Genomic DNA, 110763 nt, shown 5'->3' with positions numbered 1-110763 from the left:
GCGCCGACGCCGGTGTTGATGCCGTAGCCGCGGATGCCGCGCTCGACCAGCGCGTCGACAATCCTGCGGGCATGGACGATGCGCTGCCGTGCGGCATCGGAAAGATCGAGCCGGGCGCCATTGGCGACCGCCGCGATTTCCTTCCAGGTCAATGGCGCATCGAGGATTATGCTCTCAGTCATGGGCTTCCGGTCGTCCCTGTCGGCGCTGCACGAAGCGGGCAACATAATCGTTCGCCGGCCGCTCCAGAATATCGTCCGGCGTGCCGACCTGCACCACCTGACCGTCCTTGAGGATGGCGATTTCCGAGCCGATCCGCAGCGCCTCGTCGAGATCATGGGTGATGAAGACGATGGTTTTCGCGAGATTCTGCTGCAGTTGCAGCAACTGGTCCTGCATGTCGGCGCGGATCAGTGGGTCGAGCGCCGAAAAGGCCTCGTCCATCAGGATCACGTCGGTATCGGCAGCAAGCGCACGGGCAAGACCGACGCGCTGCTTCATGCCGCCGGAAAGCTGGTGCGGGAACTTGGCATCGTAGCCGGCAAGGCCGACGGTCTCGATCCACTTCATGCCGATCTCGCGGGATTCGGCCTTGGGCAGGCCGCGCACACGCTGGCCGTAGACGACGTTCTGCAGAACGGTCCGGTGCGGCATCAAGGCAAAGCTCTGGAACACCATGCTGACGCGGTGCATGCGGAAGGTGCGCAGCGCCTTGGCGTCGAGGTCCAGGATGTTGTTGCCGTCGAACGCTACCTCGCCGCTGGTCGGCTCGATCAGCCGGTTGATGTGGCGCACCAGCGTCGACTTGCCGGAGCCGGAAAGCCCCATGATCACGAAGATCTTGCCGGCGCCGATCGTCAGGCTGACATTGTTGAGGCCGACGCTGCAGCCGGAGCGGGCGAGGATTTCGGACTTGTTGAGCCCTTCCTTGGCCATGGCGAGCGCGGCCTTGGAGTCCTGTCCGAAGATCTTGTAGACGTTGCGGATCTCGATATCAGCCATTGCGCGGATCCTCCGTCTGGCTCTTGCCGAAGCCTTGTGTGATGCGGTCGAGAACGATCGCGAGAATGACGATGCCGATGCCGGCTTCCAGTCCCTTGCCGACGTCGAGCGTCTGGATGCCGTTCAGCACCTGCTCGCCGAGGCCGCGGGCACCGATCATCGAGGCGACGACCACCATCGACAGCGCCATCATGATCGTCTGGTTGAGGCCGGCCATGATCGTCGGCGTGGCGAGCGGCAGTTCGACGCCGAAGAGGATCTGGTTGGGGCTGCCGCCGAAGGCGGTCGCCGCTTCCACCACCTCGTGGTCGACCTGGCGGATGCCGAGATCGGTGAGGCGGATCAGGGGCGGCACCGCGTAGATGATGGTCGCCAGGATCGCCGGGACCTTGCCGAGGCCGAAGAGCATCAGCGCCGGGATCAGATAGACGAAGCTCGGCATCGTCTGCATCACGTCGAGCACCGGCAGGGTGATGTTGCGCACCACCCGGCTCTTGGCGACGAGAATGCCCATGGGCACGCCGATGACGACCGAGACGATCGTCGCCATCAGCATCAGCGCCAGCGTCTGCATCGTCAGGTCCCAGAGGCCGAGTACGCCGACGAAGAACAGGAGAACACCGACGACGACCGTCAGGCCCCAGCGCTTGGAGCTCTGCCAGGCAAGCGCCATGAAGATGAGGATGACGACCCACCAGGGCAGGCCGCGCAGGATCCATTCGATGAACAGAACGGCTTTCAGGATGACGCCGCTGATCGCCTTGAAGACCCAGCCATAGCCGCTGACCAGCGCCTGGATGAAATCGTTCACCGGCCCGCGAATGGAGAGATTGAGAGTATCCGGAAACATCGGATGGTTCCTTGCTCGGACCGACGGGCGCAGAAAGGCGGCCGACGGCGCTTGCCTCGGGTATGTGGCCAGTCGCCAGCCCGGGCTCACGTCGCGTTGAAAGCGGCGAGGGAGCCGAACCGGCGATGAGGCGCGATTACTTCAGGCTGGCTTCGATCTTGCCGCGGGCTTCATCGGAAACCCACTTGCCCCAGACGTCGGCCTTGGTCTTCAGGAACTCGGCGGCTGCCGCCGTCGCGTCGACCTTGTTGTCAGCCATGTAGGCGAGGCTGCCGTTAACGGCTTCAAGCGGGAAGGTCGCCTTTTCGAGTATCGCGACGATCTCGGGGGCTTCCTCGGCGAAGGTGCTGTTGACGCCGTAGGAAACGTCCACCGACGGGAAGGCGCAGCCCTGGTCACGCTTGCCGTTGGCGCTCGAAAGCTCCTTCCAGCAGGCTTCGTTGTAGGCCGGCTCTTCGAGTTGGACGAGCTTGAACTTGCCCATGATCGCGGTCGGCGACCAGTAGTAGAAGAGGATCGGCTCGCCCTGGAGATAGGCCGAGGTGATGGCGGAATCGAGCGCGGTGCCTGTGCCCGGGCGGAAGTTCACATAGGTCTCGCCGAGCTTGTAGGCTTCGAGCTTGGCGGAGCTCACGCCCTCGCAGGTCCAACCCGACGGGCAATTGAGGAAGCGGCCCTTGGACGGTTCTTCCGGATCGGCGAAAAGCTCGACGATCTTGGCATCGGAAAGCTGCGACACGCTCTTCAGGTCCGGAGCCTTGGCTTCGAGGTTGCGGGAGGCATCACCCTTGATCACGTATTCCGGCACGAACCAGCCTTCGCTGGCGCCGACGAAGGTCTTGCCGACGGCAACGACCTTCTTTTCCTCGACGGCCTTGTTCCAGACGTCCGAGCGGCCGAGCCATTCCTCGGCGAAAATCTGCACATCGTTGTTGGCCGTCGCCTGCTCCAGCGTCACGGAGTTGCCGGGGATCGCGTCCACCTGGCAGTCGTAGCCCTTGGAAAGGATGGTCTTCATCACTTCGGTGATGAAGGCGCCGCTCTCCCAATCGATGCCGGCGAAGGTGACGGTCTTGCCGTCGCCGCAATAGGAGGCGCTGGCGCTGCCGGCGGAGGCCGCAAGCACGAGGCCGGTGGCGGCAAGCGTGAGTTTCAGTTTGTTGATCGACATTAAGCTGTTCCCTTTTTTGGTTTTGGCTTCGATGACTATTTCAGTTTCATCAGCACCCGTGCGAAGGCCCGGTCGATATCGTCTTCCCGGTCGTGGCGTCCGTTCCGGATCTTCCACTCGCCTGCGACCATGACGTCGCGGACGCTCTCGCCGCCAAGCGCAAAGAGCCAGCGGTCGAGGATCTGGTTGTCGCTGGCGGCGGCGATATAGGGGTTGCTGCCGTCGAGCACGACGAAATCGGCGCGGGCGCCGACGGCGATGCCTGCCGTCTTCTGGCCGGCAGCCTGGGCGCCGCCTTTGAGCGCGGCGTCGAAGATGGTCCGGCCGATCGAGGCGCCGGGGCCGGTCGCGAGCCGGTTGCGGCGACGATCGCGCAGGCGCTGGCCATATTCGAGCAGGCGCAGTTCCTCGGCGACGCTGGTCGCCACATGGCTGTCGGTGCCGACGCCGAAGATGCCGCCTTCGGCCATGAAGTCGACCGCCGGAAAGATGCCGTCGCCGAGATTGGCTTCGGTGGCGGGGCAGAGGCCGGCAACGGCGCCGGAACGCGCCAGACGCTGCCGCTCGGTTTCCGTCAGGTGCGTCGCGTGGATGGCGCACCAGCGCCCGTCGACCGGCATCTCATCGAGCAGCCATTCGACCGGACGGCGGCCACTCCAGGCGAGGCTATCGTCGACTTCCTTGATCTGCTCGGCGACATGGATATGGATTGGACCGGAAACCGGTGCCGCATCGAGGATGGTGCGCATTTCCTCCGGCGTCGCCGCGCGCAGCGAATGAATGGCGTAGCCGAGCGTATTGCCGCCTTCGCGGCAGAGCGGTTCGAGACGCTCAAGCAGCGCGAGAAAACGATCCGGGTCATGCAGGAACGGTCGCTGACCGGGGTTCGGCGCGACCCCGCCGAAATTGGCGTGGGCGTAGAAGACCGGCAGATGCGTGAGCCCGATGCCGGTGGTGCGGGCGGCGGCGAGAATGCGCAGCGACATTTCCGCCGGATCGGCATAAGGAGTGCCATCGGCCTGATGGTGCAGGTAATGGAATTCGGCAACATGGCCGAAACCGCCCTTCAGCATCTCCATGTAGAGCTTGGCGGCGATCGCCTCGACATCATCGGGATTTACCAGTCCGACGGTGCGATACATTTCCTCGCGCCAGGTCCAGAAGCTGTCGTCGCCGCTGCCGGCAACCTCGGCAAGGCCGGCCATGGCACGCTGGAAGGCGTGGGAATGAAGGTTGGCGATTGCCGGGATCAGCGGTCCGGCCGCACGCTCGTCGCCATTGGCGGCGGCGCTGCCGGTTTCGACCGCTGCAATGTGACCCGAAGCGTCGAGCGAGATCGCGACGTTTTGGGCCCAGCCGCCGGGCAGGAGCGCCCGTTCTGCAAAGATCCGGTTGACGGGAAAACTAGCCATGTGCATTTTCCTGTACGTAGTTGTATATGGAACTATAGATATTTTACGCTGGCGCGCAAGCGTGAAATGAACGAAAAGATTCGTGAGCGAATGCGCATGATTTGTTCGGCATTCCGGAAAGATGGGGCGTGAGTTGATGACGGCACTCAAAAAACGGAACGATATGGCCGCCTTCGAAGACGGCCCGGTGCCGCGCTACGAGGCGGTCAAGCAGTTCATCCGCAGCCGTATCGAGAGCGGCGAGTGGCCGGCGCATCACCGCATTCCCTCGGAAAACGAGATCGTCGCCGACCTCGGCGTCAGCCGCATGACCGCCAACCGGGCGCTGAGGGAACTCGCAACCGAAGGCGCGATCACGCGGGTGCAGGGCGTCGGCTCCTTCGTCGCCGCGCACAAGGGCAGCACCGCGCTTCTGGAAGTCCGCAACATCGCCGACGAGATCAGTGAACGCGGCCATACCCACACGTCGCTGATGACGCTCCTGCAGGAAGAGGTGGCGACGCCCGAGATCGGTTACGCGCTCGGCCTCGCGACCGGCGCCCGTGTCTTCCATTCGATCATGGTGCATTCGGAAAACGGCCTGCCGATCCAGATCGAGGACCGTTTCGTCAATCCGGCGGTCTGCCCGCGCTATCTGGAGCAGGATTTCCAGGCGATGACGCCGAATGCCTATCTCACTACGGTGGCGCCGATCACCCGCACCGAACAGATCGTCGAGGCGGTGTCGCCGCAGCCGTGGGAATGCAAGCTGCTCGGCATCGACCGCAACGAACCCTGCCTGATGATCCGGCGCCGCACCTGGTCGGAGACGGCCAATGTGACGACCGCGCGCCTGCTCTATCCCGGCACCCGCTATCGGCTCGAAGGCATGTCGCAATAGGTCGGGATCGCTGCGCCGGCAGAAAACCGCACATCTTTTCCTCATCCCGCTCTAATCTCGACAATATTCCGGTCGATTCGGAGGATCGACCGCCGAACGGGAGGATGACGACATATGGTTGAGGACGCGCTGAAGCTTCGCACCGAGCTGCCGAGGCCCGATGTCAACGCCGAGGAGGCGCAGGCGCTGCTGGCCGAGCACTACGGTCTGTCAGGCACAATCAGCGAACTCGGCAGCCAGCAGGACCGCAACTATCGCATCGATACCGGCGACCGGCGCTATGTCTTGAAAATCTGCCGTGCAGAATATGGAGCGCTCGAACTCGAGGCCCAGAATGCGGCCTTGCAGCACTTGTCCCAGCGGTTGACTTCGGCGCGGGTTGCGGAAGTGGTGCCTTCGCTCAAGGGCGAGGCGATCGAGAGCGTTACCGTTCGCGACCAGGCCTATCGCATCCGCCTGCTGAATTTTCTCGATGGCGAGCCGCTGACCAAACGCAAGCATCTCTCGCGTGAAGCCGTTTCCGCGCTCGGCGACTTGGCCGGGCGGCTGGCCGCCGCGCTGCACGACTTCGAGCATCCCGGGCTTGAACGCGAGCTGCAATGGGACCTGCGCCGTGCCGGTCCCGTCGTGCTGCACCTTCTCGCCGACATGCCGGATCAGCAGCGCAAGAAGCGGATCGCCGAAATTATGGTCGGCGCGATGCGGCGTCTGCAGCCGCTTACGGCGGAACTGCGTGTCCAGGCGATCCATCACGATGTCACCGACGACAATGTGGTGAGCCAGCCGGATGCGGCCGGCCGGCCGATCCCGGATGGCGTCATCGATTTTGGCGATATCCTGAAGGGGTGGCTCGTTGCCGAACTTGCGGTCACCTGCGCGTCGCTGCTGCATCACGCCGATGGCGACCCCTGGTTCATCCTGCCGGCGGTCAAGGCGTTTCATGCGGCATGCCCGCTGACCGAAGCGGAACTGAAGGCGCTCTGGCCGCTGATCGTCGCCCGCGCTGCGGTGCTCATAGCGAGCTCCGAGCACCAGCTCTCCCGCGAGCCCGACAACGCCTATGTCGAGGGCAATGCCGCGCATGAGCGGGAGATCTTCGATGTTGCGACCTCGGTTCCGCCGGCGGTGATGGAACACGCCATCCTGACGGCGGCAGGGCTCCCTTCCGCGTTGACGCCTGTCACGGGAGAAAACCTGATCCAGGGGCTCGGGCCGACCGACGTGCGCCAGATCGACCTGTCGATCCTGAGCCCGCTGTTGCCGGAGGAACGCTGGCAGCACCAGGGGCTGCCGATCTCGCTATTGCAGCACGCCGCCCACGCGATCGGGGTCGCGACCACCCGCTACGGCGAGTACCGGATGACCGAAACGCAACTCAGATCGCCGAAGCCCGACCCGACGCTGGCGCTGCATGTCGACATCTACCTGGAAGCGGGCCGCGAGATCGTTGCCCCGTTTGCGGGGCGCATGATCCGGCAGGACGGGCTGCTGGTTCTGGACGGAGCCGAGGCGAGCCTGTTCCTTGAAGGCGTGGAAGTCGGCAGCGATCTCGAGGAGACCGTCGCCGCCGGTGCCGTGCTCGGCGTCGTCTCGGGCGAGCAGCAGACCTATGGCCTGATCCGGGTGCAGCTTTGCCGCGAGCACGGCCTCGTTCCGCCGCTCTTCGTGATGCCGCATCAGGCGGAAGCCTGGAAGGCCCTGTGTCCGTCGCCGGCCGCCGTCCTCGGCTTTGACTGCGATGCGCCGGAACTGCACAGCGAAGCGCTGCTAACCCGTCGCCAGCAGCACTTCGCCAAGCCGCAGAAGAACTACTACCAGCACCCGCCACAGATCGAGCGCGGCTGGAAGGAATACCTCTTCGACGTCGAGGGCCGCAGCTATCTCGACATGGTCAACAACGTGACGATCCTTGGCCATGGGCATCCGCGGCTGGCGTCCGCGGTCGGGCGGCAATGGTCGCTGCTCAACACCAATTCGCGCTTCCACTATGCCTCCGTCGCCGAATTCTCGACGCGGCTGGCGGCGCTTGCACCAGACGGGCTCGACACGGTGTTCCTGGTCAACAGCGGCTCGGAGGCGAACGATCTGGCGCTCCGGCTTGCCTGGGCCTATTCCGGCGCCCGCAACGTCGTCAGCCTGCTCGAGGCCTATCACGGCTGGACCGTCGCCAGCGATGCGGTGTCGACCTCGATCGCCGACAATCCGCAGGCACTCGAGACCCGTCCGGCCTGGGTGCATCCGGTGCCGGCGCCCAACACCTATCGCGGCGAGTTCCGTGGCGCCGATACGACCGATAGCTACGTCCGCTCCGTCGTCACGAAGCTTACCGAACTCGACGCCGCCGGCGAGAAGCTTGCCGGCTTCATCTGCGAACCCGTGTATGGCAATGCCGGCGGCATTCCCTTGCCGAAGGGTTATCTCGACGCAGTTTATGCCATGGTGCGGGCACGCGGCGGAGTGTGCATCGCCGATGAGGTGCAGGTCGGTTATGGTCGCCTCGGCGACTATTTCTGGGGCTTTGAAGAGCAGGGCGTCGTGCCCGATATCATCACCGTCGCGAAGGGCATGGGCAACGGCCATCCGCTGGGCGCCGTCATCACCCGGCGCGAGATTGCCGAAGCGCTGGAGAAGGAGGGGTATTTCTTCTCGTCCGCCGGCGGCAGCCCCGTCAGTTCCGTCGTCGGCCAGACCGTGCTCGACATCCTCACGGAAGAGCGGCTTCCGGAGAATGCCCGTGTCGTCGGCGGCCATCTGAAGGCACGGCTCGAAGCGCTGGGACAGCGTTTTCCTCTGATCGGCGCCGTGCACGGCATGGGGCTCTATCTCGGCGTCGAATTCGTGCGCGACCGGGAGACGCTGTTGCCGGCGACAGAGGAGACGGCGGCGATCTGCAATCGCCTGCTCGACCTCGGTGTCATCATGCAGCCGACCGGCGACCATTTGAACGTGCTGAAGATCAAGCCGCCGCTCTGCCTCAGCCGGGAGAGCGCCGACTTCTTCGCCGACATGCTGGCGCGGGTGCTGGAGGAAGGCTGGTAAAGTCATCGGCGGCAGCGCTGCCGCCGAGCCAGGCTACCAGCCGGCGAAGTCCGTGAGCACGGCGTCCGGGACGCGGCCAGCGCCCACCTCGTCGAAGGCGCGATCGAGGATATCGAGCGCAGCGTCGATGTCCTGATCGGTGATCGTCAGCGGTGGCGTCATCTCCAGCACGTTCGAGTTCATTCCGACATAGTAGACGACGAGGCCGAGTTCATAGGCGCGGAAGACGAGCTTTGCCGTCTCGCGCGAGTCCGGCGTTCGGCTCTGATGGTCGGTGACGAGCTCGACGCCGCAGGCAAGCCCGCGTCCGCGAACGTCGCCGATCAGGCGATGGCGTTCGGCCAGGCGCTGCAGACCCTGACGCAGCCGTTTACCCTTGCGCTCCGCCTCCCGCGCAAGCTCTTCGCGTTCGATGGTTTCGAGGACCGCCAGGCCCGCGGCAGCGGAGATCGGGTTGCCGTGCAGCGTCTGCATGGCGAAGGCGCTGGCGCAATCCAATATGCGCGCCGGGCCGATCGCGGCGGAGAGCGGCAGCCCGCCGCCCAGGCCCTTGCCGATCGTCAGGATGTCGGGGACGAAATCCTCGTGCTCGAAGCAATGCAGCCGGCCGCTGCGACCGAGGCCGACTTTCACCTCGTCGCAGACGACGAGCACGCCGTATCCACGGCAGATCTCGGCAAATGCCCGGAAGAAGCCGGCCGGCGGAACGATCAGGCCGCCATCGGACTGGATCGGCTCGATGAAGGCGGCCGCGAACTGCTCCGGCGCGGCTTCGAGGCGCTGGCGCAATTCGGCGAGGATCGCGCCGCCCGTCGGGTCGTCGCGATAGGGTCGGTAGGGATCGGGGTAGGGGAGCAGCAGCAGGCCGTCGGCCTTGGCCGCGCCCGCCTGGACGCTGTGGCCGGAGAACGCCATCGAGCCCGTGGTGCAACCGTGATAGGCGCCGACGAAAGCGATGACGCCCGTGCGGCCCGTAGCCCTGGTGACGGCGCGGAAGACGGCCTCGTTGGCATCGGAGCCGGAATGGCCGAACCAGACCTTGTTGTCGCCCGAGCCTGGAAAGGCAGCGAGCAGTTTTTCCGCAAGCGCCGTTGCCGGTCCGTTGGCGGCAGAGAGAACACTGGCACCGGCGGGATTTGCCGCAGCACCGGAGATCGCCTCGACAAGCGCCGGGTGGCCATAGCCGAGGCTTGCCGCACCCCAGGCGCCGGAGAGATCGATCAGTTCACGGCCATTCTCCTCCATGAGCCTGGCACCCCTGCCGCCGGTCACGGCGAGCGGGAAGAAGCGCAGTTTCTGCAGGGTGGCGATCGCCGCCTTGTCTCTTTCATAGAGCGCGGTCACCGAACTTCCCCGATGCTCACCTTCAGACAGCGGGTGAGCCGCTCGCCCCAGGCGGCGACGCCGGCATCCGTGTCGATCAGATCGTGGCGCACCTCAACCAGAACACCGGGCAGTCCGCGCGCATCGGCGTGAACCGGCACGGTGTAATCCTCGTCGGGATGGATGTTGTAGGGTTCGTTGTCGCCGATCGTCAGTTGGGGCTCGCTTGCGAGCTCGCGGATCAGCGAGCCGGCGAAATCGACCGCGTCGCGGTAGAGGATGCCGGCCTGCCAGGGGCGTGGCTTGCCGAAATAGACGGGCGTGAAGCTATGGATGCCGACGACGAAGGGCCGCTTGCCTTCGGCTGCCAGCCGGTCGAGGCGGCGGCTGACGGCGTCAGCGAAAGGCGTAAACAGCGTATCGATCCGCTGCTGCCGTTCTTCCTCGCTCAAGCCTCGGTTGGCCGGAATCTCCGTCGTCTCGCTGATTTCGGGGATCATCGAGGGTGCGGAAAGCGGGCGGTTGCAGTCGATCACCAGCCTTGAGTAGTTGGTGAAGAACAGCGGCGCGTCGAGGCTGAGGCTCAGGTGCTGCGCCAGGGCCATGGCGCCGATGTCCCAGGCGATGTGGCGCTGACGCTCGTGCAGCGGCAGCCCCATGTCGCCGAGCGCGCGCGGCATCCGGTTGGAGGCGTGCTCGCACAGCAGCAGGATCGGCGACGCACCGTCCGGATTGAAGACCGCATAGGGCGGCAGTTCGTCGATCGCCAGCAGCGGCGCGCGCGGGTCGTGTCGCGCGCCGTGTTCGAGGCTCTTGATGGCCGGTGTCGAGGTCATGATGTGCCCGTCCGTCAATCAGTAGACCGCCGCATAGCGGGCGCACAGTTCTTCGGGGGAGAGGCCGTCGACGATCTCGATCTCCTTGCGTTTCATCGCCATGTAGCAATCGAGGAAATCCCTGGAGAACCAACCGATGACGACGGGATCGGCAGCCAGCGTGTCGAGCGCTTCCGGCAGGCTGGACGGCAGGCGACGGATGCCGAGCTTCTTCTGGTCTTCGTCAGAGAAATCGGAAGGGTCGGAGTTGATCAGGGGCGGCTGTTCAAGCCCGGCTCTGATCCCTTCGAGGCCGGCCTTCAAAAGCACCGCCAGCGACAGATGCGGGCTGGCGCAGGCATCGGCGGCGCGATACTCCATGTTGAACTGCTTGGCTGGATTGCTGCCGGGCAGGTCCAGCGTCGGGCAGATGCGGAGCGTCGCTTCGCGGTTCTTTTCACCGAGGCAGGTATAAGCTGCGCTCCAATGGTGCGGCACGAGCCGCATGTAGGAGAGCACCGACGGGGCGGTAAATGCGGTCAGCGCCGGCAAATGCTTGACGACGCCGGCGGCGAAGGAGCCGGCAACTTTCGAGAGCCGACCCGGGCGTGACGCATCGAAAGTCACCGGGTTGCCCTCGAGATCAGTGAAGCTCGCATGCAGATGCACGCCGTTGCCGACGCCGTTGGACGCCGTCTTCGGGGCGAAGCTCGCATTCCAGCCGAAGAGGGCGGCGACTTCCTTGGTGATCGCGCGGATGGTGGCGCCGCGGTCGGCAGCCGTCAGCGCATCGGCCGGACGGCAGGTGATTTCGAACTGGTCCTTGCCGTATTCCGGCAGGAACATCTCCGGTTCGGCGCCGGCTTCCTGCAGCGCCGTCATCAGCAGCGAGCCGAAGGGCTCGGCGCGGCGCTGAGCGCGCAGGCCGAAGGAGGGCGCGTCCGGCCAGTCGACGCCAAGAAGCTGGAACTCCTGCTCGACGGCCGAAATCACTTTGAGGCCGACCTGTTCATATTCCTTCAATGTCCGTTTCAGGAAGCTGCGCACGCAGCAGTCCCAGGCATTGCCCTGAAGGTCGGTGATATCGGAGTGGTAGAAATGCAGCGGCGTTTCGTCGGGCAGGCAGGTGACGCGGGCCTTGCTGGTGGGGTCGGCCATCAGTCGGAGGTCGCCGGCCGAGCCCCAGGGATTGTTCTCGGCGATCAGGTCGAAAGGTGTCAGCGCCAGATTGGCCGGCACCCAGCCGACGCCCTTGCGCAGGTAGTCGTCGATCTGTGCGGCGGCGAAGCTGCGGCCACGGGTGATGCCGGCGATGTCGGTGGTGACGAAGGTGGCGAGTTCCGTCAGTTCGGCGGCCGCCTTGCCATTGTTCGTTTCGGTCATGGAGTTCCCCTCTTGTCTCTGCTTTTCTGGCGGCGGTTTTAGGCCTGGCGCAGGCCGTTCAGGCGGCTGACGACGGTGTCGGTGTCGGTCGTCCAGCAATAGCCCGAGTAGGCGCGAAGTGCTGCGTCGTGGCGCTCATCGCTGTAGGTTGCGCAGGCATCGTTGACGACGGTGACGAGATAACCGCGGTCGGCGGCGTCACGCACGGCCATATCGACGCACTGGTCGGTGATGACGCCGGCGATGATCAGGTAGCGGGTGTTGAGGTTGCGCAGGATGTAGTCGATGTTGGTCGAGTTGAAGACGCCGGACGATGTCTTCGGCAACACGATTTCGTTGTCGACTGGCGCAAGCTCCGGAATGACCTGCCCCTCGGGCGCGCCCTTCGGCACATGCATGTCGGAGAGCTTGTGGTCGAGCGAGCGGTCGCGGCCGTCGAGCGTCAGGCTTTCGATGATCGTGTGCAGCACTTCGCAGCCGGCCTTTCGCGCCGCCTCCAGAATACGCACCTGGTTGGGGATGACGGTCTGGCGCAGGCGCTTGTGGTAATAGCTGTCGGCATCTTGCGGATGGGTCGGGTCGAGGTTCGGCTCGCACCAGATGCGTTGCATGTCGACGAACAGCAGCGAGGTGCGCCCAGCCTCATAGGCGCTGTCGCGCCTCAAGAGATCGTCCCCAACCTTTACAGTGACTGCACTCATTCGAATTCTCCTCGGTTTGTCTGGTTCGCCATGACGGCGGAAAGGCTCAGCGGTCGTCCTCGACCTGCGGATTGAAGGCGTCCTCGGTGATCGCGTAGCCGCGGCGCAGCTCCTCCATGCGCTCGATGCGACCGCGCGACTGGGTGGCAAGGCGGGCGGTCAGCGCCGCGATCAGCGCCTCGGTCTGGGCGATCGCCGGCACCATGGTGTCGTAGGGCGAGACCGTGTCGACCGGCGCCATCAGCGTCACGGTGGCGAAATCGGCGATCGGCGAGACCCAGCGGTCGGTGAAGAGCACGATGCGCGCGCCTTGCGCCGCCGCCTGGCGTGCGAAGCGGATCGTGTCGTTCTGGTACCGGCGGTAGTCGTAGACGAAGAGCACGTCGCGCTTGCCGAGATCGACGAGCTGGTCGACCTGATCGGCCTGGCTGCCGTTGATCCAGCGCGTATCGCCGCGCAGCTGCTTCATGTGCGACCAGAGGAGGCCGGCAAGAAAGCCGCTGAAACGGCCGCCGAGGCAATGGATGCGGGCGCTCATGTCGGCTGCGGCATCGACCGCGGCCTCGAAATCTTCCGAGGGCAGCATCTGCATCGAGGATTCCAGCGCATGGATGCTCGCGCGCAGGAAATACTGGTAGAAATTCTCCTGCTCCAGCGACGGGCGCCGCTCGTCGAGCATCGAGAGCGGCGAGCTCATGCGCTCCTGCACTTCGCTGAGAAGCGCCTTCTGGAACTCCGGATAACCCTCGAAGCCGAGCTTGTTGGCAAAGCGCACAACGGTCGGATTGCTGACGCCAGCGGTCGCAGCGAGATGCGCGACCGTGTTCAGGCCTGCTGCCGGATAGTTCGACAGCAACTGCCTCACGATCTTCAGTTCCGAGCGCGTGAAGGTGATCGCGCCGTCTGTCAGTCGGTCCCGGATTGCCACGATTTCTGCCTCCCAAAAATGATGGCGTGAACCCCAATTTCTACTTTTTGTTACAGAATTGCTAGCAGATAATGTTTTTTGAAACAAGATTGACATTTGGTCGATCTGCGATAACGTTCATTTCGGGAACGGGCCCGAGCCAAAAACATGAGGCGGGCCGAAAATTTGGGGGAATGCGGATGGTGCGCGTCAGGCGAGAAACCGTCTTTGGTATCCTTGTAACGTCGCTGCCGCTTCTGGCCGCCGCCGTGGTCGCCTCGCTGTTCTTTCCGGGCAGCGGCGAGCGCCTGGTGACGCTCTACATGATCAACGTCATCGCCGTGCTCGGCATCGGCATCTATGCCGGCAATTCCGGCATCGTTTCCTTCGGCCACGTCGGCTTCATGGCGATCGGCGCCTATGCGTCGGGCCTGTTGACGCTCAACCCGATCATCCAGAAGACGGCGCTGCCGCATCTGCCGGAATGGCTGGCGGGCATCGGCATGCCCTTCCTGCCGGCGCTTGTGCTTGCGCTTGTCGTGGTCGCCTTGGTCGCGGTGCTGATCGGTATTCCGGTTGCGCGCCTTGGCGGCTCATCGGCCTCGATCGCCACCCTCGGCTTCCTCGTCATCGTGCATGTCGTGCTCGTCGCCTCGACCGACTTCACCCGCGGCAGCCAGACCTTTTTCGGTATCCCGCGCGCCGTCAATCTCTGGGTGGCGCTGCCCTTTGCCATCGCCGCCATCGCGGTCGCGCGCCTCTACCGGGATTCAAGTGCTGGCCTGAAGCTCCGGGCCTCGCGCGAGGACGAGATCGCCTCGACCGCCGTCGGCGTCAACGTCAAGCTGCACCGGTTCTTCGCCTGGGTTCTGGGTGCCCTGCTTGCCGGCGCCGCCGGCGCACTGCTTGCGCATTTCCTCGGCGCCTTCTCGCCCAAGGACTTCTATTTCAACCTGACCTTCATGCTGCTGGCGATGCTGATCCTTGGCGGCATCACCACGGTCTCGGGCGCCGTCGGCGGCGCCGCGGTGATCATGCTGATCGTCGAGCTGTTGCGGAAGCTCGAAGGCGGCGTCGATCTCGGCCTTCTGAAGCTGCCGACGGTGTTCGGCCTTACCGACATCGGCATCGGCGTCGCGATCCTCGTGGTGATGTATCGCCTGCAGGACGGCCTCTTCGGCGTGCGCGAGCTCGACGAGCGTTTCGGCTGGTTCAAGCGCTTCGCTTCAAAAAGCGCCGCCAGCTCTGCGCCGGCAGCGGCTACCCCTTCAGCCGGTCAGGGTGTGCTTCAAGTTGAAAACCTTGGCAAGAGGTTTGCCGGGCTGGTGGCGTTGGAGAACGCCAATTTCGAGATCAGGCCCGGCCTCGTCACCGGCCTCATCGGCCCGAACGGTGCCGGCAAGTCGACCTTGATCAACAGCGTTTCCGGCGTCGTTCCGCCATCGACAGGCCGCGTCTTGATCGATGGGCAGGATGTCGCCTCGCTCGCGGTCCATGCCGTTCCGGTCGCGGGTCTTGCGCGCACCTTCCAGAACATCCGCCTGTTCAAGAACCTGACCGTGCTCGAAAACGTCACCGTCGCGGCAAGTGCCCTGACGTCGGGTGAGGATCCGGCGGCGCGCGCCCTGATGGTACTGGCAGAGGTCGGGCTCGAGGACTTTGCCGACAGGCTGGCCGGCACGCTTTCCTATGGCGCCCAGCGTCGGCTCGAGATCGCCCGCGCGCTGGCGCTGAAACCCCGCTACCTGCTGCTCGACGAGCCGGCCGCGGGCATGAACCCGGCCGAGACCGACGAGCTGATGCATGTGCTCGACCGCATCCGCACGAAGTATCGCCTCGGGCTGCTCGTCGTCGAGCACGACCTGAAGCTGATCATGCGGCTCTGCGACGTTGTCGTGGTGCTCAACAAAGGCCAGCAGATCGCCATCGGCACGCCGGCGGAGATCCAGGCCAATCCTGAAGTCATCGAGGCCTATATCGGTCGCCGCCGCTCATCGGCGCAGGCGCGAAGCGAGCAGGGGGAAGTCTCCGGGCTCCCGTCCAGTGCGCCGGGTCTGCGCAATCCTGCATAATCAAGAGAGGGAACTTTTCAAATGAAAAAGAACGTTCAGGCCCTGTGCCTCACCACCATGCTCGGCGGTTTCGTGCTGTCGCCGCTGCCGGCCCTTGCGGAAGACCTGGTCATCGGCCTTGCGACCGCGCAGACCGGCGGCCTCGCGCCCTATGACCAGCCTTCTCTGAAGGGCCTGGAAATGGCCGTCGAGGAGATCAACGCCGCTGGCGGCGCGGCCGGCAAGTTCCCGATCAAGCTCGTCGCCAAGGACACGCGTTCGGATGCGGCACAGACGGCGCTGGTGGCGCAGGAACTGGTCGACCAGGGCGTCAAGATCATGATCACGCCCTGCGACGCCGATCCGTCGATTGCCGCCGGCCAGGTGACCCAGGCCGCTCAAATCCCGGCCTTCTCCTTCTGCGCGACGACACCGACCATGCCGCTTGCCGTCGGCGACTACATGTTCGGCAACTATCCGGCCGACAACGTCCAGGCCTCGGTGCTCGCGACCTACGCCACCGAGAAGGGCTACAAGAAGGCCTATATCCTGAAATCGCCGGACAGCGCCTATACGCTGAAGCTGCCTGAGTATTTCGCCGCGGCCTTCACTGCCAAGGGCGGCGAGCTCTTGGGCGAGGGCACTTTCAGCATGGGCCAGCAGGATTTCGGCGCCGAGGTCACCAAGATCAAGGCGATGAATCCGGCGCCCGACGTCATCATGACGGCGGCCTATGAGCCTGATTTCCCGGCCTTCATCCGCCAGTTGCGCGGCGCCGGTGTGACGATCCCGATTCTCGGCAGCGACGGCATCGACTCGCCGACCACCTTCGGCCTTGGCGCGACCGTCGACGGCGTCGTCTTCACCACCGCCGGCTTTGCCAGCGAAGGCAGCCCGCTCGCCGACTTCAACGTGAAGTACAAGGAGAAGTTCGGCCAGGTGCCGGACACCGTCTACATCGCCAACGGCTATGACCTCGGCAAGGTGATCGATGCGGCGGTGACGGAAGCCAACAGCACTGATCCGGTTGCCATCCGCAACGCGATCGCCTCGCTCGAAAACGTCCAGGGCGTGACCGGCCCGATCAGCTATGCCGGCACGCAGGGCATGCCGCTGCGCTCGGTCTCGCTGGTGCGTATCGAAGGCGGCAACCGCGAACTGATCAGCCAGGGCGTCCCGGCCGCTGCCGACATTCCGGCTCCCTGATCCGCTTTCATCCGGCGATCCCCGTTTTGCCGGGGATCGCTCCCGCTGCCTGCGTCGCCTCGCAATTCATGGCAAGGACTTTGCCCCGATGATGATGAGTGAAATTCCCGTCCCGAAGCCGCTTCTGGAAGTGAGCGGTCTCAAGGTCGCCTATGGCGCCGTCGAGGCGCTGAAGGGCGTCGACCTCAGCGTCGGCAAGGGGCAGATCGTCACGCTGCTCGGCGCCAATGGCGCCGGCAAGAGCTCGACCCTAAACGCGCTCGTCGGTTTGGCTGCGAAGAAGGCCGGACGCGTGTCGTTCAACGGCCGGGATATTTCCAATCTCGCGCCGGAACAGATCGTCCGACTCGGCATGACGCTAACGCCGGAGGGGCGGCGGGTCTTTCCGAGCCTGACGGTCGACGAACATCTGCTGCTCGGCGGCGCCATGCACAAGGCGCGCGGCGCGATATCGGAGGTGCGGGAAGACATGCTGTCGCGCTTCCCGATCCTGAAAGAACGGCTCGCCCAGAAAGCCGGTTCGCTCTCCGGCGGCGAACAGCAGATGCTGGCGATCGCCCGCTCGATGATGTCGTCGCCGGATCTGCTTTTGCTCGACGAACCCTCACTCGGTCTTGCGCCGCAGGTGGTCGACCTCATCTTCGATCTGATCGCAGGGCTGAGGCAAAAGGGCCTGACGATCCTGCTCGTCGAGCAGAACGTCTCGCTGTCGCTCGAGATCGCCGATAGGGGCTATGTCATGGCCAATGGCCGGATCGTGCTGTCGGGTACGGCCGCCGAACTCCGCAATTCAACAGAAATCCAGGGCGCCTATCTCGGCGCCTGAGCCGAGTGCGTGGAGGGTCAAAACCATGGACATGTTCCTGCAGCAGCTCGTCAATGCGCTCAGCCTCGGCGGCACCTATGCGCTTCTCGCCCTCGGGCTCGCAGTCGTCTTCTCGATCATGGGGCTCATCAACTTCGCCCATGGCGAGCTGATGACGGCTGCCGGCTACGGGCTCTGTTTTGCGCTATTGCTGGGCCTGCCGTTTCCGCTCGCCGTCTGCGTGGCGCTGATGATCGCGATCGTGCTGGCCATGCTGATGGAGCGCATCGCCTTTCGGCCGGTGCGCGGCGCCAGCGGCACGACGCTGCTTCTGACGAGCTTTGCCGTCAGCGCCATCCTGCGCGTTCTCTTCCAGAACTTCATTTCCGCCCGGCCGAAGCCGGTGCCGATGCCCGAGAGCTTTTCCGGCACGATCGAGATCGGCGGCCTGCATCTCGGCCTCATCCAGGGCACCTCGATCCTCGTCACCATCATTATGCTTGCCGGCCTCAACCTCTTCCTGCGCACGACCGTGCTCGGCCGCGCCATGCGCGCGGCTTCCGAAGATTTCGCCATCGTGCGGCTGATGGGCATCCGCGCCAATGCGGTCGTCGCCACCGCCTTTGCGATCTCTGGCCTGCTCGCCGGCGTCGCCGGCATCCTTTGGGTGGCGCAGCGTGGCAGCGTCGATCCGCTGATGGGTTTCCTGCCGGTGCTGAAAGCCTTCATCGCCGCGATCATCGGCGGGCTCGGCAGCCTCTCGGGTGCCGTTGCCGGCGGCTTTCTGCTCGGCTTCATCGAGGTGTTCCTGCAGGCCTACCTGCCGGAAGGGCTGCTCAGCTACCGCGACGCCTTCACCATTCTGCTCGTCATCGGCGTGCTTCTCTTCGCACCGCAGGGCCTGCTTGCGCGGAAAACGATCGTCAAGCTCTAAACACACGGCGGCCGGTGATCGGCCGCTTTAATGCTGAACCGCAAAACGCCGCGATGGAAATCCGTCGCGGCGTTTGTCTTTGTGTAATTGATGCGGGAACCAATTGGGCCAGTTGTTCCGATCATCGGGCAGTCGTGCGAAGCACGTGCTTGCTTCCAGGGTGACCCAAAACGAAAACGCCGCGGGGAGGGCCGCGGCGTCTCGTTGGCGCTTTTCCCAATCGAGCAATTCCGAACGGAGACCCCCTCCGGAATTGCTATGGGATCAGCGTGCCGGCGGGGCGTACATCAGGCCGCCCTGGCTCCAGAGTTTGTTGAGGCCGCGCTCGATCTTGAGCGGGCTGTCCTTGCCGAGGTGACGCTCGAAGATTTCGCCATAGTTTCCGACGGCGGATACCACCTGGTAGGCCCACTTCGGGTCGAGGCCGAGCGACTTGCCGGCCTCGTTCTCGATGCCGAGGAAGCGCTTCTGGGTGGTCGTCCCGCTTTCGAGCAGCTTGGCGGCATTGTCCTTGGTGATGCCGAGTTCTTCGGCTTCGACCAGCGCGAACAGCGTCCAGCGCACGACCTTGAACCACTGGTCGTCGCCCTGGCGGACGGCCGGGCCGAGCGGTTCCTTGGAGATCACCTCCGGCAGTACAACGAAGCGGTCGGGGTCGTTCAGCGTCAGGCGCTGGGCGTAGAGCGCCGAAGCGTCGGTCGAATAGACGTCGCAACGGGCGGTATTGAAGGCCTGGATCGTCTGGTCGGCCTTTTCGAAGGCGACCACCTGGTACTGGATATTGTTGGCGCCGAAGTAGTCGGCCATGTTCTGCTCGGTCGTCGTGTCGGTCTCGGTGCAGACGGAGGCGCCCGAAAGTTCCTTGACGCTCTTCACGCCAAGGTCGTTGCGCACCATGAAGGCCTGGCCGTCATAGTAGTTGACGCCGACGAAGCTCATGCCGAGGTCGGTGTCGCGCGACAGCGTCCAGGTGGTCTGGCGCGACAGAAGGTCGGCCTCGCCCGATTGCAGCGCGGTGAAGCGCTCCTTGGTCGATAGCGGCACGTATTTCACCTTGTCGGCATTGCCGAGCGCTGCGGCGGCTACCGCGCGGCAGAAGTCGATGTCGAAGCCGCCCCATTCGCCCTTGTCGTTGGGCGCGGAAAAGCCGAGCACGCCCTGGCTGACGCCGCAGCGAAGCTCGCCGCGTTCCTTGATGACGTCGAGCATGCCGGCGTTGGCGGCGGTGCCGGCGAGGAACGCCGCGCTCGCCAGTGCCAGAACTCCAAGTTTCACTCCAAGTTTCATTGTCCTGTTCTCCTCTTTTTCATGTTTTAAGGCATGCGCCTTCGCTGCCGGGATGCGTCCACATCCCGGCCAATCTGTTTTGTTGTGCTGCTGTTGGCCCGGCCCTAGCCGAGCGTTTTCGATACGTCCGCGAAGGTCTCTTCAAGCACCGCGATCAGATGATCGGCATCGCGTCTCGAAGAAGATCATCGGTGGGCGCATTTTCAGAATGTTGTCATGCGGGCCTTCCGTGCCCATCAGCACGCCGCGGCGGCGCGCACCGTTGGAGACGGCCCGGGCGAACTCGGTCGCCGGCGCCTTCGTCTTGCGATCGGCGACGAGTTCGATGCCGAGGAACAGACCCATGCCGCGCACGTCGCCGATCACGTCGTAGCGGGCCTGCATGGCGCGGAAGGCATCCATCAGATAGTTCCCGATCGTCAGCGCGTTGCCGCGCAGATCCTGTCCCTCGATCACGTCGAGCACGGCAAGACCGACGGCGCAGGAGACCGGGTTGCCGCCGAAGGTGTTGAAATACTCCATGCCGTTGTTGAAACTGTCGGTCACTTCCCGGGTCGTGACGACGGCTGCCAGCGGATGGCCGTCGCCGATCGGCTTGCCCATGGTGACGATGTCGGGCACGACCCCTTGCGTCTCGAAGGCCCACCAATGGCTGCCGACGCGGCCGAAGCCGACCTGCACTTCGTCGGCGATGCAGACGCCGCCTGCCTCGCGCACCAGCCGATAGACTTCCTTCAGGTAACCTTCCGGCAGGAAAACCTGGCCGGCGACACTCGGGATCGATTCCGCGATGAAGAAGCCAGGGCCCTCACCCTTGGCCTTCATCGCCGCGATCAGTTCGGCAACGCTTTCGGCGAAGCGCTTGCCGTGTTCCTCGACCGGCCAGTCCGCCGGTGCATGATAGCTGTCCGGAATGGTTGCCACATGGATGTGCGGCTTCTGTCCCTTGCCGCCCTTGCGGCGGAACTTGTAGGGGCTGATGTCGATCAGTTCCTGGGTCGTGCCGTGATAGGACCAGTCGAGCGTGATCGCATTCTCGCGGCCGGTATGGGCGCGCATCAGCCGTAGCGCCAGGCTATTGGCTTCCGACCCGCTGTTGACGAAGCCGGCGACGGTCAATTCCTTCGGCAGCGTTGCCGTCAGCCGTTCGGCATAGGCGACGATGTTGTCGTGCAGGTAGCGGGTGTTGGTGTTGAGGATGGCTGCCTGCTTCGCCATCGCCTCGACCACCGCCGGATGGGCGTGGCCGATGTGGCAGACATTGTTGAAGCAATCGAGATAGGCGCGGCCGCTGTCGTCGATCAGCCAGACGCCTTCGCCGCGCACGAACTTGATCGGCTTGTCGTAGGAGATCGAGAGGTTCGGCAGCAGCAGTTCCTTGCGCCGCTTGACGATCTCCTCGTGCGAGCGGCCTTTCTTCTCGTAGAATTCTTCGGCGATGCCGGCAAAGGTACGCGCATCCGGGAACAGCTCGGCCCAGACGTCGAGAAACTGCGGCTCGCCGACGCCGAGGATTTCGGTCGCGGTCAGGCTGGTGTCGACCGAAAGCTGCAGGTGCAGATGCGGCGCCCAGCCGCCGTTTTCCTTCGGTGCTCCCATTTCGCCGACGAGTGCGCCGGCCTCCAGCCTGTCGCCGGCCTTGATGCGTCCCGTGGCCTCATGCGCCATGTGGCCCCAGAGCGTGACGAAGGGCGGGCAGCCCTCCGGCTCGTGGCGCAGCGCGATCAGGCAGCCATAGCCGAGCGGGTCTTTCTCGATCTCGACGCTGACGACCGTTGCAGCAAGCGGGGTGTAGAGCTTGGTGCCGGCGGCCATGAACAGGTCGAGGCCGAGATGGCGGGTGCGGCGGGTGTGGTCGATGAAGCGCGAGACGAACATCTCGCCCGCATAGACGGTGCGCTCTTCGCCGAAGGGGCCGATGCCGAGCTCGACGCCATGCGCGCGGCAATAATCCTCCCAGATCGCCTGGGCCTCATCCGGCTGTTCGCCGGATGATTTCACCGTCATCGGATGCGTCGGGTCGCCATAGGGAACCAGGGCTGCGGGATAAGTCGCAGCCGGCCGTTCGAGCAGCGGCTTCAGTGTCTTGCGGTTCTCGCGGATCCAGGACGCGACTGCACGCGCACCGGGGACGGCCTCGAAGCCGCAGGCCTTGCGCAGGATAGCGGTGGCGAAGCGCGGGTTCATCCGGTCGAGTTTGCGCAGCAGCGTCCAGGCCGGCCGTTCGCTGATCGCGAGGTAGGGATTGTCGTCGGTGTGGGTCCGGCGCGAGGCCGAGATGGTCACGGAGGTCACGAGGCGCATGGCGATGAGATCGAACAGCAGGTCGATCTCTTCTTCCATCAGTGGATATTCCGCATGGAAGCCACGGGCGATCGCGGCGGCAGCGCCGATCGGATCGGGATGGTCGAGCCCGGCATAGGCGGCAGCGATCGCCACTTCGGCGATGACGGGCGCGTGCAGCGCATCACCGAAATCGATCAGGCCGGAGATGGTGTCATGGTCGGCCTTGTCGACGAGCACGTTCCAGTCGTTGGCGTCATTGTGGATGACGGCGGCGCGAAGGGTGGCGAGCCGCGGTGCGACGGATTTTTCGAGGCGGGCAAGGAAGCGCTCGAGCAAGGCGCGGTCCTCGGCGACGGTGACGTGATGCCGCCGATCCGCCGAGCGGCCGGCATGGCGGATATCCCAATCGAGATCGCGCAGCGCGCCCGGATGCATGAAGCCCTTGAGCGAAGCATCGAAGCGACCGAGCATCTGCCCGAGCGATTGCAGCGCCGCGTCGCTGCGGCCGGTTTCGGCGAGCGGCAGGCCTTCGACCCAGCTCACCAGCCGCACGCGATGTGTGACACCACGCGCGCTCATGGTCGAAGCGAGGTTCGAGCCCGACAAGGTCGGGCGGATATGCGGCACCGGCAGATCGGTGGCGTGCGCGCCGACGTGCTTCAGCAGCGCCGTCTGGAAGTCGCTTTCGACTTCGGGTTCGGCACCGTTGATGATTTTCAGGATATAGGTGCCGTCACCTTCGGCCTCGACCTTGAAGTTCTGGTCGCGTTCGCTGGCAAGCAACGACAGCGCGCCGGTCAGGCCATAGTGCTCCTTCAGCAGCGCCGCTGCGGCTTCGGTCGAAAAGTCAGGCGTCGTCTTCAGCATATCGTTCATGGGGACCTCATCTGTTGGCGAGATTTACACGAGCGGCCCAGCGATGCATCCGGCAATGTGCCGGTTGCACCGGCACTATGTTTATAATAACCGTCATCTTGTCGGCGGGTCCCGGAGGAGCAGACATGCAGGACATAGACGCGATCGACCGCACGATCCTCAGCATTCTGTCGCAGGAGGCGCGCATCCCGATGAAGTCGCTGGCCGGCCGGATCGGTCTCTCCCGAAGTGCGACGACCGAGCGGGTCAGCCGGCTCGAAAAGGCCGGCGTCATCCGCGGCTATCGCGCCGATATCGGGCAATTGGAGGAGGGCACGATCCAGGCCTTCCTGCTGGTGACCTTGGAGCGCACGCCGTCGATCGGCGTGCTCGACCGGCTGGCCGGCTTTTCCGCCGTCCGCAAGGTCTCCTCCGTCAGCGGCCAGCTCGATCTCGTCGTCGAGGTGGAGGTCGGGTCGATCAACGCCCTCAACGAGTTGCGCAACGAAGTGGCGACGATGGACAATGTCGAGGATCTGACGACCTCGATCGTGCTCCGGCGGGATATCGAGCGGAGCTGATACCTGGGGGGGTATCGGGCGGACCTGATACCCCGGGATATCGAACGAAGCTGATACGCCAGGGGGTACCGGAGACGCCCGATACCCCGGGGATATCCAAAAACCTTAGCCTTCGCTCAGCATTTCCGCTTCGCCGCCCAGGCGTTCGAGCAGCGAACGGCGCACGCGGCCGATGTCGCGCATCGGCGGTTCGCCGAAATGGCGGGCATATTCGCGACTGAACTGGGACTGGCTTTCATAGCCGACCTGATGGCCGGCATCGCCCGCGTCGAGGCTCTCCTCCAGCATCAGCCGCCGCGCTTCCTGCAGCCGGAGCTGCTTCTGGTATTGCAGCGGGCTCATGGCCGTAATCGCCTTGAAATGATGGTGCAGCGACGAGACGCTCATCGACACGCGGTTGGCGAGGTCGTCGATCCTGAGCGGGCGCGAATAATGCTCCTTGAGCCAGGCGACGGCGCGACCCACCTGATGCGGCTGGCTGTCGGTCGTCGCCATCTGCCGCAGGCGGTGGCCGTGCGGACCGGTCAAGAGGCGATAGAGGATTTCCTGCTCGATCAGCGGCAGCAGCGCCGGTCTGTCTTCCGGTCGCTCAAGCAGGCGCAACAGTCGGAGGGCCGCATCTTCGAGATCGGCGATGATCTTGCTCACCGTCATGCCGCGGGCCGAGGCGGCGGGCTGCGGCAGTTGCGGCAAGGAGGCGAGCAGCGCCTGGATCCTGCCGGGATCGAGCGCGAAGGCCATGCTGAGATAAGGTTCCTCCGCCGAAGCCTGGCAGACCTGGGAGAGAACGGGCAGATCGATCGAGGTCAACAGATAGTCCGAGGCACCGTAGATCAATGTCTCTTCACCAAGCACCACGCGCTTCGCGCCTTGCACGATGATCGCCAGGCTTGGCCGATAGGCGGAGCAATTGACCGGAGCGTCGCCGCCATGGCGATGAAGGGTCAGTCCGGAAATCTCGGTCATGTGGTCGCCGTCTCGCTCGGCGAACCGGGCAATGACATCGATCATCTGGTGGCGGGTGGTCTGTCGCGTGACTGTCATAATCTATGGCCTTTCCAGATGCTTAGCATTGTCTGAGATGCTGCTCAGATAAGGCTGCCGTGCGACATCTCCAGCAGCCTTATCGAAAACTCGGAGGATCGTGCAAAAACTTTGCAGGATCGCTCTAACGCCCTTGCCGTCAGCGCGCCCATATTCAGCGGTGCGTCAGGCCGGGCTCCCTCCGGACCTGCACCCTTTCCCAAAATGAAGGACAGACTGATGGCCATTGCAAGAGGATATGCGGCGACGGATGCGTCGAAGCCGCTTACGCCCTTCACCTTCGAGCGCCGCGAACCGCGCGACGACGACGTGGTGATCGAGATCAAATATTGCGGCGTCTGCCATTCCGACATCCACCAGGCCCGCAACGAATGGGGCAATTCGGTATTCCCGATGGTCCCGGGCCACGAGATCGTCGGCATCGTGACGGCGGTCGGTTCCAAGGTCACCAAGTTCAGGGTCGGCGACCGCGCCGGTGTCGGCTGCTTCGTCGATTCCTGCACCACCTGCGCCACGCGCGACGTGGATCTGGAGCATTACATGCCGGGTTTGATCGTCACCTATAACGGTGTCGAAGCCGACGGCAAGACGCCGACCCAGGGCGGCTATTCCGACAGCATCGTCGTCAAGGAAGGCTATGTGCTGTCGATCCCTGAGAACTTGCCGCTCGATGCCGCAGCACCCTTGCTCTGCGCCGGCATCACGCTTTACTCGCCGCTGCGTCACTGGAAGGCCGGCCCGGGCAAGAAGGTCGCCATCGTCGGAATGGGCGGCCTCGGCCACATGGGCGTCAAGCTGGCGCACGCGATGGGCGCGGATGTGACCGTTCTCAGCCAGACCCTTTCCAAGAAGGAAGACGGGCTGAAGCTCGGGGCGGATCACTACTACGCCACCAACGACCCCGAGACCTTCAAGGCGCTGCAAGGCACCTTCGACCTGATCATCTGCACCGTCGCTGCCGAGATCGACTGGAACGCCTATGTCAATCTCCTGAAGGTCGACGGCGATTTCGTGCTGGTCGGCATTCCGGAAAATGCGGTGCCGGTGCATGCCTTCTCGCTGGTGCCGGCGCGCCGCAGCATTTCCGGTTCGATGATCGGTTCGATCAAGGAAACCCAGGAGATGCTCGACTTCTGCGGCGAGCATGGCATCGTCTCGGAAATCGAAACGATCCGGATCCAGGAGATCAACGAAGCCTATGAGCGGGTCATCAAGAGCGACGTGCGCTATCGCTTCGTGATCGACATGGCGTCGCTGGCGGCGTGATAAGGCGATGGCGCGGTAAATCTCCTAGGCGTGCCGCGCCATTCGGGACGATGGTGGGGCGGCATACCCCCTCTGTCCTGCCGAGCAGAGGGGATAACCTCCGAAGCAGGCGACCCGCCGCCATCGCAGCGCCCTAACTCACACCAGCGGCAGCGGCCCGTCGTTCTTGATCTCTTCCATCACCGCATAAGTGCGCGTTTCCTTGACGCCCGGCAGCGTCCAGAGCACCTGGCCGAGAAAGTTGCGATAGGCGGCCATATCCTCGAATCTCGTCTTCACCAGATAATCGAAGCCGCCCGCTACCATGTGACATTCGAGCACGGCCGGCGCCTGTTTGATGGCGGCGGCGAACTGGTCGAAGACATCGGGCGTCGTCTTGTCGAGCATGACCTCGATGAAGACGAGGAGCCCGAAGCCAAGCTTTTGCGGGTCGAGCCTTGCGCCGAAGCCCGAGACGTAACCCTCCTTCAAGAGCCGGCGCAGGCGTTCGCTGGTTGCCGTCGGCGACAGGCCGATGCGATCGGCAAGTTCCAGGTTGGTGATGCGGCCATCGGCCTGGAGGATGTTCAGAATTCTACGGTCAATCTTATCGATCTGATGCATGGTGCCTCCCGCCCGTGCCTCAGGCGGCAAGTCGCGTTTCCGCGAGCTTCACCCAGTAGGAGATGCCGTGCGGGATCGCCTCGTCATTGAAGTCGTAGGCGGGGTGATGCAGCCCGGCGGTCTCGCCGTTGCCCATGAAGACGAAGGCGCCGGGGCGGGCGAGCAGCATGTAGGAGAAATCCTCGCCACCCATCATCGGGTCGAGCGAAGGCTTCACGTTGCCTTCGCCGGCGATCTCGGCCGCGGCCTTCAAGGCGTAGCCGGTCTCTTCCGCATGGTTCACGGTCACCGGATAGTTGCGGTTGTACTGTACGGCGACGGTCGCGCCGTAGAGGCCGGCGACACCCTCGGCGATCGTGCGGATGCGGCTCTCGCCGATGTCGCGCACCTCGGGCACGAGCGTGCGTACCGTGCCGCCGAGCACGGCCTCTTCCGGGATGACGTTGTGGGCAAAGCCGGCATTGAACTTCGTGACCGAGACGACGACCGAGGCGAGGGGATCGACGGTGCGCGATGCGATCGTCTGCAGCGCCGTGACGATCTGCGTGCCGACCACGATCGGGTCGATCGTCTTGTGCGGCTGGGCGGCGTGGCCGCCGCGGCCCTTGATGGTGATGGTGAACTCGTCGGTCGAAGCCATGATCGGCCCGACACGGCTGCCGAAATGACCGATCGGCATGCCCGGCATGTTGTGCATGCCGTAGACTTCCTCGATCGCGAAGCGCTCCATCATGCCGTCCTTGACCATCTCGTTGCCGCCGCCGCCGCCTTCTTCGGCGGGCTGGAAGATGACGGCGACATTGCCGGCGAAGTTGCGGGTCTCGGCGAGATACTTGGCCGCTCCGAGAAGCATGGCCGTATGGCCGTCGTGGCCGCAGGCATGCATCTTGCCTGAAGTCTGCGATGCCCAGGCCTTGCCGCTCGTCTCGGTGATCGGCAGCGCATCCATGTCGGCGCGAAGCCCGATGGTGCGGCCCGCGCCGAGACTGCCGCGGATAAGACCGACGACACCGGTGCGGCCGAGCCCCGTCACGACTTCGTCAACGCCGAATTCCCTCAGTTTCATTTCGACGAAGGATGCCGTATTTTCGACCGCAAACAGGAGCTCCGGGTTCCTGTGCAGGTGGCGCCGCCATTCGGTGACTTCGTTCTGGAGCTCGGCGGCACGGTTGAGTATCGGCATCGGTTCGTCCTGTCGGTCTGTTCGATCACTATGTATCTGCGGTGGATTGGCAGGGGTGCCCGTGAATGGGCTTTGCCATCTCCTCGCCATATAGGCTAAATAGCCGGACGAGACGAGGCAACAGCGGAATTTCGAGGTTCTATCGTGGTGACAGCAGGATTTTTCATGCGTGGCAAGATGAAGGCGCTGGGAGTGACGGTGGCGACCTGCGCGACGCTTCTTGCGGCGCTGCCGGCTGCGGCCAATCCGAGGCTCGTCGTCGACGTCAATTCGCTGAAGGTCTACGAGCACCAGGACATCTTCCAGAAATGGTATCCGGCGTCGCTGACCAAGCTGATGACGGCCTATACGACCTTCCGCGCGATCAAGTCGGGACAGCTTACGCTCGAAAGTCCTGTTGTCATGACCAAGAACGCGGCGTCCGAGCCGCCGAGCAAGATGTTCTACAAGCCCGGCCAGGCGATGACGCTCGACAGCGCGCTGAAGATGATGCTGGTCAAATCCGCAAACGACATCGCCGTGGCAATCGCCGAGACGGTCGGCGGTTCGGAACCCGCCTTCATCGAGCGGATGAATGCCGAAGCGCGCCGCATCGGCATGACCTCTTCGAACTTCATCAACGCCAACGGTTTGCCCGGCCCCGGCCAGTACACGACGGCGCGTGACCTTGCCGTGCTGGCGATCACGCTCAAGCGCGAGTTCCCGCAATACGCCTCCTATTTCTCGCTGGAAGGTTTCACCACCGGCAAGAAGGATTATCCGAACTACAACATGCTGATCGGCCGCTTCGAAGGTGCTGATGGCATGAAGACCGGCTTCATCTGCGCGTCCGGCTTCAACCAGGTTTCGTCTGCCACCCGCGACGGGCGCAGCGTCGTTTCGGTCGTGCTCGGCGAGAGCAGCCTCGGCGCGCGCGCCGACGAATCCGCGCGGCTCATGCAGATGGCGCTGACGACGAGCGGCAACGGCAAGCCATCGCTGGTGCAGATCGCGCCCTATGGCGAGACGCGCGACACGGTGGCCGATGTCAGCAAGCAGATCTGCTCGAAGGCAGCGGCCAAGGTCCGCAGCGAAGGCCGCGACGAGGCCGGCCGCCAGAAGCTGCTCTCGCCCTATATCCACGAAATCAACCGGCCGCTGAAGCTCGCCTTCGCCGGCCTTATCGCCGGCAGCGGCGAAAAGGCACCGAAGGTTGCCGGCGATCCGGTCGGCCAGGGCGACGTCGCCAATGTGCCGATCCCCGTGCCGCGGCCGACCTTCTGATCGGAGTTCATGATGGTTAGTCCTTTGCCGGCGGTGCCGGTCTCGATCCTCACCGGCTTTCTCGGTGCGGGCAAGACGACGTTGCTCAACCGGCTGCTGAAAGATCCCGATCTCTCGGACACGGCCGTCATCATCAACGAGTTCGGCGACGTCTCGATTGACCACCTATTGGTGGAAGCCTCCAGCGACGGCGTCATCGAGCTTTCCGACGGCTGCCTCTGCTGCACCGTGCGCGGCGAACTGGTCGACACGCTCGCCGATCTCATGGACCGCATGCAGACCGGGAAGATCAAGCCGCTGAAGCGCGTCGTCATCGAAACGACCGGGCTTGCCGATCCGGCGCCGGTGCTGCAGTCGGTGATCGGCAATCCCATCATCGCACAGAGTTTCCGCCTGGACGGCGTGGTCACTGTCGTTGACGCCGTCAACGGCCTGCAGACGATCGCCAATCACGAGGAAGCCCTGAAACAGGTCGCAGTCGCAGACCGCATCGTCATCAGCAAGACCGGTCTCGCCGATGCGTCTGAGCGCGACGCGCTGACGGCCCGGGTCCGGGCGCTCAACCCGCGTGCGCCACTGATCGACGGCGATAGCGATGAGGCGGGACGCTCGGCGCTATTCGCCTGTGGCCTCTATGACCCGTCCTCCAAGATTGCCGATGTCGGCCGCTGGCTGCAGGACGAGGCGCACAACGGTGACGGCCACCACCATCATCACCACGATCACGGTGACCACCATCATGACCACGATCACAATCACGACCACGACCACGAACATCACCACCATCATCATGATGTGAACCGGCATGGCGGCGACATCCGTTCGTTCAGCATCGTGCATGACCGGCCGATCGAGCCGATGGCGCTCGACATGTTCATCGACCTGCTGCGCTCGGCGCATGGCGAGAAGCTGCTGAGAATGAAGGCGATCGTGGCGGTCGCCGACCGGCCTGACCGGCCGCTGGTGCTGCACGGCGTGCAGAACGTCTTCCACGCGCCGGAACGCCTGGCCGCCTGGCCGGACCCAAACGACCGGCGCACGCGCATGGTGCTGATCACCAAGGGCCTGACGGAAGACTTCGTGCGCGACCTGTTCGATGCCTTTACCGGCAAGCCGCGCATCGACCGGCCGGACGCCCAGGCGCTCTCCGACAATCCGCTCGCCGTTCCCGGCATGCGGTTCTAACCAACGGATCTGAACGGATGCGGCGTCTCAGGCGCCCTTGCGGATGAGGAACCGGTGGCCGCCTTCGGCGGGCGCCGCCTCTTCGAGCTTGTGCCCGTCTTCCTTGCAGAAGTGCGGGATATCGATCACCGCCAGAGGATCTGTCGTCTCGATCTCCAGAAGCGCGCCCGGGGCGAGCGCGGCCATGCGCTTGCGCGTCTTCAAAACGGGAAGGGGGCATTTAAGCCCCCTGAGGTCGTAGATGATCTTGGTTTCGTTCGGCATCAATTGCCCCAGATCTTCCAGAAGGGGCGCTTCTTCGGCGGCTCTTCGGTGAGGACGGGCGTTTGCGCCGCCGCATCGGGGGCGGGTGCCGTGGCAACGGCTGCCGTCTGCTGCTCGGTCGCCGCCGGCGCCGCCGCGCGTGCCTGCTTGGCCGTCTTTGCCGGCTCCTGCGCCTGCGGCGCGACGGCCGCCTGCTGTTCGGGGGTCTGGACCACCGGAGCGGGCGCTTCCGCTTCCGGTTCGCTCTTCGAGAACAGGCTCCAGAAGGATTTTTTCACGGGCTGCTCGACGGCCGCCTGCATCACCGGCTGCGGAATGGGGTTGGCGGCCGGAACGGGCACGTGCTTGCCGCCGTCGGTCGCCTTTTCGAGTTCCTTCTTCTGGATCTCGACGGCCTGCTTCGTCTCTTCCGCTTCCTTCTGTTCGGCGAGCTTCTTCTTCGAGATCGCTCGCCTTCATCAGCTTGCCGGCATCGAAGGAGTTGCCGGTCGGCGCGTAGGCGAGCTCGCGGCCGACGCGCTGCTTGGCGACGATCGCCTTGCGCTCGGCTTCGCTCGGCTCATACCAGACCATGCCGTCATACTTCTTGAGGGCCTTGTCGTAGTCGGTCTGGTAGGTCTTCTCGAAGCTCGCCATCGCCACCTGCAGCGCCGGCGGGGTCGACATGGCCGGGCACTGGCCGCTCGGATTGAACGGGCCGGAGGCTTGCTGGTTGAAGACGTACTTCTTCTCGCAGACGTTGACTTCCGGCGGGCGCTTGGTGATCTCGAACTGGTCGTAACCGACCTTCAGCATCTTCCAGAACTCGATGTTCGGATTGTTGCGATGGCGCGCCATGTTTTCCGCCGTCATGCGGAAGGGGAAGGCCTGGAGTTGAACGCTTTCCTGGCCGCCCTTGAACGAGTCCCGGGCGAGCGCGAAGATCTCGATCATCTGTTCGTCGGTCATCGAGTAGCAGCCCGACGACGAACAGGCGCCATGGATCATCAGGTGCGTGCCCTGGCGGCCGTTCGCCTTGTCGAAGGCGTTGGGATAGCCGGTGTTGATCGCCAGATAATAGTTCGAATTGGGGTTCATCTGCTGCGGGAAGAGCGGATAGAAGCCTTCCGGCGCCTGCCGGTCGCCTTCCTTCACCTTCGGCCCCAATTTGCCGGACCAGGCGCAAATCTTATAGGTCTTCAGCAGTTGGAAGCGGTTGGCCGTGTTGGCCTTCCAGACCTCGAGCGTGCCTTCTTCCTTGAAGATGCGCAGCGCGATCGGGGCCTGCTTCTGCATCCCGAGTTCGCTCATCTTTTTGAGCAGCGGTCCGGAGACCTGGTACTCGGTCTTGTTCTTGACGGACTTGAGGTCGACCGATGTCGTCGTGTCCAGCGTTTCATTGGTGCAGCCGGCAAGCGCGGCGACAATGGCGGCGGAGGCTACAAGGTTTCTGAAACGCATCAGCGGAGGCCCATTTAAACCCAAACTCGACTACAGCGCCGCGCGTTTTTGACGCGCTAAGGACGCTGTACCACTTTAGATAGCTGCATAATTTTGTCCTTAAATCGATGCCGATTTAAGGAATTATGCAGGAGAACCCAAGTCCGCGAGGGTGGGCTCTTTAGAGAATCACTAAGCGATTATACTTCACGAATTCTTAACCCTGCAGGGGGCGCCTGCCGATGCGCTGTTCATGACCTCATGAATATGGCCAAGATTTGGCCACACTCCGCTTTGCGGTTGCGAAATTCGCTCCAACAATCGCGAACCATCGGGACGAGATGGGTGGGGCGTGGGATTTCCGCCTGCATCCCGCTCCAGCTTAGAGGTTGCGGCCGATATTGAGATACTTCTGTCGGCGATCCGTGCGCAACTGGTCGCCATTGCGTCCGGAAAGCTCCTTCAGCGCGTCGGCGATCACGGTTCCCGTGCGGCTGATGACCGCGTTCGGGTCGCGGTGTGCGCCGCCGACCGGTTCCGGAATGATGCCGTCGATGACGCCGAGCGCTTTCAGGTCCTCGGAGGTGATCTTCATGTTGCTGGCGGCTTCCTTGGCGCGGGTCGAATCGCGCCAGAGGATCGAGGCAGCACCTTCCGGTGAGATGACGCTGTAGATCGCATGCTCCAGCATGTAGACGCGGTTGCCGGTGGCGATCGCGATGGCGCCGCCGGAGCCGCCTTCGCCGATGACGACGGTGACGATCGGCACGCGAACGTTGAGGCACATCTCGGTGGAGCGGGCGATGGCTTCCGCCTGGCCGCGTTCCTCGGCGCCGACGCCGGGATAGGCGCCTGCGGTGTCGACCAGCGTGATCAGCGGCAGGCTGAAGCGATCGGCCATTTCCATGACGCGGATCGCCTTGCGATAGCCTTCAGGACGGGGGCTGCCGAAATTGTGCTTGATGCGCGACTTCGTGTCGTTGCCCTTCTCCTGGCCGAGAACGGCCACCGGCATGCCGCGAAAGCGCGCAAGGCCGGCCTGGATGGCGTCGTCGTTGGCGAAGTTGCGGTCGCCGGCAAGCGGCGTGAACTCGGTGAAGAGCTCGGCGGCATAATCCAGGAAGTGCGGGCGCTGGGGGTGGCGGGCGACCTGGGTCTTCTGCCACGGCGTCAGCTTGGAATAGATCTCGACCATCGCGTCGCGGACGCGCGTCTCCAGCCGTTCGATCTCATCCGAAGTGTTCACGCTCTCGTCTTCGCCGGCGAGCTTCTTCAATTCGAGAATCTTGCCTTCGAGGTCCGAGATGGGCTTTTCGAAATCGAGATAGTTGTGCATGAGATGCGTTTCCGATCATTTTGCGACAAGGATATGCGGGCCGAAACCAGCTTCCCGGCGGTCCTAATCCTGTTTTTTCGCCTGTTTGGCAAGGGGGTGATGGTTTTGCACGAGGTTGTGCAGCCGTTCTTCCAGCACATGCGTATAGATTTGTGTCGTTGAAATGTCCGAATGTCCGAGCAGTTCCTGCACGGCGCGAAGATCCGCGCCATTGGCGAGCAGGTGGCTGGCGAAGGCATGCCGCAGCACATGCGGCGAGATCGTCGCGACCCTTATGCCGGCGCGGGCGGCAAGCGATTTCAGATCGCGCGCGAAGACCTGGCGCGGCAGGAAGCCTTGCTTGCCGGAGGAGGGGAAGAGCCAGGGGCTTTCGCGGCCGCCCGCGTCCCCCTTCGCCGTCTCCTCGGCGAGCGCCTCGCCATAGGCCCGCATCGCCCGGATCGCGGCCTGCGAAAGCGGCACGAGACGCTCCTTGTTGCCCTTGCCGCGGATGACCAGGAAGCGGCCGTTCTGCGCCAGCACGCTTGCCGGCAGCGAGACCAGTTCGCTGACACGCATGCCGGTGGCGTAGAGCAGCTCGATCAGCGCATGCATGCGCAACCGCGCAAGCCGATCGGGCCCGCCTGCCGCGGCTTCCATTTCGGCTTGCCCAATCAGCCGCGAGACGTCGTCGACGCTCAGCGTCTTTGGCAGGCTGCGCCCCTTCTTAGGGGCGTCGAGAATTCCGGTCGGATCGTCGCCGCGCATACCTTCGGCGTAGAGGAACTTGTAGAATTGCCGGAGCGCCGAGAGACGTCGTGCCTGCGACGAGGGCTTGAAGCCCTGGCCGGCAAGATGGGCGAGATAGGCGCGAAGATCGTCCGGTGTTGCCCCTGTCAGCCCGGTTCCGAGCGTGCGCAGATGCGAGGAGGCGTCCTCCAGGTCGCGCTCATAGGATTGCAGCGTGTTGACCGCGGCGCCGCGCTCGGCGCTCATCATTTCGAGGAAGGCCTCGACATGGGCTGCGGAGAGATCGCTCATTGGGGCTTGTTCACCCGCTCGGACGGTATTTTCACGGTCACGTCCCGCTCCACCGGCTCGACGAAGGTGACGAGGGAGACCATCGTGCCGTAGACTATTCCGGCGATAACGGCGCAGAAGAACAGGAACCGGAATAGGGTCGGCATTTCAATCTCCTCTGCATGTACCCTTCGATGAAGCGGACGCAAGGATACGCATGCAGGCGTTCAAACGGCCAATGCGGTTCACGCGTTCCGAAGGAACACGCGGCGCCATGGCGGGTGCCTGACCTATATGAACGCCGCTTCGGCCGAGTTCAAGAACCGTGAGCGGACGCGCGCGACGACTTGACGCTACACCCCGTTTTGTCGATACCGAAAGGGAATGGGGAATAAGAAGTCCAATGAACGACGTGATCGAACCGGTTTCCGCAACGCTTGCCGAGCGGGCGAAGCTTGTACTCGGTAAACGCAATCTCGTGTTCATCGGCCTGATGGGTGCCGGCAAGTCGGCAATCGGACGGTTGACCGCCCAGGCACTTGGCATTCCCTTCGTTGATTCCGACCACGAGATCGAGCGCGTCTCGCGCATGACGATCAGCGATCTCTTCGCCCGCTACGGCGAGGAGGAGTTCCGCGCGCTGGAAACGCGGGTGTTGAAGCGCCTGCTGAGGAGTGGACCGCGCGTCGTTTCCACCGGCGGCGGCGCCTATATCAACGAGCGCTCACGCCGACAGATCAAGAAGGGCGGCCTAACGGTCTGGCTCAATGCCGAACTCGACGTACTGTGGGAACGGGTCAACAAGCGCGATACCCGGCCGCTCCTAAAGACGGAAAATCCGAAGCAGACGCTCGAAAACCTGATGAACGCGCGCTACCCGATCTACGCCGAAGCCGACCTGACCGTGTTGTCGCGCGATGTGAAGAAAGAGACGATGGTGGAAGACGTTCTCGCTGCCGTCATCGAACACCAGGACAAGAAAAGTCATGAATAGCCATGCGATGCCCGCTGCCGAATGCCAGGTCCGCGTCGACCTCGGCGATCGTTCCTACGATATCCTGATCGGCCCTGGGCTGATTGCGGCCGCCGGCGAGCAGATCGCAGCCCGCCTCAAGGGGCGCAAGATGGCCGTCATCACCGACGAGAACGTCGCGCCTCGCTATCTCGAGCCGCTGATGGCGAGCTTGAAGGGGCGTGACATCGATGCGGTGTCGCTCGTGCTGCCCGCCGGCGAGAAGACCAAGAGTTTCGAGCACCTGATCCCGGTTTGCGAAACCGTGCTCGGCGCCCGGATCGAGCGCAACGATGCGGTGATCGCGCTCGGCGGCGGCGTCATCGGCGATCTCACCGGCTTTGCCGCCGGCATCGTGCGCCGCGGTTCGCGTTTCATCCAGATCCCGACTTCGCTCTTGGCACAGGTCGATTCCTCTGTCGGCGGCAAGACCGGCATCAATTCTCCGCACGGCAAGAACCTGATCGGTGTCTTCCATCAGCCGGACCTGGTGCTTGCCGATACGGACGTGCTCGACACGCTGAGCCCGCGCGAGTTCCGCGCCGGCTATGCCGAGGTCGCAAAGTATGGACTGATCGACAAGCCGGACTTCTTCGCCTGGCTCGAAAAGAACTGGCAGGCGGTCTTTGCCGGCGGCGCGGCGCGCATCGAGGCGATCGCGGTGAGCTGCCAGGCCAAGGCCGATGTCGTCGCGGCGGACGAGCGCGAGAACGGCTTGCGCGCACTGCTCAATCTCGGCCACACCTTCGGCCACGCGCTTGAGGCGGCGACCGAGTATGACAGCGCGCGGCTCGTGCACGGCGAAGGCGTTTCGATCGGCATGGTGCTGGCGCATCAGTTCTCGGCACGCATGAACCTTGCGAGCCCCGACGACGCGACGCGCGTGGAGGCACACCTGAAAACCGTGGGTCTGCCGACCCGCATGTCGGAAATCCCCGGTACGCTGCCGCCGGCCGAGCGGCTGATGGACGCGATCGCCCAGGACAAGAAGGTCAAGGGCGGCAAGCTCACCTTCATTCTGACGCGCGGCATCGGTCAATCCTTTGTCGCCGATGACGTTCCGGCATCGGAAGTCCTGGGCTTCCTGAGGGAAAAACATCCGCAATGAGCGGCGAAGCCTTTATAGCTTTTCTGACGGAATACTGGCTGTCGATCCTCTCGGTCTTCTGCCTGCTCGTGCTCTCGGCGTTCTTCTCCGGCTCGGAGACAGCGCTGACGGCCGCCTCGCGCTCGCGCATGCATACGCTGGAGAACAATGGCGAAGAGCGGGCCGGCATCGTCAACCGGCTGATCGAACGGCGCGACAGGTTGATTGGCACGCTGCTGATCGGCAACAGTCTGGTCAACATTCTGGCTTCGTCGCTGACGACGAGCCTGCTGATCGGCCTTTTCGGCGATTCCGGCGTGGCGATCGCGACACTCGCCATGACCGTGCTGCTCGTCATCTTCTCGGAAGTGCTGCCGAAGAGCTGGGCGATCGCCTCTCCTGATCGCTTCGCGCTGGCAGTCGCGCCGCTCGTCCGTCCCTTCGTCGCGATCGTCGGGCCGGTCTCCAGCGTGGTCAACGGCATCGTCCGGCGCCTGCTCAACATCTTCGGCGTCAACCTCTCCGCCGACATGTCGATGCTCTCGGCGCATGAGGAGTTGCGGGGCGCGGTGGACTTGCTCCACCGCGAAGGCTCGGTGATCAAGGCGGACCGTGACCGGTTGGGCGGTGTGCTCGATCTCGGCGAGCTCGAAATCTCCGACATCATGATCCACCGCACCAGCATGCGGGCGATCAACGCCGACGAGCCGCCGGAAGCCTGCGTCCGCGACATTCTCGAAAGCCCGTTCACGCGGCTGCCGCTCTGGCGCGGCTCGACCGACAACATCATCGGCGTCGTGCATTCCAAGGACCTGCTGCGGGCGCTCGCGGAGCCGAACGTCGAGCCGGAAAACCTCGATATCGTCAAGATCGCGCAGAAGCCCTGGTTCGTGCCCGACACGACCAACCTCAAGGACCAGCTCAACGCCTTCCTGCGTCGCAAGCTGCATCTTGCGATCGTCGTCGATGAGTATGGCCAGGTTCAGGGCCTGGTGACGCTGGAAGACATTCTGGAGGAGATTGTCGGCGACATTGCCGATGAGCACGACCTCGATATCCAGGGCGTCCGACAGGAGGCCGATGGCTCGATCGTCGTCGACGGATCGGTGCCGATCCGCGATCTCAACCGCGCGCTCGACTGGTCATTGCCGGATGAGGAAGCGACGACGGTTGCCGGCCTGGTGATCCACGAGTCGAAGAGCATTCCGGAAGAGCGCCAGGCGTTCACCTTCCACGGCAAGCGCTTCATCGTGATGAAGCGCGTGAGGAACCGGATCACCAAGCTGCGCATCCGGCCGGCGGAAGACGGTGCCGCTCCGACGGTCTGAATGATACCCGATCGCTACCAGCGGGTCGTTTCGCCGGGTGCCGCCGGCTCGACCGCGAGGGCATGCAGGCCGGCATCGAGTTCCGGCTTCAGAAGGTCGTTGATCGCGCGGTGGCGGGCGACGCGGCTCATGCCAGTAAAGGCGCTCGAAACGATACGCACCCGCAGGTGGGTTTCGCCGCCGCCATTGAAACCGGGCTGATGGCCGGCATGCATATGGCTCTCGTTGATGACCGCCAGTCTCTCGGGGTGGAAGGCCTCGATCAGCTTCTTTTCGATCGTGTCGGTGAGTGACATTCTTCCGTCCCATTTCCTTGATTGTTTGACGCCCCCTCGCGGGTCTGTCGAACCCGGCAGTCGCAGGCTTGGCGGCGCAAAATGCCCGCACAAAGCCAGCAACATTCTGCTTTGTCAATTCTTGTTGTGGCCCCGGCCAAACCCCATAATGAGCGCCATGAGACTCGATTCAAAATACTTCGATCGTATCCGCACCCGGCGCAAGGTCGAGCCGCGGGCGGAGCCTGCTGCGCCCGTCTGCCAGTGGGACGGCTGTGATCAGAAGGGCGTGCATCGGGCGCCCGTCGGCCGCAACGCCGAGGGGCAATACTTCATGTTCTGCTTCGAGCATGTGAAGGAGTACAACAAGGGGTACAATTACTTCTCCGGCCTGTCCGACAGCGAGGTTGCGCGCTACCAGAAGGAGGCGGTGACCGGTCACCGGCCGACCTGGACTGTCGGTGTCAATAAGAACGCCAGGAACGGTCCGACTCAATCGCAGACGCGATCCGGCACCGCGGGCGCCCAGGCGCGCATGCGCGATCCCTTCGGTTTCGTCAGCGAGGCGCGGGCGCGTTCCGGCCGCCCGGAGCCGCGCCAGCGCAAGTTGAAGACGCTCGAGGCGAAAGCCTTCGAAACGCTCGGTCTCGGTGCGTCGGCGACCGCTGCGGATATCAAGGCTGCCTACAAGGATCTCGTCAAAAAGCATCACCCTGATGCCAATGGCGGAGATAGGGGATCGGAAGAGCGTTTTCGCGCCGTTATTCAAGCCTACCAATTGTTAAAACAGGCTGGCTTCTGCTAACAACGCGGATTATTACAGAATTACTTTTGCAGGCGAATGCGCGGGTGCCGTCCGGTGGCCGCTCTGGAGACATGATGAGCAAGATTGACCTCGATATTTCCAACCTCCCCGACACGACGATCTCTGTCCGGGAGGTTTTCGGCATTGATACGGATTTGCGCGTTCCTGCCTATTCGAAGGGCGACGCTTATGTGCCGGACCTCGATCCGGACTACCTCTTCGATCGCGAAACGACGCTCGCCATTCTCGCAGGCTTCGCCCACAACCGACGCGTGATGGTGTCGGGCTATCACGGTACCGGCAAGTCCACCCATATCGAACAGGTCGCCGCCCGCCTCAACTGGCCGTGCGTGCGTGTCAACCTCGACAGCCATGTCAGCCGTATCGACCTCGTCGGCAAGGACGCGATCGTCGTCAAGGACGGCCTGCAGGTCACCGAGTTCAAGGACGGCATCCTGCCCTGGGCCTACCAGCACAATGTCGCGCTGGTCTTCGACGAATACGATGCCGGCCGCCCGGACGTGATGTTCGTTATCCAGCGCGTTCTGGAATCCTCCGGCCGCCTGACGCTGCTCGACCAGAGCCGCGTCATCCGCCCGCACCCGGCCTTCCGCCTGTTCGCGACCGCCAACACGGTCGGTCTCGGCGACACGACCGGCCTCTACCACGGCACGCAGCAGATCAACCAGGCGCAGATGGACCGCTGGTCGATCGTGACGACGCTGAACTACCTGCCGCATGACAAGGAAGTCGACATCGTCGCCGCCAAGGTGAAGGGCTTCACCGCCGACAAGGGCCGTGAAACCGTTTCCAAGATGGTCCGCGTTGCCGACCTCACGCGCGCTGCCTTCATCAATGGCGATCTTTCGACCGTCATGAGCCCGCGTACGGTCATCACCTGGGCGGAGAACGCCCATATCTTCGGCGATATCGCCTTTGCCTTCCGCGTAACCTTCCTCAACAAGTGCGACGAGTTGGAACGGGCGCTGGTCGCCGAGCACTATCAACGCGCCTTCGGCATCGAGCTGAAGGAAAGCGCTGCGAACATCGTGCTCGAAGCCACTGCCTGATCCGTGGTCTGCCTTCCCCATTGGGGAGGGCGGACTTTGACGCTGTGGCAAACTCGATGATGCCCGACAGCGCCGCGCGTCTTGTCAGACGCGCAATGATCGCGGTAGCAGTTTGAATTGCTGCATGTTTTGTCCTTTGATTGGCAACGATCAAAGGAACCATGCAGTAGCGGGGCATCATCGCCGCTGGCTGAAAAAGGAACTGTCGTGAGCTCGAACTCGAAGGCAAAGCCAACCACGCGCGAGAACGCTGCGGAACCGTTCAAGCGGGCGCTTTCCGGCTGCATCCGATCGATCGCGGGCGATGCCGAGGTGGAAGTCGCCTTCGCCAACGAGCGGCCCGGCATGACCGGCGAGCGCATTCGCCTGCCGGAACTTTCCAAGCGCCCGACGCTTCAGGAGCTTTCCGTGACCCGCGGCCTCGGTGACAGCATGGCGCTGCGCAAGGCCTGTCACGATGCGCGCATCCACGCGACGATGTCGCCGCAGGGGGCGGACGCCCGCGCGATCTTCGACGCGGTGGAACAGGCTCGCGTCGAGGCGATCGGTGCGCTGCGCATGGCGGGTGTCGCCAAGAACCTGAACGTCATGCTCGAGGAGAAATACGCCAAGGCGAATTTCGCCACGATCGAGCGGCAGGCCGACGCGCCGCTCGGTGAAGCCGTGGCGCTGCTGGTGCGCGAAAAGCTGACCGGCGAGAAGCCGCCGGCATCCGCCGGAAAGGTGCTCGACCTCTGGCGGGAGTTCATCGAGGACAAGGCTGCCGGCGACATCAAGAACCTGTCGTCGACGATCAACGACCAACAGGCCTTTGCCCGGGTCGTGCGCGATATGCTGACCTCGATGGAGGTCGCCGAAAAATATGGCGACGATGACATCGAGCCGGACGAGCAGGAGAGCGAGACCGACGAAGACCAGCCGCGCAGCCAGGAGCAGGACGAGAACGCCAGCGACGAGGAAGCCGGCGACGATGCTGCCCCCGCCGACGAAAACCAGGCTGCCGAAGAGCAGATGGAAGAAGGCGAGATGGACGGCGCGGAGATCTCCGACGACGATCTCCAGGACGAAGGCGACGAGGACAGTGAGACGCCGGGCGAGGTCAAGCGCCCGAACCAGCCCTTTGCCGACTTCAACGAAAAGGTCGATTACGCCGTCTTCACCCGCGAGTTCGACGAGACGATCGCCTCGGAAGAGCTGTGCGACGAGGCCGAGCTCGACCGGCTGCGCGCCTTCCTCGACAAGCAGCTCGCCCATCTCCAGGGCGCGGTCGGGCGCCTTGCCAACCGCCTGCAGCGCCGGCTGATGGCGCAGCAGAACCGTTCCTGGGAGTTCGACCTCGAAGAGGGCTATCTCGACACGGCGCGGCTGCAGCGCATCATCATCGACCCGATGCAGCCGCTTTCCTTCAAGCGCGAGAAGGACACCAACTTCCGCGATACGGTGGTGACGCTGCTGATCGACAATTCCGGCTCGATGCGTGGCCGTCCGATCACGGTTGCGGCCACCTGTGCCGACATCCTGGCACGCACACTGGAACGTTGCGGCGTCAAGGTCGAGATCCTCGGCTTTACCACCAAAGCGTGGAAGGGCGGACAGTCGCGCGAGAAGTGGCTGGCCGGAGGCAAGCCGCAATCGCCGGGCCGGCTGAACGACCTGCGCCACATCATCTACAAGTCCGCCGATGCGCCTTGGCGCCGTGCACGCCGCAACCTCGGCCTGATGATGCGCGAGGGCTTGCTCAAGGAAAACATCGACGGCGAAGCGCTGATGTGGGCGCATGAGCGATTGATGGCGCGTCGCGAACAGCGCCGCATCCTGATGATGATCTCCGACGGCGCGCCGGTCGACGACTCGACCCTTTCAGTCAATCCCGGAAACTACCTCGAGCGGCACCTGCGCGCGGTGATCGAGCAGATCGAAACCCGCTCGCCGGTAGAACTGCTGGCGATCGGCATCGGTCACGACGTCACGCGCTACTATCGCCGCGCCGTGACGATCGTCGACGCCGACGAACTCGCCGGCGCCATGACCGAACAGCTGGCCGCACTCTTCGAGGACGAAAGCCAGCGCCGCGGCTCATCGCGCCATCGCCGCGCGGGATGATCCTATCGTTCGGAGGTGGCTTTGCCACTTCCGAACGCCACTCGGCCGCAGCACGTTACGGCTCTCAGCCGAAGTCAATTTACGGACAAAGTTTTACGGTCTACCAAGCTGCTGAATGATCTCAGTGCGCCGTGGCGGGTGTACCTCGTGGTCGTGCTCCGTTTCATTCCCGATGCTTTCCCCTGAAGGTACTCTTCCCATGCTTGGTCGCGGACTTCTAGCCCTCCTGCTTCTGGCGTCGACCGGCTCGGCATGGGCCGCCTCGAACAGCGAAACTTTGCCGATCCGCAGCCGCCAGATCACGAGCTTTGCGGTCGGATCGAGCGACACCCGGTTCGGCGCTCTGGAGTTCGTCGGCGGGCTGGAAATGACATCGCCCAATTCCCTGTTCGGCGCCGTGTCGGCGATCCGTTTTCGACCTGATGGTACCTCGTTCATCGCGATCATGGACACCGGCCATTGGCTAGAGGGCGCCGTGACCCGCGATGCGGACGGCCGGCTTTCCGGTCTCACGGATCTCATCGCCACGCCGATGGCCGACCGAAACGGTGACGTCGGCCTGGCCAAGTGGAAGGTGGATTCCGAAGGATTGGCGTTCCGGTCGGGGCAGGTGGTCGTCAGCTACGAACAGGCACATCGCATCGACATCTACCCGGACCCGGGTTTTGCGGCTTCGACGCCGATCGGCAGCCTGGCGTTGCCGTTCCCGATCAAGGAGCTGCGCAACAATGGCGGCATCGAGACCATCGCGGTCGCGCCAAAAAACAGCCCGCTGGCCGGTGCGACGATCGCTGTTGCCGAGCGCAGCGTCGACAAGGCGGACAATCTGCTGGCGGGCATTCTCGACGGGCCAAAGCGTGGCGCCTTTAGCGTCGTGCGCAAGGATCCCTACGCTGTGACGGATGGGGCGTTCCTGCCGAACGGCGACCTGTTGCTCCTGGAGCGGCGCTTCTCTTTCGGTTCGGGTCTCGGAATGCAGATCCGGCGGATCGCCGGGGATACGATCAAGCCCGGCGCCGTGGTCGATGGCGAGGTCATCTTCGAAGCCGACATGCGCTACCAGATCGACAATATGGAGGGGCTCGACGTCGTCGCCCGACCGGACGGCGAAATCCGGGTGATCGTCGTTTCCGATGACAACCATTCGATCCTCGAGCGCAACCTGATGCTCGAGTTCCGCCTGACGTCGCCTCTGACGCAATAGAGCAATCCCAGGAAGAGTGCGGGGCGGGTTTCCGTCGGGCCATAGCTGGCCGCGGAAATGGAAAAGCCGCTGGCATCGGTTCATGCAACCGGCGTCAGCGGCTGGAGCCTTATTGTCGGATCGTGCCTAGATCATTTCACTGTTGAAATTACGCAATTCCGGAAGGAAAACCGTTTCACACTTTTTCTGGAATTGCTCTAGGCGGTGGCCTTTTCGGCCACCGGCATCGGCTTGATGACGCTCATCAGTGCGCCATAGGGCAGCAGCATGACGAGGCCGCAGAGGATCTTGACGCTCAGGTCGCCGATCGCCCAGGAGATCCAGCGCGGTGCCTCGGCGGCGAGCACCCCGAGCAGGGGCGCGGTTTCCAGCGCGAAGCTGTCGTTCGGGCCGAAGAACACGAAGAATGGCGCAAAGGCGAAGGAGAAGAACATGGCGGTGTCGAGCGCCGAGCCGATCAGCGAGCCGGCCAGCGGCGCATGCCACCAGCTCTGGCGGCGCAGGCGGTTGAACACCGAGATGTCGAGAAGCTGACCGAACAGGAAGGCGGAGCCCGAGGCAATCGCGATCCGCGGCGTGGCGGCGACGAAGGAGAGCAGGATGGCGACGATGAAACCGGCGACCACCACGCGGCGCGCGAGGCGCGGCCCGAACTGCCGGTTTGTGAGGTCCGTCACCAGGAAAGCGAAGGGATAGCTGAAAGCGCCCCAGGTGAGGAGATCGCCCAGCTGCATGCCGGCAATCGAACCCGGCAGCGGAAACTGAACGAGGATATTCGAGGCGACGACCACGAGAGTCATCAGCGCGACATAGAGGAAGAACGTACGGTTGATCAGCATTTTTTTATCCTGGGAGATGCCACCAGCTAGAGGAGCGAAAGCCGGGCAAGATACCCGGCCGATGTGGCAAGCGATGCGCACGAGAAAAAGGCTTGCCGGATGAACCCGCAAGCCTTTTAAACGCGTGTCAAAGACAGTGCGCTGGCGCCGATCAGGCGGCTTCAGCAACCTTCTTGACGATCTGGCGACGCAGCAGGCGAGCACGCATGCTCAGCTCGTTCTCGTCCGACTTCAGCAGGAAGGCGTCGAGGCCGCCACGGTGTTCGACCGAGCGGAGAGCTGCAGCGGAAACGCGCAGACGGTAGCGCTGGCCGAGAGCATCGGAAATCAGCGTGACGTTGCACAGGTTCGGCAGGAACCGGCGCTTGGTCTTGTTGTTGGCGTGGCTTACATTGTTGCCCGACTGGACGCCCTTGCCGGTCAATTCGCAACTACGGGACATGGTACACCTATTCTCTTTATCGCCGCCGGACAATGCGGTAGCGGGCCCAGAGCCCAGGCCGCGTTCCTAGGCCATTATTGGAAAGTCGCGGTTCTATAGTCAGAGACGGCCCGCCCGTCAAGCCAAACCTCTTGCATTCTCGGAAAACCCGCGGTTTTTCCCCGCCGCTCGTCGGATGTGAGGTCTGATCCGCATAGGAATAATGCCTTGCAGGACCCATTCCAAGCGGCTTTGCTATGCGCTACTTCTGGCATGCGGACGTGGGGCTACCGCGGGGCCGGCCCCACGACCGGCTGCAGCGCGCTGGGCGTAGAAAAGCCGTAAAGAGCCTGCATTTCAGGGTATTGCGGCGAAATTCAAGTGATGGATTTTTCAGGGCATGAAGTTGCGAAATGGCTTTCGCGTGGCGGCGCTACTGTCCGCGGTCTCGTTTTCCACAGCATCATCGGCCGCCGATGTCGAACATCTGACGGATTACAGCATCTCGCTCGCCGGTTTGCCGGTTGCGCGCGCCTCCTTCCACACCGAACTTCAGAAGAATCGCTACACGATATCGGGAACGCTGAGGTCCGCGGGGCTGCTCGATATCCTCAGCCGGACCTCGGGCCAGACCCAGGTTTCGGGCGTTGTCGACAAGGATCACCTGCGGGCCTCGCAATATTCGATGTCCTATCGCAGCGGGTCGAAGGGCCGGGCGATCAGCGTCACCTATCGCAACGGCAATGTCGTGCATGCGAGCATGACGCCAAAGCGCACGCCCTTGCCGAAGAACTGGGTGCCCGTCACTTCGCGCGACATGCGCAACGTGCTCGATCCGCTTTCCGGTCTGATCATTCCCGCCGACGCGCGTGTCTGTCCGAACACGCTGCCGATCTTCGACGGCGAGTCGCGGCTCGACATCAAGCTTTCACCGAAGGGAACCAAGCCTTTCAAGACGAAGGGTTTTGAAGGCGAGGTGATCGTCTGCGGCATCCGCTTTGTGCCGAAGGCCGGCTACAAGAAGGGACGCGAGGATGTCGAGTATCTGCGTCGCCTGCAGACGATGGAGATCTGGTTCGCCAAGGCGCAAGCCGTAAACGTCTATGCTCCCGTCTATGTCCGAATCCCCACGAAGCTTGGGCCGGTCACGGTCTCGGCGACGCGATTTGGTGGTTGACGCGCGGTCGCGTGCAACTAAAAGGTTAAACACCACGAAACACCGTGATTTTATCGGCGCAGGTTTCCGTGAGAGAAGCCGCGCGAGGGGACGACTATGAAATTCAAGGCAACGCTGATCGGCTTTTCCGCCATTCTGATGTGGTCGCTGCTCGCGCTGTTCACGGCAGCATCCGGCAAGATGCCGCCGTTCCAGCTTTCTGCGATCTGCTTTCTGATCGGCAGTCTGCCCGGCCTGGTGGTGCTGACGTTGAGGCCGGAGCGCATGGCGCTGCTCAAGCAGCCGGCCAAAGTCTGGATCACCGGCATTGCCGGCCTGTTCGGCTATCACTTTCTCTATTTCACGGCGCTTCGCAACGCGCCGGCGGTGGAGGCGGGGCTGATCGCCTATCTCTGGCCGCTGCTGATCGTCGTCGGCTCGGCCCTTTTGCCGGGGGAGCGTTTGCGCTGGTATCATCTCGCCGGCGCGCTCGCCGGTCTCGCGGGAACGATCCTGATCGTCGCGCGCAATGGTGTCGCCTTCGACTACGCCTATCTCATCGGCTACGGCGCCGCCTTTCTCTGCGCCTTTACCTGGTCGGGTTACTCCTTGATCACGCGTCGTTTCGAGGCGGTCTCGACCGACGTCGTCACTGGCTTTTGTCTTGCCACCTCCATCCTCTCCTTCGTCTGCCATCTGGCGCTTGAAACGACCGTCTGGCCAGCGACCACGTTCGAATGGTTGGCAGTCGCCGGTCTGGGGCTGCTGCCGGTCGGGGCGGCCTTCTACGCCTGGGACTTCGGTGTGAAGAACGGCAACATCCAGCTTCTCGGCGTTGCAAGTTATGCAGCGCCGGTACTTTCGACGCTGATCCTGATCCTGTTCGGCTTTGCCGAGCCGTCCTGGCGCATTGGGCTCGCCTGCCTGTTCGTGACCGGCGGCGCGGTGCTTGCGGCGAAGGATATGATCTTCCGCAAGCGTGCCATGGTGGCGCAGCCGGCGGAATAACCGGGACCGTTATCGTTTGGGCGGCTGCCAATCGGGAGCCGCCATTTCGAAGGCGGCGAAATCAAATGCCGGCGCGACCGTGCAGCCCACCAGCGTCCAGTCACCCAGGGAAGCAGCGGATTGCCACCAATCGGCGGGAACCACGCCCTGCGGGCGCTCACCGTTCAGGATGTCGGACCCGAGCCGCAGCGTCTCGGCAGGCTTTCCGTCCTCGGCGATGCTCAGTTGGAGCGGCGCACCCGCGTGATAGTGCCAGATCTCGACGGCGTCGCGGACGCGATGCCAGTGCGAGCGTTCACCACGTTGCAGCAGATAATAGATCGCCGTCGAGTGACCGCGTGGGCCACCTGCGGCGTCGCGGAAGGTCTCGATGTACCAGCCGCCCTCCGGGTGACGCACCAGACCGAGCGCCTCGATGATCTCCGCCGCCGATTGTGCCCCGGCCACTAGAAGTTATCCTTCCGCTTGCGGATTTCGGCGAAGACTGCGGCATCGCTGGCGTTCTGCATGCCGAGATGGGCGCGGATGCCGGGGTCAGCGGCGCGCAGGAACGGGTTCGTGCGTTTCTCAAGGCCAATCGTCGTCGGCGCCGTGAAGCCGCCATCACAGCGCGTTTCCTCGATCTCGGCCGCGCGCGCCTTGAGCTCGGAATTTGCTGGGTCGATCGTGACCGCGAAATGGGCATTGGAAAGCGTGTATTCGTGGCCGAAGTAAACCGTCGTGTCGTCGGGCAATGCGGCGAGCCGGCCGAGAGACTGCCACATGGTTTCCGGCGTTCCCTCGAAAAGGCGTCCGCAGCCGAGCGCAAACAGCGTGTCGGCGGCAAAGAGCAGTTTATCCTCGGTGAAATGGAAGCAGATATGGCCGGCCGTGTGGCCGGGCGTCTCGATCACCTCGACGGAGCGGCCAGCAAAATCGAAATGCTCGCCATGGCGCACGGCCTTGTCGAGCCCTGGGATTTTCGTGGCTTCATTGAGCGGACCGATGATCGTGACGCCGAAGCGCTTCTTCAGCGCATCATTGGCCGCGACGTGGTCGCCATGGTGATGTGTCGTCAGGATATGCGTGAGCTTCCAGCCGCGCCGCTCCAGCGCATCCAGGATGGGCTGCTCTTCCGGCGCGTCGATCGAGGCGGTCATGCCGCTTTCAGGATCATGGACGAGCACACCGAAATTGTCGGTGCGGCAGAGGAAGAGGTCGAGTTCGAGCGCGGCCATGGCACGTCCTCCGGTCAGGAGAGAGGGAATGCTGCCGAATGTAGCGAGGCTTGCCTTGAAGTCTACCGCTTCGCAGCTAACATGTTGCGAATGCACACCGATATCGTCGACCTGCGCGAATTCTATCACTCCGAGCTCGGCCGAATGGCGGAGCAGTCCGTCACCATGGCGCTTTCGTCCGTCTGGGCGCGCCTGCCGGACGAGCGGCTGGTCGGCCTCGGCTATGCCGTTCCCTATCTCGAACGGTTCCGCAAGGATACCGAGCGCACCTTTGCCTTCATGCCGGCGGGGCAGGGGGCGGTGAACTGGCCGGTTGCCGAGCTCTCCTCGACGGCGCTGGTGTTCGATGAGGAATTGCCGCTGCCCGACGCCTCGATCGACCGGGTGCTAATGGTGCATTCGCTGGAATTTGCCGAGAGCCCGCGAGAGACGATGAAGGAGATCTGGCGGGTACTGGCGCCCGGCGGCCGACTGGTCATCGTCGTACCCAACCGGCGCGGCGTCTGGGCGCGCATGGAGCATACGCCCTTCGGCTCCGGCCGGCCCTATTCGCGCGGGCAGTTGACGGCGCTGCTGCGCGAGACCAACTTCACGCCCGGTGCCACGGCGGACGCGTTGTTCTTCCCGCCGTCGAAGCTCAGGGCGATCCTGCGGCTGCGCCGGGGTTTCGAGCGGCTCGGCCGCGCGCTCTGGCCGGTCTTCTCCGGCGTCATCGTCGTTGAGGCGCAGAAGCGGCTTTACCAGGGGTTACCGGTCGCCGCACGCGCATCGCGCCGGGTCTTCGTACCTGTCCTGGCGCCGCAGGGCGTACCGAGCACGCGCGAGCGGCCGCATCCCACCCGCTAACCTGCGCGGGAACCGCGGCGGACCCTCGACAAAAGGCGCTTGCGCCGCTAATGCCTTGACCTCTTTTCCTGCCTGCAGCGCCGCGCGCCTCCCAAGGCGCGCATCGGTCGCTGCGGCACTTTGACGGCAATAGAAAGCTGACCCAATGAGCCTTGCTTCGAAGAGCCCCGAGCCGCGTTCCGGCATCCTGGATATTGCCGCCTATGTGCCGGGCAAGGAGCATGCGCCGGGTGTCGCCAAGGTGCACAAGCTCTCGTCGAACGAGACGCCGCTCGGCGCCAGCCCCAGGGCGATCGAAGCCTTCCAGGCGGCGGCCTTCAACCTGGAACGTTATCCGGACGGCCAGGCGCGGGCGCTGCGAGAGGCGATCGGCGCCGTGCACGGCCTCAACCCGGCAAACATCATGTGCGGCAACGGTTCGGACGAACTGCTCGGGCTTCTCTGCCACACCTATCTCGGGCCCGGCGACGAAGGCATCATCACCGAGCATGGCTTCCTCGTCTACAAGATCCAGATCCTGGCGGCGGGGGCGACGCCCGTTACCGTCAAGGAGAGGGATGCGCGCGTCGACGTCGACGCGATCCTTTCGGCGGTGACGGAGCGGACCAAGGTCGTCTTTCTCGCCAATCCCGCCAACCCGACCGGAACCTACATTCCCGTCGACGAAGTCCGCCGGCTGCACGCGGGCCTGCCCGAGGGCGTGCTCCTGGTGCTCGATGCGGCCTATGCCGAATATGTGCGCCGCAACGACTATGCCGCCGGCCTGGAGCTCGTCTCGGCCAGCCGCAATGTGGTGATGACCCGCACCTTCTCGAAGATCTACGGTCTCGCGGGCTTGCGCATCGGCTGGATGTATGCGCCGCCGGAAGTGATCGATGCGGTCGACCGCGTTCGCGGGCCCTTCAACCTCAGTGCCCCGGCAATTGCGGCGGGTGCTGCGGCTATCCGTGATCAGGCTTTCGTGGCAACGGCGGTCGATCATAATCTCACCTGGCTGGCGCGTGTCAGCGAAGCGCTCGAGGCGATCGGCTTGCGCGTCACGCCTTCGGTCACGAATTTCGTGCTGATCCACTTTCCGGAAGAAGCCGGCAAGCGGGCCGAGGAAGCCGATGATTTCCTGACCGGCCGCGGCTATATCCTGCGGGCGGTCCGCAGCTACGGTTTCCCCAATGCGCTGCGCATGACCATCGGCTCGCAAGAAGCCAACGAAGGCGTCATCGCGGCGCTGACCGAATTCATGGGACGGAAGTAATGGCTCAGCAGTTTGAAACGATCGCCCTCATCGGGATTGGCCTCATCGGTTCGTCGATCGCGCGTGAAATCCGCGAGAAGCAGCTCGCCGGCACCCTCGTCGTTTCCACGCGCAGCGAGGCGACGCTGAAGCGTACGCAGGAGCTCGGGCTCGGCGATCGCTATACGCTGTCGGCGGCCGACGCCGTTCGCGATGCCGACCTCGTCATCGTCTCGGTCCCGGTCGGTGCGTCTGGTGCCGTTGCCGCCGAGATCGCGGCGCATCTGAAACCCGGCGCGATCGTCACCGATGTCGGCTCGACCAAGGGCTCGGTGATCGCGCAGATGGCGCCGCATCTGCCGGAAACCGTTCATTTCGTGCCGGGGCACCCGATCGCCGGTACCGAGCATTCCGGCCCGGACGCCGGCTTCGTCGGCCTCTTCCGCGGCCGCTGGTGCATCCTGACGCCGCCGGAAGGCGCCGATGGGGAAGCAGTCGCGCGGCTCCGGCGTTTCTGGGAAACGCTCGGCTCGATGGTCGAGGAGATGGATGCCGAGCATCACGACAAGGTGCTGGCGATCGTTTCGCACCTGCCGCACATCATCGCCTACAACATCGTCGGTACGGCCGATGACCTGGAGACGGTAACCGAATCCGAAGTCATCAAGTATTCCGCCTCGGGGTTCCGCGATTTCACCCGTCTCGCGGCATCCGATCCCACCATGTGGCGTGACGTCTGCCTGCACAACAAAGATGCAATCCTGGAGATGCTGGCGCGGTTTTCGGAGGATCTCGCCTACCTGCAGCGGGCGATCCGCTGGGGCGACGGTGAGAAGCTCTTCGATCTCTTCACCCGCACCCGCGCGATCCGCCGCTCGATCATCCAGGCGGGCCAGGATACGGCGATGCCGGACTTCGGCCGGCATGCCATGGACCAGAAATAGTTGCGATTTGGGGATGCGGCCGCGCCGCCGCATGATCCCTTGATCAGGAACGCCACTTCCGACAGTCTCAGGTTCCAGTTTCAAGACTGAGGGGGCGACATGGAGGCCAATTGGTGCAGCGGTCTGAGCGCTTTTGGGGCCGCAGTGAATTCTGTGGCGTGGCTCGAATGGGCGAAGGTGTTCTTTGATCTTCTGAAAGGTATTTCCTGGCCACTGGCCGCATTCTTTTTAGCGTGGCTCTTTCGACATCAGATCCGCGAACGCATCAAAGATCTGATATCTGCGGGACCTTCAGGGGTAGTGCTTCAGGTAAGCCAGCAAGTGCAGACTACTCAGAACGCACTCAGTCCGACCACACACCCCATGCCGACGGTCACCGCTCGCATGGAGGTAATTGAGACAGAGTTGATCACTATTCAAGAGGCCTCGAAGATCCCTATCTTGGTTCGGAGCCTTGCCGAAGCGCAGGTCGCACGTCATTTCGAGTTCGTTTTCGCCAGCATCTTCGGTAGCCAGATAGCGGGACTACGCCGCCTCAAAGCAGATAAAGAGATCACCATTGAAGACGCGAGGCAGTTTTTTGAGACTGTCGTTAAGCCGACGGACAAAAATCTCTATGAGGTTTTCAATTTCGAAGAATGGTCCAGCTTCCTCCTGCGAATGGAACTTGCGCGCGTCGATGGTGAGCAAGTAATCGCGACGGATTTCGGTAACGACTTTCTCTACTTCGTCGACAGGATCAAGCCAGGCGTATTTCGTCCGCACTGACTGCTTATCAAGCGCAGGTTGTTGAGCGTCGTTCGAAATCACGCATGATGACGCTGCTGCCAAGTTCAAAGCGTCGGCAGGACGCCGATCGGGATGAAGGCGAGAAACGCGGTGCCGTCGCGCACGTTGAGTTTCACCGTCGCTTCGTCCTTGCCGTTGGCGAGCGCCTTCAGCATGTTGGCGGTATTGTCGACGAGGTTGGCGTCGTCCGGGATCAGCTTGACCAGATTGGCCCGCCAGGCCTCGATGTTCGTCATCGTCAGCGAGAACTCGCCGGAGATCAGTCCCTGGTCGTTGACCGAGAAGGGACCGGAAAGCTTGGCGTTCATGCCGGAGCCGAGATCGAGGGTGAGCTGCCTGAGTTCACCCTTGCTGCCGCGAAACATTTCCGGCGTCGGCGTGGCCGTCATCCATGCCGCCTTGTCGGTGAAAGTAAGATCCGCGGCGACGGTGGCCGGTGGCGCGTAGCTTGGGCCTTCCTCAGGGCGAAGATCGAGCTTGTCGACGCTCAGGGCAGCATCGAGATCCGCGCCGTTCTGGCGCAGGTGCAGTTCGCCGTGGCTGGCGCCGAAGCCAAGTCCATCGCCCGAGAGCGGCAGGCGCACCCGGCCGGTGAGATTGTCGTAGGTGAGCGAGGTGCGGTCGACGCCGGACAAGGTCGCGCGCACGCTTGCATGCAGCAGGGTCCAGTCGGCGGAGACGTTGAGGCCGGGCGAGGCCCGGATTTCGGCCGGGCCGTCAAGCTCGATCACGGCATGGCCGGGCTGATAGACCTGGGCGGCCGTCCGCAGCGCTCCGAAGGAGGCCGACGTGCCGTGGCGGGTATCGTCGAGATGGACCTTGTCGCAGAAGAGGCCGATGCGGAACGGAAAGCCGCGCACGTCCATGTTCGTGCATTCGCCGCCGAGGCCGGCTGCCTGCCCATCGGCGAGACGGGCCGTGAGACGCTTCTCGATCTGATCGGCGGCGAAGAACCAGCCGGCCGAATAGATGCCGGCGACAAGCACGATGCCTGCCGTCAGCCAGCGAAACTTCCGGCTGACCGGCGAGGGATTGGAAACTGCGGTTGCCGACATGGGCGCGGATACCTCACTTTAGACCATGATGATCTTGGGTCGGCTCGACCCAAGATCACAAACGGATCGCTTCTAACAAGTTAGAGCGGGATGTGGGCGGAAAACCGCAACACCTTTCCTCACCCCACTCTAAACCGGATTGCGGCTGCCTTTCGGGTGGCGCCGTCGATCCGCAAAACTATTCTTTCGTTCGGGTGCACGAGGACGAGCTTGTCTCTTTCGTGCCGAGATGCTGTGCCGTAGAAACCGACATGGCTGACCATTCCGACGGGCCGATCATGATTCGGTGGCGAGAGCAGACAGCGCGGGTTGAATGACAGTGGATATGGACGAATTTTGGGTCTTTGGCTACGGGTCGCTGATGTGGAACCCGGGTTTTGCCTTCGAGGAGAAGCTGACGGCGCGCGCCTTCGGCTATCGCCGCTCGCTCTGCGTGCATTCCTGGGTTCATCGGGGCACGGAACAGCGGCCGGGACTGGTACTCGGACTGGACCGTGGCGGTTCCTGCATCGGCACGGCATTCCGCGTCGGGCGCGGACAGCAGGCTGACGTCGTCGATTATCTGCGCGAGCGGGAACTGGTGACGCATGTCTACAAGGAGCGCACGATGCCGGTCCTGCTCGCCGATGGGCGACGCGTGCCGGCGCTCGCCTACGTCATCGACCGCGACCACGTTCAATATGCGGGCACGCTCACCTCCTCGGAGGCGGCCGATATCGTCGCCGTTTCGACGGGAAAATCCGGTCCGAATAGCGAGTATGTGTTCAACACGCTCGCCCATTTGAAAGAAATGGGCATCCGCGATCACTGGTTGGAAGAGGTGGTCGAATTGCTCCAGCAGACGCCACGGCGCGCTCGCGCCTGATGCCTCAGGCGCGGCCTGCCGCCTTCAGTTCCTTCAGCCGTTGTTCGGCTGTCGGCGGCAGCGGCAAATGCGGATTGTTCTTCACCGTTTCGACGAGCAGTTCGTCGCTCGCCTTCTCCGTGACTTCCACCAGCTTGGCAAGGAATTCATCCGGATCCATGCCGGCCTCGACCGGCGGCAGGATGCGGACCTTGAAATGCCCGGGAAAGCGCAGGAACTTGCGGCGCGGCCAGAAGAGGCCGGGATGCATGGCGACCGGCACGACCGGTACGTTCAGGTCGCGGTAGAGGCGGGCGATACCGTATTTGTACTGCGGCGGCGCGCCTGGCGGGCGGCGCGTGCCTTCCGGGTAGATGATGAGTTCGCGGCCGGTCGCCATTTCCTGCTTGGTGCGATCCATGACGCCGGTCATGGCCCTGCCGCGGGCGGCCCGGTTTACCGGAACCATGCGCTGCTTGAGGATGTACCAGCCGAACAGCGGGATCCAGGTGAGCTCGCGCTTCAGGATGTAAAAGGGGTCGTCGAGCCAGGGAAGCAGCGCATAGGCGTCCCAGAAGGACTGGTGCTTGGGGGCGAAGATGTAGGGGACATCAGGGATGTTCTCCAGGCCTTCGATCTCGAAGGTCGTCCCGACCATCTTCTCGAGCAGCCAGTGATTGCTGCGCACCCAGTTCTTGGGAACGAACCAGGCCTTCTTGCGCGGCAGCAGGAAATAGATCGGCGTCAGCACGATCATCTGCACGATCAGATTGGCGTAGAACACCATGTTGAAAAGGATCGAACGCAAGACGATCATCAGGCACGCTCTCGTAGGCGAGGTCTCAAAGGCTCGGCGTCGGGCCGATTGATCGCTGCCTACACGAATACGTGGCGAAGGAAAACTGTCCTTCCTCACTTTAGGCCGGCGACGTCCCCGATGGCCTCTATTCTTCGGCCGGCGTGGCACGGGAGGGATCGGTGCGCAGACCGCTCGTCGGCCGGGCGCCGGCGAAATCGCGAATCGATGCGATCGTATATTTCCCGAATTCCAGGAGGATCGATTTCAACACCATCGGGTTGCGCAGCCAGTTCGTCGTCTTGAGATCCGAGTTGATGACCGGGTAGGGGATGAACTCCGTCTCCGGGCGGGTGCGCCGGAGTTCCAGCAGGCTGCGCGGCATATGGTAATTGTTGGTGACGACAAGCACGCTCGTATAGCCGCGATCACGGATCCACTGCGCCGTCTCCGTAGCGTTGCCGATCGTATCGATCGCCTCATGACCGATATCGACGCAGCATTTGAAAAGATCGGCGGAACTCTGGGTGTTGCGCCGGATCTGGCTGCCGGTGGTCGTCGGGTGAACACCGGAGATCAGCAGGCGCCTGCCGGCGCCACCCTTCAGGAGATCGACCGCCTGATCGATGCGCTGGAAGCCACCGGTCAGGACGACGATCGCATCCGCCTTGGGATGTACGGGCGGCTGCAGCGATGCGACGGTGTCGGCAAAATTCAGGAAGGCGGCAATCAGGAGTGCGAGCGGCAGCAGCAGGACGAAGAAGGTTCGCCGGAGAATTTTGCGCAAGAGGCTGCGGGGCCGCCGGCGGTCGTCGGCTCTCCCCTGCCATTTGCCTCCTCCGGTCATCCCGTTTCCGCGTAATTCTCGCGCCATCATGATTCTCTTTCACATAGCCGCAGATTACGGCAAGGAATAGATCGAGGCATAGCGAAACATCAGGCGGATCAGCTCTGGTAGAGGTCCGTGCGGCCGGGGTCCGAACGGATGAGATCGATCTCGTAGATCGTGCGCATGACGGTCAAGCGCGCGGTCACGGTCGTCAGGATGGCGATGACGACGATGATGGCGGCGATACCGAGGTAGCCGCCATAGCCGATGGTGAATGTGCCGAAGAGTGCGGTTGCCTGGTCGGTCTGCGGTGTCGCCAATGTCTGCGACTGCCAGAAGCCGGCAAGCGCGAAGGACAGCGCGGCCAAGAGGCCGCCGGTGCCGGCGCCCTTGAGACTGATCCTCAAGAAATGCTTCTGGAACTCGGAGGCGACGAAACCGGCCTCTGCACCGACGAAATGCAGCACCTCTACGATGTGGCGGTTGCCGGACAGTGCGCCGCGGGTGGCGAAGATCACGGTCAGCACCATGGCCGAGAAGACGAGCGCCAGCACGCCGGTGCCGATCATCGCCGTGGTGTTGGCCATGGCGACGAGCCGGTCGACCCAGGTGCGGTGGTCGTCGAGGAAGGCCTGCGGAATCGTCTCCGTCAGCGCCTTGCGCATGGCGGCGAAATCGGGCGGATTGTTTTCGTCGATGGTGATGATGATGAGCCGCGGCACCGGCAGCTCGTCGAGATCGAGGCCTTCGCCGAGCCAGGGCTCCAGGAGGCGGGCCGTGGCGGCGCGATCGACGATCTTGCCATCCGTCGTACCGCTGAAGGTCAGCGCCAGGTCGCGGGCGTCGGCAAGCGCCTTTTCCATGTCCAGGCTGTCGTCCGGCTTGATCTGGATGGTGATCTCGCGGGAAATCTGCGACTGCCAGCTCTGGGCCGTTGCCCGGACCATGCTGACGCCGCCGAGCGTCAGGCAGGCGAGGAACGACATGATGGCGATGACGCACATCAGCGCATGGCCGGAGACATTGGTCGAGGGCACGATCGGCCCGGTCGGCCGCACGCGCATTTCCGTCCGGCGGGGCTGCTGTTCCGGCGGCTGCTCGGCTGCGCTGCTCTGGCGTTTCGTGCGGCTGTCACTCATAGATGTCGAGCCGCCCCTGCGAAAGGATCATGCGCCGCGCCTCCACCTGATCCATCAGCGACAGATCGTGGGTGGCGATCACCACCGCGGTGCCGAGCCGGTTCAGTTCGAGGAAGAGATTGAGGAGGCGCCTGGCCATTGGCGGATCGACGTTGCCGGTCGGCTCGTCGGCAAGCAGGATCTCCGGCCGGTCGATCAGCGCCCGGGCGATCGCCGCGCGCTGCTTCTCGCCGCCTGAAAGGACCGGCGGCAGGACATTGATGCGCTCGCCGAGACCGACCCATTTCAAGAGTTCCAGCACGTCGGCGCGGTAGCTCGATTCCTCCTTGCCGCGGACGCGCAGCGGCAGAGCGACATTCTCATAGGTGGTGAGGTGATCGAGCAGGCGAAAATCCTGGAACACGATGCCGACGCGCCGGCGCAGCATCGGGAATTCCTCGCGCGGGATCGACGAGATGTTGCGGTCGAACATCCGGATCAGGCCGCGCGTCGGCTGCAGCGAGAGGAAGAGCAGTTTCAAAAGGGTGGTCTTGCCGGCGCCCGACGGGCCGGTCAGGAACTGGAACGACCGGCGCGGAATATCGAAGGTCAGGTCCCGGAGGATTTCCGGTCCCATGCCATAACGCAGTCCGACGTTCTCAAAGTGAATCAAGCGGCAGCCCAGTCTCTCTCACGGCCCGGCAACCGATGGCCGGTTCCGGTCCTCCGCGCATAGGACGACCAGCCTCGAAAGGCAAAACCGCCAGCGGAATCATGGTTAAGCAGCGGTTAATTTTTCATGAAAAGGCGCCGCTTTCGCGACGTCTTTCCGAAACATTAACCATTCCGGTTTACGTGTCGGAAAGATTTGATGCAATGCCTAGATTCTTGCAGGCCAAGGGTCAGCATTGCCCGATGGTTTCGCAGCCGAGGTGGTCGGTCGATTGGCCATATCGTCTCCCTGTGGGACAGGAGGAGCTGGTCATGCATGCTTTCCGGACCAAAACCGCCGGCGCCCCGGCGGACTTCCTGCCGCCCGAACGGGGCGGACGTGAGGGAGCCGCAATGCCGCGACGCGTCGACTATGTCGATGCCGAGTTCGAGGTGATTGCTGCCTCCTCGCGCCGAGCGCCTTATCCGGTGTTCAATGACAAGGCCAGGATCGGAAATCAGAAACGGCCGAGCTTGACGGTTGTGGCGGCCGAAACGTCGCCTGCCGGCCGACTGCTGAGCCTCGTCGAAGCGCGGCTTCGCGACATGCCAACGCGCCGCTTCGCCGGCTTGGTCGCCGGTTTCGCGGTTGCATCCTTTCTGATGATCGTCGGTTTCGCGGGTGACGGGCAGGCCGATGTCCAGCCGCTGACGATATCAGTGGTGACGAGCTCACTGGATTATTCCGGCGGCATGCGTGTGCTTTCCGTCTACGGCTCCATCGACAACCGCTCGGATGCCGAACAGCGCTTGCCGCTCGTCGTGGTGGGGGTGGCAGCCAACGGCCGCCAGGTTACGACGACACGGGTGATGCCCGAAGGTGCGGCGATCGCAGCCGGCGAGAGCCGCCATTTCATGACGAGGCTGCCCTATGCAGGTGGAAAAATGCCCGATGTGACCGTTTCCTTCGCTGAAAACGGTGTTTCAGCCCGCTGATTGTGCTAAGCGGCGCGGATGGGAAGGCTTCGGTCTTCCGGATGAAACGCTGGAGAAGCCTTGATGCCCGTTGTTCGCGGTAAGAATATCGAACCTCTCTACACGGCCGAAACGATTGCAGCGCGCAACAGCGAGCTGGCCGGGATGATCGTCAACGGTCCGCACAAGGATCTGCTGGTGATCGCGGTGCTCAAGGGATCGTTCATCTTCGCCGCCGATCTGATCCGCGCCATGCATTCGGCCGGTCTTGCGCCGGAAGTCGAGTTCATCACTCTGTCGAGCTACGGCACCGGCACGGTTTCGCAGGGCGTCAAGATCACCAAGGATATCGACAGCGACGTGCATGGGCGCGACGTGCTCTTGATCGACGACATTCTCGAATCCGGCCGGACGCTGCGTTTCGCCAAGGAGCTGATGTACGAGCGCGGCGCGCGCAACGTGACGATCGCCGTGCTGCTCGACAAGCGGGTCAAGCGCAAGGTCGAGCTCGAAGCCGATTATGTCGGTTTCGAGTGCCCCGATCACTTCGTTGTCGGCTATGGCATGGATGTCGCCTATGCCTTCCGCGAGCTGCCTTTTGTCGGCGTCGTCACCGGCGACGCCGAGTAGGCTGTGTCAAAACGGCACGCCTATCCTGAAATCCGGCCGCTCAGCGTTTACCGAACACAAACGAAAAACTGATTGGTTGGGGATGCGCCGCGTGGTGATTCCCTATCGGATTCGCGGTGCTGCAGCGCCGTCAGGTCCTGTCGATGACCGACGCCCGCTGTAACCTTTTGGATCAGGTGCGGGCGCCGGCGTGAGAGCCGCGCCTCGGAAACGCGGAGGCCATGATGGCGAAGATCCTGATTACCGAGGACGAGGATGCGTTGCGTTCCTTCGTCGCGCGGGCATTGAAGCTCGACGGCCATGAGACGGTCGAGGCGGGCGACGGTGCCGACGGCCTTGCCTGCCTCCAGACCGAGGCTTTCGATCTCCTGCTTTCCGATATCCGCATGCCCGTCATGGACGGCATCGAACTGACGCACCAGGCGTCGGCCGCCTTTCCGGCAATGAAGATCCTGCTGATGACCGGCTATGCCGAGCAACGCGAGCGGGCCGACGATCTCGCCGACAAGATCGTCGACGTCATCTCCAAACCCTTTTCCCTTCCCGATATCCGCAAGGCCGTTGCGCTTGCACTGGCCGCCTGACGAAGCCCAATCCGGCGATTGAGTTCTATCCCGCTTGCGGGCCTCACTGCATGTCGAGCAGTCGCTCGAGATATTGGCGTTCCACTTCCGGCGACAGGTTATCCCCGAGCCGGCGGCGGATTTCTTCGAGGATCTGACGGGCGCGTTGCGTGTCGAATTCCTCGGGCACCTTCACGTGGTCGCCAAATTCCGGACCCCGGTTGTTCTGGGGTCGGCCGAGCGGATCGCGTCCGTTCTGGCCGAATTGCGGAACGCCCATGCCGGGGCCCTGACCCTGGCTCTGCATCTGGTTCATCATGTCCTGGGCGCCCTGGCGTAGGGCCTGCAGCGCGCGCCCCTGGTTGCCAACCGCCTGTTCGCCCTGGCCCTTGCCGAGCGCGCCGGAAGCGCCGTCCATTTCCCGCTGGGCTTCGCCGAAGCCTTTGCCCGGCTTGATGCCCATGCTTTCAAGGCCCTTGTTGAGTTCGCCGAGCTGCTTGCCGAGCTCATCCTGCTGCTGCTTCAACTGCTTCAGTGCATCCTTCAACTGTTCGGCCGTCATGTCGTCGAGCGGGTTGGGCTGGCCGTTCGGATCGCTGCGCTGTCCCGGGTCCTGCGGCATCTCCTGGCCGAAGAGTTCGTTGTCCTCGCCCTGCAAGGGATCGCCGCGTTGCATGCGGTCGCGCTGCGCCTGGTCGAGCTTGAACGTCTCATCCATAAGCTGCTGCTGCTGCTGCATCAGTTTGCCGAGCTTGTCCATCTGCTGGCGCATGGCGTCGTTCTGCTCGCCCATCTGCTGCTGGCCGCGGCCGGCCTGCAGGTTGTTCATCATGCGCTGCAGTTCCGACAGCATCTGGCGTGCCTGATCGCGTGCGCCGGAGCGCGCCAGGTTCTCGATCTGGTTCATCATCTTTTCGAGATCCTGTTGGCGCAGGATGTTGTTCGGGTTCATTTTTCCGGCCATGCGCGGGTCTTTCGCCGCCTGCTGGGCGAGGGCCTGCATGTATTCCTGCATGGCCTGGCGCAACTCCTGCATCAGCTTGGCGATTTCCTGGTCGGAGGCGTTGCGCTCCAGGGCGTCCGAGAGCGCCTGCTGCGCGTCACGCAGGCGCCGTTCGGCAAGCGACAGGTCGCCGTCTTCGATACCGAGCGCAATCTCCCAGAGGTATCCGGCGGCGTCACGCAGCATGTCGTCGTTGTACGCAAGCGCCATGCGTGTCCGCGCCGACTTCAACAGCAGGAAATGCGTGAGGTTCGGGATCCAGTCCTCGGCAAGGGAGGCCACGGCGTCGTTGAGGTCGATGGCGCGTGGCAGGTCGTTGGCATCGAGCGCGAAGACCTGGCGCTGTTCCGCCACGGCGCCAGCGAGCGGCTGGGTGAACTGGCGGGCAGGCAGGATCATGTCCTGCGGCGGGCTGCGGCCCTCCTGGCCCGCGGCGTCGCGGGCGACGAGGGTGACCCGCACGCGCTTGCCCGCAAGCGGGTGTTCGCTGAGGTTTCGGCTGGTCGTGCCCTTGGCCTCACGCGCGTTGCGGCGCGGCAGGTCGAGGCGGTATTCGGGCAGCGGATAGAGCGGACGGGCCCCCTCTGAGGCCTCGTCGAGCGGCTTGATCTCGGCCCAGGCCTGGGCGATGCCGTAGTCATCTGTCGCCGCGAAGGTGATTTCCAGCGCTGCATTGACGGTGGCGCGCGGAATGCCGTCGAAGGAGATCTGCGGCACGCCGTCCGGGATGATCTTGAAAGCCCAGCGCCGATCCCCGACGACAAGCTCGCCGTCCTTGACGACCTTGTAGACATGGTTGCGCACGGCATTCGGGTTGCGGACAGGCTCCGGCGCAGCCATTTCGGCGACCTTCGTTCCGGCTTCGCCGACCTTCGGCTTGGGCTTCGTCTCCTCGGCCTTCTCGCCGGCTGCCGGAATGGCGATTGCCTTGGCCGCGCCACTTTCGGCAAAGCGGACGACCTGGTCCGGTCCTGCCCCCGTGACCCGGACGGTGAGGTCGCTGAATTGCGGGATGGTGATGGCTCCGCCGACCTCCGCCACAGATGCCGTCTCCGGCTTGCCGGTGAGGAAGATCGGGGCGCGGCCGGTATAGGCCGGCGGCGTCACCCAGGCATCGATGCGGATGTCAGCCGTTTCGACCGACGCCTGCGGCAGGCGCAGCGCGTCGCTGAGCAGGCCGGCGCGGTTGGAATAGGAGTAGGCAAAGGCGATACAGGCGAGAAGAACCGGCACGGCACGCAGGGCAAAGGGGTCGTGGCGGGCGATATCAGGACGCGGAAGCCCCGTATCGAGCGCGCCGATCATCCGTGCCATGCGGGCCTGGTGCTCGCGCCAAAGCGCTTCGCCCAGGGGATTGTCGGTTGCCGGACGGTCGTCCTGGACGCGGATTGCCTGATGGGGCAGGGCGTTGCGCTCTTCCAGCATGCGGTCGGCATCGACATTTCCGGGCAAGCGGATCCGCGCCAGCGGCACCAGGGATGCGAGGAAGCCGATGGCGAAGACGAAGAGCGTCACGGCATGCAGCCAGAACGGCGCCACGCGGAAGAAGCCGAGCCATGCGAAGGCGAGAAACAGAAGAACGATGGAACCGGGCAGGAGGATGCGCGGCAGAAGCTGTTCGGCGACCAGCACCGAGCGCGCCAGCCATCTCTTCAGTGCCAGGGTTCTCGAAAACGGCTTCGGTTGTGGCGTTTCATCCTGCCGGAATTGCGTCATCCGCCCAAGTTTCCTTTCGGTCGCCCATCAATGCTCGTGGCTGACCCAATATAGTAACGCGAGATGCGGCTGGAAACGGCACGCAGCTTCGCTTAGCCCGCTGGCGTTCAGGATACCATCGTTTGTGGCGAAGACGAGGGCGCAAACAGAATCGTGATCGCCCGAGTGGCGACCACAGATTGTCGTCGTTGGTGCGGAGTGCCTCAGGCGAGCCAGTCCGGAACCGAATCGAGGCCGATCAGGGCATCGTAATCCTGGCGCGGGCGAACCACGTGGAAGCGGTCGCCCTTGACCAGAACTTCGGGGATCAGCAGACGGGAATTGTAGGTGCTGGCCTGGACGGCGCCGTAGGCACCCGCCGAGCTGATCGCGAAGAGATCGCCGGGCTTCGGCATCGCCATCTCGCGATCGAGCGCCAGATAATCGCCGGTTTCGCAGACCGGCCCGACGACGTCGGCCCGGATGCGCGGGGCATTGGCGGCAGAGATGCGAACAGGGCGAATCTCGTGATAGGCCTCGTAAAGCGTCGGGCGGATGAGGTCGTTCATCGCGCCGTCGACGATGACGAAAGTCTTGTCGCCGCCATCCTTCACGTAGATCACTTCGGTCACGAGGATACCGGCATTGCCGACGATCAGCCGGCCCGGTTCGGTGACGATCTTGCAGCCGAGCGATTGCAATTGGCTCTTGACGATTTCGGCATAGGCGTCCGGCAGCGGCGGCGGGTTGTTGTCGTCCTTGTAGGGAATGCCCAAGCCCCCGCCGATGTCGACATGGTCGATCGAATGGCCGTCGGAGCGCAGCGTATCGACCAGTTCACGCAGGAGCTTGAAGGCGTCGTCGAAGGGCTGCAGCTCGGTGATCTGGCTGCCGATATGCATGTCGATACCGGTCACCTCAATGCCGGGCAGGGTGGCGGCGTGGGCATAGACGGCGCGCGCACGCTCCCAGGAAATGCCGAACTTGTTTTCCTTCTTGCCCGTGGAAATCTTGGCGTGGGTCTTGGCGTCGACGTCCGGATTGATGCGGAAGGAAACGTGGGCGCGCTTGCCGGCGCGCACGGCACGCTGGTTCAGCACCTCGAGTTCCGGCTCGGATTCGACGTTGAAGCAATAGATGCCGGCGTCCAGCGCCAGATCCATCTCCTGCGGCGTCTTGCCGACGCCGGAGAACATGATCCGGCTTGCGGGAATGCCGGCGGCAAGCGCGCGGCGCAATTCGCCGCCGGAGACGACGTCGACGCCGGCGCCGAGGCGACCGAGCGTCTTCAGCACTGCCTGGTTCGAGTTCGCCTTCATGGCATAGCAGACCATCGCGTCCACATCGGCGAAGGCCTTTGAAAAGACCGTGTAGTGGCGCTCGAGCGTGGCGGTCGAATAGCAATAGAAGGGTGTGCCGACGGCGCGCGCGATGTCGGTGACCGGCACGTCTTCTGCGTAGAGGATTCCGTCGCGATACTGGAAGTGGTTCACGGGCTGCAGCTCGGCTTTGAGCAATTCCGGGAAAATGTGAAGCGGTTTTCCATCTGGAATTGCGTAATTTCAACTAGAGGAGGGGATCGAGCAGGAAAGGGCGATCGTCCGGCTTTTCCTTCTGCTCCACGGTTCCGGCGGGCGCCTTGGTGTTGATCGGCGCCGTCGAACCGGGGCGGTCGAGATCACCCTTGCGTCCGCAACCGACAAGAACCAGCCCGGGGATCGCCAGCAGGAGCGCAAGCCGGGCCGCCTTCGTGAATGTCATCGTGATTTTCCTTCGCGGGACTGATGCTGGTGCGATGTCTTATCGATTTTTCCGGCGCTTGTGCACCCTGAATTTGCGGGCGGAAACCGCCCGCAGCTTCGTCCGTCCCTCAGTTGCGGGCGCGCCACCAGGCGATCTGCTTGCGAACCTCGTTGGGGGCCGTGCCGCCGAAAGAGGTACGGCTGGCAACCGAGGCCTCGACGGTCAGCACGTCGAAGACCTTCTCGGTGATATCGGCATGGATCGACTGCAGGTCGGCAAGCGAAAGATCCGCCAGATCGCAGGCCTTCTGTTCAGCAAGCGCGACGGCGCGGCCGGTGACGTGGTGAGCGTCACGGAAGGGCAATCCCGCCTCACGCACCAGCCAGTCGGCAAGATCGGTCGCGGTCGAATAGCCGGAGCCGGCGGCCGCCTTCATGCGGTCGGTGCGAACAGTCATGTCGCGCACCATGCCGGTCATGGCGGCAATCGCCAGTTCGAGGCTTTCGGCGGCGTCGAAGACCTGTTCCTTGTCTTCCTGCATGTCCTTGGAATAGGCGAGCGGCAGGCCCTTCATGACCGTCAGCAGCGCGATCAGCGAACCGTTGATGCGGCCGGTTTTGGCGCGCACCAGTTCCGCGGCGTCGGGGTTCTTCTTCTGCGGCATGATCGACGAGCCGGTCGAAAACGCATCCGACAGGCGGATGAAGCCGAATTGCGGCGTCGACCAGATGACGATCTCTTCGGCGAGGCGCGACAGGTGCGTGGCGGCGATCGATGCCATCGACAGGAATTCGAGCGCGAAGTCGCGGTCGGAGACGGTATCGATCGAGTTGCGCGTCGGGCCGGCGAAGCCGAGCGCCTTGGCGGTCATGTGCCGGTCGATCGGGAAGCCGGTGCCGGCCAGTGCCGCGGCACCGATCGGGCTTTCGTCCATATGCTCGATAGCGTGGCGCACGCGCGAGCGGTCGCGGCCGAACATTTCGACATAGGCCATGCAATGGTGGCCGAAGGTGACGGGCTGCGCCGTCTGCAGATGGGTGAAGCCGGGCATGACGGTGTCGGCATGTTCCTCGGCGCGGTCGAGGAAGGCGGCGATCAGCGCGGTCAGTGCCTTCTCGGTCTTCTGCAGCTCCTCCTTGACCCAGAGGCGGAAGTCGAGCGCTACCTGGTCGTTGCGCGAGCGGGCGGTGTGCAGGCGGCCGGCCGAGGGGCCAATCAGCGTCGCGAGCCGCGCTTCGATGTTCATATGGATGTCTTCGAGGCGGCGCGAGAACTCGAACTGGCCGCTTTCGATTTCTGACAGGATCGTGTTGAGACCGTGAACGATCTTGTCTTTGTCTTCAGCCGAAATGATGCCTTGATGCGCCAGCATGGTCGCATGCGCTATTGAGCCGCGGATGTCCTGGGCATAGAGCTTCTTGTCGAAGCCGATCGAGGCATTTATCTCCTCCATGATCGCGTCCGGACCCGAGGCAAAGCGACCGCCCCACATCTGGTTGGAGGATTTCGTCTCGGAATTGCCGTCAGTCATGAAGAATGCCCGCCTTGGAGAATGAAATGCCCGACCAGAAGAAATCCCCCCCGGCCGTGAAACTGTTCGCGCTCGCCGCCCTGTTCGGCGTGATCATCGGTGCGGCAGCGGTATACGTGAAGGAGACCGGGTCTGGCAATGGCGAGGAGACCGAAACGGCCAGCGCCGGCTGCCCGCTGACATCGGCCAAGGTCGCATCGCTGACGCCATTCATGAAGGGGCAGGTGGCCGCCATGGCGCCGGCGTCGTCACCGCGGCCGATCGCGCTCGACTTCAACGGTCCCGACGGCAAGCCGACGACTGTCTCGGCCTTTGCTGGCAAGACCCTGCTCGTCAATCTCTGGGCCACCTGGTGCGTACCCTGCCGCGAGGAAATGCCGGCGCTGAATGCGCTGCAGAAATCGCTCGGCAGCGACAAGTTCGAAGTGGTGGCGATCAATATCGACGTCGGCGACGACGAGAAGCCGAAGGCGTTTCTCGACGAGACCGCCGTGCACGAGCTTGGCTATTATCGCGATGCGTCTATGGGCGTGTTCAACAACATGAAGAAGGAAGGTCTCGCCTTCGGCCTGCCGGCAACGCTGCTGCTAGACGACAAGGGCTGCCTCATCGGCTCGATGAATGGCCCGGCTGCCTGGGACAGCGACGACGCCAAGGCGCTGATCACGGCAGCCATTGGGGGGTAGGGTCAACCTCTGTCGGATACGCCCCGATTGTCACGCAACAGGTACCACTGAACCTTGCGGGGTGTGAAATGCGCTGCCGCTGCACGATTCCATAGTGGCGTGGTATGGTCGCCGACGATGAAGATATCGGTCGGCGGCAAGGCCGGGTCCTTGGCGATCGTTGCGACGCTGTCAAAGACGTCGGCCCACAACTCGGTCAACTCGCAGACTTGCGTGCTCGCTATCGCGGCTGCATCGCTGCCGCACTTTAGTTCGCCTTCCTGCTTACGTACGTAAGGTATGTGAGAATTCAGCGTCAGCCAGTACAAGAATTTCCGCTCGGCCGGTTGTTCCGTCAGCCGGTCGCGGATGGCGTCCGCGACATCCTTGTCGCACAGGCCCGCAAACACGCTGCCGCAGCGCCGGCGAAACCTACCATCGGTGCTCGTCAGACTCTTCGAGGAAGTGCAATTCCTGAAAACCAATTCGTGGATACCACGTCTCCCGTTCGAACATCCGTTGAGAAAAGCCGTGATAGGAGATGGTGCGGTAGCCGCGATCAGCCAGTGCGGCCGGGAGGCAGTCATAGGCGGTCTGGTCAAGATAATCCGTATGATCACCCCATTGCCCACAGAGTTCGCGGGATTCAGCCCCGGTCGTCGAACCCTCGAAATTGCTGAGACCGCTCGAAAGCTTGTAGCGCCCGGTATCGAGCGCCGGCTGCAGGCGATGCGAGAGAATTGCAGCATGCGCGGGGTTAGAGAACGCACCAAGCCCCTCCACCATGACGAACAGCACATTGCGACCACCGTCCGCTATGGCTGCGGCGTCGAAGTTGTTGATCGAGAACGCGCTTTCGAATGATTGAGCGGGCTGCTTGAGGAAAGGGCGGTTGATATGGTGCTCAAACGACGCCACGCCGATTGCAACCAGAACCGCTGGCAGCACCATTGCGCCCTGCAAGGCCTGCCGATTGCGGTTCACGAGGCAGGCGATTGCAACGCCGTTGGCGACAAAGAAGCCGAGCACCACGAGGTAGAAGACCGATGAGGTGAGATCCAGAGACGCCATGTAGCGCATGGACTGGATCGCAGTACCGAACGGCAGATGGAACGCCGCCATGGCCACGAGGCTCAAATCGGCGACGGCAATGAGTGGGAATAGAAGGTAGGACAGTGCAGGTCCGGCGCGCAGCGCAAGTGGGCCTGCAAATACGTAGAGGAGTGGTGAAAGCGGTCGCGCGGCTACGTAGAACGGCAAGACCAGAAGCATTGCCAGATTGGGCGCCACACCGAGGATCAATGCGAATCGCCACGCCCTCGCATTCAACAATGAGGGCACCGACCGCGCTGCTATCGCGGATATGGTTTGCGTACCCATTCTCTCTCTCCCGCTTGGTTGGGAGAGGGTAACGGCACCTTCTTTAGATTATACTACCATCGCTGCGGGCATTTTCTTCGGAAGATGTATTCAGAGTCGAGTTAGTCCCAAGCAGAGCTGGCATTCCCCATTGAAATGCCTCCTGGGTACAGGACTTACCGGGTCGGAACCGGGACTTCGCCGCGGTAATCGTAGAAGCCGCGGCCAGACTTGCGGCCGAGCCAGCCGGCTTCGACATATTTCACCAGAAGCGGGCAGGGGCGATACTTCGAATCCGCCAGGCCGTCATAGAGCACCTGCATGATCGACAGGCAGGTATCGAGACCGATGAAGTCGGCAAGCTGCAGCGGGCCCATCGGATGGTTGGCGCCAAGCTTCATGGCTGTGTCGATGGCCTCGACGCTGCCGACGCCTTCGTAAAGCGTATAGATCGCCTCGTTGATCATCGGCAGCAGGATGCGGTTGACGATGAAGGCCGGGAAATCTTCGGCGACCGTCACGGTCTTGTCGAGCGTCGCGACGAATTCCTTGGCGGTCTTGAAGGTCTGCTCGTCAGTGGCGATGCCGCGCACGAGCTCCACGAGCTTCATGACCGGAACCGGGTTCATGAAGTGGATGCCCATGAAATGCTCGGGGCGATCGGTGGCCGAGGCCAGGCGGGTGATCGACAGAGAAGAGGTGTTGGTCGCCAGAATTGCCTCCGGCTTGAGGATCGGACATACCTGGCCGTAGATCTTGCGCTTGATCGTTTCGTCTTCGGTGACGGCTTCGATCACCAGGTCGGCCTGCGACAGGTCGTTGATGTCGGAGGAGCCCTTGATCAACGCAAGCGCCGCCTTGCGCGCCTCGTCTGTCATCTTGCCCGAGGATACCTGGCGGGCGAGGTTGCCGTTGATGGTGGCAAGGCCCGCTTCGATCCGTTCAGCGGCAAGATCGTAGATCTGCACCTTGTATCCGGCCATTGCCGAAACATGCGCAATGCCGCAGCCCATTTGCCCGGCACCAATAACTCCGACCGTCTTGATCATTGCGGCGAACATCCATCTTCAAGAGTGGGCGGCAAGGCCGCCTCAGACACGCAAACCGGGCCGGTTTGGCCGGCCCGGTAGATTGTTAATGCCAAGTCCGCGCTTTTGCCAGCCCTTTTCATGGGCGGCGGCGGGCGGATCTTGCCGTGGGCTACAGGGCCTTCTGCAACTCCGGCAGGGCGTCGAAGAGATCGGCGACGAGGCCGTAGTCGGCGACCTGGAAGATCGGCGCCTCCTCGTCCTTGTTGATCGCGACGATGACCTTCGAGTCCTTCATGCCGGCAAGGTGCTGGATCGCTCCGGAGATGCCGCAGGCGATGTAGAGATCGGGTGCGACCACCTTGCCGGTCTGGCCGACCTGCCAGTCGTTCGGGGCATAACCGGCATCGACCGCGGCACGCGATGCGCCGACGGCGGCGCCGAGCTTGTCGGCGACCGGCAGGATCACTTCCTGGAACTTCTCCGAGGAACCGAGGGCGCGGCCGCCGGAGATGATGATCTTTGCCGAGGTCAGCTCCGGGCGGTCGGACGACGACAGCGCGTCGGCGACGAAGGAGGAAACGCCCGGGTTGGCCGCCGCCGAAACAGTTTCGATCGCCGCCGAACCGCCTTCGGCAGCGGAAGCGAAGGCGGCGGTGCGCACGGTGATGACGCGCTTGGCTTCCGTCGTCTGCACCGTCTGGATGGCGTTGCCGGCATAGATCGGCCGCTTGAAGGTGTCGGCGGAGACGACCTCGATGATTTCCGAGACCTGAGAGACGTCGAGCAGGGCGGCGACGCGCGGCATGACGTTCTTGCCGACCGAGGTCGCGGCCGCAACGATCGTGTCGTAGCTGCCGGCGAGCGAGACGATCAGCGCCGCCAGCGGCTCGGCGAGGTTGTTGGCAAGCGAGGCGTCGTCGGCGACGAGCACCTTGGCGACGCCGGCGAGCTTGGCGGCCTGTTCGGCGGCCGCCTTGGCGCCGCTGCCGGCGACCAGCACATGCACGTCGCCGCCAATCTTGGCGGCAGCGGTCAGCGCCTTGGCGGTCTGGTCGGAAAGGTGGTTGCTGTCGTGGTCAGCCAGAAGAAGAATGGCCATGATTTAATCTCCCTTTGGTTTGAGCTCAACGGTCCGTTCCGGACCGGAGCTCCAGGATTGTCGCGTGGTTCATGCGTTTGTCCGGAAACCGGTTCCCACTTTCCGGACGCATGAAACTCAGAGCACGCCGGCTTCGGTCTTAAGCTTTTCGACGAGCTCGGCGACCGACTTGACCTTGATGCCGGCCTTGCGGCCCGACGGTTCCTCGGTCTTCAGCACCTTGAGGCGGGCTGAAGTGTCGACGCCGAAGTCGGCCGGCGACTTCTTGTCGAGCGGCTTCTTCTTCGCCTTCATGATGTTCGGCAGCGAGGCGTAGCGCGGCTCGTTGAGGCGCAGGTCGGTGGTGACCACCGCCGGCAGCTTGATGTCGATCGTCTGCAGGCCGCCGTCGACTTCACGGGTGACGGTTGCCTTGCCGTCGCCGATCTCGACCTTGGAGGCGAACGTCCCCTGCGCCCAGCCCAAGAGGGCCGACAGCATCTGGCCGGTTTGGTTCGAGTCGTCGTCGATTGCCTGCTTGCCGACGATGATCAGGCCCGGCTGTTCGGCCTCGGCGACACCCTTGACGATCTTGGCGACGGCGAGCGGCTCGACCTGGTCTTCGGTCTCGACGAGGATGGCGCGGTCGGCGCCCATGGCGAGCGCGGTCCTGAGCGTCTCTTCGGCCTTGGCCGGACCGACGGAAACGACGACGACTTCACTCGCCTTGCCGGCTTCCTTCAATCGCAGCGCCTCTTCGACCGAGATCTCGTCGAACGGGTTCATCGACATCTTCACGTTCGCAAGCTCGACGCCCGAACCGTCTGCCTTCACGCGGATCTTGACGTTGTAGTCAACCACCCGCTTCACCGTCACAAGTATTTTCATGGATTTTTCCCTCCAAGAGCTTTCGCAGGAAAATGCGCCTTAACGGAGCCGCCTGATTGTCGGTTGGCGACATCGATACGCGTTTTTTCTCCAATTACAATCGCTGTGCATGGCGCTAAATCGATATAACCCCGAGAATTGGAATTACGTTTACGTACACGTAAGATAAGCGGATGGCAAGCGGCTTCCGGGGCCGGTCGCCTGCGGGTCGTCAAGGCAGGGTCAATGTCAGGCAAGTCCTTGAAATGGCGCCCGATCCGCGCCGAACGAGTGGGAGCGGCGAGGGCGGACTCAGGTCTGGCGCCCCCAGGGCATCGGCGGTTTTGTCGCATCCGCAGGCGGCTGTCGTCCGGCCGTAATGGGTTCAGCCTTGTGCCGGACGGCGCGTGGCGTGACGAGGGTGCGGTCGAAAAGCGGCACATCGCGGCGTCGCAAAATGACCACCAGGACGAGGCCGGCGATTATGCCGCCGACATGGGCGCTCCAGGAAACGCCGCTGCCGGGATCGACGACCAGCATGAAGAACTGCTGGCCGATCCAGAAGGCCAGCGGAATGGCGGCTGGCAGGGGCAGCGGGATGCGGAAGAACACCAGAACCCAGACCCGCACCTTCGGATGCAGCAGGAAATAGGCGGCAACCACGCCCGAGATCGCGCCGGATGCGCCGATCAGCGGTGCTTCGGAGGCCGGGTCGAAAAGCCCATGGGCAAGCGCTCCTGCGGCGGCGCAGAGGAGATAGAAGACGAGGTAGCGAAAATGCCCGAGCGCGTCCTCGACATTGTCGCCGAACACCCACAGAAACAGCATGTTCATCGCGAGATGCATGAAGTCGCCATGCAGGAAGGAATAGGTGACGAAGGTGAAGCCGTCGGGAACGATGACCAGCGAAGGGTCGAGTTGGGCATAGTCGAAGATGAGCGCCGGGATATAGCCGAAGCCGAGGATGGCCGCGTTGGCGAACTCCTCCGAGGCGATCGGGCCGGTGACCAGCCAGACGGCGATGTTGACGGCGATCAGGCTGATCGTGACGTACTGGACCTTGATGTGCTTCAGGGTGTTCGTATCGTGAAGCGGTATGAACATGCGGTCTCCCGAAGCGCGGATCATGCCACGGTTCCCATCCTGGTCGGGGGAACGATGTCGAAGCGGACGTTATCTGTTTTTTCCGGGAATCCAAAGGACGTCGGCTTGACCTTTGTCATTTGCCGAGCGCGCCGCGACGAACAGGAAATCGGAGAGCCGGTTGATATAGGCGATCGCTTCGGCACTGACGATCTCGCCTTCGACATTGGCGAGCGCCACCATCTGCCGCTCGGCCCGCCGCGCGACGGTGCGGGCGACATGCAGCGCGGCGGAAGCGGGGCTGCCGGCCGGAAGCACGAAGGAACGCAAGGGTTCGAGTTCGGCATTCAGCCGGTCGATTTCCGTCTCGAGCCAGGTCACCTGCGCCGCCACGATGCGGAGCGGCTCATATTGCGGCGGCTCGCCCGTATCCGGCGTCGCGAGATCGGCACCGAGATCGAAGAGGTCGTTCTGGATCCGCATCAGCGCGTCGTCGAGTGCGGAGATATCGGCCGTGTGCTGTCGCGCCAGGCCGACGAAGGCATTGGTCTCATCGACCGCGCCATAGGCGTCGACCCTGAGGTCGCTCTTGAGGCGGCGCGGGCCGGCGACGAGCCCGGTGGTGCCATTGTCACCCGTCCGGGTGTAGATCTTGTTGAGCTTCACCATCTATCGTCACGATCCTCTAGAGCAATTCCAGGAAAGGTGTGGAACGGCTTTCCGTCCGGAATTGCGTCACCCAGGTCGGGCAATTCCAGGAAAGGTGTGGAACGGCTTTCCGTCCGGAATTGCGTCATTTAGGTCGGTCGACCGCCGCCGGTGAGCCACAGCGTCACCATGATCAGGACGATCGCGATCGCCTGCAACAGCACGCGTGCCTGCATCAGCTTGTTGGAGGTGTTGCCGCTGCCGCCCTTCGCCATGTTCACGAGACCACGGATCAGGACGATCACGACCAAGCCCATGATGAACAGGGTCAGGCCGGTAAAGAAGCTGGACATCGAACTCTTCCTTGCAATTCTACTTCAGCCAAGTCGGCCGATGATGCGATAAAACAATGCAGCCGGCAGGAGTTTTTTCAGAAGCGCGCCCTGCCTGGCGGGCCTTGTTACAATATAGTGCGGTTTGGGTTTCTTTGCTGTCAGCGCGTGCTTCAAAACCGCATAAACCGCATCGGGGCCGAGCTTGCCGGAGGCGGGTTTGCTCTCGCCCCTGAGGCGCCGCATCTGTCGTTCGTATTCGACGCGGTGCACCGAATTCTTGAGATCGATAAAGCGCTCGATATAGGCGATCGCATTGGTCGTGAACTTGGAGGCGATCGGCCCGGGCTCGATGAGGCTCACCTCGATGCCGCTGCCGGCAAGTTCCATCTTGAGGGTGAGCGACAGCCCCTCGATCGCAAACTTGGAGGCGTTGTAGGCGCCACGCCAGCGATAGGGCACGATGCCGAGGATGGAGGAGCACTGCACGATGCGGCCGCTGCCGCGCGCCCGCATGGCCGGGATCACCCGCCGCGTCAGGTCGTGCCAGCCGATGACGTTGGTTTCGAGTTGGAGCCGAAGCGCTTCGGTCGGCAGGTCCTCGACGGCACCCGCCTGGCCATAGGCGCCGTTGTTGAACAGCGCGTCGATCCGTCCGCTGGAAAGCGCGAGCACCGTGTCGGCCAGGGCGGCAATGGTTTCCGGCTTGGTATAGTCCATCAGGAAGGTTTCGATGCCTTCGGCCTCAAGGGACTGGCGGTCTTCTTCCCGACGCACGGTGGCAAAGACCCGCCAGCCATCGGCATGGAGCGCGCGCGCGCAATAGGCGCCGATCCCGGATGAACATCCGGTGACAATGATTGTGGGGCGATCAGTCATCCGATCGATTCCTGTAGAAATCCTGCCTCCGTTTCCCATATTCATCGGCGGGATACAATTGAATTGCGCAAGCCGGAACCCGCCAGCGTTGTCGCCATTGCGATCGTGTCAAGCCAAGGAAACGGTACCGGGACGGCGGCGCGGGAATGTGCGGTCTCGGGGCCCTTTAGGATTGGAGTGGATGCCAGCATTCATACGCATCACCTGGAAAGTCGTATTCGATGCGCTCTGGCATTTCAGCCTCGATGACGGTTGGGCGATGGCAAGCCATGTGGCTCTGTCGTCGCTGCTTGCCGTCTTTCCCTTTCTGATCTTCGGTACCGCGCTTGGTAGCTTTCTCGGCGCCGATCAGTTCGCCGAAACGGCCGTGCACCTCATATTCGACGCCTGGCCGGAATCGATCGCCAAGCCTGTCGCCGACGAGATCGTGCGGGTGCTGACGATCCCGCGCGGTGGGCTTTTGACCGTTTCCGTTCTTGCCGCGGCCTATTTCGCCTCCAACGGCGTGGAGGCGCTGCGCGTCTCGCTGAACCGCGCCTATCGTGTCAGCGAGAGCCGCTACTGGTACGTGACCCGGCTTGCGAGCCTTGGCTTCGTGCTCGCCGGCGTGCTGATCCTGGCGGCGCTCAGCATCCTCTTGGTCGCGGTGCCGCTGGCGGTGCGTTACGCCGGCGAATGGTGGCCATGGTTCGGCGGCGTGCTGGCAACCGTCGACAACTGGAGCCTGCCGCTCGCCCTGGTCGTTTTGACTGGTGGACTTCTGGTGTCGCATCTCTGGCTGCCCGATGGCCACCGCAAGGTGGTCGACGTGCTCCCCGGCATCGTGCTGACGCTCGTCTGCTGGACGATCGGCGCCTACGCCTTCGCTTCCTATCTCGCGACCTTCGCCACCTATGTCTCGACCTATGCGGGCCTGGCGTCGATCATGATCGTGCTCGTGTTCCTCTACATGATCGCGGCCATCTTCATCATCGGCGCCGAGATCAATGCCGCGATCCTGAAATACAGGGTCAAGCGTATGGTGCGGCGGAGCTTTCAGTTCCGCAATGGAAACGAGGCCGTTCGCGAAGAACAGGATCTAGACGATTAATGCCCGGACCTCTTCGGGAGTGCGGCCGGCGGCGCGGAATGCCGCTATGCCGGTATCCTGGTTGCTCTTGGACAGCTTGCGGCCATCCGGTCCGAGGATCAGACGGTGGTGGTGATAAAGCGGCTGCGGCAGGTCCAGAAGCCGCTGCAGCAGCCGGTGCACGGAGGTAGCGTGATAGAGATCGCGGCCGCGCACGACATGGGTGACGCCCTGAAGCGCATCATCGACGACGACGGACAGATGGTAGCTCGACGGTGCATCGGAGCGCGACAGGATGACGTCGCCCCAGGCGGCAGGGTTGGCCAGAATGACGCCGGCTTCGCCCATTGGGCCGGCGCCGCTCTCGTCCCAGGTGAGGGGGGTGCCTCCGAGGAGGCTGATCGCCTTCTGCATGTCGAGCCGCCAGGCATAGGCTCTGCCGCTTGCGAGCGAGTCTGCTCGCTCGCTCGCCGAACAGATGCGTTCGCGACCGGGATAGAGCGGGCTGCCGTCCGGATCGCGCGGCCAGGTCCGGCCGTCCGCCTCGACCTCGGCGACGGCCGCCTTGATCTCGCCGCGGGTCATGACCGAGGGATAGACCACGCCGAGCTCGTTCAGCCGTTCGAGCGCTGACGCATAGGCATCGAGGTGGTCCGACTGGCGGCGCACGGGGCGCTCCCAGTCCAGGCCGAGCCAGGCGAGATCCCTGGAGATCGCGGCCTCGAATTCCGGACGGCAACGGGTCTGGTCGATATCCTCGATGCGCAGCAGGAAGCGGCCGTTCGTGGCCTTCGCCATGTCGTGGTTCAGCACCGCGGAGAGCGCATGGCCGAGGTGAAGCAGGCCGTTCGGGCTGGGGGCAAAGCGGAAGACGGGTGGCGTGTCTGGCATCCTTTCCCTTTGCCATGGAAGCGGTATAAAAATCATCCGCTTTGTGGAGGCATCATGCGGATCATCCGGACACATGAGGATATCGAGGCCGGGCTTTCCGGTCTGGTGATGCTGGATGCGCGTCTGGAGCACGTGGTCGCCAAGGCCGGGCCGGTGCCGCTCCGGCGAACCGATCCGGGCTATCGCGGCCTTGCCAGCATCATCGTGTCGCAGATGGTCTCGAAGGCGAGTGCCGCGGCGATCTGGCGACGGATGGAGGAGAGGCTCGGCGAGGTCACGGCATCCGGGGTGATTTCGCTCAGCGATGAGGACTGCCGCGCAATCGGGCTTTCACGCGCCAAGGCGGATGCGCTGCGTCGCGTCGCCGACGTGGTGGTCGGAGGCGAGATCGATCTCGATGCGATCTGCGACGCCGAAGCGACCGAGGCGATCCGGGATCTGACCGCGATCAAGGGCGTGGGACGCTGGACGGCGGAGGTCTATCTCTTGTTTTGCGCCGGCCATCCGGACGTCTTCCCCTCCGGCGACGTGGCGCTCCAGAACGCGATCGGCCACGGACTGGGCCTCGAATTGCGCCCGACCGCACGCGAAATTGATTCGCTCGCCGCCTCCTGGTCGCCCTGGCGTAGCGTCGCTGCGCGGCTCTTCTGGGCCTATTACGCACAGGAAATGCGCCGCGATGCTGTTCCTGTGACACCTTGAAGGAAAAAGCGAATCCAGCGAGCGCATTTTTCTTTCCGGCTTCACAATCCTGTTGCAACGGGCCTAATATAGAAGGTGCAGATGCCGAATCGATCAGGAGAATACGCTTGACGATTGCAGTCTCACCACAGGCCTTACCAGCGCTCGTCTTGAACGCTGACTATCGGCCGCTGAGTTACTACCCCTTGTCGCTTTGGTCCTGGCAGGACGCGATCAAGGCCGTCTTCCTTGACCGCGTAAACATCCTTGCCGAGTACGAACATTCGGTGTCGTCTCCGAGCTTCTCGATGCGACTGCCGAGCGTTGTTTGCCTCAAGAGCTACGTGCAGCCCTCGCGCCACCCGGCCTTCACCCGGTTCAACGTGTTCCTGCGCGATAAATTCGAATGCCAGTATTGCGGTTCGCCCGACGATCTCACCTTCGATCACGTGGTGCCCCGCGCTCACGGCGGCCAGACGACATGGGACAACGTCGTCGCAGCCTGCTCTCCCTGCAATCTGCGCAAGGGCAGCAAGCTGCCGAAGCAGGCCGGCATGTTCCCGCACCAGAGGCCCTACCAGCCGACGGTACAGGACCTGCACAACAACGGCCGGCTCTTTCCGCCGAACCATCTGCATGAAAGCTGGATGGACTATCTCTACTGGGACGTCGAACTGCAGCCCTGACGCTGTTCGTGCCTTCTTGCCGGATCAAGCCCCGGAGCGGGATCAGGGCAGGTGCGTGCGTTCGCCAACCCCTCGTCGGGTTGTCACGTCGTGTCCGTTTTTCCTGGAGCGACCCGGGATCAGCGCGCCCTTGCAGCGCCGCGAAGCGCGATCGCTGCGAGGATCAGGCTGGCGATCACGTTCCACCCGGCGAAGGAAAGGCCGAGCACCCGCAATGCGGCTTCCGTGCAGGACGGGCCATGCTTCGAATCGAGGTCGCCGAGCAGGTCGCCGACATTGGACGACACGCCCTGCGCCGTCGTGGCGCAGGTGGACGGGCCTTCCCAGAAGTGCCATTCCGCGCCCGCGTGATAGACGCCCATGCCGGCGCCGACGAGCATCAGGATGCCGACGATGGCAAGCAGCGTGCGCGTCAGCCACACGGGCAGTTTCAGCGCGCTGGTGATGATGGCGAGGATGCCGACCGGAATGCCCCAGTAGTAGGGATCGCGCTGCAGCAGGCAGAGCGCGCAGGGGATATAGCCGCCAATATGCTCGAAGCCGAGCGCCCCGCCGACGGTTGCCGCCATGCCGAGGGTCACGACAATGGCGATCAGCAGATGCTGGCGGGATTGGGTGGCGGCGTCGATCATCTATACCTCGCGGGCGGCAGGCCTATGGAAACCGGCACTTGCCGCAGTGCAAACTGGATGGCGTCTTCTTAGGCAGGATCGCGCGCGCTGTAAATCGCGGTGGCCGCGACAGGTCCGCACGCTTTCGTGATTGTCCGCGTCGCATATTGAAAATGATGGTTGACCATCGCGAAATCCTTCGTGTAAATCCGAGCCGCTGATATCGCATTTCCCTGAGCCCCATTGGCGGAATTGGTAGACGCGCTCGACTCAAAATCGAGTTCCGAAAGGAGTGCTGGTTCGACCCCGGCATGGGGCACCACCACAATACACTTTCTTCACATCCATCGTCGGTCCGACATGCCGGGACGCCGCAGCGGTCATTGAACAGCCGCGCGCGAAAGTGTTAGGTGCGCTGCAGCACAAATCTGTCATGGCAGCGTCATGTTACCGAAAATCGAGACCTACGACGAACTCTACCGCGCCTTTCGCTGGCAGATCCCGGACAAGTTCAATATCGGCGTGGCGGTCAGCGACGCTTGGGCCGCACGGGAGCCGGAGCGCGTCTGTCTTGAGCATTTCGACCCCGATGGCGCCCATCGGGTGCTGACCTATGGCGAATTCGCCGGGCAATCCTCCGCCTTCGCGCAAGGGCTCTCAGGCGAGGGCATTGCGCCCGGCGAGCGCGTCGCGATCCTGCTGCCGCAAGGGTTCGAGGCGGCAATCGCCCATGCAGGGATCTACAAGCTCGGCGCCATCGCGCTGCCGCTGGCGCTGCTCTTCGGTGTCGAGGCGCTCGAATACCGGCTGCGTGACGCCGGTGTTTCGGCTGTTGTCACCAACAACTTTGGCTTCGAGCGCGTGGCCGCAATCCGGGATCGGTTGCCGGAGCTGCGTCTGGTGGTGCTGGCGGAAGATCAGCCGCAGCCAGGTACGATCGCCCTTTCTTCGCTTGCCTCGCGTGATCCCGTTGGCTTCGTGCCGGCGGATACCGGTCCGGACGATCCGGCTTTGATGATCTACACCTCGGGCACCACGGGCCCGCCGAAGGGCGCGCTGCATGGACACCGTGTGCTGCTCGGCCATCTTCCGGGCTTCGAGTTCCATCATCACTTCCTGCCGCAGCCTGGCGACCGGATGTGGACGCCGGCGGACTGGGCCTGGGCGGGAGGGCTGCTCAATGCGCTTTTGCCGTCGCTGCTGCATGGCGTGCCCGTCGTGTCGTCGCCGGCGCAGAAGTTCGATCCGCATACGGCGTTTCGGATCTTGGAAGAGATGGACGTGCGCAACGCCTTCATTCCGCCGACGGCGCTCCGGCTGATGAAGGCGGTGGAGAAGCCGCGCGAGTGCTACCGCCTCAATCTCCGGACCATCGGTTCGGCCGGGGAATCTCTCGGCCGCGAAACCTATGAATGGGCGAAGGCAGCGCTCGGCCTCGAAGTGAGCGAGTTCTACGGCCAGACCGAGTGCAACATCGTCATCTCCTCGGCAGCCGATCTCGGCGTCGTCAAACCTGGATCGATGGGCAAGGCGGCACCCGGCCACCGGGTGGCGATCATCGACGGCGAGGGGCACGAACTGCCGCCCGGCAGTGTCGGCCAGGTGGCGGTGAAGCGGCCGGATCCGGTGATGTTCCTCGGCTATTGGGGCAACGAGGCGGCGACCGAGAAGAAGTTCATCGGCGACTGGATGACGACGGGCGACCAGGGCGTGATGGACGAGGAAGGGTATTTCACCTTCTTCGGCCGCGATGATGACGTCATCACCTCGTCGGGTTACCGCATCGGCCCCGGCGAAATCGAGGATTGCCTTGCCGGTCACCCGGATGTGCAACTGGCCGCTGCCGTTGGCAAACCCGATCCGGTTCGCACGGAGATCGTCAAGGCCTATGTCGTCCTGCGGCCGGGCGTGGACGGTGACGAGCGGGTTGCGACCTCCATTCGCGAGTGGGTGAAGACCCGGCTGTCGATGCATGAGTATCCGCGCGAAATCGCCTTCGTCGACAGCCTGCCGCTGACGACCTCGGGCAAGGTTATCAGACGGTTCCTGCGTGAACGGGCGGCAGCAGAGGCCCGCGGCGGCTGAGGCCGCGAGCGGTCGCGCGGCTCGGCCGGAACGGCTCTCAATTTAGCGCCCGGCCAGTGCCTTGATCTTGTCGCGCAGCATGCGCGCCATGTTGCGGGTGTTGCGGTAGAGATGAAGCTGGGCTGCGACCTGGCGCACTTCGCGGTCACGGGTCTGCTGCAGCCCGATGACCAGCGTGCCCATCTCCTCGCGCTCCTGCCAGAAACGGCTCATGACCGGGTGATCCGGCACGGCGCAGGAATCGGAGCGGGCGATGTTGGCATCGTCGAGGTGCCATTCCGTCAGCTCGGCCAGCAGCAGCTTACCCGGGGAGAACTTGGCATAGCGTTCATCATAGGCCGTCTTCCAGGTATAGGCCTCGCCCGACATCAGGAACACCACCATGGATGCGATCGCCCGGCCATCGAGGTCGAGCGTGTGGATGCGAACGCTGTCGCCGTCGGCAAGATTGGTGATCGCCTCGCGGGCAAAGGCCGCACGGAACCGGTCGAGCACCATGGCGCTGCGACCCTTTCCTTTCCATCCGGACGCTTCGAGCGCCAGGAATTCCTCCATGCGCAGGCGGATCTCGGCGGGTTGGCGGGCGACGGAATAGTTCAGCGCGCCCTGTTTTTCCAGGTTGTTCCACTGCCGCCGCAGCTCGCGGAAATGCGCCGGGCTGATGGCGTTGCGCAGATAGGTCGGCCCGTCGAGCAGGCTTTCGAGCATGGGGCGGCTGTAGGTGTCCGTTACCGTCAGCGGCAGGTTGCGGCCGATGGCGACGGCGCGCGTGAGGCGGGCCACCTTGCCGTTGAGGCGCATATCGGGAAGAACGAGCACCGAGGGCAGGCCGGTCGACGGAGCAGCGAAGGCTTCGAACAGGTTGTCGATGGTTTCGGCCGCATCCTCTGCGTCAAGCAGCGGGACGCCGAGCGGACCGAAAGGGTTCGACCAGGCGCGAATGATTGGCGCGCCGATCGAGAAGCCTGGCTTTTCGATCGAGAACGGCATCAGAAACCGCAGCCGGCTGCGGCGTTCATCGTTGTCACGCATGATCGCGAGGCGGATCACCCGGTCTTCGAGACGGGGCATCGCGGGAGCAAGAAAGCGCCCGGTGAAGAAAACGTTCGGTTCCAGGGCCCGGTTCGACAGGAAGTCGAGCTCGCGCTGCAAATCGTAGCCGGCCTTCGCCGGGTAGATGGCGAGATGGCGTCCAGGGCGGCCGACCTCGATCATATGTTCCGCGGTCGGGCCTGCATCGCCAGATTGCGCCAGCCCGCCAAGGACTCGGGCGGCCCGGCTGTTTGCATCGCTCGGAAGATTGGTATTGCCGATCATGGATGGACAGTCCCGTTGTTATCATTGCCGGCCCGCACGCTCGCGAAGGCGAAGAGCGCGAAGCCGAAGGTAAGCCGGACGGCGATATGCAGCAACGTCGCCTCGACGAACATTGCACCTGCGGTTGCAAGAGCGGCGCCGGTCAGTCCGAGGAGAGGAATGAGGCTGAGGTTGAGTGCGATGTTGGCGACCAGCGCGCCGGCGTAGAGGATCACGCAGAGCGTCTGCTGGCCCGCCATGGTCAGAAGCGTTTCCGCCGGCCCGACGAAGGCCTTGGCGAGAATGCCGCCGAAGAGGATCATCATCAAGGGCATGCCGGTGACGAAGGCCGGCCCGAAGAGCGAGAGCAGGAACGGGCCCGCGAGCAGGACCAGCACGCCGACCAGCAGCGACGGCCAGAAGGCCCAACGCGCGCTTTCGATCGCGATACCCGCGAGTTGCCTGCGGTCACGGGCCATGGCGTTCGAAACGCGGGGGCCTGCCGCCGCCTTGACGGCGAACATGACGAAGTGCACCAGCGCCATGGTCTTGGCGGCGGCGAAATAGATCGCGACATCATCGGGATCGAGATAGAGGCCGACGATCACGACGTCGGAATTGGTCAGCAGAAAACCGAAACCATCGACCAGGAAAATGGGGATCGAAACCCGGAGCCAGCGCCCAAGCTCGATCCGCCGCGGCCCTACCACGTAGCGCGAGCGGAGACGATAGGTCAGCACGAGGAACTGCGACACGGTGGTGACATAGGCGGCGGCCATGGCCGCGACCATGGCCGTTTGCGCCGTGTGCGGCGCGCCCGCCGAGACCGCGGCCACCATGAAGGCGAGGACCAGCAGCGGGCGAATGATGAAGGTGGGGCTCATGGCGGAGAACGCCCAGCCATGGGCCCGCGACGTTCCGTCCATGACGTCGCCAAGGGCGATCATCGGCAGGGTGAAGAGGCCGAGATGGAGCGGCACGAGATAATAGGCCTCGATGCGCTCTGAAAAGAGCCAGATGCCGAGCAAGCCGACGACCGCGACCGCGGTGGCGGAGGTGAGGGCGAAAACACGCACTGCCGTCGTCACGCCACGGATTTCGTCGAGCGCAGCAGTCGCCTGATACTCCGGCAGGAAGCGGATCACGACGGAATGGAAGCCGACGCAGGAGAGGCTGCCGAAGAGGATCACCAGGACCCAGACGAAGACGAAGATGCCGTATTCGAACTCGCCCATCATCCGGGCCAGGATGATCTGCGACAGGAAAGCGATGGCTGCGCTGAGGATGCGAACCGTGAAGGCGACGAGCGCCATGCGGCGAGCCGTGTTCTTCATGTCGGAGCCGGTCAAGATGGCAGCAACTGCACCGATCATCGCGGACAGGCGGTGCCTCATCGCCGACGGCAGCATTCGTCCGGCCGTTTGACATACCGCCATGAACACGAGAACACCCTGAGATTACGCAATACAGGGTTTCACTACTGCCAGAACAGCGTTAACAAACGGTTCAGCACGGTTGTGTTGGCGAGACGAGGCCATGCCGATAAGCGATGGTGAGCGTGAGCGGATGATGCGAGCGAAATCGATCGGCCCGCGCATGATCGGCTATCTCGAGGAGATCGGCATCGAGCGGCTTTCTGATCTGAAAACGGCCGATGCCGAGGAGCTCGCCTTCCGCATCAACGCCACGCTCGGTCGCCGCCACATCAATAGCACAGGCATTGACGCGCTCGAAAACCTGATCGCCTACGCCAAGTCGTTCGATCGTTAAGGGCGTCGCTGTCCTTCAGATCAACTGCTTGCGCTTTGAGTTTCGATAGACTGCTGCGCACTTCCGCGCCTTGAAAAGCGAGTAAGCGGAAACGAAAATGCCGCCCGAAGGCGGCATTTCTGCAAAAGGGCATGGGCGCGGGCGGAAACCCCCAAGCTATCCCTTCGTCTCGCTTATGCCTCGTAGACGCCGTGGCAGTGCTTGTACTTCTTGCCGGACCCACAGGGGCAGAGCTCGTTGCGCGAGACCTTGCCCCAAGTCGACGGATCGTTCGCATCGCGTTGCACGGGTGCGGGGGCCAGAAGTGTTCCAGCGCCGCCACCGAAATCGTCTTCGCCGGTCAGCGGGTCGATATGGTGGCCGTGCATGACCGGCGGTGCCGGCTGCGGCGCTTCGGCTGCTTCGCGCACCAGTTCGACGCGCATGAGTTGTGCGGTTACTGCCTGGCGCAGGTTGCCGAGCAGAGCCTGGAACAGTTCGAAGGCCTCGGACTTGTATTCCTGCAACGGATCGCGCTGTGCATAGCCGCGGAAGCCGATGACCGAGCGCAGGTGGTCGAGATTGACGATATGCTCGCGCCAGAGATGGTCGAGCGTCTGCAGCACGACCGAGCGTTCGACATATTGCATGATCTCGAGGCCGAAGCGTTCGGCGCGATCTGCCGCTTCCTTCTCGGCAGCGGCGGTGACGCGCTCGAGAATATCGGCCTCGTCAATGCCCTCCTCGGCAGCCCATTCGACGACCGGCAGGTCGAGATTGAGGTATTGCTGCACATCGGCCTTCAGACCCTCGACGTCCCACTGCTCGGCATAGGCGCGCTCCGGGATGCGCTTGCTGACCATGTCCTCGATGACTTCGGTGCGCATGTCGGTCACGGTTTCCGTGACGTTTTCGGCATCCATCAGCTCAATGCGCTGCTCGAAGATCACCTTGCGCTGATCGTTGAGAACGTCGTCGTATTTCAGGAGGTTCTTGCGGATGTCGAAGTTGCGTGCTTCGACCTTCTTCTGGGCGCGCTCGAGCGCCTTGTTGATCCAGGGATGGACGATCGCCTCGCCTTCCTTGAGGCCCAGCTTCTGCAGCATGCTGTCCATGCGGTCAGAGCCGAAGATGCGCATCAGGTCGTCCTGGAGCGAAAGGTAGAACTTCGAACGGCCCGGGTCGCCCTGACGGCCGGAACGGCCGCGAAGCTGGTTGTCGATGCGGCGGCTCTCGTGACGCTCGGTCGCGAGGACATAGAGGCCGCCGGCAGCAAGCGCCTGCTCCTTCAGCTTCTGCACTTCGGCGCGGATCGCTTCGATGCGCTGGTCGCGCTCCGGACCGGGCTCGACGTCGGCAAGCTCCTGCTGGATGCGCATGTCGACGTTGCCGCCGAGCTGAATGTCGGTACCACGACCGGCCATGTTGGTGGCGATCGTGACCGCACCCGGCACGCCGGCCTGGGCGACGATGAAGGCTTCCTGCTCGTGATAGCGGGCGTTCAGGACCTGGAACTTACCGAATCCGGACTTCTTGAGGAGATCCGCAAGCTGTTCTGACTTTTCGATCGAGGTCGTACCGACCAGCATCGGCTGGCCGCGCTCATGCGCCGACTTGATCTCGTCGATGATGGCTTTCAGCTTTTCGCCCTGCGTACGATAGACCTCGTCGTCCTCGTCGATCCGCTTGATCGGCAGGTTGGTCGGCACTTCGACCACTTCGAGGCCGTAGATGTTGCCGAACTCTTCCGCTTCGGTTGCCGCCGTACCGGTCATGCCGCCGAGCTTGGAATACATGCGGAAGTAGTTCTGGAAGGTGATCGAGGCGAGGGTCTGGTTCTCGGGCTGGATCTGCACCTTTTCCTTGGCTTCGAGCGCCTGATGCTGGCCTTCGGAATAGCGCCGTCCCGGCATCATGCGGCCGGTAAACTCGTCGATGATGACGATCTCGCCGTTGCGGACGATGTAGTCCTTGTCGCGGGTGAAGAGCTTGTGGGCTTTCAATGCGTTGTTGACGTGATGGACGATCGCGACGTTTTCGATGTCGTAGAGCGATTCACCCTTCAAGAGACCCGCCTGACGCAGCAGGTTCTCGAGCTTCTCCGTGCCATCTTCCGAGAAGTTGGCGGAGCGCTGCTTCTCGTCGATTTCGTAGTCCTCGGGCGAAAGCAGCGGGATGAAATCGTTGATCGTGTTGTAGAGATCGGAGCGGTCGTCGAGCGGACCGGAGATGATCAGCGGCGTGCGCGCTTCGTCGACCAGGATCGAGTCCACTTCGTCGACGATGGCGAAGAAGTGACCGCGCTGGACCATCTGTCCGCGTTCGTACTTCATGTTGTCGCGCAGATAGTCGAAGCCGAGCTCGTTGTTGGTCGCGTAGGTGATGTCGCAGGCGTAGGCGTCACGGCGTTGCTCGTCGGTCAGACCGTGGACGATGACGCCGGTCGTCATGCCGAGGAAGCTGTAAACGCGGCCCATGGTGCCGGCGTCGCGCTGGGCGAGGTAGTCGTTGACGGTAACGACGTGCACGCCCTTGCCGGCAAGTGCATTGAGGTAGACGGGGAGGGTCGCGACGAGGGTCTTGCCTTCACCGGTCTTCATTTCGGCGATAGCACGTTCGTGGAGGATCATGCCGCCGATGAGCTGGACGTCAAATGGACGCAGACCGAGGACGCGGCGAGCAGCTTCGCGCACGACGGCGAAGGCCGGAACCAGGAGGTCATCGAGCGTCTTGCCCTCTTCCAGCTGCCTGCGGAATTCCACCGTCTTGGCTGCTAGCGCCTCATCCGACATGGCCTTCATTTCGGCTTCAAGAGCGTTGATGGCATCCACCCGACCCGTGTAGCCGCGCACGCGGCGATCATTGGCGGAACCAAACAACTTGCGGGCTATGCCGCCGAGACTGACCATATGAATGGTCCTTTCTTTTTTGTTGCCTGGGGTCCCGTGGCCGCGCCGCAAAAACCGCGCAATGCCGCGAAACGCCCGGAAACTGTTCTGGACGCGAGGTTGCGTGACAGATAAGAGGGGGGTCGAATTATGTCAACGCACTTGCACTGCCGGACGGCTACAGAACCGCCACATTCTGGTGGTGTGCAGCCGCTACAAGCCGGACGCAATCGCGCTGAAGGCCAATTGAAAGGTAAGTGAGCATGTCCAAGTTGAAAACCCTGGCCGGCGCGGCATTGGTTGCGGCGATGGTCGTTCATGGTGGCGCGCGGGCGGAAGACGCCGATCCGGTGATCGCCAAGGTTGGCGGCGAGGAAGTGCGTCAGTCCGAACTCAACCTGGCGCTGGGCGGTCTTGACCCGCAGCTTCAGCAGATGCCGGACGAACAGAAGCGTGCCGCCGCCCTTTCGGCGATCATCGACGTCAAGCTCCTGTCGAAGACGGCCGAAAAGGAAGGCCTGCAGGAGGATGCGACCTTCAAGCAGCGCGTCGCCTACCTGACCGCGCGCGAACTGCACAACGCCTACTTCAAGAAGCACGTGGTCGACGCAATCACCAAGGAAGAGGTGAAGGCGCGCTACGACAAGGAGATCGCGGCGATCCCGGCGCAGGAAGAGGTGAAGGCTCGCCATATCCTGGTCAAGACCGAGGATGAGGCCAAGGAAATCATCAAGGAACTCGACGCTGGCAAGAGCTTCGTCGAACTGGCCAAGGCGAAGTCTTCCGATCCGAACAAGGACGATGGCGGCGATCTCGGCTACTTCACCAAGGGCCGCATGGTGCCGGAATTCGAAGCGGCTGCCTTCGCTCTCGAAAAGGGCGCCTACACCAAGACCCCGGTCAAGACGCAGTTCGGCTTCCACGTGATCCTGGTCGAAGACAAGCGCCCGCAGGCTCCGCCGACGCTGGAGCAGGTCGAACCGCAGGTTCGTCAGCTTGTCATGCGTGACAAATATGTTGAGCTGCTTGCTGCCGCCAAGAAGGATGCAAGCGTCGAGATTTCCGATCCGGCTCTGAAGAAGGCCTATGACGAGGCCAACAAGGCGCAGGGAACTCAGGAAGCCAAGTAATTCGATCGGCAGGTCCTGCCATTGGCGGGGGCCTGCCATCACCGCTTTTCGCTGATGCCCGGCGGTGAAAACCGTTCGGGCATTTGTCGCAAGATAGATCGGGAGCGGGTTCGGTTGTAAACCGCTCCAGATTTTTGTTCTTACGCATTTCCTGACGGAAAGCCGCTACGCAGTTTTCCTGGAAATGCTTTGGCCCCAACACGTCACAGCAGGTTTCCCATGTCCGGCTCAGTCTCCCCGCTCGCTCCGAAAACCTTCGCCGAAATGCCGTCCGTACGCGGTGTCCGCATGGCGACCGCTGCCGCCGGCATCAAGTACAAGAACCGCACCGACGTGCTGATGATGGTGTTCGACAAGCCGGCCGCCGCCGCCGGCGTTTTCACCCGCTCCAAATGCCCCTCCGCTCCGGTCGATTTCTGCCGCCAGAACCTGGCCGGCGGCGTCGCGCGCGCCGTCGTCGTCAACTCCGGCAACGCCAATGCCTTCACCGGCAAGAAGGGACGCGAGGCGACGGCGCTGACCGCGAAGTCGGCGGCGAAGGCGGTCGGCTGCGCTGAGAGCGAAGTTTTCCTCGCTTCCACCGGCGTCATCGGCGAGCCGCTTGATGCAACCAAGTTCGCCGGCGTCCTCGACGATCTGGCGGCGGCCGGCAAGGAAGATTTCTGGTTCGAAGCCGCCAAGGCGATCATGACGACGGACACCTATCCGAAGGTCGCCACCCGCACGGCCGAGATCGGCGGCGTCAAGGTCACGATCAACGGCATTGCCAAGGGCGCCGGCATGATCGCGCCCGACATGGCGACGATGCTCTCCTTCGTGGTCACCGACGCAGACATTGCCCCGGCAGCGCTGCAGGCCCTGCTTTCGGCCGGCGTCGGCCCGACCTTCAACTCGGTCACCGTCGATAGCGACACGTCGACCTCCGACACGCTGATGCTCTTTGCGACGGGGGCTGCAGCAGCAGACGGACAGCCGACGATCTCCGACGCGGCTGACGCGCGCCTCGATGCCTTCCGTGTGACGCTGAATGATCTGCTGCGCGACCTGGCGCTCCAGGTCGTGCGTGACGGCGAAGGCGCGCGCAAGATGGTCGAAGTCACGGTCGAAGGTGCTGAAAACGACGCGGCGGCCAAGCGCATCGCGCTCTCCATCGCCAACTCGCCGCTCGTCAAGACTGCCGTCGCCGGCGAGGACGCCAACTGGGGCCGCGTGGTCATGGCTGTCGGCAAGTCCGGTGAGATGGCCGAACGCGATCGTCTGGCGATCTGGTTCGGCGATGTGCGCGTGGCCGTCGACGGCGAGCGTGATGCCACCTATTCGGAAGCGGCAGCCACTGCCGTCATGAAGGCCGAGGACATCACGATCCGCGTCGACATCGGCCTCGGATCCGGCCGCGCTACGGTCTATACCTGCGACCTGACGAAGGAATATGTCGAGATCAACGGCGACTACCGGAGCTGAGGTTCCGGTCCAGGCTGGCTACAGCGCCGCGCGTCTCATCAGACGCGCAAAGGTCGCTGTAGAACTTTGATTTTCTGCATGTCTTCGTCCTTAAATCGAGGCCGATTTGAGGAGACATGCAGTAGGGGCAACAAGATGACATCGAGTGATACTCGGCCGGCGGGCGACGTCGCGGCCGAAGGTGGGGAAGTGGTAATGGTTGATCTCCCGAGCGTGCGCCGTCTCGAGGCCGTGGGCTTCCGGGCCTGGCCGGCAGCGTCGGTGCAATATGACGGAAGCTGGCTGATCCGGCTCAATGCAGGGCATGATTCCAAGCGTCTCAACTCCGTCAACCCACTCGATCCATCCGACTATCGCGACATCCCGGTGCGCCTTGAAAAGGCGGCCCGGCGTTTTGCCGACTACGGCCGACCCCTGACCGTGCGCCAGACGCCGCTGACGCCGCCGCAACTCGTTGCCCATATGGATGCGGAAGGCTGGACGGCCTTCAGTCGCAGTCTGGTGATGACGACCGATCTTGCCGAGCGTGAATTCGGCGAGGGCATCGACCATTTGCCGATCAAGGACACCGGCCGCTTCGTCGATGCCTGCATCGGTATCGCCAAGGGCGATCCGAAGAGAAAGGCCGCGCTCGCCGAGATCATCAATGCGATCAAGCCGGAAAGCGGCCTCTTCCTGTTTGAAGATGCCGAGACCGGGCCTACCGCCGTGGCTCTCGTCGTTCAGGACAACGATCTCGCCGGCATCATGCAGTTTGCCGTGGACGCACGGGTCCGCGGGCGCGGCGTCGGCAAGGCGATGCTCGACGTCTGCCTGCGTTGGGCACGTCTGCGCGGCGCCAGGAAAGCCTGGCTGCAGGTCGAGGCGGAGAACAGCGCGGCGCTGGCGCTTTATCGTGGCGCCGGTTTCTCCGAGGTCTACAGCTACATCTACAGAACGCCTGGGGCTTGAGGTCATGGACGTCAACGGAAAGAAGATCGTGCTCGTTGCGGCCTGTGCTCTGGTCGATGCCGACGGCCGTATCCTGCTGGCGCAGCGGCCGGAAGGAAAATCGCTGGCCGGTCTCTGGGAGTTTCCGGGCGGCAAGGTCGAAGCCGGCGAGACGCCCGAGGAAACCCTGATCCGTGAATTGGACGAGGAACTCGGCATCCGCACCAAGGTCGCCTGCCTGGCGCCCCTGACCTTCGCCAGTCACACCTATGAGGACTTCCATCTGCTGATGCCGCTCTATGTCTGCCGGCGCTACGAAGGGGTGGCGACGGGGCGGGAAGGCCAGGCGATCAAATGGGTGCGGCCGAAGGCCTTGCGCGACTATCCGATGCCGCCGGCGGACGAGCCGTTGATCCCGTTTCTTATGGATTTGCTCTGAACCTACCTGAAATCTGATTGATTATTAATCGATCGTTTATCTCCCTCGCGCAAAGATAGCTCAATTCATTTTCGGTACGCATTGTTGGTGAACGGCGTATTGATTTCAGGCAGTACGGTGGAACCAAGCTTGGGAAGGGCGCTTGCGTTCGCCGTGCTTTGTGCATTTGTGAGGCTGGGATGGTGGACGACGATTTCTGGAGCACGGTTCAGGAAAAGGATCTGATGAACAATCAGTCCCGCCGGACGGGTGTGCTCAATCTGTCCCTGCTGTTTGGAACGGCAGTGATCGCGCTGACGCTGATCCTGACGCCGATGCTGTCTTCGAAGAACGACAGGCGCATCATGGCGAACACACCCGTCGACTACGACAATATTTCCACAGGCTCCATCCCTTCGAGCGGGACGACCAAGCGCTATACGGTCCGGCGCAGCGTGCTGCAGGAAATGCCTGGGGCGGTCTGCATCATCGATGCAGACGGCCGTAAGAGCGGATGCTGAACTAACGCCATCCGGTTTTCCGGTGCGTTTCGGAACACGAACCAGACTGGGGACGCATGGGAAAGCTGAGACGCCTCTTTCGCGACGCAAGCGCTGCCACCGCGGTCGAGTATGGCCTCATCGCTGCCATCATCTCCGTCAGCCTGCTTCTTGGTCTCGAACAGGTCCGCGACGCGCTCACGACCGTCCTCAACGTACTGGCGACGACATTCCAGAACGCACAGGTCTGAAGACCTCGCCGGAACGAACGCTGCCGTCGTCCGTCAGAGCGGCTGCTCCTTCGTGCCGAGTGCAGTCGACAGCCGCTGCTTCGCGGAGCCCGGTTTCAGCGGCTTCTGCTGGCTCTCATGCGGAGCCCATCCGGACAGGTATATGACCGAGAATGTCGCGCGAACGCGCCCGTCCGGATCGGAGAAGCGTTCGGCATAGATTTCCGCGGCCCGCAGAAAGAAGCGCCGCGAGACGGGCACGCGGCTTCGTGCTGTCAGCGGGCTGGTCATGCCCATGGCGCGCAAGTCGCGGATCAGGGCAAACAGCGAATCGTAGCGCACCGTGTAGGTTTCGGTGTCGGCGACCGGCAGCGCGAAGCCGGCGCGTTGCAGCAGGGCGCCGATATCGCGGACGTCGGCGAAGGGAATGACGCGCGGACTGGCGCCGCCCGTCAGCTCCGCCTCGGCGGCCAGAAGCGCCTCGCGCAGTTCCTGCAGCGTGCCGCTGCCGGGGATGGCGGCGAGGAAGAGCCCATCCGGTTTCAGCACCCGACGAACCTGGATGAAGGCGCCCGGCGTATCATTGGTCAGGTGCAGGGAGAGCGGCGAAACCACCAGGTTGAAGCTCTCCGCTTCGCCTGGAACCTCTTCGAGCGGGGCGATCGTTACCGATGCCTGGTCGGAGCCGAAACGCGCATCCGTTTCCACGCGCTCGACGGCACCGACCTTGCCGGTTGCCATGAGGTCCCGCGCCGTCTGCCCGGTATAGCCGTGCAGTTCCAGCGCGCGATCGAAGTGACGTTCGACCACGCTGACGCGTTCGGCGAGTTCCTGTGCGACGATATCGAGAAGGAAGCCGGCTTTCGGATCAGCGTTTCTGAGCGCTCTTGCCCGATGCGCCTCGACGAGGCTCTGGTCAAAGATTTTTTCCACGATACTGTCTCCGCAAGCTGGCCAGCAAAGAGACCTTCGGAGGTTCAAAGTCAACAGCATGGCATGGGAGAGACCGCTGTTTCCGGAGGAGGGGTGGGGGCGCTTGCTGCGGGGGCTCGTCTCAGGGGTCGTCGATATCGTCTATCCCCCAGTCTGCTGCGGCTGCGGCCGGATGGTTGGCGATCATCGCGCGGTTTGCGCTCTTTGCTGGTCGACCCTGCCGCTGATCGAGCGCCCCTATTGCGATATTCTTGGGACACCGTTTTCGGTCGATCATGGGCCGGCCTCTGTTTCGCCCGAAGCCATTGCCAATCCGCCCGCTTTCGATCGTCTGCGGTCGGTCGCAATCCATGAGGGCATCGCCCGCGATCTGGTGCATGGGCTGAAGTATCGCGACCGCACCGATCTCGCGCCGATGATGGCGGAGTGGATGATCCGAGCGAGCGACGGTGCGGTGGCCTCGGCCGACGCGATCATTCCGGTGCCATTGCATGCTTTCCGGCTCTGGAGGCGCCGGTTCAATCAATCGGCGGAACTGGCGCGGGCGGTGGCGCGACTCTCCGGCAGGCCCTACCAAGCCGATGTCCTCATGCGTATCCGACGCACGAGCCGGCAGGTGGGCCTTGCCCGGCAGGCCCGTGAAGACAATGTGCGCGGTGCCTTCGCGGTCTCGGAAAGCGGCAAAGCGGGTCTCCGTGGGAAAAGCGTCATTCTCGTTGACGATGTATATACGACCGGTGCAACCGTCTCGGCAGCGACCCGCGCGCTGAAACGGGCGGGTGCCGGGCCGGTCACGGTTTTGACCTTTGCAAGAGCCATATCCGGTCCTATATGACAATCAGTTGTCCGGCACGGTTGCCGGCGAAGGAGCGAACCAGGATCATGGCTTCAGTGGTCATTTATACGCGTCAGTTCTGCGGTTATTGTTCGGCCGCCAAGAAACTACTGGAAACCAAGGGCGTGTCCTTCCTCGAACACGACGCTACCTATGATCCGACGGTTCGGCAGGTGATGATCGAGAAGGCGCACGGCGGCACGACGTTCCCGCAGATCTTCATCAACGACATCCATGTCGGCGGCTGTGACGACCTGCACGCGCTGGAACGGGCCGGCAAGCTCGACGCGATGCTTGCCGCCTGAAGCGCCTGACGACCCGATGTTTTGCAAGTCGCTAGAGCGAGAGAGGCTGCTCGCTCTGCAGCGGCGCGCGCCAGGAGTTAAAGCAAGATGACCTTCAAGGCCGCAGCCATTCAGATGTGTTCCGGCGTCGATCCGCGCAAGAATGCGGAGACGATGCTGCGACTGGTGCGTGAGGCGGCTGCCCAGGGCGCGACCTATGTCCAGACGCCGGAAATGACCGGCGCGCTCCAGCGAGACCGGGCGGCTCTGCGCGCAATCCTGAAGGACGAAGCAAACGACATCATTGCCGGCGAAGCGGCGAAGCTTGCCGGTGAACTCGGCATCTATCTCCATGTCGGCTCGACGCCGATCGCGCTTGCCGACGGCAAGATCGCCAATCGCGGCCTGCTGTTCGGGCCGGACGGCAGGAAGATCTGCGACTACGACAAGATCCACATGTTCGACGTCGACCTCGACAACGGCGAAAGCTGGCGGGAAAGCGCCGCCTATCAGCCCGGCAGCACGGCACGCATCGCCGATCTCGATTTCGGCAAGCTTGGTTTCACCATCTGCTACGATGTGCGCTTCCCGGAGCTTTTCCGGCAGCAGGCGGTGGCCGGCGCCGAGATCATGTCGGTGCCCGCCGCCTTCACACGCCAGACCGGCGAGGCACACTGGGAAATCCTGCTTCGTGCCCGTGCGATCGAGAACGGCCTCTTCGTCATTGCTGCTGCGCAAGGGGGCACGCATGAGGACGGGCGTGAGACCTTCGGCCACTCGATGATCATCGATCCCTGGGGCAGGGTGCTTGCTTCGGCCGGCCCGACCGGTGAGGCGATCGTGCTTGCCGAAATCGATGTCGCCTCCGTGCATTCGGCACGCGCCAAGATTCCGAATTTGAAGAACGCCCGCAGCTTCGTGCTCAACGAAGTGGCGCCAACCGGGAAAGGAGGCGTCGCCGCTTGATCCGCTATACGCTTTCCTGTGACAATGGCCATTCCTTCGAGGGGTGGTTCTCGTCGAGTGACGATTTCGACCGCCAGGTCGACCGCAAGCTGGTTTCCTGTCCCTCTTGCAGTTCAACATCCGTTGCCAAGCAACTGATGGCGCCGTCGGTCGCGACCGCGCGCAAGAAGGAGGCAACGCGGGCGGTGATCATGGACCAGGCGCAGAAGGAAACGATCGCCAAGATCCGCGAATTGGTAAAGACCGTGCGCGAGAACGCCGAGGATGTCGGCGAGCGCTTCCCCGAGGAGGCGCGCAAGATCCATTATGGCGAAGCGGAAGAACGCGGCCTGATCGGCAAGGCGACGGCGGAAGAGGCCGTAGCGCTTCTCGAAGAAGGAATTGCGGTCGCGCCGCTGCCGATCTTGCCGGACGAGGCCAACTGACGCGCGGCCCAACGCCTGTCCGATGCTGCAAACTTTGCCGACGGCTCTTTAAAAACAACGTCTTGCTTCCCATGTCGCGGCTTCGCAATGGGAGATTTTCAGCCAATGACATTGTCCGAGCTACGCATATCCACCGATCGCCTCGTCATCAGGCCATTCGCGCCCGACGATTTTCCTGCCTTCTTCGCCTATCATCGGCTGCCGGAAGTCTATCGCTATCTCTATGCCGTACCTCTGGACGAAGTGGCGGCGCGGGCGAAGTTCGTCAAGGCATCAAAGCCGCGTCTCGATGAAGACGGAGATGTCGCAGTCTTTGCCGTCGAGCGGCAGGAGGATGGCGCCCTGATCGGCGAGGTGTTGCTGAAGCTCGCAAGCAGGGCGGCGCAACAGGCGGAAACCGGCTACATCTTCAATCCCGCCTTTGCCGGCAAGGGCTATGCGACCGAGGCGATGCGGGCCGTGCTCGATTTCGGTTTTTCGACGCTGCGCTTTCACCGGATCTTCGCCCGGCTGGATGCGCTCAACAAGGGTTCGGTGGGCGTCGTCGAGCGTCTCGGCATGCGCCGCGAGGCGCATCTGATCGAGAACGACCGGTTCAACGGTATCTGGGGCGACGAATTCGTCTATGCGCTGCTGAGACGTGAATGGCAGGAGCGTCGGCAGGCCGGCTGAACCTGCCGGCAGCGTTTACAGCGGGCGCTTGGCGACGATCATGTAGTTGACGTCCATGTCCTTGGACAGGTTCCACTGATTGGCGAGCGGATTGAAGAAGACGCCTGTGCGCTCGGTGACTTCGAGCCCGTTGGCCACAAGCGGCTTCTCCAGCTCTTCCGGGCGCACCAGCTTTTCGTACTGATGCGTGCCGCGCGGCAGCCAGCGCAATACGTTCTCGGCCGCGAAAATGGCAAGCGCCGCCGCCTTTATCGTGCGGTTGATGGTGGCGACGAACATCAGTCCGCCGGGGCGAACCATGTGGGCGCAGGTGGTCATGAAGAAATCGACGTCTGCAACGTGCTCGACCACTTCCATGTTGAGCACGATATCGAAGCTCTCGCCGGCTTCGGCGAGCGCTTCGGCGGTCACGGCGCGATAGTCGACCGTCACCCCGCTTCCGGCCGCGTGCGTCTTGGCGATGCCGATGTTCCTCTCCGAGGCATCAGCACCGAGGACGTCGGCGCCCATGCGCGCCATTGGTTCCGACAGAAGACCGCCGCCGCAGCCGATATCGAGCAGCCGCAGACCTTTCAGCGGTTGCGGGCCCCTGGGATCGCGGCCGAAATGCTCGGCCACCTTGTCGCGGATATAGGCGAGGCGAACGGGGTTGAACTTGTGCAGTGGCCTGAACTTGCCCGTCGGATCCCACCATTCCGCCGCCATGGCGGAAAACCGGTCCACCTCGCTCTGGTCGATCGTCGTGCGTGCGGTCTCGCTCATGTCGCCGTCTCCTTGCATCTTCCCTGGTGAAGTCGGACGATCAGGCGGGGAAGTCAAGAGCCGGCGATGGGCCAGATGAGCGCAGACCAGGTGGGAGCGATGCTCTGTCTCCTACAGCGCGTCCGCCTCCGGTTTATAGTGCAGGATGACTACGCCCGATTTCAGCGGGCGCGTGTCGGTCAATTTCAGCTTCGTCCGCTTCAGGCCCGGCTTGAACAGGGGCACACCGCCACCGAGAAGCACGGGATTGATGCCGAGACGATACTCATCGACGAGACCCTTCTCGATCAGGCCCGCTGCGAAATCCGCACTGCCGAATACGAAGATCGTGCCGCCATCGCGTTGCTTCAGTCGCTCGACTACCTTGGCGGCGTCGCCGGTCACGAGCGTTGTCCTGTGCCAATCTGCGGATGTCAGGGTGCGCGAGAAGACGAATTTCTCGACGCCGTTCATGAAGGTAGCGATGTCACCCTCGGCGGATGGCCAGTAGGCAGCCATCATTTCATAGGTCACGCGGCCGAAAAGCAAAGTGTCCGCTTCGAGCTGTGTTTCGCCGATATAGGCGGCGAGTTCGTCCTCGAAGACGAACCAGCTAATGTCGTGTCCCGGCGCTTCGAAGAAGCCGTCGACGCTGACCATGTCCCACATGATGACCTTGCGCATTGTCTTTCTCCCGTTGCGGTGCTGTGTTTGGAGGAGACTCTCAAAACTGATCTAATATTACAAGTGGTTTAATTATTGCATCAGATTAGCTCGCGCCGAAGCACGTCACCGTGCTAGTTTCGTCGAATCTGCGATGCAGGGGAATTCAGATGTTGTTGGACAGGATCGGCTGGGCAGTCGCCGTCGTTGCGCCGCAGCCTTCGGATCAGCTTCTCGAAATCGGCTGCGGCCACGGCGTTGCGATGACGAGGGTTTGCGAGCGGCTTGTCGACGGGGAGATTGCGGCCATCGATCGCTCGGCCGCCATGATCGCGGCGGCGGCGCGGCGAAACGATCGATATGTTGCTGCCGGTCGGGCCACTCTGCAGGTCGCTGACCTTGCGTCACTCGATCTGGGCGGTCGCCGTTTCGACAAGGCATTCGCGATGCGCGTCGGCGTGTTCGCGCGGGGCGATCCCACCCGTGAGTTTGCCGCGCTGGTGCGGCTGTTGAAGCCGGAAGGACGGCTCTTTCTCTTCCATGACGAGCCGTCCACTGATGCCGACGAGGTCGTTGCACGGCTCGAAGCCGCCGCCCTTCGTCATCGATGGATCGTCGAGGCGCGGCTGAAGCATGTCTTCGAAGGTGGCCAGGTTGCTTGCGTGATCTCCCGGCCGCCTTCCTAGGATCCGATCGGTGACGCCCGCCCTTCGCGGGCGTCACCGATGCGATGAGTGCGGGCACACTGACGCCGTCGCTACCCGAGCTCGCTCGCCGCGGCGGACGCGAAGAAGTCCTCCGGGTCGTCGACTTCGACAAGGCGGCGCTTCTCGATCAGCCAGAAGCGATTGCCGACATTGCGCACGAAGCTGCGGTCGTGGGACACTAGAAGGCAGCTTGTCTCATGTTTCAGCAACTCGGCCTCGAGCGCTTCCTGGCCCTCGATGTCCAGATGGTTGGTCGGCTCGTCGAGCAGGTAGAAATTCGGCTCCTTCAAGCGGAGGACCAGCATGGCGAGGCGCGCCTTCTGGCCGCCGGAGAGCCGGCCGATCGCCTTCTCCTGCATGTCGATGCCGACGCCGGCACCGACGAGCAGCGTGCGTGCCCTTTGATCGCCGAGCGAAAAGCGGCGGGAGAGCGCGGCAAGCGGCGTCTCGTCGTCGGACAAGCCCGCAAGCGCCTGGTCGCTATAGCCGAGCACGAGCGAGGGCGTCGCCTTCAGAGTCTCGGGCGCGCGGCCGGGTTCCTCAATCGCAGCGCGGATGAGGTTGACGAGCCGCGTCTTGCCGGCGCCGTTTTCGCCGAGCAGGACGATGCGGTCGCCCTGGCAGATCCAGCGCTTGCCGGTGCGGAAGAGCGGGTTTCCGTCCGGCGTTTCGACGGCCACATCGTCCAGCGTCACCAGGATCTTGGCGTGGGTGCCGCGGCTGGCGAGCCGGATCGCGCCGGCGGAACGTTCCTGATGCGCGGGCTTTGCCGCGTCCTCCAGCCGCTCGGCCCGCTGCTTCAACTGCTTCGTCTTCACGGTCAACAGGTCGCTGCCGGAATTGATGCCGATATTGTTGAGCTTGGCAGCCTGGCGGCGAAGCTGCTGCGCCACCTTCATGTCGCGCTGGTAGCGCCGCTCCTCGGAAGCATCGACCTCGTCGAGCGCTGCGCGGGAGCGTGAGTAGGGAAGCGCGAAGATCGGCGACTGCTCGGGCCTGAGGAACAGCGTGCGGTTGGTGGTCGCATCCAGGAAGGCGCGGTCGTGGCTGGCGACCAACACCGGCACGTCGCGCGGCAGGGCGTTCAGCCAGGCTTCGAGCCGGGCGATCTTGGCCAGATCCAGATGGTTGGTCGGCTCGTCCAGTAGCAGCGCATCCGGATCGGTGACCCAGACGCGGGCAAGAAGCGCCAGCCGCTGCCAGCCGCCGCTCAGTTCCGAGACAGAGCGTCGGCGCAGAGCCTCTGGCACATCGAGGGAGTCGAGCACGATGTCGACGCGCCAGCTTTCGTTCTCCGCCTGATCGGCCGTAAGGGCCGAGAGAACGGCATCGTGGAAGGAGAGAGGTAGCAGGGGAGCAGGCACGTTCTGCTCGACGTGGCCGATGGTCAGGCCCCGCGAACGCGTGATCTCGCCGGCGGTCGGGTCGAAGGTGCCGGCGATCGATTTCAAGAGGGTCGACTTTCCGCGGCCGTTCGCGGCGACGATGCCGATGCGATCACCTGCGGCGACGGAGAGATTGAGGTTGGAAAAAAGCGGTGCACTCAGGCTGACGCCGAGGTTGCGGATATTGATCAAGGCCATGGTCGTTCTCTGGACTGCGCGAGCGACGGTGAGGCATCCGTGGGCGGCAAGCTCATGCCGTGGTTGGCGGATGGTCGAGCCCGCGACAGCAAAGCTGCTGCACTCGGGCCGTCACTCGGTAATAGAAGACGATGCAGGCGTTCAAACCGAAACGGTTCCGCACTGCATCACTCTGGGCAGACCAGGGATAGGTTCGCGAGATTGCGAAGTATGTCCGGTCAGCCCTGCAAACGCATCTGCAGGGCTTGGACGGGGCCACGCTGGCGGTGGTGCCGGAAGAATGTAATCACGCGCAGCCCCCCTTTCTCGAATTCGAGTTGCAAGCCACGTTTAGCATCGGCGCCGGTAATTTTCAACGCGGCATTGCAGGCTCCTGCGGCACGGATATTTCCGTCACGCCATTCCTTTGGCAATATTGTTGCGAAACGTACCTGTCCGAGCCGGCGGCGAGGCCCGAATCTGTGTCCGCTTGCCATTGCGTGCGGCCCCCTGATCCGCTAAGAGACGCCGCGACTTTCCGCTCCCCGAAGCGGTGACTGCCGATGTCCGAGAAGTCTCCCAAGCTTTTTGACCGTCGGGCGCCGGCGGGGGCTTTCCTGTCACGCGCGCCTTGCGCGCGCAAAATTGGGTACCGGTAGAGGCACATGGCACGCATCGTGATGAAATTCGGCGGAACCTCCGTCGCTGATTTGGACCGCATCCACAATGTCGCCCGCCATGTGAAACGCGAGGTCGATGCCGGCCATGAAGTCGCCGTCGTCGTTTCCGCCATGTCCGGCAAGACCAACGAACTGGTTGGCTGGGTGCAGAACATGCCGAAGGCCACCGGCGCCAACTCGCCCTTCTACGACGCGCGCGAATACGACGCGATCGTCGCGTCAGGCGAACAGGTGACCTCGGGTCTTCTTGCAATCGCGCTGCAGTCGATGGGCATCAACGCCCGTTCCTGGCAGGGCTGGCAGATCCCGATCCGCACCGACAACGCCCATGGCGCCGCACGCATTCTCGACATCGAGGGTGCCGAAATCATCCGCCGCATGGGCGAGGGCCAGGTGGCCGTCGTTGCCGGCTTCCAGGGCCTTGGGCCGGACAATCGCGTCGCCACGCTCGGCCGCGGTGGCTCCGATACCTCGGCTGTGGCGATCGCCGCTGCCGTCAAGGCCGATCGCTGCGACATCTATACCGACGTCGACGGCGTCTACACGACCGACCCGCGCATCGAGCCGAAGGCGCGGCGGCTGAAGAAAATCGCGTTCGAGGAAATGCTGGAAATGGCATCGCTCGGCGCCAAGGTGCTGCAGGTGCGCTCGGTCGAGCTCGCCATGGTGCACAAGGTCCGCACCTTCGTGCGTTCGTCTTTCGAGGATCCCGATGCGCCGGGCATGGGTGACCTTCTCAATCCGCCCGGTACGCTGATTTGTGATGAGGATGAGATCGTGGAACAGGAAGTCGTAACCGGCATTGCCTATGCCAAGGATGAAGCCCAGATTTCGCTGCGCCGTCTCGCCGACCGGCCGGGCGTCTCCGCCGCGATCTTCGGACCGCTCGCCGAAGCCCACATCAACGTCGACATGATCGTCCAGAACATTTCCGAGGACGGCTCGAAGACCGACATGACCTTCACCGTTCCGTCGGGCGACGTCGACAAGGCGCTGAAGGTGCTCGGCGACAACAAGGAAAAGATCGGCTACGACGTCGTTCAGTCCGAGGCCGGCCTCGTCAAGGTATCGGTCATCGGCATCGGCATGCGCAGCCACGCCGGTGTCGCTGCTTCGGCCTTCCGCGCACTCGCCGAGAAGGGTATCAACATCAAGGCGATCACCACCTCCGAAATCAAGATTTCGATCCTGATCGACGGTCCCTATGCGGAATTGGCGGTTCGCACTTTGCATTCCGCTTACGGTCTCGATAAGAGTTAATCGACAGGCGACTGATTTGGGATTCGCGGCGGTTTACGCCGCGCGTCCGGCTGCCGCCGTCTACTCTATTTCGGGAGACCCTACGCGATGAGAGACCTTTCCGCAGGTCCGCGCGTTCTCCTCAAGCGGTTGCGCGAGCTTATGGCGGAACCGCTGGAGCCGCAGGAGCGCCTTGACCGTATTGTGCGCCAGATCGCGCAGAACATGGTTGCGGAAGTGTGTTCGGTCTACGTCCTGCGTTCCGACGGCGTGCTCGAACTCTACGCGACGGAAGGTCTGAACAAGGCCGCCGTCCACCTGGCGCAGTTGAAGATGGGGCAGGGCCTCGTCGGCACCATTGCCGCCTCGGCGCGGCCGCTCAATCTGTCCGATGCCCAGTCGCATCCGGCCTTTACCTACCTGCCGGAAACCGGCGAAGAGATCTACCACTCCTTCCTCGGCGTGCCGATCCTGCGCACGGGCCGTGCGCTTGGCGTTCTCGTCGTCCAGAACAAGGCGATGCGCAACTATCGCGAGGACGAGGTCGAGGCGCTCGAGACGACCGCCATGGTTCTCGCCGAGATGGTGGCGACCGGCGAGCTCAAGAAGATCACCAAGCCCGGCCTCGAGCTCGATCTCTCGCGCCCCGTCTCGATCGAGGGCAACAGCTACGGCGAAGGCATCGGCCTCGGTTATGTCGTCCTGCACGAACCGAGGATCGTTGTCACCAACCTCCTCAACGAGGATACCGACCAGGAGCTGCAGCGGCTTGCCGAAGCGTTGGGGTCGCTGCGCATCTCGATCGACGACATGCTGTCGCGCCGCGAGGTCTCGATGGAGGGCGAACACCGGGCGGTGCTCGAAACCTACCGCATGTTCGCGCATGACCGGGGCTGGGTGCGCAAGCTCGAAGAGGCGATCCGCAACGGTCTGACGGCGGAAGCTGCGGTCGAGCGCGTCCAGAGCGAAACCAAGGCGCGCATGATCCGCCTGACGGACCCGTATCTGCGCGAGCGCATGCACGATTTCGACGATCTGGCCAACCGTCTGCTGCGCCAGCTTTCCGGCTACGGCGCCAAGCTCTCGGCCAGCGATTTCCCGAACGATGCGGTGATCGTCGCGCGCGCCATGGGCGCTGCGGAGCTGCTCGACTACCCGCGCGAAAACGTCCGCGGCCTGGTGCTCGAAGAGGGCGCCGTCACCAGCCACGTGGTTATCGTTGCCCGTGCCATGGGCATTCCGGTGATCGGACAGGCGACGGGGGCTGTCGCGCTCGCGGAAAACCGCGATGCGATCATCATCGATGGCGACGATGCCAAAGTGCACTTGCGGCCGCTCGCCGACCTGCAGCGCGCCTATGAGGAAAAGGTTCGCTTCCGGGCGCGGCGCCAGGCGCAGTTCCGGGCGCTGAAGGATGTCGAGCCGCTGACCAAGGACGGCAAGCGCATCACGCTGCAGATGAATGCCGGCCTGCTCGTCGACCTGCCGCATCTGAACGAGGCGGGTGCCGAGGGCATTGGCCTGTTCCGCACTGAACTCCAGTTCATGATCGCCTCGACCATGCCGAAGGCGGAAGAGCAGGAAGCGTTTTACCGCAATGTGCTGAAGCAGACGGGCGGCAAGCCTGTGACCTTCCGCACCCTCGACATTGGCGGCGACAAGGTCGTTCCCTATTTCCGCGCGGCGGAAGAGGAAAACCCGGCGCTTGGCTGGCGGGCGATCCGACTGTCGCTGGACCGGCCGGGTCTTCTGCGGACCCAGCTTCGTGCGATGCTCCGCGCTGCGGCCGGTGCCGAGCTCAAGCTGATGTTGCCGATGGTCACCGAGGTTTCCGAGCTCAGGATTGCGCGAGACCTCTTGCAGAAGGAAATCGAGCGGCAGTCGAAGCTTGGCGAACAATTGCCGCGCAAGCTGCAGTTCGGCGCGATGCTGGAGGTGCCGGCGCTGCTGTGGCAGCTCGACGAGCTGATGACCGAAGTGGATTTCGTCTCGGTCGGCTCGAACGACCTCTTCCAGTTCGCGATGGCGGTCGACCGCGGCAACGCCCGCGTATCCGATCGTTTCGACGTGCTCGGACGACCGTTCCTCAGGATCCTGCGCGACATCGTGCGCGCCGGCGACCGGCACGATACGCCGGTGACGCTCTGCGGCGAGATGGCGAGCAAGCCGCTCTCGGCCATGGCGTTGCTGGGCTTAGGCTTCCGCTCGGTGTCGATGTCGCCGACGGCGGTAGGACCGGTCAAGGCGATGCTCCTGGCACTCGACGCGGGCAAGCTTGCTGCCGCGCTGAACGCGGCGCTGGACGACACGCGCGACCAGACGCCCGTTCGCCAGATGCTGGTGGATTTCGCCGCGGAAAACAGCATTCCGGTTTAGATTGAATTGACGCGTCGTGACCCTCGTCCGGACCCCGATCCGGGCGAGGGGAGACGCATTTGGAGTGAGACTTGGCAAAGCTTCCCGTTGAAAAGATGCGCGAACTGGAACGGCGGTTCGGTGAGATCGAGGCCCGCATGTCTGCCGGCCCGGCTGCGGACGTTTATGTCAAACTCGCCTCGGAGTATTCCGAACTGCAGCCGGTCGTGACGAAGATCCGCGCCTATGAGAAAGCAACGGCCGAGCTTGCCGACATCACCGCCATGCTCGCCGACAAGTCGACCGACCGGGAGATGCGTGATCTCGCCGAAATGGAAAAGCCCGAGGTCGAAGCGACGATCGAGACGCTGGAGCAGGAAATCCAGATCCTGCTTCTGCCGAAGGATGCGGCCGACGAGAAGAGTGCGATCCTCGAAATTCGCGCCGGCACCGGCGGATCGGAAGCGGCGCTCTTTGCCGGCGATCTCTTTCGCATGTACGAGCGTTATGCGGCCGCCAAAGGCTGGCGCGTCGAGGTGCTTTCGGCAAGCGACGGTGAAGCCGGCGGTTACAAGGAAATCATTGCGACGGTTTCCGGGCGCGGCGTGTTCTCGCGGCTGAAATTCGAATCCGGCGTGCACCGGGTGCAGCGCGTGCCGGAGACCGAGGCAAGCGGCCGTATTCATACTTCGGCCGCCACTGTCGCTGTGCTGCCTGAGGCCGAAGACATCGATATCGAGATCCGCCCAGAGGATATCCGCATCGACACGATGCGTTCGTCGGGTGCCGGCGGTCAGCACGTCAATACGACGGACTCGGCCGTGCGCATCACCCACCTTCCGACCGGGCTCGTCGTCACCAGTTCGGAAAAGTCGCAGCACCAGAACCGGGCAAAGGCGATGCAGGTCCTGCGTTCGCGCCTCTACGACCTGGAGCGCCAGCGCGCCGATAGCGAACGTTCGGCCGACCGCAAGAGCCAGGTGGGCTCGGGCGACCGCTCCGAGCGCATCCGCACCTACAACTTCCCGCAGGGCCGCCTGACCGACCATCGCATCAACCTGACGCTCTACAAGCTCGACCGGATGATGATGGGTGAGATCGACGAGGTCGTCGATGCGCTGCTCGCCGATTATCAGGCAAGCCAGCTGGCGCAGCTCGGCGAACAGCGAGGCTGAGCCATGGCCGAAACGCTTGCAAGCCTCGTCGCCGAAAGCCGCGATCGCCTGCAGGCGGGCGGCATCGAGCATGCGGCGCTCGACGCCCGGCATCTGATCTCCGGCCTGCTCGACCTGTCGCTGAGCGCGGTCGTATCGCGGGGCAGGGAGCCTGTGTCGGAGGCGGATGCCGCGAAGATCCGGGCGGCCGTGGCGCGGCGACTGGCACGCGAACCGGTCTACCGCATTCTTGGTGAACGCGAATTTTTCGGCCTGCCGCTGAAGCTGTCGAAGGAAACGCTGGAGCCGCGTCCGGATACCGAGACGCTCGTCGACCGGATGATCCCCTACCTGTGCGAGGTGGTGGCGCGAAAGGGGAGTTGCGCCCTTCTTGATCTCGGCACCGGTACCGGAGCGATTTGTATCGCGCTGCTGTCGCAGGTTCTTGAAGCAAGGGGCACGGCTACCGATATATCGCAGGACGCACTGGCAACGGCGACGGCGAATGCAGCCGCTCTCGGTCTTGCCGATCGATTCCGGCCGCTTCTCAGCAACTGGTACGAAAAGGTGGACGGACGCTACGACGTGATCGTCTCAAATCCGCCGTATATCCGGTCCAGTGTCGTTCATGAGCTTGAGCCGGAGGTGAGACTTCACGACCCGGCCGCAGCGCTTGATGGCGGAGTAGACGGGCTTGATGCCTATCGCGCCATCGCTTCTCAGGCTGGTCATCATCTTGAGACAAATGGCGTGATAGGCTTGGAAATCGGTTTCGACCAGAAAGAGGCGGTGACGGCGCTTTTTAACGCCGAAGATTTCCGTCTGCGTGAAGAGGCGAAGGATCTTGGTGGTAATGACCGCGTCCTGATCTTCGAACGCGACATCAACCGTTGAAAAAATGCTGCACTGACGCATCTTCTTTCTTGCACAGGCAAAGAAAGGGCTTGGAATCCCAGAGGAAGCGGGCTAGTTTGCCCGCGCACTGGGCAGAAGGTCATGGACCTAAGATTCGTTCCGGTATGACCTGGCCACGGGGATTGCTCTCAAGAAAGAGTTGCTAGGGTTCAACAAGTGCCTTGTGCAGGTACCTGTTAATTTGACGTCAGTCGGCGCCGAAGCCGCCGTTGTGCGAGCGCAGCGGTGCGTGTTCTGTCGGGCGTGAACGGATCCGGCCGGAAGACGAAACCACATGATCATCATTATCAAGAGAATTCGGGTGAATGTACTATGAGGCCAGGACAGCAAAACAAGCGCGGCCGCGGGCGGAATAACAACAATAACAACAATGGAAACAACAACAATCACAACCGCAAGGGCTCGAACCCGCTGACGCGGACCTACGACAGCTCCGGCCCGGACGTGAAGATTCGCGGTACCGCCCAGCACATCGCCGAGAAGTACGCAGCGCTTGCGCGCGATGCCCAGAGTTCCGGCGACCGGGTGATAGCAGAAAACTACCTGCAGCACGCCGAACACTACAACCGCATCATTGCTGCCGCACAGGCGCAGATGCAGGACCGGTTCCAGCGCGAGGACCGTCAGGATTTCCGCGGCCACGATGCATCCGAGCAGGACCAGGACGATCTGGATCAGGTCTATGTCGACGACATGCCGGCCCCGGTTGCCGTGCCTGCAGCAGCACCTGCCGCCGAGCCGCAGCCCGTCGTTATCGATGGTACGGGTCCGCAGCCGGTAATCGAAGGCACGCCGGCGGAAGTGGCTATGGAAGAGGAAGCCCCGGCCGCCTCCGGCCGCGCCGCGTCGCGCCGCCGCAATACGCCGCGTCCACGCCGTCCGCGCCGCAGCGCGCAGGAAGGTGCTGCCGACGAGGCCCAGCCTTCGGGCGACGCCTCGGAAGCGCCGGTGCTTGCCGCTTCCGAGTAAGCGGCGGCCTGACAACGACATTGCCCGTTCAGGGGCATGCCAAAAACCCGGCTTCGCATGGCCGGGTTTTTCTTTGCCTACAGCGCCGCGCGTCTTATCAGACGCGCAAAGGTCGCTGTAGCACTTTGATTTGCTGCAAGTCTTCGTCCTTCAATCGAGGTCGATTCAAGGAGACATGCGGTAGCCGTTGGCGATCAATGGTCGACGCTGTCGACGATCAATGCCGCAAGATTGGCACGCGCGGCTGTTTCGTTCGTCCGGCCTCGGATCAGTTCGCGGCCGATCGCCTCCGCAGCTCCCGCGATACCGGTGCAACGCAGACGCAAATCGCCGGCGGAGATCTTCGCGAAGGGGGCGAGTGCCGCCTCGATCATGGCGACGTAGTCGTCGGCCTGTTGCTGCTGCGTCGCGATCATGTCCGCGTTGCCGCGCAGCGCTCCGGAAATCGCCTGCCATTCCTCACCACTGTCGACGGCGCAGTCGATGTAAACCGAACTGATGATGTCGGCGACCGCACCGAGCTGTTTCGGCGCCCCGGCGAGCGCGGCCTGCAGCTTGGTCGCGTGGCGATCTTCGATTTCCTGGGACAGCGCGATCAGCAATCCTTCGCGCGTACCGAAATGTTCATAGGCGATCGGCTTGCTGACGCCGGCACGCTCGGCGAGGTGGCCGAGCGTCAGGGCATCGGCTCCGCATTCGCGCAGGATCGCCTTGGCGGTCTCGATCAATTGGGCACGCCGTTCGGGTTTGGCGAGCTTTCGACTTTTCGTCGGGGCCATCGATCGCAATCCTCCTTTCGCGTCGCCACGTCTCTTGAAAGCGGTGTTCGGCAACTTATCTACTAATGGTAACTTACTAAAAGTAAGTTCGATAACCAATCGGGCACTTTTCGTTTAGGAGATAGGAAGATGTCGAGCAAGTTTCTGCCTGTTTTGATGATCGGCGGTTCAGGGGTTGTCGGATCGCAGGCCGCGAAAATCATCCGTCGGCTACAGCCCACGTTGCCGCTCGCCGTCGGCGGCCGCGATCTCGGCAAGGCAGAGGCCGTCGCGCGGGAGGCGGGAAACGCCGTCGGCGTCAGCGTCGATCTGGAGCGGCCGGATCTCGGCCTTGGCGACGAGCTGCGCTTCAGCGCCGTCGTCATCTTCCTGAAGGACGAGAAGCTGAGCTCCATGCGCTACGCCCAGCACCACGGGATCCCCTATATCAGCCTGTCCAGCGGCACGTTCGAGGTGGGGCCGGAGATGGCGCAATATATCCACGCGCCGGACAAGGCGCCGATCCTGCTCGCCAGCCATTGGCTCGCCGGGGCCGCGGTCTTCCCGATCCTCGAATTTGCGAAAGCCTATGCGGCGATCGACAGGATCCGCATCGGGGTCCTGCTCGACGAACAGGACATGGGCGGCCCGGCTGCGCTCGCCGACTACAACCGCATTACCGGCTTTGCGCCGGCGGCTTTGACGGTCTGGGATGGCAGGTTCCACTGGGTTGGCGGCGAGGATTCCAAGGCACGCTATGTCAGCGTCGACGGCGTCGAACTCGATGCGCTTGCCTATTCGCCCTTCGACGTCATGGCGCTTGCGGCCCGGACGAATGCCGCCAACATCAGGCTGGACCTTGCCTATAGCGAATCCGCGAGCAGGCGTCGCGGCGAACCGTTTTCGACCGAGATCGTCATCGAGATGGCGGGGCGGGGCAGGGACGGCCAGCCACTCGATCATCGCCATGAGATCGTGCAGCCGGAGGGCCAGGCGCCGTTGACCGCCCTCGGCATTGCGCTCGCCGTGGAACGCATGCTCGGCCTTGAGGGGGGTGACGCGCCGGCTCCCGGTCTCTACCTCCCGGAGGTTCTGATCGGCCCCGCCTACTATGTGCGGCGCATGAAGGAGTTCGGCGCGTCATTTACCGAACGGTCGATGATCGCGGCTTAACGAAGCCCGCGGAGGTTCTCGCCTCCTCGACGGCAAATGCGACCGCGGGGCAAACCGTCAGGCGGCCGCATTTTTCGGTTGCAGATTTCCGTCGAGGGACCATGGGCGGCTCTTTAATTTCCAAAATCGGTGCCCCATATTCGCTTCGGATGCGTTGATCCGGCGCAAGGCGGGGATCGCTCCACACTGACAGGCTTGCCGAATGCGGGAGCTTGATCCTGAAACACCGACGGGTGCCACGAGACGGGCCTGCCGGGCTATGGAGGTAAAGTATGAACATTGAAAAATATTCCGAGCGCGTGCGCGGTTTTCTGCAGTCGGCGCAGACCTATGCGCTGGCGCAAGGACATCAGCAGTTCACGCCCGAGCATGTACTGAAAGTGCTGCTCGACGACGATCAGGGCATGGCCGCCTCGCTGATCGAGCGCGCCGGGGGCGACGCCCGCGAAGCGCGTGCCGGCAATGATGCGGCACTTGCCAAGCTCCCCAAAGTTTCCGGCGGCAATGGCTCCGTTTACCTGTCGCAGCCGCTCGCCCGAGTTTTCTCGAGTGCCGAAGAGGCCGCGAAGAAGGCCGGCGACAGCTTCGTCACCGTCGAACGGCTGCTGCTGGCGCTTGCGATCGAAAGCTCGGCGGCGACCTCTGGCATTCTTGCCAAGGCCGGGGTCACCCCGACCAAGCTCAATCAGGTGATCAACGACATCCGCAAGGGCCGCACTGCCGATAGCGCCAATGCCGAGCAGGGGTTCGACAGCCTCAAGAAATACGCGCGCGACCTGACGGCAGACGCGCGTGAAGGCAAGCTTGACCCCGTCATCGGCCGTGACGACGAAATTCGTCGCACCATCCAGGTGCTGTCGCGCCGCACCAAGAACAATCCTGTGCTGATCGGTGAGCCCGGCGTCGGCAAGACTGCGATCGCCGAGGGGCTGGCGCTCCGCATCGTCAATGGCGACGTGCCGGAAAGCCTCAAGGACAAGCGGCTGATGGCGCTCGACATGGGCGCGCTGATTGCCGGTGCGAAATTTCGCGGCGAGTTCGAGGAGCGATTGAAGGCTGTTCTCAACGAGGTGCAGTCCGAAAACGGCGAGATCATCCTGTTCATCGACGAGATGCATACGCTGGTCGGTGCCGGTAAGGCGGACGGGGCGATGGATGCCTCCAACCTCTTGAAGCCGGCGCTTGCGCGCGGCGAACTGCATTGCGTCGGCGCCACCACGCTCGACGAATACCGCAAGCACGTGGAGAAGGATGCGGCACTTGCCCGCCGGTTCCAGCCTGTCATGATCGAGGAGCCGACGGTCGAGGACACGATCTCGATCCTGCGCGGCCTGAAGGAGAAATACGAGCAGCACCACAAGGTCCGGATCTCGGATTCGGCGCTGGTCGCTGCCGCAACGCTTTCCAACCGCTACATCACCGACCGGTTCCTGCCGGACAAGGCGATCGACCTGATGGACGAGGCGGCGTCACGCCTGCGCATGCAGGTGGACTCCAAGCCGGAAGAACTCGACGAGCTCGACCGGCGCGTCATTCAGCTGAAGATCGAGCGCGAAGCCCTGAAGAAGGAAACCGATGCGTCGTCGAAGGATCGGCTGGAGAAGCTCGAGCTCGACCTCGCTTCGCTCGAAGAGCAGGCATCGGCGCTGACGGCTCGCTGGCAGGCGGAGAAGCAGAAGCTCGGTCGCGCCGCTGACCTGAAGAAGCAGCTCGACGAAGCCCGCAACGAACTGGCGATCGTCCAGCGCAAGGGCGAGTTCCAGCGTGCTGGCGAACTGACCTACGGTGTCATTCCGAAGCTAGAGAAGGAGCTTGCCGATGCCGAAAGCCAGGAAAACGCCAATGCCAATCCGATGGTGCAGGAGGTCGTGACCCCCGACAACATCGCGCATGTGGTCTCGCGCTGGACCGGTATTCCGGTCGACAAGATGCTGGAAGGCGAACGCGACAAGCTGCTCAGGATGGAAGACGAGCTGGCGAAGTGGGTCGTCGGCCAGGGTGACGCCGTGCAGGCGGTCTCCCGCGCCGTCCGGCGTTCGCGCGCCGGGCTTCAGGATCCGAACCGGCCGATCGGCTCGTTCATCTTCCTTGGCCCGACCGGCGTCGGTAAAACGGAGCTCACCAAGGCGCTTGCCCGCTTCCTCTTCGACGATGAAACCGCGCTGATGCGTATCGACATGTCGGAATACATGGAGAAGCACTCCGTGGCCCGCCTGATCGGCGCACCTCCCGGCTATGTTGGCTACGAGGAAGGCGGGGCTCTGACCGAGTCCGTTCGCCGCCGGCCTTACCAGGTCGTGCTGTTCGACGAGATCGAGAAGGCGCATCCGGATGTCTTCAACGTGCTCCTGCAGGTGCTTGACGACGGCCGCCTGACCGATGGTCAGGGTCGCACGGTCGACTTCAAGAACACGATGATCATCATGACCTCGAACCTCGGGGCCGAATACCTGACCGGTCTCGGCGAGAACGAGGACAGCGATGTGGTTCGCGACCAGGTGATGGAGGTGGTGAAAGCCGCCTTCCGTCCGGAATTCCTGAACCGCGTGGACGAGATCATCCTGTTCCACCGGCTGCGCCGCTCGGAAATGGGTGCGATCGTCGATATCCAGCTCGAAAGGCTGCGCAAGCTGCTTGCCGAGCGCAAGATCACGCTGGAACTCGAGGACGATGCCCGCGCGTTCCTGGCCGACAAGGGCTACGATCCGGCCTATGGCGCACGTCCGCTGAAGCGGGCGATCCAGAAATACGTGCAGGATCCGCTCGCCGAGAAGATACTGCAGGGCGAGTTCCCGGATGGTTCGACCGTGAAGGTGCTCGCCGGCTCCGATCGCCTCAACTTCAAGCGCGGAGCGACGGCGGACAAGGAAGCCGCCTGACAAGACATCAAAGGCAGGGCCGTCCTTCGGGGCGGCCTTTTCATTTGCGCAGACTTTTGAAGAGGGGAGGGGCGCCTACGGCGCCGCGCGTCTTATCAGACGCGCAAAGGTCGCTGTAGCACTTTGATTTGCTGCATGTTTTTGTCCTTTAATCGGCTACGATTAAAGGAAACATGCAGTAGAGCATGTCGTCCAAAAGTGTGCAGCGGTCGTGCGATATCAAAAACCTAAAGCGCAAGGAGCGAATCTGAGAGATCGCGACCCGCTTTAGTTGCTTGCGACTTCGGCGCCGGCGCCGTCCTTGTTTAGCAACTCGTCGATGCGATCGCGTTCCTTCTCGAACTTCGCCAGCGCGTCGCCGGAAAGCGACTTGCCGCCGGGAAGACGGATGCGCAGCGGATCGACCTTGTTGCCGTTGACGATCAACTCGTAATGCAGGTGCGGACCGGTCGAAAGACCCGTCGTGCCGACCCAGCCGATGACCTGGCCCTGGACGACCTTGCTGCCCACCTTGACGTTCTTGGCGATCGCGCTCTGGTGGTTGTAGGAGGATACGTAGCCGTTGGCGTGGCGGATCAGCGTCTGGTTGCCATAGCCGCCCGAATCCCAGCCGGCCTTTTCCACCACACCGCTACCGGCGGCGATGATCGGCGTGCCGCGCGGAGCGGCCCAGTCGACGCCGGTATGCATGCGCGAGAAGCCGAGGATCGGATGGCGGCGCATGCCGAAGCCGGAGCGGAAATGGCCGTTCGGCACGGGATTGCGCAGCAGGAACTGGCGGATACTTTTGCCTTCGCTGTCGAAGTAGTCGATCGAATTGTCTTCCGGGTCCTGGAACCGATAGAAAGCCGTGACTGCATCGCCGAACTTGGCGCGGACATAGAGAAGCTCGGAGTCTTCCGTCGCCATGCCGCGTTCGTCGGTCACGGAGAAGAAGGCTTCAAGCGAGTCCGTCGGTTTCAGCTGCGCCTGGAAATCGACGTTGCTGGCGAGCAGCTTGACGACGAGGCCGACCATATCGGCGCTCATGCCATAGGAAAGGGCGGCGCGGTAGATGCCGTCATAGACCCGCGGCAAATCGTAGCCGCTTGTCATGACAGGCGCGCCGTTGTCATCGAAGGCGGTGGCGACCGCGTCGAGTTTCGGCGGTTCAGCACCCGGAACGAAGCGCCCCTTGTCGTCGACCGCCATCGTCAGCACATGGCGATTGCGCGAATAGATGGTGGCGCGCACGATGCGGGCCTCTTCGCCCTTCTGCGCTTCGCCGTTCTGAATGATGCCGATGCGCAGAACATCGCCTTCGCTGAGTTCCGTCGCCCCGAGCGCGTCGCCGATATAGCCGGCGGCGTCTTCGGCCTGTGCCTTGGCATAGCCGGCATTGACCATGACCGTTGCAATATCGGTCTGGCGCCTGACCGGAATGATGTCGTCGGCGTATTCGGTGCTTTCCTCGTCGATGGTCTCGTAG

General features: G+C 63.3%; 104 protein-coding genes, 1 tRNA gene and 3 pseudogenes (2 of these 108 cut by a window edge). 53 read left to right on the top strand and 55 right to left on the bottom strand.

The genetic code is table 11. The annotated features are described in order from the left end of the window. From AC1Z3V_RS13900 to hutF, 5 genes are all read right to left on the bottom strand, one after another. On the bottom strand, window positions 1-182 hold the 5' portion of the coding sequence (locus tag AC1Z3V_RS13900; protein WP_483499799.1) for an HAL/PAL/TAL family ammonia-lyase. Its footprint begins 1300 nt before the window's first position; only the first 182 of its 1482 coding nucleotides appear in the window; the start codon lies at window positions 180-182; the stop codon falls past the left edge of the window. Continuing rightward, window positions 175-1002, bottom strand: coding sequence for a quaternary amine ABC transporter ATP-binding protein (locus AC1Z3V_RS13895; RefSeq protein WP_483499798.1), 828 nt, complete (start codon window positions 1000-1002; stop codon window positions 175-177). The genes AC1Z3V_RS13900 and AC1Z3V_RS13895 overlap by 8 nt, the downstream gene beginning before the upstream one ends. Further along, window positions 995-1852 carry an ABC transporter permease gene (locus AC1Z3V_RS13890; RefSeq protein ID WP_483499796.1) on the bottom strand — a complete coding sequence of 286 codons (858 nt, stop codon included), beginning with the start codon at window positions 1850-1852 and terminating at the stop codon, window positions 995-997. Before AC1Z3V_RS13890 ends, AC1Z3V_RS13895 begins: the two co-directional genes overlap by 8 nt. A 136-nt stretch (window positions 1853-1988) precedes the next feature. Continuing rightward, a complete protein-coding gene (locus AC1Z3V_RS13885; RefSeq protein WP_483499794.1) occupies window positions 1989-3023 on the bottom strand; it encodes an ABC transporter substrate-binding protein in 1035 nt (344 codons plus the stop codon). Window positions 3024-3058: 35 nt separating this feature from the next. Continuing rightward, the gene (gene hutF / locus AC1Z3V_RS13880; RefSeq protein WP_483499792.1) at window positions 3059-4435 is read right to left on the bottom strand and encodes a formimidoylglutamate deiminase; all 1377 of its coding nucleotides are present in this window, start codon (window positions 4433-4435) and stop codon (window positions 3059-3061) included. Between the two features lie 136 nt (window positions 4436-4571). Between hutF and hutC the strand changes: the two genes are divergently transcribed. Both hutC and AC1Z3V_RS13870 read left to right on the top strand, forming a co-directional pair. After that, entirely contained in the window at window positions 4572-5315 is a 744-nt protein-coding gene (hutC, locus tag AC1Z3V_RS13875) for a histidine utilization repressor (RefSeq protein ID WP_483499790.1), read from the top strand. A 114-nt stretch (window positions 5316-5429) separates the two neighbouring features. Beyond that, complete coding sequence (locus AC1Z3V_RS13870; protein ID WP_483499788.1) at window positions 5430-8354, top strand: aminotransferase; 2925 nt, start codon at window positions 5430-5432, stop codon at window positions 8352-8354. A 33-nt stretch (window positions 8355-8387) separates the two neighbouring features. Here AC1Z3V_RS13870 and AC1Z3V_RS13865 read toward each other — a convergent pair whose 3' ends face one another. The 5 genes from AC1Z3V_RS13865 to AC1Z3V_RS13845 are packed head-to-tail and all read right to left on the bottom strand — an operon-like array spanning window position 8388 to window position 13504. Beyond that, window positions 8388-9698 (bottom strand): aspartate aminotransferase family protein, encoded by a 1311-nt coding sequence (locus AC1Z3V_RS13865; protein ID WP_483499786.1) that lies wholly within the window; start codon window positions 9696-9698, stop codon window positions 8388-8390. Then, window positions 9695-10513 carry an N-formylglutamate amidohydrolase gene (locus AC1Z3V_RS13860; protein ID WP_483499784.1) on the bottom strand — a complete coding sequence of 273 codons (819 nt, stop codon included), beginning with the start codon at window positions 10511-10513 and terminating at the stop codon, window positions 9695-9697. The genes AC1Z3V_RS13865 and AC1Z3V_RS13860 overlap by 4 nt, the downstream gene beginning before the upstream one ends. A gap of 18 nt (window positions 10514-10531) precedes the next feature. Next, the gene (locus tag AC1Z3V_RS13855; RefSeq protein WP_483499782.1) at window positions 10532-11875 is read right to left on the bottom strand and encodes a glutamine synthetase family protein; all 1344 of its coding nucleotides are present in this window, start codon (window positions 11873-11875) and stop codon (window positions 10532-10534) included. A gap of 38 nt (window positions 11876-11913) precedes the next feature. Continuing rightward, on the bottom strand, window positions 11914-12576 hold the full coding sequence (locus tag AC1Z3V_RS13850) for a cysteine hydrolase family protein (protein WP_429820038.1): 663 nt from the start codon (window positions 12574-12576) through the stop codon (window positions 11914-11916). 46 nt (window positions 12577-12622) lie between these two features. Beyond that, window positions 12623-13504, bottom strand: coding sequence for a MurR/RpiR family transcriptional regulator (locus AC1Z3V_RS13845; RefSeq protein ID WP_429820036.1), 882 nt, complete (start codon window positions 13502-13504; stop codon window positions 12623-12625). 179 nt (window positions 13505-13683) lie between these two features. Between AC1Z3V_RS13845 and AC1Z3V_RS13840 the strand changes: the two genes are divergently transcribed. The 4 genes from AC1Z3V_RS13840 (at window position 13684) to AC1Z3V_RS13825 (ending at window position 18479) form a co-directional block, all read left to right on the top strand. Then, window positions 13684-15555 carry a branched-chain amino acid ABC transporter ATP-binding protein/permease gene (locus tag AC1Z3V_RS13840; RefSeq protein WP_483499780.1) on the top strand — a complete coding sequence of 624 codons (1872 nt, stop codon included), beginning with the start codon at window positions 13684-13686 and terminating at the stop codon, window positions 15553-15555. Between the two features lie 21 nt (window positions 15556-15576). Further along, window positions 15577-16740, top strand: coding sequence for an ABC transporter substrate-binding protein (locus tag AC1Z3V_RS13835; protein ID WP_429820032.1), 1164 nt, complete (start codon window positions 15577-15579; stop codon window positions 16738-16740). An 88-nt stretch (window positions 16741-16828) separates the two neighbouring features. Beyond that, entirely contained in the window at window positions 16829-17566 is a 738-nt protein-coding gene (locus tag AC1Z3V_RS13830; protein ID WP_483499778.1) for an ABC transporter ATP-binding protein, read from the top strand. A 25-nt stretch (window positions 17567-17591) separates the two neighbouring features. Next, window positions 17592-18479 carry a branched-chain amino acid ABC transporter permease gene (locus AC1Z3V_RS13825; RefSeq protein ID WP_483499776.1) on the top strand — a complete coding sequence of 296 codons (888 nt, stop codon included), beginning with the start codon at window positions 17592-17594 and terminating at the stop codon, window positions 18477-18479. 264 nt (window positions 18480-18743) lie between these two features. Here the strand turns inward: AC1Z3V_RS13825 and AC1Z3V_RS13820 are convergent, their stop codons facing one another. Continuing rightward, window positions 18744-19766, bottom strand: a complete 1023-nt coding sequence (locus AC1Z3V_RS13820) for an amino acid ABC transporter substrate-binding protein (RefSeq protein WP_483499774.1) — start codon at window positions 19764-19766, stop codon at window positions 18744-18746. A 104-nt stretch (window positions 19767-19870) separates the two neighbouring features. After that, window positions 19871-22928 (bottom strand): annotated as a pseudogene (locus AC1Z3V_RS13815) (aminotransferase class III-fold pyridoxal phosphate-dependent enzyme). Window positions 22929-23005: 77 nt separating this feature from the next. On the opposite strand from AC1Z3V_RS13815, the gene AC1Z3V_RS13810 reads away from it, so the two are divergent. Beyond that, window positions 23006-23488, top strand: coding sequence for an Lrp/AsnC family transcriptional regulator (locus AC1Z3V_RS13810; RefSeq protein ID WP_429820020.1), 483 nt, complete (start codon window positions 23006-23008; stop codon window positions 23486-23488). 105 nt (window positions 23489-23593) lie between these two features. On the opposite strand, the gene AC1Z3V_RS13805 is transcribed toward AC1Z3V_RS13810, so the two are convergent. Further along, window positions 23594-24532: an AraC family transcriptional regulator gene (locus tag AC1Z3V_RS13805; RefSeq protein WP_483499772.1), complete on the bottom strand. Its 939-nt coding sequence runs from the start codon at window positions 24530-24532 to the stop codon at window positions 23594-23596. 219 nt (window positions 24533-24751) lie between these two features. Between AC1Z3V_RS13805 and AC1Z3V_RS13800 the strand changes: the two genes are divergently transcribed. Next, on the top strand, window positions 24752-25798 hold the full coding sequence (locus tag AC1Z3V_RS13800; RefSeq protein ID WP_483499770.1) for an NAD(P)-dependent alcohol dehydrogenase: 1047 nt from the start codon (window positions 24752-24754) through the stop codon (window positions 25796-25798). Between the two features lie 138 nt (window positions 25799-25936). Here AC1Z3V_RS13800 and AC1Z3V_RS13795 read toward each other — a convergent pair whose 3' ends face one another. Beyond that, window positions 25937-26401, bottom strand: coding sequence for an Lrp/AsnC ligand binding domain-containing protein (locus tag AC1Z3V_RS13795; protein ID WP_173520517.1), 465 nt, complete (start codon window positions 26399-26401; stop codon window positions 25937-25939). 19 nt (window positions 26402-26420) lie between these two features. Then, entirely contained in the window at window positions 26421-27584 is a 1164-nt protein-coding gene (locus AC1Z3V_RS13790) for a M20 aminoacylase family protein (RefSeq protein WP_483499769.1), read from the bottom strand. A gap of 165 nt (window positions 27585-27749) precedes the next feature. On the opposite strand from AC1Z3V_RS13790, the gene AC1Z3V_RS13785 reads away from it, so the two are divergent. Both AC1Z3V_RS13785 and AC1Z3V_RS13780 read left to right on the top strand, forming a co-directional pair. Further along, a complete protein-coding gene (locus tag AC1Z3V_RS13785; RefSeq protein ID WP_429820011.1) occupies window positions 27750-28847 on the top strand; it encodes a D-alanyl-D-alanine carboxypeptidase family protein in 1098 nt (365 codons plus the stop codon). Between the two features lie 12 nt (window positions 28848-28859). Further along, the gene (locus AC1Z3V_RS13780) at window positions 28860-30032 is read left to right on the top strand and encodes a CobW family GTP-binding protein (RefSeq protein WP_483499767.1); all 1173 of its coding nucleotides are present in this window, start codon (window positions 28860-28862) and stop codon (window positions 30030-30032) included. A gap of 27 nt (window positions 30033-30059) precedes the next feature. Here AC1Z3V_RS13780 and AC1Z3V_RS13775 read toward each other — a convergent pair. The 5 genes and pseudogenes from AC1Z3V_RS13775 to AC1Z3V_RS13755 form a co-directional block, all read right to left on the bottom strand. Beyond that, window positions 30060-30260: pseudogene (locus AC1Z3V_RS13775) on the bottom strand (sulfurtransferase TusA family protein); the annotation flags it as partial. A gap of 35 nt (window positions 30261-30295) precedes the next feature. Continuing rightward, window positions 30296-31736, bottom strand: a pseudogene (locus AC1Z3V_RS13770) (L,D-transpeptidase family protein). Between the two features lie 361 nt (window positions 31737-32097). Continuing rightward, complete coding sequence (locus AC1Z3V_RS13765; RefSeq protein ID WP_173520522.1) at window positions 32098-33051, bottom strand: acetyl-CoA carboxylase carboxyltransferase subunit alpha; 954 nt, start codon at window positions 33049-33051, stop codon at window positions 32098-32100. Window positions 33052-33114: 63 nt separating this feature from the next. Then, a complete protein-coding gene (xerD, locus tag AC1Z3V_RS13760) occupies window positions 33115-34071 on the bottom strand; it encodes a site-specific tyrosine recombinase XerD (protein ID WP_483499765.1) in 957 nt (318 codons plus the stop codon). Beyond that, window positions 34068-34217, bottom strand: coding sequence for a hypothetical protein (locus tag AC1Z3V_RS13755; RefSeq protein ID WP_173520524.1), 150 nt, complete (start codon window positions 34215-34217; stop codon window positions 34068-34070). Before AC1Z3V_RS13755 ends, xerD begins: the two co-directional genes overlap by 4 nt. A gap of 236 nt (window positions 34218-34453) precedes the next feature. On the opposite strand from AC1Z3V_RS13755, the gene AC1Z3V_RS13750 reads away from it, so the two are divergent. Genes AC1Z3V_RS13750 through AC1Z3V_RS13740 form a run of 3 tightly spaced genes read left to right on the top strand, consistent with a single transcriptional unit; the run spans window position 34454 to window position 37477 of the window. Next, window positions 34454-35044, top strand: coding sequence for a shikimate kinase (locus AC1Z3V_RS13750; protein WP_483499763.1), 591 nt, complete (start codon window positions 34454-34456; stop codon window positions 35042-35044). Continuing rightward, a complete protein-coding gene (aroB, locus tag AC1Z3V_RS13745; RefSeq protein WP_483499761.1) occupies window positions 35037-36170 on the top strand; it encodes a 3-dehydroquinate synthase in 1134 nt (377 codons plus the stop codon). The genes AC1Z3V_RS13750 and aroB overlap by 8 nt, the downstream gene beginning before the upstream one ends. After that, window positions 36167-37477, top strand: coding sequence for an HlyC/CorC family transporter (locus AC1Z3V_RS13740; protein WP_483499759.1), 1311 nt, complete (start codon window positions 36167-36169; stop codon window positions 37475-37477). Before aroB ends, AC1Z3V_RS13740 begins: the two co-directional genes overlap by 4 nt. Before the next feature lie 14 nt (window positions 37478-37491). On the opposite strand, the gene AC1Z3V_RS13735 is transcribed toward AC1Z3V_RS13740, so the two are convergent. Further along, on the bottom strand, window positions 37492-37773 hold the full coding sequence (locus AC1Z3V_RS13735; protein ID WP_483499757.1) for a BolA family protein: 282 nt from the start codon (window positions 37771-37773) through the stop codon (window positions 37492-37494). A gap of 148 nt (window positions 37774-37921) precedes the next feature. Here AC1Z3V_RS13735 and AC1Z3V_RS13730 point away from each other — a divergent pair, with 148 nt between their 5' ends. From AC1Z3V_RS13730 to AC1Z3V_RS13715, 4 genes are all read left to right on the top strand, one after another. After that, complete coding sequence (locus AC1Z3V_RS13730; RefSeq protein WP_429819993.1) at window positions 37922-38557, top strand: J domain-containing protein; 636 nt, start codon at window positions 37922-37924, stop codon at window positions 38555-38557. Window positions 38558-38631: 74 nt separating this feature from the next. Continuing rightward, complete coding sequence (gene cobS, locus AC1Z3V_RS13725; RefSeq protein ID WP_034806552.1) at window positions 38632-39627, top strand: cobaltochelatase subunit CobS; 996 nt, start codon at window positions 38632-38634, stop codon at window positions 39625-39627. Window positions 39628-39813: 186 nt separating this feature from the next. Further along, entirely contained in the window at window positions 39814-41730 is a 1917-nt protein-coding gene (gene cobT, locus AC1Z3V_RS13720; RefSeq protein ID WP_483504082.1) for a cobaltochelatase subunit CobT, read from the top strand. A 199-nt stretch (window positions 41731-41929) separates the two neighbouring features. Continuing rightward, complete coding sequence (locus AC1Z3V_RS13715) at window positions 41930-42934, top strand: esterase-like activity of phytase family protein (RefSeq protein ID WP_483499755.1); 1005 nt, start codon at window positions 41930-41932, stop codon at window positions 42932-42934. A gap of 197 nt (window positions 42935-43131) precedes the next feature. Here the strand turns inward: AC1Z3V_RS13715 and AC1Z3V_RS13710 are convergent, their stop codons facing one another. Next, entirely contained in the window at window positions 43132-43773 is a 642-nt protein-coding gene (locus AC1Z3V_RS13710; RefSeq protein WP_429819988.1) for a queuosine precursor transporter, read from the bottom strand. Between the two features lie 151 nt (window positions 43774-43924). Then, window positions 43925-44215 (bottom strand): 50S ribosomal protein L28, encoded by a 291-nt coding sequence (gene rpmB, locus AC1Z3V_RS13705; protein WP_034806568.1) that lies wholly within the window; start codon window positions 44213-44215, stop codon window positions 43925-43927. Between the two features lie 379 nt (window positions 44216-44594). Here rpmB and AC1Z3V_RS13700 point away from each other — a divergent pair, with 379 nt between their 5' ends. Both AC1Z3V_RS13700 and yddG read left to right on the top strand, forming a co-directional pair. Next, complete coding sequence (locus AC1Z3V_RS13700; RefSeq protein WP_429819985.1) at window positions 44595-45371, top strand: DUF3108 domain-containing protein; 777 nt, start codon at window positions 44595-44597, stop codon at window positions 45369-45371. Between the two features lie 96 nt (window positions 45372-45467). After that, complete coding sequence (gene yddG / locus AC1Z3V_RS13695; protein ID WP_483499752.1) at window positions 45468-46358, top strand: aromatic amino acid exporter YddG; 891 nt, start codon at window positions 45468-45470, stop codon at window positions 46356-46358. A 9-nt stretch (window positions 46359-46367) separates the two neighbouring features. On the opposite strand, the gene AC1Z3V_RS13690 is transcribed toward yddG, so the two are convergent. Further along, window positions 46368-46805, bottom strand: a complete 438-nt coding sequence (locus AC1Z3V_RS13690) for a cupin domain-containing protein (protein ID WP_483499751.1) — start codon at window positions 46803-46805, stop codon at window positions 46368-46370. Continuing rightward, window positions 46805-47575 carry a hydroxyacylglutathione hydrolase gene (gene gloB / locus AC1Z3V_RS13685; RefSeq protein ID WP_483499749.1) on the bottom strand — a complete coding sequence of 257 codons (771 nt, stop codon included), beginning with the start codon at window positions 47573-47575 and terminating at the stop codon, window positions 46805-46807. The genes AC1Z3V_RS13690 and gloB overlap by 1 nt, the downstream gene beginning before the upstream one ends. Window positions 47576-47656: 81 nt before the next feature. Here gloB and AC1Z3V_RS13680 point away from each other — a divergent pair, with 81 nt between their 5' ends. From AC1Z3V_RS13680 to AC1Z3V_RS13665, 4 genes are all read left to right on the top strand, one after another. Then, a complete protein-coding gene (locus tag AC1Z3V_RS13680) occupies window positions 47657-48421 on the top strand; it encodes a class I SAM-dependent methyltransferase (protein WP_429819977.1) in 765 nt (254 codons plus the stop codon). A 145-nt stretch (window positions 48422-48566) separates the two neighbouring features. Next, window positions 48567-49673, top strand: a complete 1107-nt coding sequence (gene hisC / locus AC1Z3V_RS13675) for a histidinol-phosphate transaminase (protein WP_429819975.1) — start codon at window positions 48567-48569, stop codon at window positions 49671-49673. Continuing rightward, entirely contained in the window at window positions 49673-50596 is a 924-nt protein-coding gene (locus AC1Z3V_RS13670) for a prephenate/arogenate dehydrogenase family protein (RefSeq protein WP_247960705.1), read from the top strand. Before hisC ends, AC1Z3V_RS13670 begins: the two co-directional genes overlap by 1 nt. Before the next feature lie 99 nt (window positions 50597-50695). After that, window positions 50696-51364: a hypothetical protein gene (locus tag AC1Z3V_RS13665; protein WP_483499746.1), complete on the top strand. Its 669-nt coding sequence runs from the start codon at window positions 50696-50698 to the stop codon at window positions 51362-51364. Between the two features lie 65 nt (window positions 51365-51429). Here AC1Z3V_RS13665 and AC1Z3V_RS13660 read toward each other — a convergent pair whose 3' ends face one another. Next, complete coding sequence (locus tag AC1Z3V_RS13660; RefSeq protein ID WP_483499744.1) at window positions 51430-52440, bottom strand: DUF2125 domain-containing protein; 1011 nt, start codon at window positions 52438-52440, stop codon at window positions 51430-51432. 313 nt (window positions 52441-52753) lie between these two features. Between AC1Z3V_RS13660 and AC1Z3V_RS13655 the strand changes: the two genes are divergently transcribed. Continuing rightward, window positions 52754-53305 carry a gamma-glutamylcyclotransferase gene (locus tag AC1Z3V_RS13655; protein ID WP_483499742.1) on the top strand — a complete coding sequence of 184 codons (552 nt, stop codon included), beginning with the start codon at window positions 52754-52756 and terminating at the stop codon, window positions 53303-53305. 4 nt (window positions 53306-53309) lie between these two features. On the opposite strand, the gene AC1Z3V_RS13650 is transcribed toward AC1Z3V_RS13655, so the two are convergent. The 4 genes from AC1Z3V_RS13650 to ftsE all read right to left on the bottom strand — a co-directional run bounded on the left by AC1Z3V_RS13650 (window position 53310) and on the right by ftsE (window position 56700). Further along, window positions 53310-54101, bottom strand: a complete 792-nt coding sequence (locus AC1Z3V_RS13650; protein WP_429819969.1) for a lysophospholipid acyltransferase family protein — start codon at window positions 54099-54101, stop codon at window positions 53310-53312. Window positions 54102-54228: 127 nt separating this feature from the next. Next, window positions 54229-54927, bottom strand: coding sequence for a YdcF family protein (locus tag AC1Z3V_RS13645; protein ID WP_429819967.1), 699 nt, complete (start codon window positions 54925-54927; stop codon window positions 54229-54231). A 98-nt stretch (window positions 54928-55025) separates the two neighbouring features. After that, window positions 55026-55973: a cell division protein FtsX gene (locus AC1Z3V_RS13640; protein ID WP_429820072.1), complete on the bottom strand. Its 948-nt coding sequence runs from the start codon at window positions 55971-55973 to the stop codon at window positions 55026-55028. A 67-nt stretch (window positions 55974-56040) separates the two neighbouring features. Continuing rightward, on the bottom strand, window positions 56041-56700 hold the full coding sequence (gene ftsE, locus AC1Z3V_RS13635; RefSeq protein WP_173520545.1) for a cell division ATP-binding protein FtsE: 660 nt from the start codon (window positions 56698-56700) through the stop codon (window positions 56041-56043). A 35-nt stretch (window positions 56701-56735) separates the two neighbouring features. Here ftsE and AC1Z3V_RS13630 point away from each other — a divergent pair, with 35 nt between their 5' ends. From AC1Z3V_RS13630 to AC1Z3V_RS13620, 3 genes are all read left to right on the top strand, one after another. Then, entirely contained in the window at window positions 56736-57674 is a 939-nt protein-coding gene (locus AC1Z3V_RS13630) for a hypothetical protein (protein WP_483499740.1), read from the top strand. 63 nt (window positions 57675-57737) lie between these two features. After that, window positions 57738-58283 carry a hypoxanthine phosphoribosyltransferase gene (gene hpt, locus AC1Z3V_RS13625; protein ID WP_429819963.1) on the top strand — a complete coding sequence of 182 codons (546 nt, stop codon included), beginning with the start codon at window positions 57738-57740 and terminating at the stop codon, window positions 58281-58283. Between the two features lie 224 nt (window positions 58284-58507). Then, window positions 58508-58867 (top strand): response regulator, encoded by a 360-nt coding sequence (locus AC1Z3V_RS13620; RefSeq protein WP_173520548.1) that lies wholly within the window; start codon window positions 58508-58510, stop codon window positions 58865-58867. Between the two features lie 43 nt (window positions 58868-58910). Here AC1Z3V_RS13620 and AC1Z3V_RS13615 read toward each other — a convergent pair whose 3' ends face one another. The 4 genes from AC1Z3V_RS13615 to argH form a co-directional block, all read right to left on the bottom strand. Then, window positions 58911-61565: a TIGR02302 family protein gene (locus tag AC1Z3V_RS13615; protein WP_483499738.1), complete on the bottom strand. Its 2655-nt coding sequence runs from the start codon at window positions 61563-61565 to the stop codon at window positions 58911-58913. A gap of 203 nt (window positions 61566-61768) precedes the next feature. Beyond that, window positions 61769-63037 carry a diaminopimelate decarboxylase gene (gene lysA, locus AC1Z3V_RS13610; protein WP_483499736.1) on the bottom strand — a complete coding sequence of 423 codons (1269 nt, stop codon included), beginning with the start codon at window positions 63035-63037 and terminating at the stop codon, window positions 61769-61771. A 73-nt stretch (window positions 63038-63110) separates the two neighbouring features. Then, entirely contained in the window at window positions 63111-63305 is a 195-nt protein-coding gene (gene lptM / locus AC1Z3V_RS13605; RefSeq protein WP_057254769.1) for an LPS translocon maturation chaperone LptM, read from the bottom strand. A gap of 109 nt (window positions 63306-63414) precedes the next feature. After that, complete coding sequence (gene argH / locus AC1Z3V_RS13600; RefSeq protein ID WP_247960710.1) at window positions 63415-64818, bottom strand: argininosuccinate lyase; 1404 nt, start codon at window positions 64816-64818, stop codon at window positions 63415-63417. Between the two features lie 26 nt (window positions 64819-64844). Here argH and tlpA point away from each other — a divergent pair, with 26 nt between their 5' ends. Next, window positions 64845-65504 carry a thiol:disulfide interchange protein TlpA gene (gene tlpA / locus AC1Z3V_RS13595; protein ID WP_483499734.1) on the top strand — a complete coding sequence of 220 codons (660 nt, stop codon included), beginning with the start codon at window positions 64845-64847 and terminating at the stop codon, window positions 65502-65504. Between the two features lie 2 nt (window positions 65505-65506). On the opposite strand, the gene AC1Z3V_RS13590 is transcribed toward tlpA, so the two are convergent. The 9 genes from AC1Z3V_RS13590 to AC1Z3V_RS13550 form a co-directional block, all read right to left on the bottom strand. Continuing rightward, complete coding sequence (locus AC1Z3V_RS13590) at window positions 65507-65893, bottom strand: hypothetical protein (RefSeq protein WP_483499732.1); 387 nt, start codon at window positions 65891-65893, stop codon at window positions 65507-65509. Window positions 65894-65915: 22 nt separating this feature from the next. After that, the gene (locus tag AC1Z3V_RS13585; protein ID WP_483499730.1) at window positions 65916-66863 is read right to left on the bottom strand and encodes an LTA synthase family protein; all 948 of its coding nucleotides are present in this window, start codon (window positions 66861-66863) and stop codon (window positions 65916-65918) included. 155 nt (window positions 66864-67018) lie between these two features. Beyond that, a complete protein-coding gene (locus AC1Z3V_RS13580) occupies window positions 67019-67891 on the bottom strand; it encodes a 3-hydroxybutyryl-CoA dehydrogenase (protein WP_429819951.1) in 873 nt (290 codons plus the stop codon). Window positions 67892-68042: 151 nt separating this feature from the next. Beyond that, entirely contained in the window at window positions 68043-68972 is a 930-nt protein-coding gene (locus AC1Z3V_RS13575) for an electron transfer flavoprotein subunit alpha/FixB family protein (RefSeq protein ID WP_483499728.1), read from the bottom strand. A 117-nt stretch (window positions 68973-69089) separates the two neighbouring features. Next, on the bottom strand, window positions 69090-69839 hold the full coding sequence (locus AC1Z3V_RS13570; RefSeq protein WP_483499727.1) for an electron transfer flavoprotein subunit beta/FixA family protein: 750 nt from the start codon (window positions 69837-69839) through the stop codon (window positions 69090-69092). A gap of 291 nt (window positions 69840-70130) precedes the next feature. Beyond that, complete coding sequence (locus AC1Z3V_RS13565) at window positions 70131-70922, bottom strand: rhomboid family intramembrane serine protease (protein ID WP_483499725.1); 792 nt, start codon at window positions 70920-70922, stop codon at window positions 70131-70133. Window positions 70923-70991: 69 nt separating this feature from the next. Further along, window positions 70992-71570 carry a cob(I)yrinic acid a,c-diamide adenosyltransferase gene (locus AC1Z3V_RS13560; protein ID WP_429820714.1) on the bottom strand — a complete coding sequence of 193 codons (579 nt, stop codon included), beginning with the start codon at window positions 71568-71570 and terminating at the stop codon, window positions 70992-70994. Window positions 71571-71698: 128 nt separating this feature from the next. Further along, window positions 71699-71902 carry a twin transmembrane helix small protein gene (locus AC1Z3V_RS13555; protein WP_429820712.1) on the bottom strand — a complete coding sequence of 68 codons (204 nt, stop codon included), beginning with the start codon at window positions 71900-71902 and terminating at the stop codon, window positions 71699-71701. A gap of 24 nt (window positions 71903-71926) precedes the next feature. Then, complete coding sequence (locus AC1Z3V_RS13550; protein ID WP_483499723.1) at window positions 71927-72760, bottom strand: SDR family oxidoreductase; 834 nt, start codon at window positions 72758-72760, stop codon at window positions 71927-71929. 181 nt (window positions 72761-72941) lie between these two features. Here AC1Z3V_RS13550 and AC1Z3V_RS13545 point away from each other — a divergent pair, with 181 nt between their 5' ends. After that, window positions 72942-73850 carry a YihY/virulence factor BrkB family protein gene (locus AC1Z3V_RS13545; protein ID WP_429820708.1) on the top strand — a complete coding sequence of 303 codons (909 nt, stop codon included), beginning with the start codon at window positions 72942-72944 and terminating at the stop codon, window positions 73848-73850. Here AC1Z3V_RS13545 and gluQRS read toward each other — a convergent pair. Next, window positions 73839-74720: a tRNA glutamyl-Q(34) synthetase GluQRS gene (gene gluQRS, locus AC1Z3V_RS13540; protein WP_483499721.1), complete on the bottom strand. Its 882-nt coding sequence runs from the start codon at window positions 74718-74720 to the stop codon at window positions 73839-73841. The two genes, AC1Z3V_RS13545 and gluQRS, sit on opposite strands and share 12 nt — an antisense overlap. 54 nt (window positions 74721-74774) lie before the next feature. On the opposite strand from gluQRS, the gene AC1Z3V_RS13535 reads away from it, so the two are divergent. Both AC1Z3V_RS13535 and AC1Z3V_RS13530 read left to right on the top strand, forming a co-directional pair. Continuing rightward, a complete protein-coding gene (locus tag AC1Z3V_RS13535) occupies window positions 74775-75422 on the top strand; it encodes a DNA-3-methyladenine glycosylase family protein (RefSeq protein WP_173520563.1) in 648 nt (215 codons plus the stop codon). 107 nt (window positions 75423-75529) lie between these two features. Continuing rightward, window positions 75530-76087 carry an HNH endonuclease gene (locus tag AC1Z3V_RS13530; protein WP_043623031.1) on the top strand — a complete coding sequence of 186 codons (558 nt, stop codon included), beginning with the start codon at window positions 75530-75532 and terminating at the stop codon, window positions 76085-76087. Between the two features lie 119 nt (window positions 76088-76206). On the opposite strand, the gene AC1Z3V_RS13525 is transcribed toward AC1Z3V_RS13530, so the two are convergent. After that, a complete protein-coding gene (locus AC1Z3V_RS13525) occupies window positions 76207-76719 on the bottom strand; it encodes a disulfide bond formation protein B (RefSeq protein WP_483499720.1) in 513 nt (170 codons plus the stop codon). Window positions 76720-76935: 216 nt separating this feature from the next. Between AC1Z3V_RS13525 and AC1Z3V_RS13520 the strand changes: the two genes are divergently transcribed. Beyond that, window positions 76936-77020: transfer RNA gene (locus AC1Z3V_RS13520), tRNA-Leu, on the top strand. 122 nt (window positions 77021-77142) lie between these two features. Beyond that, the gene (locus AC1Z3V_RS13515) at window positions 77143-78783 is read left to right on the top strand and encodes an AMP-binding protein (protein ID WP_483499719.1); all 1641 of its coding nucleotides are present in this window, start codon (window positions 77143-77145) and stop codon (window positions 78781-78783) included. Between the two features lie 42 nt (window positions 78784-78825). Here the strand turns inward: AC1Z3V_RS13515 and AC1Z3V_RS13510 are convergent, their stop codons facing one another. Together AC1Z3V_RS13510 and AC1Z3V_RS13505 are read right to left on the bottom strand one after the other, a co-directional pair. Further along, window positions 78826-80100, bottom strand: a complete 1275-nt coding sequence (locus AC1Z3V_RS13510; protein WP_429820698.1) for a GNAT family N-acetyltransferase — start codon at window positions 80098-80100, stop codon at window positions 78826-78828. Continuing rightward, window positions 80097-81488: a lipopolysaccharide biosynthesis protein gene (locus tag AC1Z3V_RS13505; RefSeq protein ID WP_483499718.1), complete on the bottom strand. Its 1392-nt coding sequence runs from the start codon at window positions 81486-81488 to the stop codon at window positions 80097-80099. Before AC1Z3V_RS13505 ends, AC1Z3V_RS13510 begins: the two co-directional genes overlap by 4 nt. Window positions 81489-81615: 127 nt before the next feature. Here AC1Z3V_RS13505 and AC1Z3V_RS13500 point away from each other — a divergent pair, with 127 nt between their 5' ends. Further along, window positions 81616-81849 (top strand): hypothetical protein, encoded by a 234-nt coding sequence (locus AC1Z3V_RS13500; RefSeq protein ID WP_483499716.1) that lies wholly within the window; start codon window positions 81616-81618, stop codon window positions 81847-81849. Window positions 81850-82022: 173 nt separating this feature from the next. Here the strand turns inward: AC1Z3V_RS13500 and secA are convergent, their stop codons facing one another. Further along, window positions 82023-84737, bottom strand: a complete 2715-nt coding sequence (secA, locus tag AC1Z3V_RS13495; protein WP_483499715.1) for a preprotein translocase subunit SecA — start codon at window positions 84735-84737, stop codon at window positions 82023-82025. Between the two features lie 242 nt (window positions 84738-84979). On the opposite strand from secA, the gene AC1Z3V_RS13490 reads away from it, so the two are divergent. The 6 genes from AC1Z3V_RS13490 to AC1Z3V_RS13465 all read left to right on the top strand — a co-directional run bounded on the left by AC1Z3V_RS13490 (window position 84980) and on the right by AC1Z3V_RS13465 (window position 89406). Continuing rightward, window positions 84980-85846 (top strand): peptidylprolyl isomerase, encoded by an 867-nt coding sequence (locus AC1Z3V_RS13490; protein ID WP_429820689.1) that lies wholly within the window; start codon window positions 84980-84982, stop codon window positions 85844-85846. Window positions 85847-86065: 219 nt separating this feature from the next. Next, a complete protein-coding gene (gene argJ, locus AC1Z3V_RS13485; protein ID WP_483499714.1) occupies window positions 86066-87307 on the top strand; it encodes a bifunctional glutamate N-acetyltransferase/amino-acid acetyltransferase ArgJ in 1242 nt (413 codons plus the stop codon). A gap of 135 nt (window positions 87308-87442) precedes the next feature. Then, a complete protein-coding gene (locus tag AC1Z3V_RS13480) occupies window positions 87443-88258 on the top strand; it encodes a GNAT family N-acetyltransferase (protein WP_429820683.1) in 816 nt (271 codons plus the stop codon). 4 nt (window positions 88259-88262) lie between these two features. Continuing rightward, the gene (gene mutT / locus AC1Z3V_RS13475) at window positions 88263-88676 is read left to right on the top strand and encodes an 8-oxo-dGTP diphosphatase MutT (protein WP_429820681.1); all 414 of its coding nucleotides are present in this window, start codon (window positions 88263-88265) and stop codon (window positions 88674-88676) included. A 179-nt stretch (window positions 88677-88855) separates the two neighbouring features. Next, window positions 88856-89176 carry a hypothetical protein gene (locus AC1Z3V_RS13470; RefSeq protein ID WP_173520573.1) on the top strand — a complete coding sequence of 107 codons (321 nt, stop codon included), beginning with the start codon at window positions 88856-88858 and terminating at the stop codon, window positions 89174-89176. A 56-nt stretch (window positions 89177-89232) separates the two neighbouring features. After that, a complete protein-coding gene (locus AC1Z3V_RS13465) occupies window positions 89233-89406 on the top strand; it encodes a Flp family type IVb pilin (protein WP_483499712.1) in 174 nt (57 codons plus the stop codon). Between the two features lie 33 nt (window positions 89407-89439). On the opposite strand, the gene AC1Z3V_RS13460 is transcribed toward AC1Z3V_RS13465, so the two are convergent. Continuing rightward, a complete protein-coding gene (locus AC1Z3V_RS13460) occupies window positions 89440-90318 on the bottom strand; it encodes a methyltransferase domain-containing protein (RefSeq protein WP_429820677.1) in 879 nt (292 codons plus the stop codon). A gap of 58 nt (window positions 90319-90376) precedes the next feature. On the opposite strand from AC1Z3V_RS13460, the gene AC1Z3V_RS13455 reads away from it, so the two are divergent. From AC1Z3V_RS13455 to AC1Z3V_RS13435, 5 genes are all read left to right on the top strand, one after another. Further along, window positions 90377-91153, top strand: coding sequence for a ComF family protein (locus tag AC1Z3V_RS13455; protein ID WP_483499710.1), 777 nt, complete (start codon window positions 90377-90379; stop codon window positions 91151-91153). 47 nt (window positions 91154-91200) lie between these two features. After that, complete coding sequence (grxC, locus tag AC1Z3V_RS13450; protein WP_173520577.1) at window positions 91201-91458, top strand: glutaredoxin 3; 258 nt, start codon at window positions 91201-91203, stop codon at window positions 91456-91458. An 87-nt stretch (window positions 91459-91545) separates the two neighbouring features. Next, window positions 91546-92403, top strand: coding sequence for a carbon-nitrogen hydrolase family protein (locus tag AC1Z3V_RS13445; protein WP_483499708.1), 858 nt, complete (start codon window positions 91546-91548; stop codon window positions 92401-92403). Next, complete coding sequence (locus AC1Z3V_RS13440; RefSeq protein ID WP_483499707.1) at window positions 92400-92828, top strand: DUF1178 family protein; 429 nt, start codon at window positions 92400-92402, stop codon at window positions 92826-92828. The genes AC1Z3V_RS13445 and AC1Z3V_RS13440 overlap by 4 nt, the downstream gene beginning before the upstream one ends. Before the next feature lie 105 nt (window positions 92829-92933). Beyond that, entirely contained in the window at window positions 92934-93500 is a 567-nt protein-coding gene (locus AC1Z3V_RS13435) for a GNAT family N-acetyltransferase (protein WP_483499705.1), read from the top strand. 15 nt (window positions 93501-93515) lie between these two features. Here the strand turns inward: AC1Z3V_RS13435 and ubiG are convergent, their stop codons facing one another. Both ubiG and AC1Z3V_RS13425 read right to left on the bottom strand, forming a co-directional pair. Next, window positions 93516-94262, bottom strand: coding sequence for a bifunctional 2-polyprenyl-6-hydroxyphenol methylase/3-demethylubiquinol 3-O-methyltransferase UbiG (ubiG, locus tag AC1Z3V_RS13430; RefSeq protein ID WP_483499703.1), 747 nt, complete (start codon window positions 94260-94262; stop codon window positions 93516-93518). 111 nt (window positions 94263-94373) lie between these two features. Further along, entirely contained in the window at window positions 94374-94925 is a 552-nt protein-coding gene (locus AC1Z3V_RS13425; RefSeq protein WP_483499701.1) for a dihydrofolate reductase family protein, read from the bottom strand. Window positions 94926-95074: 149 nt separating this feature from the next. On the opposite strand from AC1Z3V_RS13425, the gene AC1Z3V_RS13420 reads away from it, so the two are divergent. Continuing rightward, on the top strand, window positions 95075-95590 hold the full coding sequence (locus tag AC1Z3V_RS13420; protein WP_483499700.1) for a class I SAM-dependent methyltransferase: 516 nt from the start codon (window positions 95075-95077) through the stop codon (window positions 95588-95590). Window positions 95591-95661: 71 nt separating this feature from the next. Here AC1Z3V_RS13420 and AC1Z3V_RS13415 read toward each other — a convergent pair whose 3' ends face one another. Then, window positions 95662-97194: an ABC-F family ATP-binding cassette domain-containing protein gene (locus tag AC1Z3V_RS13415; protein ID WP_483499698.1), complete on the bottom strand. Its 1533-nt coding sequence runs from the start codon at window positions 97192-97194 to the stop codon at window positions 95662-95664. 218 nt (window positions 97195-97412) lie between these two features. Beyond that, complete coding sequence (locus AC1Z3V_RS13410; protein ID WP_483499697.1) at window positions 97413-97670, bottom strand: hypothetical protein; 258 nt, start codon at window positions 97668-97670, stop codon at window positions 97413-97415. A 168-nt stretch (window positions 97671-97838) separates the two neighbouring features. Here AC1Z3V_RS13410 and AC1Z3V_RS13405 point away from each other — a divergent pair, with 168 nt between their 5' ends. The 5 genes from AC1Z3V_RS13405 to AC1Z3V_RS13385 all read left to right on the top strand — a co-directional run bounded on the left by AC1Z3V_RS13405 (window position 97839) and on the right by AC1Z3V_RS13385 (window position 104485). Further along, on the top strand, window positions 97839-99113 hold the full coding sequence (locus AC1Z3V_RS13405; RefSeq protein ID WP_173520585.1) for an aspartate kinase: 1275 nt from the start codon (window positions 97839-97841) through the stop codon (window positions 99111-99113). Between the two features lie 87 nt (window positions 99114-99200). Beyond that, a complete protein-coding gene (ptsP, locus tag AC1Z3V_RS13400; protein ID WP_483499695.1) occupies window positions 99201-101468 on the top strand; it encodes a phosphoenolpyruvate--protein phosphotransferase in 2268 nt (755 codons plus the stop codon). A gap of 71 nt (window positions 101469-101539) precedes the next feature. Beyond that, window positions 101540-102622, top strand: a complete 1083-nt coding sequence (gene prfA / locus AC1Z3V_RS13395; protein ID WP_173520587.1) for a peptide chain release factor 1 — start codon at window positions 101540-101542, stop codon at window positions 102620-102622. Window positions 102623-102625: 3 nt separating this feature from the next. Next, on the top strand, window positions 102626-103495 hold the full coding sequence (gene prmC / locus AC1Z3V_RS13390) for a peptide chain release factor N(5)-glutamine methyltransferase (protein ID WP_483499693.1): 870 nt from the start codon (window positions 102626-102628) through the stop codon (window positions 103493-103495). 333 nt (window positions 103496-103828) lie between these two features. Continuing rightward, window positions 103829-104485, top strand: coding sequence for a DUF4167 domain-containing protein (locus AC1Z3V_RS13385; RefSeq protein ID WP_483499692.1), 657 nt, complete (start codon window positions 103829-103831; stop codon window positions 104483-104485). A gap of 194 nt (window positions 104486-104679) precedes the next feature. Here AC1Z3V_RS13385 and AC1Z3V_RS13380 read toward each other — a convergent pair whose 3' ends face one another. Further along, complete coding sequence (locus AC1Z3V_RS13380) at window positions 104680-105264, bottom strand: TetR/AcrR family transcriptional regulator (protein WP_483499690.1); 585 nt, start codon at window positions 105262-105264, stop codon at window positions 104680-104682. 129 nt (window positions 105265-105393) lie between these two features. Here AC1Z3V_RS13380 and AC1Z3V_RS13375 point away from each other — a divergent pair, with 129 nt between their 5' ends. Both AC1Z3V_RS13375 and clpB read left to right on the top strand, forming a co-directional pair. Continuing rightward, on the top strand, window positions 105394-106416 hold the full coding sequence (locus tag AC1Z3V_RS13375; protein WP_483499688.1) for an NAD(P)-dependent oxidoreductase: 1023 nt from the start codon (window positions 105394-105396) through the stop codon (window positions 106414-106416). Window positions 106417-106688: 272 nt separating this feature from the next. Then, on the top strand, window positions 106689-109295 hold the full coding sequence (gene clpB, locus AC1Z3V_RS13370) for an ATP-dependent chaperone ClpB (protein ID WP_483499686.1): 2607 nt from the start codon (window positions 106689-106691) through the stop codon (window positions 109293-109295). 267 nt (window positions 109296-109562) lie between these two features. On the opposite strand, the gene AC1Z3V_RS13365 is transcribed toward clpB, so the two are convergent. After that, window positions 109563-110763, bottom strand: the 3' portion of a protein-coding gene (locus AC1Z3V_RS13365) for a M23 family metallopeptidase (protein ID WP_483499684.1). 767 nt of this gene lie beyond the right edge of the window; the window shows 1201 of its 1968 coding nt (coding positions 768-1968); the start codon falls outside the window, past its right edge; it ends in the stop codon at window positions 109563-109565.

The organism is Ensifer sp. 38_S197, assembly GCF_056924495.1.
The sequence above is the reverse complement of the archived record's forward strand: the minus strand, read 5'-3'. Positions and strand labels throughout refer to the sequence as shown.

Excerpts from the sequence above, each read along its gene's own strand:
- AC1Z3V_RS13730 (WP_429819993.1), top strand. The coding sequence starts at position 37,922 with ATGAGCGCCATGAGACTCGATTCAAAATACTTCGATCGTATCCGCACC.
- AC1Z3V_RS13800 (WP_483499770.1), top strand. The coding sequence starts at position 24,752 with ATGGCCATTGCAAGAGGATATGCGGCGACGGATGCGTCGAAGCCGCTT.
- AC1Z3V_RS13755 (WP_173520524.1), bottom strand. The coding sequence starts at position 34,217 with ATGCCGACCCTATTCCGGTTCCTGTTCTTCTGCGCCGTTATCGCCGGA.
- AC1Z3V_RS13565 (WP_483499725.1), bottom strand. The coding sequence starts at position 70,922 with ATGTTCATACCGCTTCACGATACGAACACCCTGAAGCACATCAAGGTC.
- AC1Z3V_RS13555 (WP_429820712.1), bottom strand. The coding sequence starts at position 71,902 with ATGTCCAGCTTCTTTACCGGCCTGACCCTGTTCATCATGGGCTTGGTC.
- lptM (WP_057254769.1), bottom strand. The coding sequence starts at position 63,305 with ATGACATTCACGAAGGCGGCCCGGCTTGCGCTCCTGCTGGCGATCCCC.
- AC1Z3V_RS13835 (WP_429820032.1), top strand. The coding sequence starts at position 15,577 with ATGAAAAAGAACGTTCAGGCCCTGTGCCTCACCACCATGCTCGGCGGT.
- AC1Z3V_RS13870 (WP_483499788.1), top strand. The coding sequence starts at position 5,430 with ATGGTTGAGGACGCGCTGAAGCTTCGCACCGAGCTGCCGAGGCCCGAT.
- hutC (WP_483499790.1), top strand. The coding sequence starts at position 4,572 with ATGACGGCACTCAAAAAACGGAACGATATGGCCGCCTTCGAAGACGGC.
- AC1Z3V_RS13780 (WP_483499767.1), top strand. The coding sequence starts at position 28,860 with ATGGTTAGTCCTTTGCCGGCGGTGCCGGTCTCGATCCTCACCGGCTTT.
- hpt (WP_429819963.1), top strand. The coding sequence starts at position 57,738 with ATGCCCGTTGTTCGCGGTAAGAATATCGAACCTCTCTACACGGCCGAA.
- AC1Z3V_RS13480 (WP_429820683.1), top strand. The coding sequence starts at position 87,443 with ATGACATCGAGTGATACTCGGCCGGCGGGCGACGTCGCGGCCGAAGGT.
- hutF (WP_483499792.1), bottom strand. The coding sequence starts at position 4,435 with ATGGCTAGTTTTCCCGTCAACCGGATCTTTGCAGAACGGGCGCTCCTG.
- AC1Z3V_RS13890 (WP_483499796.1), bottom strand. The coding sequence starts at position 1,852 with ATGTTTCCGGATACTCTCAATCTCTCCATTCGCGGGCCGGTGAACGAT.
- AC1Z3V_RS13490 (WP_429820689.1), top strand. The coding sequence starts at position 84,980 with ATGTCCAAGTTGAAAACCCTGGCCGGCGCGGCATTGGTTGCGGCGATG.
- AC1Z3V_RS13850 (WP_429820038.1), bottom strand. The coding sequence starts at position 12,576 with ATGAGTGCAGTCACTGTAAAGGTTGGGGACGATCTCTTGAGGCGCGAC.
- AC1Z3V_RS13465 (WP_483499712.1), top strand. The coding sequence starts at position 89,233 with ATGGGAAAGCTGAGACGCCTCTTTCGCGACGCAAGCGCTGCCACCGCG.
- AC1Z3V_RS13640 (WP_429820072.1), bottom strand. The coding sequence starts at position 55,973 with ATGCGCGTGCGGCCGACCGGGCCGATCGTGCCCTCGACCAATGTCTCC.
- AC1Z3V_RS13660 (WP_483499744.1), bottom strand. The coding sequence starts at position 52,440 with ATGTCGGCAACCGCAGTTTCCAATCCCTCGCCGGTCAGCCGGAAGTTT.
- AC1Z3V_RS13750 (WP_483499763.1), top strand. The coding sequence starts at position 34,454 with ATGAACGACGTGATCGAACCGGTTTCCGCAACGCTTGCCGAGCGGGCG.
- ubiG (WP_483499703.1), bottom strand. The coding sequence starts at position 94,262 with ATGAGCGAGACCGCACGCACGACGATCGACCAGAGCGAGGTGGACCGG.
- AC1Z3V_RS13455 (WP_483499710.1), top strand. The coding sequence starts at position 90,377 with ATGGCATGGGAGAGACCGCTGTTTCCGGAGGAGGGGTGGGGGCGCTTG.
- AC1Z3V_RS13680 (WP_429819977.1), top strand. The coding sequence starts at position 47,657 with ATGTTGCGAATGCACACCGATATCGTCGACCTGCGCGAATTCTATCAC.
- AC1Z3V_RS13410 (WP_483499697.1), bottom strand. The coding sequence starts at position 97,670 with ATGGCAAGCGGACACAGATTCGGGCCTCGCCGCCGGCTCGGACAGGTA.
- AC1Z3V_RS13425 (WP_483499701.1), bottom strand. The coding sequence starts at position 94,925 with ATGCGCAAGGTCATCATGTGGGACATGGTCAGCGTCGACGGCTTCTTC.
- AC1Z3V_RS13650 (WP_429819969.1), bottom strand. The coding sequence starts at position 54,101 with ATGATCGTCTTGCGTTCGATCCTTTTCAACATGGTGTTCTACGCCAAT.
- AC1Z3V_RS13515 (WP_483499719.1), top strand. The coding sequence starts at position 77,143 with ATGTTACCGAAAATCGAGACCTACGACGAACTCTACCGCGCCTTTCGC.
- aroB (WP_483499761.1), top strand. The coding sequence starts at position 35,037 with ATGAATAGCCATGCGATGCCCGCTGCCGAATGCCAGGTCCGCGTCGAC.
- AC1Z3V_RS13630 (WP_483499740.1), top strand. The coding sequence starts at position 56,736 with ATGGCCGGTTCCGGTCCTCCGCGCATAGGACGACCAGCCTCGAAAGGC.
- AC1Z3V_RS13715 (WP_483499755.1), top strand. The coding sequence starts at position 41,930 with ATGCTTGGTCGCGGACTTCTAGCCCTCCTGCTTCTGGCGTCGACCGGC.
- AC1Z3V_RS13445 (WP_483499708.1), top strand. The coding sequence starts at position 91,546 with ATGACCTTCAAGGCCGCAGCCATTCAGATGTGTTCCGGCGTCGATCCG.
- AC1Z3V_RS13550 (WP_483499723.1), bottom strand. The coding sequence starts at position 72,760 with ATGACTGATCGCCCCACAATCATTGTCACCGGATGTTCATCCGGGATC.
- AC1Z3V_RS13665 (WP_483499746.1), top strand. The coding sequence starts at position 50,696 with ATGGAGGCCAATTGGTGCAGCGGTCTGAGCGCTTTTGGGGCCGCAGTG.
- AC1Z3V_RS13560 (WP_429820714.1), bottom strand. The coding sequence starts at position 71,570 with ATGGTGAAGCTCAACAAGATCTACACCCGGACGGGTGACAATGGCACC.
- AC1Z3V_RS13375 (WP_483499688.1), top strand. The coding sequence starts at position 105,394 with ATGTCGAGCAAGTTTCTGCCTGTTTTGATGATCGGCGGTTCAGGGGTT.
- argH (WP_247960710.1), bottom strand. The coding sequence starts at position 64,818 with ATGACTGACGGCAATTCCGAGACGAAATCCTCCAACCAGATGTGGGGC.
- AC1Z3V_RS13655 (WP_483499742.1), top strand. The coding sequence starts at position 52,754 with ATGACAGTGGATATGGACGAATTTTGGGTCTTTGGCTACGGGTCGCTG.
- AC1Z3V_RS13895 (WP_483499798.1), bottom strand. The coding sequence starts at position 1,002 with ATGGCTGATATCGAGATCCGCAACGTCTACAAGATCTTCGGACAGGAC.
- gluQRS (WP_483499721.1), bottom strand. The coding sequence starts at position 74,720 with ATGCCAGACACGCCACCCGTCTTCCGCTTTGCCCCCAGCCCGAACGGC.
- AC1Z3V_RS13790 (WP_483499769.1), bottom strand. The coding sequence starts at position 27,584 with ATGCCGATACTCAACCGTGCCGCCGAGCTCCAGAACGAAGTCACCGAA.
- AC1Z3V_RS13810 (WP_429820020.1), top strand. The coding sequence starts at position 23,006 with ATGTTTATAATAACCGTCATCTTGTCGGCGGGTCCCGGAGGAGCAGAC.
- AC1Z3V_RS13740 (WP_483499759.1), top strand. The coding sequence starts at position 36,167 with ATGAGCGGCGAAGCCTTTATAGCTTTTCTGACGGAATACTGGCTGTCG.
- AC1Z3V_RS13670 (WP_247960705.1), top strand. The coding sequence starts at position 49,673 with ATGGCTCAGCAGTTTGAAACGATCGCCCTCATCGGGATTGGCCTCATC.
- xerD (WP_483499765.1), bottom strand. The coding sequence starts at position 34,071 with ATGAGCGATCTCTCCGCAGCCCATGTCGAGGCCTTCCTCGAAATGATG.
- AC1Z3V_RS13645 (WP_429819967.1), bottom strand. The coding sequence starts at position 54,927 with ATGACCGGAGGAGGCAAATGGCAGGGGAGAGCCGACGACCGCCGGCGG.
- AC1Z3V_RS13700 (WP_429819985.1), top strand. The coding sequence starts at position 44,595 with ATGAAGTTGCGAAATGGCTTTCGCGTGGCGGCGCTACTGTCCGCGGTC.
- prmC (WP_483499693.1), top strand. The coding sequence starts at position 102,626 with ATGGCCGAAACGCTTGCAAGCCTCGTCGCCGAAAGCCGCGATCGCCTG.
- tlpA (WP_483499734.1), top strand. The coding sequence starts at position 64,845 with ATGCCCGACCAGAAGAAATCCCCCCCGGCCGTGAAACTGTTCGCGCTC.
- rpmB (WP_034806568.1), bottom strand. The coding sequence starts at position 44,215 with ATGTCCCGTAGTTGCGAATTGACCGGCAAGGGCGTCCAGTCGGGCAAC.
- ptsP (WP_483499695.1), top strand. The coding sequence starts at position 99,201 with ATGAGAGACCTTTCCGCAGGTCCGCGCGTTCTCCTCAAGCGGTTGCGC.
- AC1Z3V_RS13420 (WP_483499700.1), top strand. The coding sequence starts at position 95,075 with ATGTTGTTGGACAGGATCGGCTGGGCAGTCGCCGTCGTTGCGCCGCAG.
- AC1Z3V_RS13405 (WP_173520585.1), top strand. The coding sequence starts at position 97,839 with ATGGCACGCATCGTGATGAAATTCGGCGGAACCTCCGTCGCTGATTTG.
- AC1Z3V_RS13830 (WP_483499778.1), top strand. The coding sequence starts at position 16,829 with ATGATGATGAGTGAAATTCCCGTCCCGAAGCCGCTTCTGGAAGTGAGC.
- mutT (WP_429820681.1), top strand. The coding sequence starts at position 88,263 with ATGGACGTCAACGGAAAGAAGATCGTGCTCGTTGCGGCCTGTGCTCTG.
- AC1Z3V_RS13615 (WP_483499738.1), bottom strand. The coding sequence starts at position 61,565 with ATGACGCAATTCCGGCAGGATGAAACGCCACAACCGAAGCCGTTTTCG.
- clpB (WP_483499686.1), top strand. The coding sequence starts at position 106,689 with ATGAACATTGAAAAATATTCCGAGCGCGTGCGCGGTTTTCTGCAGTCG.
- AC1Z3V_RS13585 (WP_483499730.1), bottom strand. The coding sequence starts at position 66,863 with ATGGGTACGCAAACCATATCCGCGATAGCAGCGCGGTCGGTGCCCTCA.
- AC1Z3V_RS13525 (WP_483499720.1), bottom strand. The coding sequence starts at position 76,719 with ATGATCGACGCCGCCACCCAATCCCGCCAGCATCTGCTGATCGCCATT.
- AC1Z3V_RS13825 (WP_483499776.1), top strand. The coding sequence starts at position 17,592 with ATGGACATGTTCCTGCAGCAGCTCGTCAATGCGCTCAGCCTCGGCGGC.
- AC1Z3V_RS13840 (WP_483499780.1), top strand. The coding sequence starts at position 13,684 with ATGGTGCGCGTCAGGCGAGAAACCGTCTTTGGTATCCTTGTAACGTCG.
- yddG (WP_483499752.1), top strand. The coding sequence starts at position 45,468 with ATGAAATTCAAGGCAACGCTGATCGGCTTTTCCGCCATTCTGATGTGG.
- AC1Z3V_RS13535 (WP_173520563.1), top strand. The coding sequence starts at position 74,775 with ATGCGGATCATCCGGACACATGAGGATATCGAGGCCGGGCTTTCCGGT.
- AC1Z3V_RS13785 (WP_429820011.1), top strand. The coding sequence starts at position 27,750 with ATGCGTGGCAAGATGAAGGCGCTGGGAGTGACGGTGGCGACCTGCGCG.
- AC1Z3V_RS13415 (WP_483499698.1), bottom strand. The coding sequence starts at position 97,194 with ATGGCCTTGATCAATATCCGCAACCTCGGCGTCAGCCTGAGTGCACCG.
- AC1Z3V_RS13795 (WP_173520517.1), bottom strand. The coding sequence starts at position 26,401 with ATGCATCAGATCGATAAGATTGACCGTAGAATTCTGAACATCCTCCAG.
- AC1Z3V_RS13435 (WP_483499705.1), top strand. The coding sequence starts at position 92,934 with ATGACATTGTCCGAGCTACGCATATCCACCGATCGCCTCGTCATCAGG.
- AC1Z3V_RS13765 (WP_173520522.1), bottom strand. The coding sequence starts at position 33,051 with ATGCACAACTATCTCGATTTCGAAAAGCCCATCTCGGACCTCGAAGGC.
- AC1Z3V_RS13570 (WP_483499727.1), bottom strand. The coding sequence starts at position 69,839 with ATGAAAATACTTGTGACGGTGAAGCGGGTGGTTGACTACAACGTCAAG.
- AC1Z3V_RS13500 (WP_483499716.1), top strand. The coding sequence starts at position 81,616 with ATGCCGATAAGCGATGGTGAGCGTGAGCGGATGATGCGAGCGAAATCG.
- AC1Z3V_RS13505 (WP_483499718.1), bottom strand. The coding sequence starts at position 81,488 with ATGCTGCCGTCGGCGATGAGGCACCGCCTGTCCGCGATGATCGGTGCA.
- AC1Z3V_RS13710 (WP_429819988.1), bottom strand. The coding sequence starts at position 43,773 with ATGCTGATCAACCGTACGTTCTTCCTCTATGTCGCGCTGATGACTCTC.
- AC1Z3V_RS13545 (WP_429820708.1), top strand. The coding sequence starts at position 72,942 with ATGCCAGCATTCATACGCATCACCTGGAAAGTCGTATTCGATGCGCTC.
- argJ (WP_483499714.1), top strand. The coding sequence starts at position 86,066 with ATGTCCGGCTCAGTCTCCCCGCTCGCTCCGAAAACCTTCGCCGAAATG.
- AC1Z3V_RS13735 (WP_483499757.1), bottom strand. The coding sequence starts at position 37,773 with ATGTCACTCACCGACACGATCGAAAAGAAGCTGATCGAGGCCTTCCAC.
- AC1Z3V_RS13620 (WP_173520548.1), top strand. The coding sequence starts at position 58,508 with ATGGCGAAGATCCTGATTACCGAGGACGAGGATGCGTTGCGTTCCTTC.
- cobS (WP_034806552.1), top strand. The coding sequence starts at position 38,632 with ATGAGCAAGATTGACCTCGATATTTCCAACCTCCCCGACACGACGATC.
- AC1Z3V_RS13860 (WP_483499784.1), bottom strand. The coding sequence starts at position 10,513 with ATGACCTCGACACCGGCCATCAAGAGCCTCGAACACGGCGCGCGACAC.
- AC1Z3V_RS13575 (WP_483499728.1), bottom strand. The coding sequence starts at position 68,972 with ATGGCCATTCTTCTTCTGGCTGACCACGACAGCAACCACCTTTCCGAC.
- AC1Z3V_RS13380 (WP_483499690.1), bottom strand. The coding sequence starts at position 105,264 with ATGGCCCCGACGAAAAGTCGAAAGCTCGCCAAACCCGAACGGCGTGCC.
- secA (WP_483499715.1), bottom strand. The coding sequence starts at position 84,737 with ATGGTCAGTCTCGGCGGCATAGCCCGCAAGTTGTTTGGTTCCGCCAAT.
- grxC (WP_173520577.1), top strand. The coding sequence starts at position 91,201 with ATGGCTTCAGTGGTCATTTATACGCGTCAGTTCTGCGGTTATTGTTCG.
- AC1Z3V_RS13885 (WP_483499794.1), bottom strand. The coding sequence starts at position 3,023 with ATGTCGATCAACAAACTGAAACTCACGCTTGCCGCCACCGGCCTCGTG.
- AC1Z3V_RS13580 (WP_429819951.1), bottom strand. The coding sequence starts at position 67,891 with ATGATCAAGACGGTCGGAGTTATTGGTGCCGGGCAAATGGGCTGCGGC.
- AC1Z3V_RS13805 (WP_483499772.1), bottom strand. The coding sequence starts at position 24,532 with ATGACAGTCACGCGACAGACCACCCGCCACCAGATGATCGATGTCATT.
- AC1Z3V_RS13470 (WP_173520573.1), top strand. The coding sequence starts at position 88,856 with ATGGTGGACGACGATTTCTGGAGCACGGTTCAGGAAAAGGATCTGATG.
- AC1Z3V_RS13510 (WP_429820698.1), bottom strand. The coding sequence starts at position 80,100 with ATGATCGGCAATACCAATCTTCCGAGCGATGCAAACAGCCGGGCCGCC.
- hisC (WP_429819975.1), top strand. The coding sequence starts at position 48,567 with ATGAGCCTTGCTTCGAAGAGCCCCGAGCCGCGTTCCGGCATCCTGGAT.
- gloB (WP_483499749.1), bottom strand. The coding sequence starts at position 47,575 with ATGGCCGCGCTCGAACTCGACCTCTTCCTCTGCCGCACCGACAATTTC.
- AC1Z3V_RS13820 (WP_483499774.1), bottom strand. The coding sequence starts at position 19,766 with ATGAAACTTGGAGTGAAACTTGGAGTTCTGGCACTGGCGAGCGCGGCG.
- AC1Z3V_RS13385 (WP_483499692.1), top strand. The coding sequence starts at position 103,829 with ATGAGGCCAGGACAGCAAAACAAGCGCGGCCGCGGGCGGAATAACAAC.
- AC1Z3V_RS13855 (WP_483499782.1), bottom strand. The coding sequence starts at position 11,875 with ATGACCGAAACGAACAATGGCAAGGCGGCCGCCGAACTGACGGAACTC.